This is a genomic window from Kribbella sp. VKM Ac-2568 (genome assembly GCF_004345365.1).
GTDB classification, from domain to species: Bacteria; Actinomycetota; Actinomycetes; order Propionibacteriales; family Kribbellaceae; genus Kribbella; species Kribbella orskensis.
The window spans coordinates 401,375-515,923 of record NZ_SLVF01000005.1; the positions used below are offsets into that span (position 1 = coordinate 401,375).

General features: G+C 66.2%; 106 protein-coding genes, 1 tRNA gene and 4 pseudogenes (2 of these 111 only partly in view). 61 read left to right on the forward strand and 50 right to left on the reverse strand.

Going from position 1 to position 114,549, the window contains the following annotated elements:
• From EV648_RS16415 to EV648_RS16425, 3 genes are all read left to right on the forward strand, one after another.
• A protein-coding gene (locus EV648_RS16415; protein ID WP_199234648.1) for an AAA family ATPase crosses the window boundary here: on the forward strand, nt 1-4,562 show its 3' portion. 997 nt of this gene lie to the left of the window's left edge; only the last 4,562 of its 5,559 coding nucleotides appear in the window; its start codon lies off the left edge, out of view; it ends in the stop codon at nt 4,560-4,562.
• A 506-nt stretch (nt 4,563-5,068) separates the two neighbouring features.
• Nucleotides 5,069-5,674, forward strand: a complete 606-nt coding sequence (locus tag EV648_RS16420; protein WP_132291559.1) for a hypothetical protein — start codon at nt 5,069-5,071, stop codon at nt 5,672-5,674.
• 600 nt (nt 5,675-6,274) lie between these two features.
• The gene (locus tag EV648_RS16425; protein ID WP_158294000.1) at nt 6,275-6,775 is read left to right on the forward strand and encodes a helix-turn-helix domain-containing protein; all 501 of its coding nucleotides are present in this window, start codon (nt 6,275-6,277) and stop codon (nt 6,773-6,775) included.
• 196 nt (nt 6,776-6,971) lie between these two features.
• On the opposite strand, the gene EV648_RS45215 is transcribed toward EV648_RS16425, so the two are convergent.
• On the reverse strand, nt 6,972-7,427 hold the full coding sequence (locus EV648_RS45215; protein WP_370452723.1) for a recombinase family protein: 456 nt from the start codon (nt 7,425-7,427) through the stop codon (nt 6,972-6,974).
• On the opposite strand from EV648_RS45215, the gene EV648_RS44105 reads away from it, so the two are divergent.
• Both EV648_RS44105 and EV648_RS44940 read left to right on the forward strand, forming a co-directional pair.
• On the forward strand, nt 7,341-7,532 hold the full coding sequence (locus EV648_RS44105; protein WP_241995253.1) for a hypothetical protein: 192 nt from the start codon (nt 7,341-7,343) through the stop codon (nt 7,530-7,532). The two genes, EV648_RS45215 and EV648_RS44105, sit on opposite strands and share 87 nt — an antisense overlap.
• A 454-nt stretch (nt 7,533-7,986) precedes the next feature.
• Nucleotides 7,987-8,190 (forward strand): recombinase family protein, encoded by a 204-nt coding sequence (locus EV648_RS44940; protein WP_305000056.1) that lies wholly within the window; start codon nt 7,987-7,989, stop codon nt 8,188-8,190.
• Nucleotides 8,191-8,460: 270 nt separating this feature from the next.
• Here EV648_RS44940 and EV648_RS16440 read toward each other — a convergent pair whose 3' ends face one another.
• The 3 genes from EV648_RS16440 to EV648_RS16450 all read right to left on the reverse strand — a co-directional run bounded on the left by EV648_RS16440 (nt 8,461) and on the right by EV648_RS16450 (nt 10,559).
• Nucleotides 8,461-8,829 carry a hypothetical protein gene (locus EV648_RS16440; protein ID WP_132291562.1) on the reverse strand — a complete coding sequence of 123 codons (369 nt, stop codon included), beginning with the start codon at nt 8,827-8,829 and terminating at the stop codon, nt 8,461-8,463.
• A 5-nt stretch (nt 8,830-8,834) separates the two neighbouring features.
• On the reverse strand, nt 8,835-9,206 hold the full coding sequence (locus EV648_RS16445; RefSeq protein ID WP_132291565.1) for a hypothetical protein: 372 nt from the start codon (nt 9,204-9,206) through the stop codon (nt 8,835-8,837).
• Nucleotides 9,207-10,007: 801 nt separating this feature from the next.
• Nucleotides 10,008-10,559, reverse strand: coding sequence for a hypothetical protein (locus EV648_RS16450; RefSeq protein WP_199234650.1), 552 nt, complete (start codon nt 10,557-10,559; stop codon nt 10,008-10,010).
• A 617-nt stretch (nt 10,560-11,176) separates the two neighbouring features.
• Between EV648_RS16450 and EV648_RS16455 the strand changes: the two genes are divergently transcribed.
• Together EV648_RS16455 and EV648_RS43240 are read left to right on the forward strand one after the other, a co-directional pair.
• Nucleotides 11,177-11,473 carry an ATP-binding protein gene (locus tag EV648_RS16455; protein WP_305000057.1) on the forward strand — a complete coding sequence of 99 codons (297 nt, stop codon included), beginning with the start codon at nt 11,177-11,179 and terminating at the stop codon, nt 11,471-11,473.
• 815 nt (nt 11,474-12,288) lie between these two features.
• Nucleotides 12,289-12,531, forward strand: coding sequence for a hypothetical protein (locus EV648_RS43240; RefSeq protein ID WP_199234651.1), 243 nt, complete (start codon nt 12,289-12,291; stop codon nt 12,529-12,531).
• Here the strand turns inward: EV648_RS43240 and EV648_RS16465 are convergent.
• Complete coding sequence (locus EV648_RS16465; protein ID WP_199234652.1) at nt 12,521-13,189, reverse strand: CoA pyrophosphatase; 669 nt, start codon at nt 13,187-13,189, stop codon at nt 12,521-12,523. The two genes, EV648_RS43240 and EV648_RS16465, sit on opposite strands and share 11 nt — an antisense overlap.
• Nucleotides 13,186-13,515: an MmoB/DmpM family protein gene (locus EV648_RS16470; RefSeq protein WP_255512845.1), complete on the reverse strand. Its 330-nt coding sequence runs from the start codon at nt 13,513-13,515 to the stop codon at nt 13,186-13,188. The genes EV648_RS16465 and EV648_RS16470 overlap by 4 nt, the downstream gene beginning before the upstream one ends.
• A 391-nt stretch (nt 13,516-13,906) precedes the next feature.
• On the opposite strand from EV648_RS16470, the gene EV648_RS16475 reads away from it, so the two are divergent.
• The 4 genes from EV648_RS16475 to EV648_RS43245 all read left to right on the forward strand — a co-directional run bounded on the left by EV648_RS16475 (nt 13,907) and on the right by EV648_RS43245 (nt 20,500).
• Nucleotides 13,907-16,657 carry a LuxR family transcriptional regulator gene (locus EV648_RS16475; RefSeq protein WP_132291573.1) on the forward strand — a complete coding sequence of 917 codons (2,751 nt, stop codon included), beginning with the start codon at nt 13,907-13,909 and terminating at the stop codon, nt 16,655-16,657.
• Nucleotides 16,658-16,839: 182 nt separating this feature from the next.
• Nucleotides 16,840-19,641 carry a helix-turn-helix transcriptional regulator gene (locus EV648_RS16480; RefSeq protein WP_199234654.1) on the forward strand — a complete coding sequence of 934 codons (2,802 nt, stop codon included), beginning with the start codon at nt 16,840-16,842 and terminating at the stop codon, nt 19,639-19,641.
• A gap of 99 nt (nt 19,642-19,740) precedes the next feature.
• Nucleotides 19,741-20,253 carry a VOC family protein gene (locus EV648_RS16485; RefSeq protein WP_199234655.1) on the forward strand — a complete coding sequence of 171 codons (513 nt, stop codon included), beginning with the start codon at nt 19,741-19,743 and terminating at the stop codon, nt 20,251-20,253.
• A 34-nt stretch (nt 20,254-20,287) separates the two neighbouring features.
• Nucleotides 20,288-20,500, forward strand: coding sequence for a hypothetical protein (locus EV648_RS43245; RefSeq protein ID WP_199234656.1), 213 nt, complete (start codon nt 20,288-20,290; stop codon nt 20,498-20,500).
• Here the strand turns inward: EV648_RS43245 and EV648_RS16490 are convergent.
• The 5 genes from EV648_RS16490 to EV648_RS16515 all read right to left on the reverse strand — a co-directional run bounded on the left by EV648_RS16490 (nt 20,478) and on the right by EV648_RS16515 (nt 23,629).
• Nucleotides 20,478-21,023 carry an MBL fold metallo-hydrolase gene (locus EV648_RS16490; protein ID WP_199234657.1) on the reverse strand — a complete coding sequence of 182 codons (546 nt, stop codon included), beginning with the start codon at nt 21,021-21,023 and terminating at the stop codon, nt 20,478-20,480. The genes EV648_RS43245 and EV648_RS16490 overlap by 23 nt on opposite strands.
• A gap of 59 nt (nt 21,024-21,082) precedes the next feature.
• A complete protein-coding gene (locus EV648_RS16500) occupies nt 21,083-21,445 on the reverse strand; it encodes a nuclear transport factor 2 family protein (protein ID WP_132291579.1) in 363 nt (120 codons plus the stop codon).
• On the reverse strand, nt 21,435-21,737 hold the full coding sequence (locus tag EV648_RS43250; protein WP_199234658.1) for a YbfB/YjiJ family MFS transporter: 303 nt from the start codon (nt 21,735-21,737) through the stop codon (nt 21,435-21,437). The genes EV648_RS16500 and EV648_RS43250 overlap by 11 nt, the downstream gene beginning before the upstream one ends.
• Before the next feature lie 55 nt (nt 21,738-21,792).
• Nucleotides 21,793-22,500, reverse strand: a complete 708-nt coding sequence (locus tag EV648_RS16510; RefSeq protein WP_132291582.1) for an SDR family NAD(P)-dependent oxidoreductase — start codon at nt 22,498-22,500, stop codon at nt 21,793-21,795.
• 175 nt (nt 22,501-22,675) lie between these two features.
• Nucleotides 22,676-23,629, reverse strand: a complete 954-nt coding sequence (locus EV648_RS16515; protein ID WP_199234659.1) for an alpha/beta fold hydrolase — start codon at nt 23,627-23,629, stop codon at nt 22,676-22,678.
• An 881-nt stretch (nt 23,630-24,510) separates the two neighbouring features.
• On the opposite strand from EV648_RS16515, the gene EV648_RS16520 reads away from it, so the two are divergent.
• On the forward strand, nt 24,511-26,319 hold the full coding sequence (locus EV648_RS16520; protein WP_132291588.1) for a glycoside hydrolase family 15 protein: 1,809 nt from the start codon (nt 24,511-24,513) through the stop codon (nt 26,317-26,319).
• Nucleotides 26,320-26,691: 372 nt separating this feature from the next.
• On the opposite strand, the pseudogene EV648_RS16525 reads toward EV648_RS16520, so the two are convergent.
• Both EV648_RS16525 and EV648_RS16535 read right to left on the reverse strand, forming a co-directional pair.
• Nucleotides 26,692-27,499: pseudogene (locus EV648_RS16525) on the reverse strand (transposase family protein).
• A 596-nt stretch (nt 27,500-28,095) separates the two neighbouring features.
• A complete protein-coding gene (locus EV648_RS16535; protein WP_199234660.1) occupies nt 28,096-29,301 on the reverse strand; it encodes an epoxide hydrolase family protein in 1,206 nt (401 codons plus the stop codon).
• A 291-nt stretch (nt 29,302-29,592) separates the two neighbouring features.
• Here EV648_RS16535 and EV648_RS16540 point away from each other — a divergent pair.
• Nucleotides 29,593-29,793: pseudogene (locus tag EV648_RS16540) on the forward strand (ATP-binding protein); the annotation flags it as partial.
• Between the two features lie 571 nt (nt 29,794-30,364).
• On the forward strand, nt 30,365-31,048 hold the full coding sequence (locus EV648_RS16545; protein WP_132291594.1) for a hypothetical protein: 684 nt from the start codon (nt 30,365-30,367) through the stop codon (nt 31,046-31,048).
• A 109-nt stretch (nt 31,049-31,157) separates the two neighbouring features.
• Here the strand turns inward: EV648_RS16545 and EV648_RS16550 are convergent, their stop codons facing one another.
• From EV648_RS16550 to EV648_RS16560, 3 genes and pseudogenes are all read right to left on the reverse strand, one after another.
• On the reverse strand, nt 31,158-31,454 hold the full coding sequence (locus EV648_RS16550) for a helix-turn-helix transcriptional regulator (RefSeq protein WP_241995255.1): 297 nt from the start codon (nt 31,452-31,454) through the stop codon (nt 31,158-31,160).
• 235 nt (nt 31,455-31,689) lie between these two features.
• Nucleotides 31,690-31,929 (reverse strand): annotated as a pseudogene (locus EV648_RS16555) (IS1380 family transposase); the annotation flags it as partial.
• A gap of 567 nt (nt 31,930-32,496) precedes the next feature.
• Complete coding sequence (locus EV648_RS16560) at nt 32,497-33,150, reverse strand: hypothetical protein (protein WP_199234662.1); 654 nt, start codon at nt 33,148-33,150, stop codon at nt 32,497-32,499.
• 353 nt (nt 33,151-33,503) lie between these two features.
• Between EV648_RS16560 and EV648_RS43255 the strand changes: the two genes are divergently transcribed.
• Nucleotides 33,504-33,869 (forward strand): PIN domain-containing protein, encoded by a 366-nt coding sequence (locus EV648_RS43255; RefSeq protein WP_132291597.1) that lies wholly within the window; start codon nt 33,504-33,506, stop codon nt 33,867-33,869.
• Here EV648_RS43255 and EV648_RS43260 read toward each other — a convergent pair.
• Nucleotides 33,854-34,027, reverse strand: a complete 174-nt coding sequence (locus EV648_RS43260) for a hypothetical protein (protein ID WP_199234663.1) — start codon at nt 34,025-34,027, stop codon at nt 33,854-33,856. The two genes, EV648_RS43255 and EV648_RS43260, sit on opposite strands and share 16 nt — an antisense overlap.
• Nucleotides 34,028-34,063: 36 nt before the next feature.
• Here EV648_RS43260 and EV648_RS43265 point away from each other — a divergent pair, with 36 nt between their 5' ends.
• Nucleotides 34,064-34,234 carry a hypothetical protein gene (locus EV648_RS43265; protein ID WP_199234664.1) on the forward strand — a complete coding sequence of 57 codons (171 nt, stop codon included), beginning with the start codon at nt 34,064-34,066 and terminating at the stop codon, nt 34,232-34,234.
• A 12-nt stretch (nt 34,235-34,246) separates the two neighbouring features.
• On the opposite strand, the gene EV648_RS16570 is transcribed toward EV648_RS43265, so the two are convergent.
• Nucleotides 34,247-35,065, reverse strand: coding sequence for a helix-turn-helix domain-containing protein (locus tag EV648_RS16570; RefSeq protein ID WP_132291600.1), 819 nt, complete (start codon nt 35,063-35,065; stop codon nt 34,247-34,249).
• Between the two features lie 147 nt (nt 35,066-35,212).
• On the opposite strand from EV648_RS16570, the gene EV648_RS16575 reads away from it, so the two are divergent.
• Nucleotides 35,213-35,623, forward strand: a complete 411-nt coding sequence (locus EV648_RS16575; protein WP_132291603.1) for an Ohr family peroxiredoxin — start codon at nt 35,213-35,215, stop codon at nt 35,621-35,623.
• A gap of 379 nt (nt 35,624-36,002) precedes the next feature.
• Here the strand turns inward: EV648_RS16575 and EV648_RS44115 are convergent, their stop codons facing one another.
• Both EV648_RS44115 and EV648_RS45220 read right to left on the reverse strand, forming a co-directional pair.
• Nucleotides 36,003-36,866 (reverse strand): Imm21 family immunity protein, encoded by an 864-nt coding sequence (locus EV648_RS44115; protein WP_241995257.1) that lies wholly within the window; start codon nt 36,864-36,866, stop codon nt 36,003-36,005.
• 241 nt (nt 36,867-37,107) lie between these two features.
• Nucleotides 37,108-37,524 (reverse strand): annotated as a pseudogene (locus EV648_RS45220) (hypothetical protein); the annotation flags it as partial.
• 115 nt (nt 37,525-37,639) lie between these two features.
• On the opposite strand from EV648_RS45220, the gene EV648_RS16595 reads away from it, so the two are divergent.
• Nucleotides 37,640-37,993, forward strand: a complete 354-nt coding sequence (locus EV648_RS16595) for a dihydrofolate reductase family protein (RefSeq protein WP_132291606.1) — start codon at nt 37,640-37,642, stop codon at nt 37,991-37,993.
• Here EV648_RS16595 and EV648_RS16600 read toward each other — a convergent pair.
• From EV648_RS16600 to EV648_RS16610, 3 genes are read right to left on the reverse strand one after another with little or no spacing between them, the layout of a single operon-like run.
• Nucleotides 37,963-38,616: a response regulator transcription factor gene (locus tag EV648_RS16600; protein WP_132291609.1), complete on the reverse strand. Its 654-nt coding sequence runs from the start codon at nt 38,614-38,616 to the stop codon at nt 37,963-37,965. The two genes, EV648_RS16595 and EV648_RS16600, sit on opposite strands and share 31 nt — an antisense overlap.
• On the reverse strand, nt 38,613-39,725 hold the full coding sequence (locus EV648_RS16605) for a sensor histidine kinase (protein ID WP_132291612.1): 1,113 nt from the start codon (nt 39,723-39,725) through the stop codon (nt 38,613-38,615). Before EV648_RS16605 ends, EV648_RS16600 begins: the two co-directional genes overlap by 4 nt.
• Nucleotides 39,726-39,736: 11 nt before the next feature.
• Nucleotides 39,737-40,609: a hypothetical protein gene (locus EV648_RS16610; protein WP_132291615.1), complete on the reverse strand. Its 873-nt coding sequence runs from the start codon at nt 40,607-40,609 to the stop codon at nt 39,737-39,739.
• An 859-nt stretch (nt 40,610-41,468) separates the two neighbouring features.
• Here EV648_RS16610 and EV648_RS16615 point away from each other — a divergent pair.
• The 21 genes from EV648_RS16615 (at nt 41,469) to EV648_RS16715 (ending at nt 62,656) form a co-directional block, all read left to right on the forward strand.
• Complete coding sequence (locus EV648_RS16615; RefSeq protein ID WP_158294001.1) at nt 41,469-42,527, forward strand: DUF4365 domain-containing protein; 1,059 nt, start codon at nt 41,469-41,471, stop codon at nt 42,525-42,527.
• 421 nt (nt 42,528-42,948) lie between these two features.
• Nucleotides 42,949-44,622, forward strand: coding sequence for an Eco57I restriction-modification methylase domain-containing protein (locus EV648_RS16620; RefSeq protein WP_132291621.1), 1,674 nt, complete (start codon nt 42,949-42,951; stop codon nt 44,620-44,622).
• Nucleotides 44,615-45,322, forward strand: coding sequence for a PaeR7I family type II restriction endonuclease (locus EV648_RS16625; protein WP_158294002.1), 708 nt, complete (start codon nt 44,615-44,617; stop codon nt 45,320-45,322). Before EV648_RS16620 ends, EV648_RS16625 begins: the two co-directional genes overlap by 8 nt.
• Before the next feature lie 236 nt (nt 45,323-45,558).
• Nucleotides 45,559-46,959 (forward strand): Fic family protein, encoded by a 1,401-nt coding sequence (locus EV648_RS16630; protein WP_132291627.1) that lies wholly within the window; start codon nt 45,559-45,561, stop codon nt 46,957-46,959.
• A 916-nt stretch (nt 46,960-47,875) separates the two neighbouring features.
• A complete protein-coding gene (locus EV648_RS16635) occupies nt 47,876-52,033 on the forward strand; it encodes an NACHT domain-containing NTPase (protein ID WP_132291630.1) in 4,158 nt (1,385 codons plus the stop codon).
• Between the two features lie 235 nt (nt 52,034-52,268).
• Nucleotides 52,269-53,117, forward strand: a complete 849-nt coding sequence (locus EV648_RS16640) for a phosphoribosylaminoimidazolesuccinocarboxamide synthase (protein ID WP_370452720.1) — start codon at nt 52,269-52,271, stop codon at nt 53,115-53,117.
• Between the two features lie 2 nt (nt 53,118-53,119).
• A complete protein-coding gene (locus EV648_RS16645) occupies nt 53,120-53,311 on the forward strand; it encodes a hypothetical protein (protein ID WP_132291633.1) in 192 nt (63 codons plus the stop codon).
• A 70-nt stretch (nt 53,312-53,381) separates the two neighbouring features.
• Nucleotides 53,382-54,125, forward strand: coding sequence for a GntR family transcriptional regulator (locus tag EV648_RS16650; protein WP_132291636.1), 744 nt, complete (start codon nt 53,382-53,384; stop codon nt 54,123-54,125).
• 160 nt (nt 54,126-54,285) lie between these two features.
• A complete protein-coding gene (locus EV648_RS16655; RefSeq protein ID WP_132291639.1) occupies nt 54,286-54,606 on the forward strand; it encodes a hypothetical protein in 321 nt (106 codons plus the stop codon).
• 50 nt (nt 54,607-54,656) lie between these two features.
• Nucleotides 54,657-55,004 (forward strand): hypothetical protein, encoded by a 348-nt coding sequence (locus EV648_RS16660; RefSeq protein ID WP_132291642.1) that lies wholly within the window; start codon nt 54,657-54,659, stop codon nt 55,002-55,004.
• A gap of 122 nt (nt 55,005-55,126) precedes the next feature.
• Entirely contained in the window at nt 55,127-55,978 is an 852-nt protein-coding gene (locus EV648_RS16665) for a hypothetical protein (RefSeq protein WP_132291645.1), read from the forward strand.
• Entirely contained in the window at nt 55,971-56,807 is an 837-nt protein-coding gene (locus EV648_RS16670) for an FtsK/SpoIIIE domain-containing protein (protein ID WP_132291648.1), read from the forward strand. The genes EV648_RS16665 and EV648_RS16670 overlap by 8 nt, the downstream gene beginning before the upstream one ends.
• On the forward strand, nt 56,804-57,013 hold the full coding sequence (locus tag EV648_RS16675) for a hypothetical protein (RefSeq protein ID WP_132291651.1): 210 nt from the start codon (nt 56,804-56,806) through the stop codon (nt 57,011-57,013). The genes EV648_RS16670 and EV648_RS16675 overlap by 4 nt, the downstream gene beginning before the upstream one ends.
• Nucleotides 57,010-57,327 carry a hypothetical protein gene (locus EV648_RS16680; protein ID WP_132291654.1) on the forward strand — a complete coding sequence of 106 codons (318 nt, stop codon included), beginning with the start codon at nt 57,010-57,012 and terminating at the stop codon, nt 57,325-57,327. The genes EV648_RS16675 and EV648_RS16680 overlap by 4 nt, the downstream gene beginning before the upstream one ends.
• The gene (locus tag EV648_RS16685; protein ID WP_132291657.1) at nt 57,324-57,680 is read left to right on the forward strand and encodes a hypothetical protein; all 357 of its coding nucleotides are present in this window, start codon (nt 57,324-57,326) and stop codon (nt 57,678-57,680) included. The genes EV648_RS16680 and EV648_RS16685 overlap by 4 nt, the downstream gene beginning before the upstream one ends.
• Nucleotides 57,677-58,663 carry a hypothetical protein gene (locus EV648_RS16690; protein WP_132291660.1) on the forward strand — a complete coding sequence of 329 codons (987 nt, stop codon included), beginning with the start codon at nt 57,677-57,679 and terminating at the stop codon, nt 58,661-58,663. The genes EV648_RS16685 and EV648_RS16690 overlap by 4 nt, the downstream gene beginning before the upstream one ends.
• Nucleotides 58,664-58,684: 21 nt before the next feature.
• Complete coding sequence (locus EV648_RS16695) at nt 58,685-58,873, forward strand: hypothetical protein (protein WP_132291663.1); 189 nt, start codon at nt 58,685-58,687, stop codon at nt 58,871-58,873.
• 110 nt (nt 58,874-58,983) lie between these two features.
• On the forward strand, nt 58,984-59,235 hold the full coding sequence (locus EV648_RS16700) for a hypothetical protein (protein WP_132291666.1): 252 nt from the start codon (nt 58,984-58,986) through the stop codon (nt 59,233-59,235).
• A 161-nt stretch (nt 59,236-59,396) separates the two neighbouring features.
• A complete protein-coding gene (locus EV648_RS16705) occupies nt 59,397-60,965 on the forward strand; it encodes a replication initiator (protein ID WP_199234665.1) in 1,569 nt (522 codons plus the stop codon).
• Between the two features lie 14 nt (nt 60,966-60,979).
• Complete coding sequence (locus EV648_RS16710) at nt 60,980-61,168, forward strand: AlpA family transcriptional regulator (RefSeq protein WP_132291669.1); 189 nt, start codon at nt 60,980-60,982, stop codon at nt 61,166-61,168.
• Between the two features lie 66 nt (nt 61,169-61,234).
• Nucleotides 61,235-62,656 (forward strand): helix-turn-helix domain-containing protein, encoded by a 1,422-nt coding sequence (locus EV648_RS16715; protein ID WP_158294003.1) that lies wholly within the window; start codon nt 61,235-61,237, stop codon nt 62,654-62,656.
• Between the two features lie 27 nt (nt 62,657-62,683).
• Here EV648_RS16715 and EV648_RS16720 read toward each other — a convergent pair.
• Nucleotides 62,684-62,756: transfer RNA gene (locus EV648_RS16720), tRNA-Thr, on the reverse strand.
• 134 nt (nt 62,757-62,890) lie between these two features.
• On the opposite strand from EV648_RS16720, the gene EV648_RS16725 reads away from it, so the two are divergent.
• The gene (locus tag EV648_RS16725) at nt 62,891-64,033 is read left to right on the forward strand and encodes an MFS transporter (RefSeq protein WP_305000059.1); all 1,143 of its coding nucleotides are present in this window, start codon (nt 62,891-62,893) and stop codon (nt 64,031-64,033) included.
• Here the strand turns inward: EV648_RS16725 and EV648_RS16730 are convergent.
• A complete protein-coding gene (locus tag EV648_RS16730; RefSeq protein ID WP_132291675.1) occupies nt 64,002-65,198 on the reverse strand; it encodes an MFS transporter in 1,197 nt (398 codons plus the stop codon). The two genes, EV648_RS16725 and EV648_RS16730, sit on opposite strands and share 32 nt — an antisense overlap.
• 189 nt (nt 65,199-65,387) lie before the next feature.
• Here EV648_RS16730 and EV648_RS16735 point away from each other — a divergent pair, with 189 nt between their 5' ends.
• Together EV648_RS16735 and EV648_RS16740 are read left to right on the forward strand one after the other, a co-directional pair.
• A complete protein-coding gene (locus tag EV648_RS16735; protein ID WP_132291678.1) occupies nt 65,388-65,903 on the forward strand; it encodes a SigE family RNA polymerase sigma factor in 516 nt (171 codons plus the stop codon).
• Nucleotides 65,900-66,727: a hypothetical protein gene (locus tag EV648_RS16740; protein WP_132291681.1), complete on the forward strand. Its 828-nt coding sequence runs from the start codon at nt 65,900-65,902 to the stop codon at nt 66,725-66,727. Before EV648_RS16735 ends, EV648_RS16740 begins: the two co-directional genes overlap by 4 nt.
• Here the strand turns inward: EV648_RS16740 and EV648_RS16745 are convergent.
• From EV648_RS16745 to EV648_RS16765, 5 genes are all read right to left on the reverse strand, one after another.
• The gene (locus tag EV648_RS16745) at nt 66,713-67,237 is read right to left on the reverse strand and encodes a gamma carbonic anhydrase family protein (RefSeq protein ID WP_132291684.1); all 525 of its coding nucleotides are present in this window, start codon (nt 67,235-67,237) and stop codon (nt 66,713-66,715) included. The two genes, EV648_RS16740 and EV648_RS16745, sit on opposite strands and share 15 nt — an antisense overlap.
• A 10-nt stretch (nt 67,238-67,247) precedes the next feature.
• The gene (locus EV648_RS16750) at nt 67,248-68,411 is read right to left on the reverse strand and encodes an MFS transporter (RefSeq protein ID WP_241995261.1); all 1,164 of its coding nucleotides are present in this window, start codon (nt 68,409-68,411) and stop codon (nt 67,248-67,250) included.
• A gap of 152 nt (nt 68,412-68,563) precedes the next feature.
• The gene (locus tag EV648_RS16755) at nt 68,564-69,943 is read right to left on the reverse strand and encodes a GH1 family beta-glucosidase (protein WP_241995263.1); all 1,380 of its coding nucleotides are present in this window, start codon (nt 69,941-69,943) and stop codon (nt 68,564-68,566) included.
• A complete protein-coding gene (locus EV648_RS16760) occupies nt 69,933-70,532 on the reverse strand; it encodes a YbjQ family protein (protein WP_132291693.1) in 600 nt (199 codons plus the stop codon). The genes EV648_RS16755 and EV648_RS16760 overlap by 11 nt, the downstream gene beginning before the upstream one ends.
• 27 nt (nt 70,533-70,559) lie before the next feature.
• The gene (locus EV648_RS16765) at nt 70,560-73,754 is read right to left on the reverse strand and encodes a penicillin acylase family protein (protein ID WP_132291696.1); all 3,195 of its coding nucleotides are present in this window, start codon (nt 73,752-73,754) and stop codon (nt 70,560-70,562) included.
• Nucleotides 73,755-74,059: 305 nt separating this feature from the next.
• Between EV648_RS16765 and EV648_RS16770 the strand changes: the two genes are divergently transcribed.
• Complete coding sequence (locus EV648_RS16770) at nt 74,060-74,650, forward strand: TetR/AcrR family transcriptional regulator (protein ID WP_132291699.1); 591 nt, start codon at nt 74,060-74,062, stop codon at nt 74,648-74,650.
• Nucleotides 74,651-74,678: 28 nt separating this feature from the next.
• On the opposite strand, the gene EV648_RS16775 is transcribed toward EV648_RS16770, so the two are convergent.
• Entirely contained in the window at nt 74,679-75,392 is a 714-nt protein-coding gene (locus EV648_RS16775) for a neutral zinc metallopeptidase (RefSeq protein ID WP_132291702.1), read from the reverse strand.
• Between the two features lie 43 nt (nt 75,393-75,435).
• On the opposite strand from EV648_RS16775, the gene EV648_RS16780 reads away from it, so the two are divergent.
• Together EV648_RS16780 and EV648_RS16785 are read left to right on the forward strand one after the other, a co-directional pair.
• A complete protein-coding gene (locus EV648_RS16780; RefSeq protein WP_132291705.1) occupies nt 75,436-75,618 on the forward strand; it encodes a hypothetical protein in 183 nt (60 codons plus the stop codon).
• A 128-nt stretch (nt 75,619-75,746) separates the two neighbouring features.
• The gene (locus tag EV648_RS16785) at nt 75,747-76,865 is read left to right on the forward strand and encodes an aminotransferase class V-fold PLP-dependent enzyme (protein WP_132291708.1); all 1,119 of its coding nucleotides are present in this window, start codon (nt 75,747-75,749) and stop codon (nt 76,863-76,865) included.
• Between the two features lie 35 nt (nt 76,866-76,900).
• On the opposite strand, the gene EV648_RS16790 is transcribed toward EV648_RS16785, so the two are convergent.
• Nucleotides 76,901-78,940, reverse strand: a complete 2,040-nt coding sequence (locus tag EV648_RS16790; RefSeq protein WP_132291711.1) for a DEAD/DEAH box helicase — start codon at nt 78,938-78,940, stop codon at nt 76,901-76,903.
• Between the two features lie 559 nt (nt 78,941-79,499).
• On the opposite strand from EV648_RS16790, the gene soxR reads away from it, so the two are divergent.
• Both soxR and snpA read left to right on the forward strand, forming a co-directional pair.
• The gene (soxR, locus tag EV648_RS16795) at nt 79,500-79,976 is read left to right on the forward strand and encodes a redox-sensitive transcriptional activator SoxR (protein WP_132291714.1); all 477 of its coding nucleotides are present in this window, start codon (nt 79,500-79,502) and stop codon (nt 79,974-79,976) included.
• A 153-nt stretch (nt 79,977-80,129) separates the two neighbouring features.
• The gene (snpA, locus tag EV648_RS16800) at nt 80,130-80,792 is read left to right on the forward strand and encodes a snapalysin (RefSeq protein ID WP_132291717.1); all 663 of its coding nucleotides are present in this window, start codon (nt 80,130-80,132) and stop codon (nt 80,790-80,792) included.
• Between the two features lie 189 nt (nt 80,793-80,981).
• Here the strand turns inward: snpA and EV648_RS16805 are convergent, their stop codons facing one another.
• Nucleotides 80,982-82,007 (reverse strand): LacI family DNA-binding transcriptional regulator, encoded by a 1,026-nt coding sequence (locus EV648_RS16805; RefSeq protein WP_132291720.1) that lies wholly within the window; start codon nt 82,005-82,007, stop codon nt 80,982-80,984.
• 234 nt (nt 82,008-82,241) lie between these two features.
• On the opposite strand from EV648_RS16805, the gene EV648_RS16810 reads away from it, so the two are divergent.
• The gene (locus EV648_RS16810) at nt 82,242-83,321 is read left to right on the forward strand and encodes an ABC transporter ATP-binding protein (RefSeq protein ID WP_132291723.1); all 1,080 of its coding nucleotides are present in this window, start codon (nt 82,242-82,244) and stop codon (nt 83,319-83,321) included.
• 144 nt (nt 83,322-83,465) lie between these two features.
• On the opposite strand, the gene EV648_RS16815 is transcribed toward EV648_RS16810, so the two are convergent.
• Entirely contained in the window at nt 83,466-84,479 is a 1,014-nt protein-coding gene (locus EV648_RS16815) for a glycosyltransferase family 2 protein (RefSeq protein WP_132291726.1), read from the reverse strand.
• 331 nt (nt 84,480-84,810) lie between these two features.
• On the opposite strand from EV648_RS16815, the gene EV648_RS16820 reads away from it, so the two are divergent.
• Nucleotides 84,811-87,336, forward strand: coding sequence for a YfhO family protein (locus tag EV648_RS16820; RefSeq protein WP_158294004.1), 2,526 nt, complete (start codon nt 84,811-84,813; stop codon nt 87,334-87,336).
• Here the strand turns inward: EV648_RS16820 and EV648_RS16825 are convergent.
• A complete protein-coding gene (locus tag EV648_RS16825; RefSeq protein WP_132291732.1) occupies nt 87,329-88,318 on the reverse strand; it encodes an ABC transporter permease subunit in 990 nt (329 codons plus the stop codon). The genes EV648_RS16820 and EV648_RS16825 overlap by 8 nt on opposite strands.
• A complete protein-coding gene (locus tag EV648_RS16830; protein ID WP_241995266.1) occupies nt 88,315-89,319 on the reverse strand; it encodes an ABC transporter ATP-binding protein in 1,005 nt (334 codons plus the stop codon). Before EV648_RS16830 ends, EV648_RS16825 begins: the two co-directional genes overlap by 4 nt.
• 177 nt (nt 89,320-89,496) lie before the next feature.
• On the opposite strand from EV648_RS16830, the gene EV648_RS16835 reads away from it, so the two are divergent.
• The 6 genes from EV648_RS16835 (at nt 89,497) to EV648_RS16860 (ending at nt 95,151) form a co-directional block, all read left to right on the forward strand.
• Entirely contained in the window at nt 89,497-89,967 is a 471-nt protein-coding gene (locus tag EV648_RS16835; protein WP_241995268.1) for a nuclear transport factor 2 family protein, read from the forward strand.
• Between the two features lie 743 nt (nt 89,968-90,710).
• Nucleotides 90,711-91,028: a metal-sensitive transcriptional regulator gene (locus tag EV648_RS16840; protein ID WP_241995270.1), complete on the forward strand. Its 318-nt coding sequence runs from the start codon at nt 90,711-90,713 to the stop codon at nt 91,026-91,028.
• Nucleotides 91,029-91,126: 98 nt separating this feature from the next.
• Nucleotides 91,127-91,363, forward strand: a complete 237-nt coding sequence (locus tag EV648_RS16845) for a heavy-metal-associated domain-containing protein (protein ID WP_132291738.1) — start codon at nt 91,127-91,129, stop codon at nt 91,361-91,363.
• The gene (locus tag EV648_RS16850) at nt 91,360-92,361 is read left to right on the forward strand and encodes a hypothetical protein (protein ID WP_132291741.1); all 1,002 of its coding nucleotides are present in this window, start codon (nt 91,360-91,362) and stop codon (nt 92,359-92,361) included. The genes EV648_RS16845 and EV648_RS16850 overlap by 4 nt, the downstream gene beginning before the upstream one ends.
• Nucleotides 92,362-92,375: 14 nt before the next feature.
• Complete coding sequence (locus tag EV648_RS16855) at nt 92,376-94,619, forward strand: cation-translocating P-type ATPase (RefSeq protein WP_132291744.1); 2,244 nt, start codon at nt 92,376-92,378, stop codon at nt 94,617-94,619.
• A gap of 1 nt (nt 94,620) precedes the next feature.
• Nucleotides 94,621-95,151, forward strand: coding sequence for a DUF4396 domain-containing protein (locus EV648_RS16860; protein ID WP_132291747.1), 531 nt, complete (start codon nt 94,621-94,623; stop codon nt 95,149-95,151).
• Nucleotides 95,152-95,198: 47 nt separating this feature from the next.
• Here the strand turns inward: EV648_RS16860 and EV648_RS16865 are convergent, their stop codons facing one another.
• The 5 genes from EV648_RS16865 to EV648_RS16885 form a co-directional block, all read right to left on the reverse strand.
• Nucleotides 95,199-96,743 (reverse strand): alpha-amylase family glycosyl hydrolase, encoded by a 1,545-nt coding sequence (locus EV648_RS16865; protein WP_132291750.1) that lies wholly within the window; start codon nt 96,741-96,743, stop codon nt 95,199-95,201.
• 26 nt (nt 96,744-96,769) lie between these two features.
• Nucleotides 96,770-97,741, reverse strand: a complete 972-nt coding sequence (locus EV648_RS16870) for a carbohydrate ABC transporter permease (protein ID WP_132291753.1) — start codon at nt 97,739-97,741, stop codon at nt 96,770-96,772.
• Nucleotides 97,738-98,691 carry a carbohydrate ABC transporter permease gene (locus tag EV648_RS16875; RefSeq protein ID WP_241995272.1) on the reverse strand — a complete coding sequence of 318 codons (954 nt, stop codon included), beginning with the start codon at nt 98,689-98,691 and terminating at the stop codon, nt 97,738-97,740. The genes EV648_RS16870 and EV648_RS16875 overlap by 4 nt, the downstream gene beginning before the upstream one ends.
• On the reverse strand, nt 98,691-100,097 hold the full coding sequence (locus EV648_RS16880; protein WP_241995273.1) for an ABC transporter substrate-binding protein: 1,407 nt from the start codon (nt 100,095-100,097) through the stop codon (nt 98,691-98,693). Before EV648_RS16880 ends, EV648_RS16875 begins: the two co-directional genes overlap by 1 nt.
• Before the next feature lie 421 nt (nt 100,098-100,518).
• Nucleotides 100,519-101,526, reverse strand: coding sequence for a LacI family DNA-binding transcriptional regulator (locus EV648_RS16885; protein ID WP_132291759.1), 1,008 nt, complete (start codon nt 101,524-101,526; stop codon nt 100,519-100,521).
• A gap of 153 nt (nt 101,527-101,679) precedes the next feature.
• Between EV648_RS16885 and EV648_RS16890 the strand changes: the two genes are divergently transcribed.
• From EV648_RS16890 to EV648_RS16900, 3 genes are all read left to right on the forward strand, one after another.
• On the forward strand, nt 101,680-102,915 hold the full coding sequence (locus EV648_RS16890) for a DUF4032 domain-containing protein (protein ID WP_132291762.1): 1,236 nt from the start codon (nt 101,680-101,682) through the stop codon (nt 102,913-102,915).
• Nucleotides 102,916-102,979: 64 nt separating this feature from the next.
• Entirely contained in the window at nt 102,980-103,492 is a 513-nt protein-coding gene (locus tag EV648_RS16895; protein WP_132291765.1) for a SigE family RNA polymerase sigma factor, read from the forward strand.
• Nucleotides 103,489-104,601: a hypothetical protein gene (locus tag EV648_RS16900; protein ID WP_132291768.1), complete on the forward strand. Its 1,113-nt coding sequence runs from the start codon at nt 103,489-103,491 to the stop codon at nt 104,599-104,601. The genes EV648_RS16895 and EV648_RS16900 overlap by 4 nt, the downstream gene beginning before the upstream one ends.
• A 12-nt stretch (nt 104,602-104,613) precedes the next feature.
• On the opposite strand, the gene EV648_RS16905 is transcribed toward EV648_RS16900, so the two are convergent.
• The 4 genes from EV648_RS16905 to EV648_RS16920 form a co-directional block, all read right to left on the reverse strand.
• Complete coding sequence (locus EV648_RS16905; RefSeq protein ID WP_132291771.1) at nt 104,614-105,009, reverse strand: type II toxin-antitoxin system VapC family toxin; 396 nt, start codon at nt 105,007-105,009, stop codon at nt 104,614-104,616.
• Entirely contained in the window at nt 105,009-105,281 is a 273-nt protein-coding gene (locus tag EV648_RS16910; protein WP_132291774.1) for a type II toxin-antitoxin system Phd/YefM family antitoxin, read from the reverse strand. The genes EV648_RS16905 and EV648_RS16910 overlap by 1 nt, the downstream gene beginning before the upstream one ends.
• Before the next feature lie 107 nt (nt 105,282-105,388).
• Complete coding sequence (locus tag EV648_RS16915; protein WP_132291777.1) at nt 105,389-106,156, reverse strand: SDR family NAD(P)-dependent oxidoreductase; 768 nt, start codon at nt 106,154-106,156, stop codon at nt 105,389-105,391.
• Complete coding sequence (locus tag EV648_RS16920) at nt 106,153-107,304, reverse strand: acyl-CoA dehydrogenase family protein (protein WP_132291780.1); 1,152 nt, start codon at nt 107,302-107,304, stop codon at nt 106,153-106,155. Before EV648_RS16920 ends, EV648_RS16915 begins: the two co-directional genes overlap by 4 nt.
• Before the next feature lie 85 nt (nt 107,305-107,389).
• Here EV648_RS16920 and EV648_RS16925 point away from each other — a divergent pair, with 85 nt between their 5' ends.
• From EV648_RS16925 to EV648_RS16935, 3 genes are all read left to right on the forward strand, one after another.
• Nucleotides 107,390-107,974, forward strand: coding sequence for a TetR/AcrR family transcriptional regulator (locus EV648_RS16925; protein WP_132291783.1), 585 nt, complete (start codon nt 107,390-107,392; stop codon nt 107,972-107,974).
• A gap of 86 nt (nt 107,975-108,060) precedes the next feature.
• The gene (locus EV648_RS16930; protein WP_132291786.1) at nt 108,061-109,716 is read left to right on the forward strand and encodes an alkaline phosphatase D family protein; all 1,656 of its coding nucleotides are present in this window, start codon (nt 108,061-108,063) and stop codon (nt 109,714-109,716) included.
• 112 nt (nt 109,717-109,828) lie between these two features.
• Nucleotides 109,829-110,716: a S1 family peptidase gene (locus EV648_RS16935; RefSeq protein WP_132291789.1), complete on the forward strand. Its 888-nt coding sequence runs from the start codon at nt 109,829-109,831 to the stop codon at nt 110,714-110,716.
• A 158-nt stretch (nt 110,717-110,874) separates the two neighbouring features.
• On the opposite strand, the gene EV648_RS16940 is transcribed toward EV648_RS16935, so the two are convergent.
• The 5 genes from EV648_RS16940 to EV648_RS16960 all read right to left on the reverse strand — a co-directional run.
• Complete coding sequence (locus EV648_RS16940; RefSeq protein ID WP_132291792.1) at nt 110,875-111,279, reverse strand: type II toxin-antitoxin system VapC family toxin; 405 nt, start codon at nt 111,277-111,279, stop codon at nt 110,875-110,877.
• A complete protein-coding gene (locus EV648_RS16945; RefSeq protein ID WP_132291795.1) occupies nt 111,276-111,557 on the reverse strand; it encodes a type II toxin-antitoxin system Phd/YefM family antitoxin in 282 nt (93 codons plus the stop codon). Before EV648_RS16945 ends, EV648_RS16940 begins: the two co-directional genes overlap by 4 nt.
• Nucleotides 111,558-111,831: 274 nt before the next feature.
• On the reverse strand, nt 111,832-112,794 hold the full coding sequence (gene rlmB / locus EV648_RS16950) for a 23S rRNA (guanosine(2251)-2'-O)-methyltransferase RlmB (protein ID WP_132291798.1): 963 nt from the start codon (nt 112,792-112,794) through the stop codon (nt 111,832-111,834).
• 1 nt (nt 112,795) lies between these two features.
• On the reverse strand, nt 112,796-114,229 hold the full coding sequence (gene cysS / locus EV648_RS16955) for a cysteine--tRNA ligase (RefSeq protein ID WP_132291801.1): 1,434 nt from the start codon (nt 114,227-114,229) through the stop codon (nt 112,796-112,798).
• 142 nt (nt 114,230-114,371) lie between these two features.
• Nucleotides 114,372-114,549, reverse strand: partial view of a DUF664 domain-containing protein gene (locus tag EV648_RS16960; RefSeq protein ID WP_132291804.1) — the end only. Its footprint extends 398 nt past the window's final position; only the last 178 of its 576 coding nucleotides appear in the window; its start codon lies beyond the right edge, outside the window; its stop codon occupies nt 114,372-114,374.

Sequence of the window (114,549 nt, forward strand, 5' to 3'; positions counted from 1 at the left end):
CGCTCGTGTCCGGCCACCCGGGGATCGGCAAGTCATCGGTCGTCAACGAGCTGCAGCGGACGCCGAGCCTGTCGAAGGGTATCTTCGCCGCGGGAAAATGCGATCAATCCACTCGCGACATCCCGTACGCGACCCTCGCCCAGGCATTGCACGGCCTCGTGCAGATGATCCTGCGCAGCAGCGAAGCAGAGCTCGCGCGCTGGCGCGCTTCCATCGAGTACGCCGTGGGGCCGAACGGCCAGCTCATCATCGGTCTCGTTCCCGAACTGCAGCTGGTGATCGGCAAACAACCTGCGGTGCCGGACCTCCCGCCACAGGACTCGCGCAACCGCTTTCAGATGACCTTTCGCGCGTTCCTGCGCGTATTCGCCCGGTCTGAGCACCCGCTGGTGCTATTTCTCGACGATCTGCAATGGATCGACGCCGCGACCCTGGGTCTGGTCGAGGATCTGGTTGGCCGCCGTGAGACGCGGCACCTGCTGCTGATCGGAGCCTACCGCGACAACGAAGTCGACTTGTCGCACCCGCTCCTGCAGGCGCTGGATGCCCTGCGCCGCAACGGCACGCGTGTGAGCGCGATCGTGCTTTCGGCGCTCACCCTGGATGACGTGTGCCGGCTCATCGCCCGCGCTGTGCATGGCAACGAGGAGCACGTGCGTCCGCTCGCGCGCCTGGTGCTCGACAAGACCGGCGGCAATCCGTTCTTCACGATCCAGTTGCTGACCGAGCTCGCTACCGAGTCGCTCCTGACATTCGATGCCGGTGCTGCGACGTGGCGCTGGAACCTCGCACGGATTGGCGCGAAGGGTTATACGGACAACCTGGCGCGGTTGATGGTTGGGAAGCTGCAGCGCCTACCCGTTGCGGCACAGGAGGCGTTGAAGGAGCTCGCCTGCCTCGGCAGCATCGTGGAGTTCGCGAGGCTCGCCATCGTTCGAGAGAGCTCAGAGGAGGAGGTCCATGCGACGTTCCGAGACGCTGCGCGAGCGGGCCTCGTGATACGCCTCCAGGGCGCGTATCGATTCGCGCACGACCGCATTCAGGAGGCGGCATATGCACTCATCCCGCAGGCGTCGCGGCCCGAGATGCACCTGCGCATCGGACGCCGGCTCCGCGATGCGAGCGACGGGGAGCCGACGGCAGAGCATGTCTTCGCAATCGTCGCTCAGCTGAATCGTGCCGTTGACTCGATCGCTGACGTCGGTGAGCGAAGGATGTTGCTACGGCTGAACGTCCTCGCTGGGATGAAGGCGAAGGCCGGGATCGCCTATGCCGCTGCGCGGGACTATCTCGCCCAGGCGGCGGTCCTTGTGGCTGAGGACGCTTGGGGGCGGTACTACGACGAGACGCTGGAGCTCTATCTCGCTCTCGCCGAGTGTGAATACTTGATCGGCACGTTCGACTCGGCGGACCGGCTGTTCGAGCTGATGCTGGGCAATGCGCGCTCGGATCTCGACCGCGCCAGGATCTACAGCTTGCGCATCAAGGTCTATCAGGCCAGTAGCCGATACGACGAGAGCGTCGTCCTGGCGCTCGAAGCGCTGCAGCTGTTCGGTGTGGTCTTTCCAAGCTCGGACGACGAGATCGCGGCAACGACGGCCGCGGAGTTCCGCGCCGTTTCCGTCAACCTCGGCGGACGCCGCATCAGCGATCTGCTCGATGCGCCGGTAGCCGACGACGCCGAGGTGCGGGCCATCATCGCGCTGCTCGTCGAGGCGGCGCCCGGCGCATACAACGGGAGACCGAAGCTATTTCCGTTGGTGGCCATGAAAGCAGTAAATTTCGCGCTGAGATATGGCAATACCGAGCAGGCCAGCTATGCCTATGCGGTGCATGCACTGACGCTCGTGTCGACCTATGGCGACGCAGCGCAGGCGTTCGCGTTCTCCGAGATGGCGTTGCGGCTCAACGACAGGTTCGACAACGCGCGCCTCCGCGGGGCGCTCCTGCATCTCCATGGCAACCACGTCAACTTTTGGCGCCGCCATTTCGCCACCGCCGTCCCGATCCTTGACCACGGGTTTCATGCGTGCCTGGAAGTCGGCGACTTCGTCTACGCAGGCCATATCGCCTTCCTGACGGTCTGGCAGGCGATCGAAAGAGGCGACCCGCTCGAGGAGGTGCAGACGCTGGCAGTGCGTAACGCCGAGTTTGCACGCCAGACTCATATCGAGGCGGTGTATCAGACCATTGCTCTCCAGCAACAGTTCATCGCAAGCCTTCAAGGGAGGACAAGCGATCCGCTGGCCTTCGACGCGGCCGGATTCACCGAGGGCGCGTCGCTCGACGCGATTGCCAGGTCTTCGTTCGGCTGCGGCATCGCCTTCCACCGGATCATGAAGCAAGTGCTCGCCTTTCTGCACGGCCGGTTCGCCGAGGCTCTGGATGCCGCGCGCGAGGCGGAACTGATGCTTGACGCGGCAAGGGCGACGCCGATTGAGGCGACCCATCACTTCTACTACGCCCTCACCCTGACAGCGCTGCACTCGGCGGCGCCCGCGAGCGAGCAGGCGCAGTTCACCCGGCTTCTCGAGGGCAAGCTGAAGAAGCTGAAACTCTGGGCCGCCGACTGTCCGCAGAACTATCGCAACCGCTATGCACTTGTGCTGGCTGAGATCGCGCGGATCGAAGGTCGGGCGGCGGAGGCCATGGACCTGTACGAGGAGGCGATCCGGTCTGCCAGGGACGAGGGCTTCGTGCAGCAGGAGGCGCTGGCATTCGAGCTGGCGGCGCGCTTCTACGCGGCTCGAGGCTTCGCCACGTTTGCTCACGCGTATCGAAGAAGCGCGCGTAACTGCTACCGTCGCTGGGGCGCGCAGGGCAAGGTGCGCCATCTGGATGAGACGTACCCGGAGTTGCGCGATGAGATTGCGCCGCCGCACACGCCAACCGTGATCGCGGACACCGTTGAACATCTCGACCTCGCGACGGTGATCAAGGTGTCGGAAGCGGTATCGGGCGAGATCGTTCTGGAGAAGCTGCTCGATACGATCATGCGCACGGCCATCGAACACGCCGGCGCCGAACGAGGCTTGTTGATTCTTCCGCGCGGTGACGAGCTTCGGATAGAGGCGGCAGTCACGAGCCACGGCAATGAGGTGACGGTCGCTCTGCCACAGGCGGGAGTGACTGGCGCAGATCTGCCGGAGCCAGCGCTCCGGTACGTCCTCCGCACCCACGAGAGCGTCCTACTGCACGATGCCTCGGCGCAGGGCGCATTCGCCGCCGACCCTTACGTTCGCGATCACCGAGCACGGTCCGTGCTCTGCCTGCCGCTGCTCAAGCAGTCCCGATTGCTCGGGGTGTTGTACCTGGAGAACAACCTCGCGCCTCATGTCTTCACTCCGGCGCGAATGGCCATGCTCAAGCTGCTTGCTTCCGAGGCGGCCATCTCGATAGAGAATACCCGTCTCTATGCCGATCTCCAGGAGCGCGAGTCACGCGTCAGGCGGTTGGTGGATTCCAACATCATTGGGATCTTCATCTGGAACCTCGACGGTCGCATCATCGAGGCCAACGAGGCGTTTCTTCAGATCACGGGATATGCGCATGACGATCTCGTGTCGGGCCGGATGCGCTGGAAGGAGTTGACGCCGGCCGATTGGACCGAGTCAGACGAGCGGCGCCTCGCCGATCTGCAAGCGAGCGGTGTCGCGCAGCCATACGAGAAGGAGTTTTTCAGGAAGGACGGGACCCGCGTGTCCGTCCTGGTGGGCGCAGCGGTCTACGACAAGCCGCGGAATGAAGGTGTCGCCTTCGTGGTGGACTTGAGCGAGCGCAAGGAGGCTGAGGAGGCTGCTCGTGCCAGCGAGCGGCGCTACCACGAAATCCAATTGGAATTGACGCATGCCAACCGCATCGCCGCCATCGGACAGCTAGGAGCGTCGACCGCGCATGAGATCAGCCAGCCGCTGTCGGGCATCATCACCAATGCCAGCACCTGCCTTCGAATGTTGGACGCCAACCCCCCGAACTTGGCGGGTGCACGCGAAACGGCGCGGCGCATGCTTCGTGACGGCAACCGTGCTGCTGATGTGATCGCACGTTTGCGCGCTCTGTTCAGCAACAGGCCGCCGACGCTGGAACCCCTGGACCTGAACGAGGCCACGTGGGAGGTCATTGCGCTGTCGTCGAGCGAGCTTCAGAGAAGCCAGGTAGACGTTCGGGCGGAGTTGGCCGACGACCTCCCGTCCGTTACGGGCGATCGTGTGCAGCTGCAGCAGGTCATCCTAAACCTTCTCCGGAACGCCGCGGAGGCGATGGACGGCGTCGATGATCGACCAAGACGCGTCGTGATCAGGACCGCCCGAAGCGAACACGATCACGTGCGCCTGAGCGTGGAGGATGTCGGAGTAGGGCTCGACCCGCATGGAATGGCCACCCTCTTCAAGGCATTCCACACGACCAAGACCGACGGCATGGGGATCGGCCTGTCGATCAGTCGAACCATCATCGAGAGCCATCAGGGACGCCTCTGGGCAACACCGAATGATGGTCCGGGGATCACGTTGGCGTTCTCCATTCCGCGTGCGACCGACGACGGGCCGATAAGGACTCCATGACCGCCATACGTTCCCCCTTGTATCGGTCGTGATCGCCCTACGGCTGTACTGCATAAATCTCTGAGCGATACGGGATCGGCGGCAAACTCCGTCATCCGCGCACCGTCCCATAGCCATCGCGTCACACCGCATACGATGCGTGCGTTTGGGCCCCACGGGCGGTAACCGCATCGCTGCCGCATGGTGGAGGTGTGACCGGACTACACGTCGCGTCTCCGCAGGGCTCCAGGTGCATCTCAAAGCCCGCGGTGCTTCACGATTCGTCGCCTGGTGTCAAGCGCTGGGTTCTCACGGCCGCAGCACCGCGGGTTCGTATAGCGGTGCAAGTTGACTACGGGATCGCGATCAGGATCCGTGGGTTTCGGAGAGGGCTCGAGGTTCTCCGAGCAGGCGACACAATTTCTGGTCGCCTCGGGTGTCCGTTCGGGCACCAGAAATCACCAGCGGCGGAAGCAAACTGCGAGGCCCCGGAATGTGTCTAACAGGGTGTCCAAAAGGGGGACATCATGAAGACCAGCCGCAGACCGATCCAAACCGCACTCGCCGTCCTGGCCGCCGCCGCCGTCTCGGCGGGCGCGGTCGCTGTACCGACCTTCGCCAGGCCCGCTTCCCACGCGACGATCCGGACAGCCGCCACGACCACCGCCTGCGCGTCTGGTTGGGGCTCGTTACCGGAAGCGGGTAACCGGGCCGGCATGGGAGAAGGCTCGCTGACCAATGTCCGCGCCGGCCGGCATGCCTGCTACGACCGACTGGTGGTCGACATCAGCAGCCACGGCACGAGCTACAGCATCCGGTACGTACCGGCCGTCTCTATGGACGGATCCGGGGATCCGGTGCCATTGCGAGGCGGAGCCAAACTTCGGATCATCGTGTCCCCACCGGACTATGACGTGAATTCGGGTCAATCGACCTACAGTCCGGCCAACCGACGCGAACTGGTCAACGTCACCGGCTACCGCACACTCCGCCAGGTCGCCCATGCCGGCAGCTTTGAGGGCCAGACCACCCTCGGGGTCGGCGTCCGTGCCCGACTCCCATTCCGTACCTTCACCCTGGCCGGCCCTGGTACGGGCAGCCGGCTCGTCATCGACATCGCCCATCGCTGGTAGCGACGCTGACCTCACCGACGACAACCTCGAAGCCCGTCATCCCGACGTTCCAGCGCGAGACCGGCTCACAATGACAGGACGTTGAGGCCGACCAGGAGGTCAGGGGCGACTCGGATTTCCGACCAGGGTCTCTCACTGGTGCGGCGGTAGCCCGAAGCGGGATTGTGGTCTACAGAGAACTCGCACGCTTTTCGTCCCCAGGTCACGAGAACGCGATGCCGACGATTCACCTCCACCGGACGACCACCGCGACACCGGAGCAGTTCGTGGCCGGCCTGACCGACTTCGGGCCCGGCCGCGCGACGCTCTTCGGCAACAGCACCGACGAGTACCTGAAGGCGCACGACCAGAGTCCTGGTTACGACGTCACCGAGTGCTCGGGCGTCGACTGCACACACCAGATTCAGCGTGTGGCGGGGAAAGGCCTCGTGCGCACCCGCGTCAAGTCCGAGGCCGGCGAACGGCGCCTGCTCCTTCCCGACTGGGCTGTGGACATGCTCCGCGCTAGATGGAACGCGGGGGCCGTCCGATTCGCCGGTCTTCCCGGACTCGCCCGGGGGATTTCGAGATCCGCACAACGTCCGAAAGAGTCTGCGAGACGTGCGCACGCCGGTCGGAAGCGAGAGACGACGGGAACTCGGCCGGGTTCTTCGAAACCATCGCCGCCAGGCCGGCTACACCCAGCAGGACGTCGTGAACAAGCTCGGTTGGAAGAAGACGCGCATCACTCTCATCGAGACTGGCCGAGTCAGACTCGATGCGCAGGAAGCCGGCGTACTGGCAGACGCTTACCAACTGCCGAGGCGGGAACGAGCCGCCCTGATGGAGCTGACAGAGCTCGCCGGCATCCGCTCCTTGGCAGATGAGCTGGCATGGGTGGCCTCCCACAAGTTCCGTAAGACCACCGCCACCATCCTTGACGAGGCAGGACACTCCGCCCGGCAAGTCGCCGATCAGCTGGGCCACTCCCGCACAAGCACGACGCTGGACGACTACATCGGTCGCAAGGTGCGCAATCCTGCGGCGGCCGAGGCCCTCGATGCGGCGCTTCGGCCGATCCATGAGGACGATCGGCAAGTGCCAGAAGGTCCCGGGCACTAGCGGCAGGTCTCGGTGCGAGAACGCCAATCACGTGAGTGTGGTCCGAAAGTTCATCACTCTCGAGGCATATTGCCTGGTCAGGAGCCGACGAGGGGACTCGAACCCCTAACCACCGCTTTCTGAGCCCAGACCTCTCATCACCTGCAATTAGGCCGCAAGAGCGCTCATGACCTGGGCTTATGCCTAGCCGAGCATGTCACCGACGCTCAACCTCTATCACTCTCTGCCGCTGAATCACGTGAGTTAAGACGTGAGCGCTCCGCGGATCCGGTGTACGCCCAGACGCCCCTCGAGCACCGGCGACGACCGATCCATTCCCGGACCGCGCCCTCCGCGGCAGCGACGGCTCCGGACTGGCCCGGGCGCTGCTGTCGGACAAGTTCAACCTGATCGACCACCCGGACGCGCTCACCGCGACCCTCGACGGCGTCCGCGCCGCCGGCGTACCGATCGACATCCGAGGCTGCGACCTCACCGACTCCCGCATGTACGTCCGGATCCAGGCCGAAGGAGTCGCAGCGTTCGCACCCCACCTGCTGAACGGAGTGGTCGTGTCGAGTGCATCATGCAGCGACTTGAACCCGATGCCGCGCTGGCGCAACTCGCCGACGATGTTGATCAGGTCCTGCAGGCTCTGGCCGAGCCGCCACAATTCGAGGACCCCGATGGTGTCACCTGGACGGGGCAGTCCAGGCACTTTGTCAGTTCGGGCCGATCGGTGTTCTTGCCGCTCAGCTTCTCCTCGAAGATCCGGTGACCTGTGAGATCAGTTCGGCGGCACTGGCCGCTGGTGTCGAGAAACGATCGATCCTCAAGAGCATGGCGGACCGGCGGTAACGGCAGCCGGCATGAAGCGATCTACGTACGTGAACCTTGACTCGATATCGCCGCATGGTGCTTTCCGGTGACTTGGCGCGCTGGTTTGGTTGGCCTCGCTTACACCACGACCCTCCCCAACCACCTCCGTCGGCGGAGTCACACCGACGACTTCAAGTTCACCGGTTCCAGCTGGATGTGGAGCGACCCTCGCAGCGTGGGCCCAGGTCGCGCAGCCGTCGGAACCGTCCTCACCCCCGCCGCTGCGCTGTGGATCAACCGGCGCACCAGAATCGCCTTTAGATGAAGAGCGAACGTCTCGACAAGAAGGCATCGCACGCCTTGAGGCAGACCAGGTCGAACGCAACTCCCGCGCGGTTCCTGGCGGCCAGCTGGTGTTCCACGTCTTCGCCGCTCTGGCCGAGTTCATCCGCGAACTCATTGTCGAGGGCACCAACGAGGGCCTCGCCGCCGCGCGAGCACGAGGTGTCCGGCTCGGCCTGCCGCCGGCGATGACCGATGAGCAGATCCAGTCCGCCCGCACGCTACTCACCCAGCCCGAGCACGCCGTGTCGTCCATCGCAAACTCCCGCGCGTGAGCCGGTCGACGATCTACAAATACGTGCCGGAGCTGACCAAGCGCCGACGCTCCCGCCTCCTTGAGCTGACAAGCCGCACCTGGCAGATCGCGGTCGATCAAGACCTTCCCGCCGGGCCAGATCCCTTCGGGGTGTCATGCCGAGCGGGAATCAGAGTTCGCGTGGCTCGGCTGTGGCCCAGCCATGACGAGCGTCTCCGGGGGTGATGTCTGCCGCCGAGCCGCGGCTGATAGCTCGCAGAACGTGGTTGATCCAGCGGGGTGTCGGCGATCATGTCCGAGTCCCTCCGCCAGCTCGGCGGGTCAAGCTTGTCTCGGTGCGCTCGGGCTCGGCAGCCAGGACCTCGACAAGCTCGCCGCTCTCGAGTTCGACCCGGTGCCGAGAGAAGTCCGTGGTCGGCGGGCACTCGACCCGGACAACCCGCAGGCGGCCCTGCGCGACGCGCGCCGCCGGGCTTGCCTTGACTGCGATGTCGAGTACGAGGTCGTCATCCACGCTGTCGCTCGGCCGCAGGCGTCCCTCGCCCTCCCCGTCCGGTCGCTCGGCGACGTACTCCTGATGGGCGCAGAGGATCTCGCCGCTCTCGCCATCGACCGTCAGGAAGAACTGCTGCGGAGTGCTATCTTTTGGCGTTCGCATGCCCCTCACCGGACCAGCAAGTGGTTGACCGCGACGGCAGCCGAGTCGAAGGTCGTGCCGCGCAGGCGGAACGTGATCCTGCGCGCCGACGCCTGACCGATCATCCCCGGGTGCGCGATCGACACGTGGGTGTTCGGGTCGTTCGGTTGGTTGGCGCCGAATACGTACACCACCGGAGTCGACGCCCCGTCGATGTCGATGATGTCCGCCGCAACGCCGTAACCGCTGTTGGGCTCCCGCGTCCCGAACCAGACGGTGCTCAGCGTCGACTTCGCCACCCACCTCATCGGCGCGCCAAGGTCGATGGTGATCGTCCGAGGAATGTTGTTGCCGTCCGTGTAGGAGACCTCATGCCAAACGCTGAACTCGTACGGCATGTCCGCTCCAATCCGATCGTCTCTCGGCTACCACTCCCAGACGCGGAACCAGATACAAACCAGGTCCGCGACGTCCGTGCCCGGTCGCGCTCGCGGCGCACGTCGGCGCGAGATCGTCCCTTGCCCCTTCCGTGTCCCCTCAGGCGCAGTGAAGCCGCCCCCGAACTCCACCGTGCCCGCGCGGGGACGGACTGTCTACACCCGGGCGACCTCCTCGGTTCGACCAAGAGACCTCGAACCTGGACGGCCTCTCCTCACAGCTCCCGGCCAGGTATCACTGCGCCTGGTACAACAAGCAGCGATTCGCAGGCCACCCCTCCGCGGCCGTAGCGGACCGGCTGTTCCATAAACGACTGTTTGCCGAACAAGCGGCGACCGGTTCGGCGTAGGCACGGCCTTGAACAGCCTTAGAACGGACTACATGGCGACGGATCGGAAAGTGCTGCACGTCAGGCATGGGAGCGAGCCAGCGAGGCCCTCGCCGTGTTTGGCGAGTCAGAAGCTGCGAAAAGTCCAGCGCCTACTCGATGATGCCTAAGCATGGCTAGCCTTCGGTGAAGACCTTGCTCGCTGAGCCTGGCGCGTCAGAAGTTGCGCGTGCGGTCCAGCATCTGATGGACGAGGTCTCAAGAATCGCCCAGCAATCGCGCAGGGGTGAGGCGAGCCAGCAAGTTGCGCATCCAGGCTCTTCGAGGTCTATCCCTCGTTGTGCAAAGGATGTATGCGTGTCCTCATCCCCTGAGCGAGCGCTGTGCTGCCCACTCCGCAGGATGTCGCTGTGGCGGCGCAGAATCAGCGTGGTCAGTCGCCCTTGTTCGCCTGGCCGAAGCGGACCACCTTCGAGTCGGTGATCGCCAGCAGCTCCTCTTCGCCGTCGCCAACGGTGTAGTAGATGCGGCTGCTGACGGCGATCTCCTGGAGCCGCGAGCCAACGATGGCCCGGCCCTCGTCGAAGGTCAACTCGGGGTTCGGCACAACGTTGGTAGCCGTGAGCGCGTCCGGCAGGTTGCGCGTCGCGAAGTCGACGGTGAAGTCCGGCGGGATCACGAAGGACGTCACTCCGACTGGCGACGTATTGTCGGTGAACCCGAGAAAGTAGGAGACGGAGACTAGGTTAGGTCGCGGAGCCTGGTTTGTTACGGTGACGACCGTGGCCGAGCGGATCCGGAACGCGGTCACCGACTTCACAAACGTCACGAGGTATCGCGGCCGGCTCGAAAGCGCGGCCGCCGGGTCGATCGCCTCGAATTCGCCGCGCGCGACGAGTTCCTCGAGCCGCCTTTTCGCGCGCTCATCGCGGGGGACCTTCAAGCCTTCCCTGATGAGGTCCTGCATGTTGACGCCGCCCTCCATGGCCGGCCTCCATTCCCATTGTCCGCCAGATCGGTCGTGATGATGGCCGTCTCAGCGATGGCCGATAGCAGTACTCGCCGTTAATGGCTTCCAGTTAGTCGAGACACTGACGACGCCGCAAGATATCGACCTTCGCCGCGCTCGTCGTCTTCGCCGTCAAGGTGGTTTGATTCGGCTGAGTGTCGCCGGCATCATTGACTTGACACAAACGCATCGGCGCCGTTTGCCACCTTGATCTTTCCTTGTTCGGTCAACTCAATCCATCACGTCCTGGTCCCATTGACAGTTGGGGCCTCTACGACGAGGGCGTGGATCACAGACCTGATTCGGGCCGCGTTTCCACCGGGCGTTCGAGCGTGAGACCAGCAGCCGCCATCGACGGCCTCATTGCCTGCCAACAGCAATCAACAGTTACCTTGACACTCATCGCGTTGTCGCAGCGTTGTCAACCACGCCAGGTTCGATGGAGCGCGCTCATTGAGTTGCGAATGAATGTGACTGTGGCGGCCAACGGCGAAGGGTGAGCTGGCGCGGTGAGCGCTGGACCTGAGGCGCGGCCAACGATCTCACCGCTCGCACCCTGCAGGTCCCCGAGGACCTGGTCGCCGATCTGACCTATGCCGACGGTCTTCTGGCCGGGCAGCTACTGCACGTCGTGTGGGTGGAGCAGCACCTGGGGCCAGCGCACCGCGAGCTGGCGGACGCGCTACGAACACGCCTCGCTCATCCTCAACAGCAACCTGCCCTTCAGCGGCTGGGGCAGCGTCCTCGGCGACCAAGCCGTCGCCGCCGCGATGATCGACCGGATCGTCCACCACGCCGACGTCCTCACCCTCAAAGGCGCCAGCTACCGACTACGCAACCGCGGCATCGACACCCTGCCCAGCATCAGAACCCAGAATCCATCAGACTAGACACCACGAACCGGTGGCCTCATTTCCAACCGTCGCATCGGCCCCAGATTCGAGCGTCGTCGACAAACGGAAAGCGGCCCGCTCACACCTTCACAACACCGGCCGGCGGGTGCGACGCTGGTCGTGACGAAGGACCCGATCAGACGCCGAAACAGCTATGGCGAACGCAACCCGCGTCACGCCGCTTCTAGTTTGGCGCCCGGTCCTTCGCCCATCACAGCAGCCCGCACGACGCCAGATGACCAACACCCAGACATGTCAGGTCGCATACGTCAGCATGGGCGCTTCGGGCACTCGACCAACCGTGCGAACCCCGTCCGGCCAACACAGAACCACACACCCACCACACCGGCGGAGCACTCCCGCGCGGCCATCACCAGACTTGACTCGACCCACAGCCAGCTAGACGTAGGTCGCTGGCCCAGCCCGCCTCGGTGAGCAGTTGGTCTGCCTGCGTCGGGTCACAACGATCGCCTACGGACCAGGCAGCTACAGCTCGCCCTGCCCGACTCAGGTATCGGCTCGGCGGAACGATCCCTGTGGGAAGCCACGAAGGCTGGCAACCGGCCCGCAAGGCGATCGAGTAGGCGCGCTGGCGAGCGACGACTGGGCGAGGCATTCACCGCGCCCAACCTCGTGCTCGCTCCGACCCTGGACGATGTGCTGCTGACCCAGCTCGGCGAGGTCGCCAAGAGCCAGAGGACGGTCTGACCTGGTTGGTGACCTCCTTCCTGGCCGAGGACTCCAGCCGGCGAGACCGGTGGAGTCGTGCTCTTGCAGGTCTGGCCGTGGCGCAACGCCCGGACAACCGGTCTGTGTTAGGTCGGTGGATCAGCCATTGGTCCGTACTGGCCGACGAGGCTGCCCTGGGTCTCGGCACGATCCTGGAAGACGTGCAGGATGGCGGCGTGTCAGCCGCTGAGTGCGCCGGCCGATTCGCCGGACTCGACGGCATCGATGACTTCCGCGTCGACTGGCAGTGGAGACCGGCCTGGCGACCCGCTGACATCACCGAGAGCGGCCGGGAACAACTGCGTGCGATCGGCTTCACTCTTTGATCCGATCCGGCTGCTCTCCCGCTGGAAGCATGCTTGGCAGCTCGACCACCCGGGTGTCCCACGGGCGGTCCCATCCCGCGAGCGCCAGGAGCCGGTCGACGACCTCTGCGGTCATACCCCAGATCAGCCTGCCCCTGATCTGGAACGCGGGCAGGATGATTCCACTCGGCCTTTGCAGCATGAGCCGGCTGGCCGGATCAGCCAGCTCTCCAACGCTGATCCGCTCGACCGCATCGACCTCGCCTCGATCAACCGGCGCCACCGCGCGTGGCCGTCGCCACCAGGCAAGAACTGGAACGACCCGGAATCGGGTGGGTGGGATGAACAGTTCGGGCAGGGTGGCGACGACATCGACGTCAGCGGGGTGGATGCCGACTTCCTCCACCGTTTCCCGTAGCGCGGCCGCCACCGGCCCCGCATCCATGGCGTCGATGACCCCGCCAGGGAACGCCATCTGGCCCGCATGAAGCCGCAAGCGCTCACTTCGCCGGATGAACAGCAGGTCCGGTCCGTCCGGTCCCTCGGCGAACAACACGAGCACGGCTGAACGCGTGCCGCCGCTGGCCGGCGGCATGAGCGCCGGTGACAGATTCATCGTCGTGGCTGCGTGGGCGATGTCGCGCAGCCACGACGGGACAGGCTTGACATCCACGGTCACGAGGACCAGCCAACTTGACAGCCTGGTGACTTGTCGCTGCTGGGTGCTCGCTGCTTCCCGCCCACCACGCTCTCCCAGGTGATGGAGTCGCTGGTGGTGACGACCTGACCGCTGAACGCGGACATGATCCCGCCGAACGATCCGGTCTCGTGGTCCGCGCCGAGGTAGCGGCGCAGCGTCGCCTGCGTCACCGTGATCCGATCCTCACCCTGCACCCGGACGTACGCGCCCCGGTCGATGACCACGATTTCGGTACCGGGGTTGTCGTCCTCGATCGCCGCGATAATCTGCTCGACTTCGTCACCCATCCGCAGTACTGGGCCCACGGGTTCTTCATGACTCGACGAGTTCCCGGATCAGCTCATTGGCCAGGTCGGGACGACGCGCGGGCACCATTCCTGCTGCCTCCTCGCCTGCCGACTCCGCCACCCAGCATGCGCCGTCCTGGTCTCGATTGCCATCACGTCAGGCGTCAACCGGGGCCGTCCCCTGGCGCGAGTCGGTGGTCACCTGCCGCCCAGGGACCTGACAGTACGGCGATACTGTGGTTCCACACCGTCAGGCCGTCACTCACCAGGGACGTAACCGGCTGCGGGTCGCCGATGTGGGCCCACAAGCTGCCGGAGTGATGACACTGAACCGGAACCGCAGCGGAAGGCGCCGGTTGAATTGGTTACGGGGTCAGGAGGTTCCCGCCGACACAGAGGCCCCGCAACGTTGCGGGGCCGGACCAGTGAGTTGCGCGTGCTCGCCCAGCTGGTCGAGGCTGTCGGGGCCGGCGAGAGCCGGGTACTGGTGGTCCGCGGTGAACCGGGCGTGGGCAAGACCGCCCTGCTCGATTACGTGGCCAGGCAGGCGCCGGGCTGCCAGGTGGCACGAGCAGTAGGCCTGCAGTCGGAGATGGAACTAGCCTTCGCCGGCCTGCATCAGCTGTGCGCGCCCATGCTGAACCGGCTGGTTCGTCTGCCCACGCCGCAGCGAGTGGCACTGCAAACCGCGTTCGGGCTCAGCACAGGACCGCCTCCGGACCGGTTCCTGGTGGGCCTGGCCGTCTTGAGCTTGCTGTCGGAAGTGGCCGGGGAGCGGCCGCTGCTTGGTCTGGTGGATGACCACCAATGGCTGGACAGCGCTTCCGCGCAGGCCTTGGAGTTCGCGGCCCGCCGGCTCGCGGCGGATCCGGTGGGTCTGGTCTTCGCGACCCGCGATCCCGGCGACGAGCTGGCAGCGTTTCCCAGCCTGGCCGTAGAGGGGCTGCAGGCGAGCGACGCGCGAGCGCTGCTGGACTCGGTCCTGGCCGGGCCGCTCGATGCCCGGGTCCGGGATGGGATCCTTGCCGAGACGCGGGGAAACCCGCTGGCTTTGCTCGAACTGCCCCGGGGATTGACGCCCGCGGAGCTGGCGGGTGGATTCGGATTGCCGGGTGCGCGGCGGCTGTCGGGCCGGATCGAGGAGAGTTTCCGCCGGCAGATCGAGGCGCTGCCGGACCAGACCCAGCGGCTGCTGCGATTGGCGGCAACCGATTCCTCCGGCGACCCGTTGCTTCTGTGGCGGGCCGCCGAACAACTCGGGATTCCGATCCAGGCGGGAGCGCAGGCGGTCGAGGCCGAGCTGATCGACTTCGGCGCTCAGGTGCGGTTCCGGCATCCGCTGGTGCGGTCAGCGGCCTACCGATCAGCCTCGAGCCAGGAGCGACACGAGGCGCACCGCACGCTGGCCGGGGTGACCGATCCGCATCTCGATCCCGACCGTCGCGCCTGGCACCTGGCCCAAGCCGCAACCAGCCCGGACGCGGCGGTAGCCGAGGAACTCGAGCGCTCGGCGGACCGGGCGCAGGCCCGCGGAGGCCTGGCCGCGGCGGCCGCGTTCCTGGAGCGCGCGGCGATGCTGACGCCCGACCCGGTCCGCCGGACGCAGCGGTTGCTCGCGGCTGCGCGTGCCAAGTCCGACGCCGGAGCACTGGACGCCGCCCTGGGGTTACTGCTCGCGGTCGAGGCCGGGACGATGGATGGACGGCAGGCAGCGGAGGTGGAACTGCTGCGCGGACAGATTGCCCTGGATCAACGGCGCGGCAGCGACGCCCAGCGGCTGCTGCTGAGTGCGGCCAGGCGCATTCAGACAGTGAGCATCGACCGGGCGCGCGCGGCGTACCTGGACGCCTTGGTGGCAGCGATCTGGGCCAGTGACCTGGGCAGCCCCAAGGTGCGAGAAGCGGCGGAGGCCGCGCGCAGCGCACCGCCCGGTCCCGCGCCACCGCGAGTACTCGACGTCCTGCTCGACGCCGTCGCGCTGCGTGTGACCGACGGCTACGCGGCGGCCGCCCCGGCGCTGACGCGGGCGCTCGACATGGCCCTCACGCTCGACGGCGGCCGTGGCGAATTCGACCGCTGGCTCCGGTTGGCCGGTGGCAGGATCAGCCAGATCATCGCCATGGAGGTGTGGGACTACGAGTCCTGGCACGCCTTGGCCGCCGCCCAGGTCCAGTTCTCTCGTAGCATGGGCGCGCTCATGCACTTGGCGTATGCGCTCAACTACTTGGCCCGGTCCCACATACTCGCCGGAAATTTGCTCACGGCCGAGCGCCTGATCGAAGAGGATCACCTGATCGCGGAGGCCACCGGAAACCCGCCGATCGCAGACACCGCGATGATGCTCGCGGCGTGGCGGGGTCAGGATCGAGAGGCGTCCGACCTGATCGGGGCGACCTCACGCGAGGCGGCGGCGAGGGGTGCGGACCGGCTGGTCAGCCTCGCGGCCTACGCGAGTGCGGTGCTCCACAACGGCTTCGGGCGTAGCGCCGAGGCGTACGCAGCCGCCTCGCGGGCCTTCGACCGCGAACCGATGGGATACGGGTCCCACATCGTGCCCGAGCTTGCCGAGGCTGCGGCCAGGACCGGCAACACCCAGGTCCTCATGGCCGCCCTGGAGTGGTTGTCCGAGCGCACCCGCGTCACGCCTAACGAGTGGGTGCAGGGCGTCGAAGCCCGGGTCCGCGCCCTCCTGAGCGACGGCGACGCGGCGGAACAGTACTATCGCGAGTCGATCGAGCGGCTGAGCCGGACGCGCGTCAGAACCCAACTGGCCCGCGCGCATCTGCTCTACGGCGAGTGGTTGCGCCGAGGCAACCGGCGGGGCGATGCGCGCGAGCAGCTGCGTACGGCGCACGAGATGCTGCAGGCGATGGGCGCCGAGGCATTCGCCGAGCGAGCCCGGATCGAGTTGCTCGCCGCGGGCCAGACAGTGCGCAAACGAGTTGACGAGACCAACCATGCACTGACCGCCCAGGAGTTCCAGGTGGCGCGGTTGGCCAGTGACGGCCTGTCCAACCCGGAGATCGGCGCCCGGCTGTTCATCAGCTCGCGGACGGTTCAGTACCACCTGCGCAAGGTATTCACCAAGCTCGACATCAGCTCCCGGACCCAGCTCCACCGAGTTCTCCCGAGCGACCCCGACCCGGTCTTGCCGCGTTAGCCGCCGGCCGGCCAGTCAACACTGGCCAGTCCGACTGTGCACGTGGCGGACTCGATCGCGGCCGCTCTTCGTAACGATGGAGGGACGGAGTCATCCGGGCTCCGGCAGGCAGGGCATCAGTCGATCCCGACATGACGACCTACTCGCCAGGAGTGCCGTGTCTAGGTAAGGAGTGAGTTCAGGTGCTGACCATTCCTTCGGGACGGCATTCCGCACACCGGCCCCACGGCCGGCAACGGGAGTGCGAGACGCTGGACAGGCTGATGGCCAACGTGTGGACAGGCGAGAGTCAGATGCTCGTGTTGCGTGGCGAGGAGGGAGTAGGCAAGAGCACGCTTCTTGCCTACCTCGCGGAGCGAGCGTCCGGCTGCCGTATCGTGCGAGCAGCAGGAGCCGAGTCGGAGCGGGAGCTCGCGTTCGCCGGATTGCACCAGCTGTGTGCGCCGATCCTGAGCGAGCTGCCGCAACTCCCCGACCCGCAACGGGATGCGCTCGTCACGGTGTTCGGTTTGCGCGCCGGTGATGCTCCTGATCGTCTCGTGATCGGCATGGCCGTGATGGGCCTGCTGTCCGCTGCGGCCGCGGAACGCCCGCTGGTCTGCATCCTGGACGATGCGCAATGGCTCGATGCCGCCTCGGCACAAATCCTGGGATTCGCGGCTCGTCGTCTCGTGGGGGAACCGGTCGCCGTCGCCATCGCGGTACGCGAGTCCAGCGATGGGCCGTGTGACGGCAGCGAAAGGCCGGACCTGAAAGGAATTCCCGAGCTTGTCGTCGGCGGGCTGGCCACCAGCGACGTCCACAGCCTGTTGGACTCGACCGTCATGGGCCCACTGGACGAGCGCGTGCGGGAACGGATCGCGGATGAAGCGGGAGGGAACCCTCTTGCCTTGAAGCAGACAATCAGTGGGCAGGGACCTGACCACCTGGCGGGAGGCTACGGGCTGCCGCGGATCACCCTCCCTGACCGGATGGTGGACCACTTCCGACAAAAGTACTTGCCGCTGCCGTCGGCGACGCGGCAACTAGTGCTGCTGGCTGCGGCGGAACCGACAGGAGACGCGGTCCTCCTGTGGCGGACCGCCGGCGAGCTCGGCATCACCTCTGGGGCGGCGGCCTCAGCTGTGACGACGCGGCTTGTCGAGTTCGACGGGCACGTACGGTTCTGCCATCCGCTCGTCCGGTCGGTTGTCTACGAGGCCGCCTCTCCACAGGAACGCCACGCCGTTCACCGAGCCCTCGCGGCTGCCATCGATCCCGGTACCGACGCTGACCGCCGCGCATGGCATCGTGCTCACGCTGCCTCCGATCTGGATGAGGAGGCTGCCGCTGAGCTGGAACGGACCGCTGACCAGGCCATGGCGCGAGGAGGCCTGCCAGCGTTGGCCGCCTTCCGCGCGCGTGCCGCCGAGTTGACCGCTGATCCAGGCTGCCGGGCACGGCGTACGCTGGCGGCGGCGGAGGCGAAGTACCAGGCAGGCGCGCTGCGAGCGGCGCGCCGACTGCTCGCCGTGGCGCAGGCAGGACCACTTGACGACCTGGCCAGGACTCAGGTGCTGTTCCTTGGCGCCCAACTGACGGCCCACAGCCATCCTGGCCCGGATACGCCGTCAGAGCTGCTCGAAGCGGCACAGCTCCTGGAGCCGGTCGAGCCCGATCTGGCGCGCGAAGCCTATTGCGAGGCTTTCGACACAGCGCTGGCGATCGGCGGCACAGGAGGCGGCGTCCTGGAGATCGCCCAAGCTGTGCAGGCAGCGCCGCCGATGCCGGGACCGCCGGACGGACCTGGCCTTCTGCTCGAGGGTCTCGCCGTTGTGACCAGCAAAGGACTCGCGGAAGGCGCGCCGCTGGTCAAGCGGGCACTCCGCATCGTCCAAGATCAGGAGGCCGGCGCCGGCGAAGGAATCCGCTGGTTGCCACTCGCCTGCCGCGCGGCCCAGGAGGTCTGGGACGACAAGAGCTGGCATGCACTGACAATGCGGCTGATTCAGCTCGCGCGCTCGATGGGTGCGCTGACCGTGCTGCCGCGGGCACTCCTGTCTGGCTCGATGATCCAACTGCTTGCCGGGGGATGTGAAGCGGCCATCCCGATGGCCCGGGAGGCTGAGGCGGTCGGGATCGCTACGGGTTGCCCGCTGGGGCCGTACGGCCGTCTGCCGCTTGCCGCCTGGAAGGGCCACGACATCGAGACCTCCAGATTGATCGCCGACGCGATGATCGGGGTGCCGGCGTGCGGCGAAGGACGGTGGCGGACCGCGCCATACTGGGCGGCGGCGGTCCTCAACAATGGACTGGGACGGTATGAGGACGCCCTGGCCGCAGCCACCCGTGGCTGCGAACGACACGAGGAGTTGGGCCTCGCCACCTGGTCCTTGGTCGAGCTGATAGAGGCAGCTGTCCGGGCCGGAGCACCGCAGCAGGCTACTCATGCTCTCAAGCGGCTTCAGGCAAGGACAGAGGCCAGCTCCACCGATTGGGCGCTCGGGATCGAGGCGCGTTCGCGGGCCCTCGTGAGCGGAGGTGAGGCTGCCGAGAGCCTGTACCTGACCGCGATCGACAAACTGGGCCGCACCCTCGTCCGAGTAGATCTGGGCCGTGTCCACCTCCTCTATGGCGAATGGCTACGGCGGCAGGGCCGCCGCGTCGACGCCCGGATACATCTACGGACCGCCCACGAGATGCTCGTCGAGCTCGGGATCGAGGGCTTCGCCAGACGTGCAGGCCGCGAACTGGAGGCGACGGGGGCAACGGTGCGCAAGCGGGCAACCGTGGCGGACGACCTGCTCACCGCGCAGGAGGCGCAGATCGCCTGGATGGCACGTGAAGGACGGACGAACGCAGAGATCAGTGTCGAGCTGTTCCTCAGTCCACGCACTGTCGAGTGGCACCTGCACAAGGTGTTCACGAAGTTGGGCATCACCTCTCGCAGACAACTCATCCAGGCGTTGGTGCCGGCCATCGCGCGCCAAGCGCAACTGGCCTAGCCCTTCGACCCGGGGGTGGACTGGGGGTTCCCCGGGCGCGACCGATGCGTCCCGGCGATGAGACTTCTGGCTACCGACAACCGGCCACTGGAGGTCTTCATGAGCAGCGCTCAGGTGAGCAACCAGAGCGAGACGACATCGACCCGGGCCACCGGCGTCCAATTCAGGCTCGAGGTCGTCGTCATCCCCGTCGCCGACTACGACCGTGCCAAGAGCTTCTACGTCGGCCTGGGATGGCGCGTCGACGTCGATCTGGATCTCGACAACGGCTACCGAATGATGCACCTGACCCCGCCGGGATCCCACGTCTCGATCGTCTTCGGTACGGCGGTTACCGCGGCCCAACCTGGCTCGTTCGACGGCCTGCTCCTGGCAGTGGACGACATCGAGGTGGCCCGAGACGAACTCCTCTCGCGTGGTGTCGACGTGAGCGAGGTGTTCCATGACAGCGGCGGCAGCCTCGGCGGCGGTTTCCGCATCGGCAACGAGGGACGCGCACCGGGGCATGACCCGGAGGGTCGCTCGTACGCGTCGTACGCCTCCTTCCACGACACCGAGGGCAACCGTTGGCTGCTGCAGGAGATCACCGAACGTTTGCCAGGCCGAGTCTGATGCAGGTTCCCGGCCAAGAGAAGGAGCGTTTGAGATGGACGTGGCGTCCCTGGCGGACCTGCTGCACGAAACCGCCGAACATCACGACACATTCGAGAAGAAAGCACCTCCGCACGACTGGTGGGACTGGTACGCGGCCTACATGCAGGCGCGCCAGGAAGGCGTTACCCCGGAGCAAGCCTCCGCGGCCGCCGACCGCTACATGGCCGAGGTCAAGCACGTCGTCACACCGGTTGACCGGACCTGAGGCGACCCGGAGGTGGGGTCAGGGCCTTCCACGGGTGCAGGCGGCCAGCCGAAACGGCCAGGCGTGGTGGCCTGAAGCTGTTGCCCTCGCTGTGGTTGGGACCGGGGTATTCCAGCCGCAAAGTGTGGTCTCCGGCGTCGATGGTGATCGCGTCGTCGAAGATCTCCGTGGCCGGCGGCCGGTGAGGGTCGGCCAGCAGTTCCAGCCGCTGGGCCGTGGCGCGCTGGGCGTAGCGGGGGGCTCGCTCGGGATAGATCGACATGGCGCCGACGTGGTCGGAGTGGTGATGGCTGTAGACCACGTGCGTGACCGGCTTCTTGGTGACGCGGTCGATGGCGCGCAGGATGTTGTTCCCGAGCGTCGGTGGGGCGTCGATGGCGATCACGCCCTCGTCGGTGACGACGAACATGTTCTGGTAGCTGCCGTCGCCCAACCAGAAGATGCCGTCGGCGATCTCGTCCATCACGTACCCCGCCGCCGAGCTGGAGAGCCGGCACGCGGACTGGGCGGGGGCCGAGTTCACGGCCGAGTCCCGGTCGCACGTGTCGGTCTACCGCCTGCTCTAGTACCCCACAAGGGCGGTCAGGCGAGGCGCGAGACCTGGTAGTGGGTGATCAGCCAGCCTTCGGGAGTACTGCGGACGATCAGGCTCAGGTAGACGAACACGGTGGGCCTGTCGAGGAAGCTGAAGTCGACGGTCAGGTAGCCGAGGATCAGGTCGTCGGCCAGGCGCCTGGTCTCGCGGATGTCGTAGTGGGCGGTCATGCCGATCGGCTGGATGTCGTAGTACGCGGCGACGCCCTCCGGGCCGATGCTGTATGGGTGCAGGCCCTGGAAGATCGCGTCGTCGGTGAAGTACGAGGCGACGAGCTTCGGGTCATGGGCGTCGACGGCGGACTTCCACTGGTCGACAACGGTGCGCAGGATCTCGGTTTCAGTAGTCATGTTCTTCTTCCATTCGGTGGTGGTAGTTGCCTTGGACCCGGCTGGGTAGCGGTCCGAGGTGGTGCGGGAATCGGTGTCGCAGGACGCCGATGGCGGCCGCCGCACCGACGAGATAGCCGACGTAGTTGGCCGTGGCGAGGGTCGCGCCGAGCCGCGCCGGCAGCCCGGCCTGTGCGTGCATCAAGGGGAGGATCGGGGTGTAGGCGAACCTCCCGACGCCCATGCCGGCGGCCAGGGCCGCGGCCCCGTGGCCCGCGGTACGCCACGGGTGCGCCGATGGTACGGCGGTCATCACTTGCCCTTCTGGTGATGGACCGGGCGGGCGTTGACCGCCCGCCCGGGTGGGGTCAGTGGCCCGCGCTCTGGCCGCCGTCGACGTGCAGGATCTCGCCGGTGACGAACGGGGCGTTCTCCAGGTAGGTGATCGCGTCCACGACGTCACTGATGTCGCCCATCCGGCCGACCGGGTGCAGTCCGGCGAGGGCATCGTGGGTCTCCGCCGGGTGCATCGGCGTCCGGATGATGCCGAGGGCAACGGTGTTGACCCGGATGCCGCGGGCGGCGTACTCGATCGCAAGGGACTTGGTGACCGCGTTCAGGCCGCCCTTGGTGAGGGAGGCCAGCGCCGACGGCACGTTCGTGCTGGCGTGGTCGACCAGGCTGGTCGAGACGTTCACCAGGTGCCCGCCGCCGGTGGCGAGCATCGCGGCGACGGCGTGCTGCGAGACCTCGAAGAACCCGCGCAGGTTCACGCCGGTCACCAGGTCGAAGTCCTCGTCGGTGTAGTCGGTGAAGGGCTTGGCGACGAAGACGCCCGCGTTGTTGATCAGGGTGTCGATCCGGCCGAACTCCGCCAGGCCGGCCTCGATGACGCGGGTGCCGGCACCCGGCTCCGAGATGTCACCCGGCACGGTGAGTACCAGCGGGTCGTCGGACGGCGTGATGGAACGGGAGTTCGCGACGACCGCGTAGCCGAGCTTGCGGTAGGCGGTCACCAGGGCCTCGCCGATTCCTTGGGATGCGCCCGTGATCACGGCGACTTTCTGCGTACTCATTCGTTGCTGCCTGCTCTCTGCTGGAAGGTGGCCGGCCTCCGGTTCTGGAGACCATGGATTGAGAGTTGCTCGGGCGCCGGGCTTTCAGAACGACCGAGTTGCGGCCGAGTGGCTCGGAGTTGAGCCACTCGGCCGCCCCACCGATCAAGGGCATAGGCACACGAGACACGGTCAGCTACCGAACCGCGCCAGCATGCGGCGCGCCCGACGCGGCCGACCCGTCCCGGTACGGAGCCAGGAACGCGGCCAGCGCCGCCACCGTCTCCTCGGGGGCCTCCTCGGCGAACCAGTGGCCGGCGCCGGCGATGACCGCAGTTTGTACGTCGGTCGCGAGGGACTTCATCGCGTCGCCGACCGCGTTAGCGTGGCTTGCCTCCCCGCCGATCCCCAGGACCGGCATCCTCAGCGGCCGCTTCGCGCGCTTCGCGTTCTGCGCCATCATGGTGTCCCATTCGCGATAGAACGCGAAGGTGCCGCGCAGGGAGTCGGGGTTGGTGAGCAGGCCAACGTAGTAGGCGACGACGTCATCCGGGAGCTTCGTCGCGGCCTGGATGGCGAACTCGTAGCCGAAGTAGAGGTCCTCCCGTCCCACGGCGAGCTGCTCGTTCAGCTTGTCGAGCCGGTTGACGGCGATGTGCCAGAGCTTGTTGTTCACCGCCGCGGGAAGGAAGAGAGGCGGTTGTGGAACCGCCCCAGGGGGCCCGGGAACCTCAGCGAGGGCCACACGCTCGACGCGGTGCGGGTGATCGGCGGCCAGCGCGTAACTGATCGGGAGCCCGGTGTCCGTGCCGACCACGGCGAACCGCTGGTGGCCGAGCGCGTCCATCAGCGCGACCAGGTCGTTTGCGAGATTGCCGGGGTCGTACCCATCCTGGGGCTTGTCAGTCAACCCGATGCCGCGCTGGTCCGGTGCGATGACCTCGAAGTGCCGGGCCAGCGCCGGCATCACCAGGCGCCAGGCGTACCAGTTCTGCGGCCAACCGTGCACCAGCAGCAGCGGCGGCCCGTCACCCCCGATGACTACGTGCTGGCGAATTCCACCAGCCCGGATGAACCTGCTGGTGAACGTGTCGGTGAATCCGGCCGGGAGGTTCGGCGCTCCGGAGACGGAGCCGCGAAGGTTTGTCACTCGCTTTGGGGAGCTGGCGGCCGAGGCGGCAGACGATGCCCACCCGCCAAGCAGCGAGATGCCGGCAGCAGCCCCTGCGCCGCGGGTGAAGGCGCGACGCGAAAGCCCGTGCCGGGCTTCATTTGACGACGACTCTGGGCCGGGGCCGTCCTGGGTGGGTGGCTCCGTGGGAGAGGTGTTCATGAGGATCTCCGTTCAAGTCCGACCGGTTGTGGTCTCGTGACGCCAGCCTGGTCGTCTCATCTGAATCTCGCGCCCAGGGAATCCCCGGGTCTCCTCCCGGGTCCCAAGCACGGTGCCTACTCCAGCTTCTGCATCGTGAGTCGATCTGGCATCCGCCCAGGCGTCGGATCGTTCCACTTGGGAGACCGGCGCGACGACGCGACGGCGAGAGACGACACGTCACGGCCTAGCACGACGGGATGCCGTTGGGATGCGCTGGTGGTTGGTCGTACTGACTCCCGCCGCTGCCCAGCAGGAGCGAGCTTCCCGGCGTGTGGACCAGCCGGGACGTCACCAGCCTCACACAGATCCCGCACCGGCTCCTGGTGCTCGACATCGGCGTCGTGCACCGCACGATGGCCGGAAGTCGTAGTTGGATATGCACCAATCCTTCGACGGGCCGTGGGCCGACCCCGCGCACCACAGCGGCGGGATCCGAAGCGGCCGGCTCTACCAGCCGACCGGAGCCATCGTCGCCACCACGTCCGTGCCTCAGCATGCGATAGGACGACGAAGACACCCTAGTCCGGTCCTCGTGCTCTCTCGTGGCTACGGGGACCTCCGCCCGGGCATTGACCCGGGTCTTCACTGGGGCGACGGGCCGCCCGATCCGCGACGGTTGCTGCAAGAGTGGTTCGCCGCAGGCAGAGGAGCCGATGATGACGCAGCAGATCGAGGACTACGCGCTCATCGGCGATCTCCGCACCGCCGCCCTTGTCGGCCTCGATGGATCCATCGACTGGCTATGCCTCCCAAGATTCGACTCACAGGCCGTGTTCGCGGCGCTCCTGGGCGATGCCCGGAACGGCCGATGGGCCCTGGCGCCTCAGACGGGCGGACGCTGCACGCGCCGCCGCTACCGTGGCGACTCGCTCATCCTCGACACCGAATGGATCACCCCGGACGGTGCCGTACGAGTCACCGACTTCATGTCACCCACAAGCACAGGGCCTCAAGTAGTTCGCATTCTGGAGGGGTTGGCGGGCGAGGTTCCCATGCACATGTGCATGGTCCCCAGAATGGATTACGGCAAGGTCGTGCCGAGCCTCCGTAGCGTCGGAGGGCACTTCATCGCAACCGCAGGACCAGACTCCGTGTGGCTGAGAAGCGACGTCGCTCTGACCGCAACGCACGGCACCCTGGCCGGCGACTTCGTGGTTCCGGCGGGTCAGCAGATTTCCTTCGCCTTTGGATACACCCCCACACCGGAGCTCGTCCTTCCCACAGTCGATGCCGCCGCCAGCCTCGCGGCCACCGAAACCTACTGGCGCGAATGGGTGAGCAAGTGCACTTACTCCGGTCCCTGGGCAGACGCAGTCAAGCGATCCCTCATCACCCTGAAAGCGCTCACTTTCGCCCCGACCGGCGGCATCCTGGCCGCAGCAACAACGTCGCTCCCCGAACAGATCGGCGGTTCACGCAACTGGGACTACCGTTTCTGCTGGTTGCGCGACGCGGCCTTTACGCTGCAGGCGTTCCTCGCCACTGGATATGTCGAAGAAGCCTCCGCGTGGCGTGACTGGTTGGTGCGGGCGGTCGACGGCGACCCGAGCGGGACGCAGATCATGTATGCCGTCGACGGCGCGCGCCACCTGCCCGAACTGACGCTGGACTGGCTGCCCGGACACGCCGGCTCCTCACCTGTGCGCATCGGCAATGGGGCGGCAACCCAACGACAGAACGATGTTTGGGGCGAAGTCCTCGACGCGCTGCACGCGACCCGCGACGCAGAAGATCCGCCGCGCCCAGTAGAGGCACATCTGGAACGGACTCTGCTCACACAACTTGAACGGAACTGGGCCGAACCCGACAACGGCATCTGGGAGGTCCGTGGACCGCAACGACACTTCGTTCACTCCAAACTGATGGCTTGGGTCGGGGTGGACCGAGCTGTCCGCGTCCTCGAGAAGCACCACACGGGCGGATCCCTGAACGAACTGCGTGATCTCCGGGAGGCAATCCACACCGAAATCTGCCACCGGGGATTCAGCCAGTCGCGACGAGCATTCACCCAGTCCTATGGTTCCGCGCGTCTGGACGCATCGGTCCTCCTCATGCCGCGCTACGGATTCCTACCCTGGGCAGACCCGCGCATGGTCGACACAGTCGACGCCATCCAACGAGACCTCACCCGCAACGGACTCGTCCTCCGCTACGCCGTTGGCAACGAGGGCACCAATGTCGACGGCGTCCACGGCGAGGAAGGTGCCTTCTTGGCGTGCTCCTTCTGGCTTGTCGACGCCCTGCACGGAATCGGCCGTACGGATGACGCCGCCGAGCTGTTCGACCGCCTATTGTCCCTGCGCAACGACGTCGGCCTTCTCAGCGAGGAATATGACCCGATCACCGGACGCCACCTCGGCAATACGCCACAAGCCCTCAGCCACGCCGGCCTCGTCACCACTGCGCTCCACCTCGCCACCCCATCGGCCCACGACAGGCGAGTACCAACCGCTGACGTGGCATGAAGCCGCCAGCTGAGTTGCCATCCGGTGACGACGATGCGCCCTGCCCCGCGAGTCGCTCAGTCGTACCTGCGACGGCGTGCATTCGATGCGCGCTGTCCCGGGTGGTAACTGTTGTCGCGAACGATGGCGTCGACTTCACATCGTCCATGACGGTCCGGCCTCGAAGACAAGAAGTTGAACTCGGCCTGGAAGAGCGCCACGAACGGGGTCAACTGGACGTGAGGTCGCACAGGAAGAGCCCTGAACAGCAGGGCACCGGTACCAGCCGTGTCGCGGGCCGGTGCCGATGCCCTGCTCTGACTCAGGCAGCGCGGCGGGCTGGTCCGCTTCCGATGCACATAGATGTCTCACAGAAGGTTTAGTGAGGTCTTCTCACCGGGCTGGTCTTTGGGGTTTGAGTAGCACCAGTGCTGCGGTGGTGATCTGGCCGATTCTCCAGGGGTCGAGGGTGACGCGCTCGAGGGCTTTCCAGGTGCGTTGAGCAGGGCGTTGGCGCGTTCTGCCGGGGCGCGTAGTGCGTTGATCGTCCGGTTCCGGGTGTGATTGTCGGTGGCGAGGTTGTTGCCCTTGGTGGGGGCGTGGATCCCGGCGCCTGCGCCTGCGTAGCCCTTGTCGGTCGGGTGGGCAGGCCGTGGGTGGCGGCCGGGTACAGCGCTGGCAGGGCGTGGATCCGGGCGGCGGTGATGTCGTGGGTGGAACCGGGCTCGACGTCGCTGACCCCCACCGGGTATCCGGTCGGGTCGGTCAGCACCTGGACGTTCCCGCCGTGCTGCTTGTGCTTGCCCGAGTACCACAGGTCATGGCCGGCCTGCGACGGTGCGCTGACACGCGTGGATGGAATCAAGGTTCCGTCCAGGCAAACGAACGCCCAGCCCTGGCGCAGGCCCTCGGCCAGAACGTCGGGCAGGTCGGGTGCCTGATCGGCGATCACGTCGATCGCTTCGTGCAGGTACCGGGATGCGGTGGCGACACTCACGCCGGCGTCGCGGGCCAGGCTCGGTACGTCGATGGCTTCATTGACCCAGCGCAGCGCCATGACCGCTTGCACGAACGGGGTCGCGACTCGCTGCCACGGACGTGCGTCGTGTGTGTTTCGATAATTGCTCAGCCAGCGCGCGACCTGGTAGGCGGTTTCTGCGGGGACGTCGAGGGTGGCACGCGCCGGGACCCCACGCCCCACGCACGACACGCCCCTGTTCACCACAACGTTGCCTCAGACAACGGCACCACGCGGCCAGGGAGCTGCACGCGGCAGCCGGGGCCGTCCGGTTCTGCCTTCTGATCAGCTGGTTCCGATCGTCGGCCGCGGCGGCGTTCGAGTTCTGGACGATCTCGAGCAGATGTCGCGCATGCTCACGCTCGGCTCGACTCGATGCCCTTCAGTGCGGCATGCATCGCGCGCCAGGCCAGGTACTCGCGGTCGATGGGGCCGACGACCAAGCCCATGACCATCAGCGAGACTAGGAGCGCAACGAGCCAACGCGGCAGGTCCAGGGTGTGCAACGGCAGGCTATCGCGCGCCGAACCAGGTCGAGCTCGGGCTCGAACGAGAACTCGGGGGTGTGCACGCCGATCACCAGCAGCCTGTCGTTTCGATAGGCCTGTGACCACGCCCGTATGTACGGCTCCTGGCGCAACCAGTTGATGCACGCCAGCGACCAGAAGGTCACCAGCACGGCCTGGCCGAGCAGCTCGGCGGGGCCGAGTGGCTCCGAGTTCAAACCTCTCGGTCCCGCCGTCGAGCGAGGGCTTGCGCAGTCGGTCGAACACGATCGTCTAGCGGAGCGACCTGAAGGCAGCGCGAACCTCTTCGGAGAACAGCTGCGGCTGTTCCCAGGCCGCGAAGTGGCCGCCCTTGTCGGCCTTGTTGTAGTAGATGAGCTTGGGGTACGCCCGCTCTGCCCAACTCCGCGGGGTTTGAACGACCTCGTCAGGAAAGGCGCTCACTGCGACCGGGATGGCGACGTGCTTCGGTGCAAAGAAGGCGAACTTGTTCTCCCAATAGATACGCGCCGATGACACGGCCGTGTTGGTCAGCCAGTAGAGCGTGACGTTGTCGAGCACGTCGTCTCGCGTGAGGCCCTCGGTCTGGCCGTCGAAGACGCGGGCAATAAGTGCGTGACTGGCCGCGTCGTGGTCGAGCATCCACGCGGCCAGCCCGACGGGTGAATCGGCGAGTCCGTACAGCGTCTGCGGTCGGGTTGACTGCTCCTGGGCGTAGGCGACCCCGTGCGTGTAGAAAAAGCCCAGCTGCTCGCACGCGCGTTGTTCGTCGGCTGAGAGATCGGATGGCAGCGGGTTACCGGTCTGAACTGCCTGGTCGATCTCCGGTGGCACCGTGAACGGCCAGGTGACGTGAATGCCGAGCAACTCCGGCGGCGCCTGCGTACCCATCACATCCGCGACCATCCCACCCCAGTCGCCGCCCTGGGCCACGAACCTCGTGTAGCCGAGACGCCTCATCAGCTCCACCCACGCCCGCGCGATGCGGTCGGGGCTCCAGCCGGTGGTGGTCGGTTTGCCCGAGAACCCGTAGCCCGGCAGCGAGGGGATGACGACGTCAAAAGCGTCTGCGGCACTCCCGCCGTGTGCCGTTGGATTCGTCAGTGGATCGATGATCTTCAGCTGTTCGATGATCGAGCCGGGCCACCCGTGGGTGACGATGAGCGGCAACGCATCCTCGTGGTCCGAACGAACGTGGATGAAATGGATGTCGAGCCCGTCGATCTCCGTGACGAACTGCGGCAAAGGCTTCAGCCTCGCCTCGCATGCGCGCCAGTCGTACCCGGTCTCCCAGTAGCGCGCGAGTGCCTGGATCGTCGCGAGCTGCACGCCCTGGGACTGATCGTCGACGGGCTCCCTTTCGGGCCAGCGCGTGGCCGCGATGCGCGCACGCAGCTCCTCGAGGTCCGCCTCGGTGGCCTCGAATGTGAACGGACGGATCGCGCTGGCGTCCGCTTGCGTTTCGGTGACGGCAGTCATGTGCCTCTCCTGGGTCTTGGGGGTCGGTGACGCCACCAGCCTGCTCGTGCCGCGCATGAGTTGCGCCCGTGGAATACCCCGGCCACTTCACTGGTCTCTCGAGGTCGCCTCGTCGGGAGCGCGCGCAGAGTTCTCCATGGTGGGCATTGCCCGCTCGTGAATGTCACGCAGTGACGCGTGACTCCTCCCCCCGTCGACCGCCGCCCGTGGCGATAGCCGGACCTCAGGGCTGGGTCCAGCTCTAGCCGAAAGACGGATCGGTAGGAGGCGCAGAGCCAGGTCGTAGCCGACCTCGACGCCGCCTACGAACGCCGCAGCATCGCCGTCACATCCAACCTGCACCCGTCCGGGTTCGACACCATCATGCCCAAAACACTGGCCACCGCGACCGTCGACCGGCTCCTACACCAGGCCCACGTCGTCCTCACCGAAGGCACCTCACTCCGCCTGTCCGAGGCCACCGCAGGACAAGGAGTGATGCCCCTGAACTGACCCCCTACAAGACGATCAGTTGTCCGCGGACAACGAGATCAACTCTCCGCCGGCAAGGAGACCAACCGTCCACCCACAGGGAAGTCCCGCTGTCCGTTGACAGTTGTCGGGCGCATTGCAGCCATCCCCCGAAGGGAGACCAGGCGCAAGTCCAGACGAGAGATGTTCAGTCCTTCTGTCGCGCTGATCGTCATGATCCCGAAGCGGGGAGCGCCTGTAACCGTCGGTGAGAACCATGACGACGGCGGCGGTGAGGTCAGATCGACGGCAGTGGGTAGTGCTCGGCGGTCGCCGTCAGCCCCGAACGTAGCGCTCGGTTGTCCCATCGCGGACCAGAGCACTCCCGGGCAACGTCCCGTGATTTCACGGGGCGGCGCCGCAGCCCGCTGCGCGATCGTGAGGCAGTACCAACGTGTGCAGGGGCTTGGCCCAGACGAGTCGTCATGTAAAGCCCGCGGACGTCGCGCAAGACGTCGCTCGCGGCCCTGTGACCTGTTGGCCTGGGCCTACCCCGAGACCAGCACAACAGCCGTGCGTCGGGTGCGGCTGCGGTTCACGAAAGGAACTGCTCATGTCCATCAAGCGCAAGGTGCTGACCGGTGCGGCGACGCTGACCATGGTCGGCGCTGTGACCACGGTGGGGACGGTCTTCGCGAGCGCCGCCACCCCAGAGTGCGGCGACGTCTGCATCTCCGTCTTCAGCAAGGTGCTCGGCGCGCCGGCCCACCCCAGCTTCGTCGAGGCCGTGCTTGGCGGGGTTGCGACCGTCGGCCAGCCGCTGATCTTGAAGCAGGCCAGCGGCTCGGACACTGACCCTTCGGAAGACATCATCCCGTACGGGGGCTCCGTCTCTGCCTTCTATGCGGCAGGGATGGTGTCCGCGGAGGTGAACAGTCACTACGGCAGCCTGACGGCTGTGCAGCAAGAGTATGCGCCGCTCGGGGTGCCCAGTGGCCTGTGCGTGGGCTTGGCGAGCGTCGCATACCAGGACGAGCCGCTCACCTTGCAGCCGTGCAGCGTTCCGGCCACGACCGTGTGGATCCTCAATCCCGCCCTGTCGCAGGCCCCGGGTACTTCCCCATCATCAACGCATCGACTCCGGAGTTCAGCCACCCGTTCGCGATGGACCTGCGGCAGGACGCAATCGCGAGCGATCACCAGAGGCTGGAAATCCATGCCCGCCGCCTGCAGTTCCTCACCGACGAGAACATGCTGCCGGACAGCCAGCTGTGGAGCGCTCATCGCGGCGAACTGAAGTAGCAGGCCAGCCCAAGCCCACAGCGACCCAGATAGTGGCGACGTCCCCGCCCGGGGCGGCGCCACCGTCCTGCTCGGCCGCGGCGAGCGGAGATGATGGCCCCCGCTCAGGCTGTCCCGGTCTGCTGCGGGTACTTGCGCTTCGTTGGGGAGGCGACAGGCGCGATCGTGCCGGGGTATGCCGGTCGACGCTCAGACGCTTGCGACGGGACGGCCGCGTCGTACGCGGCCTTGGTCGCGTCGGTGACGCTTGCGGGGGCAGTGACAACGGCTCCGTCATCACGCAGCGCTCCTCCAAGCTGCCCGCGCCTGTTGATGCCGAGCTTGGAGAACACCTTGCCCAGATGCCACTCAACGGTTCGCGGACTCACGAACAGCTGCGCGGCAATCTCCGGCGTCGACATCCCGCCACAAGCCAGAACGCGATCTGAGCCTCCTGCGCGGTCAGGTCATCACGAGTCTCAACAGTGCGCTTGCGCACCGTTGTCCCGGTCGCCGCCAGTTCTCGGCGGGTGCGCTCGGCAAACCCCGCCGCGCCCATCGCGGTGAACATCTCGTGCGCTTCGTTCAACTCCCGGCGCGCGTCCACCCTGCGACCAGTCCGTCGAAGCCACTCCCCGTACAACAGACGAGCACGAGCCGCAACAGGCCCAGGTCGTCGATGCTGTCCGCGCCGCCCACCATCCCCGCGACCAGCGAGGCCACCTTCAACCCGGCGTTGGCACCCTTGTCGGTCGGCACACTCAGATGCTCATCGGCCAGCGACCGCAGCCCCGCCTGCTGAGCCAACGCAACGATCGGCACCAAGCCACCGGCCGACACGAGATTCGGATCGTCGAACACCGCTGAAACAGCCCGCGGAGTATGAGAGAGTTGCATCTCAGAGATGCCCTTCCGGCTGTGACTTTTGGGACCTTAGACAAGTCCAATTTTCCCAGCACGTAAGGGCATTCTCGCGTTACGACCCGCTCACCCAGGCCCCAACATCGGTGGATCCAGGCTTATGCGGTGTCGCCGGTCTCCGGCCCGGAGCCACTTGGCGGGTGTAGCCGCCGCCCGCATGGCGTCGAGGCGCGAGGCACCGCCAGCAGGCAGGCTCGGGACCGGCGACACTGCGAGCCTCCTCGAGCTCCGCAGCCAAGACTTCAACGTCACCCCTTCTGAGGACAACCCTCTGTCTCGGCTTCTCCGGATAAACCCTAGCCCGTGGGTCTGTGACGCCAGACTCGATCGAGTCTGGCGTCCATGGCTTCCCAACGGCAGACTGACCGCGAGCGGCGCGACCACCGCACCACCGTCGCGTCGCTCACTCAGACTGTGTCTCCAGCGCGACGAAGCGATTGCTTCTCATGCCGCGTTTGACCGGCAAAGCCGCCCCACCCACAGCTCCACTGACGCTGGGGCAGCCGGACTCCCAGGTTGTCCGTCGGGCCTGGCCTGACGTCTTCAGCCGAGGGAAAGCAACCGTTCCTCCAGGAGTGGCCCGATCTGGTCGATGGTTTCGCCCAGATCGAGCCAGGACTGCTCACGCGCCGCCGGCTCGTCCATCCTGGCCACGGCCAGACTGAACACACCCGTCAGCACGTCCCGCCGCCCATCCAGCTGCACCACCGACAGCCCGAACTCCACGGCAAGACCGGTCCGCACCACCTGCGCCCTACCCGGATCATCCGCCAGCGGCATGCCACCTGTGAGGAACTTCGGCTCCTCGGTGATCTTCAACCACTCGACCTTGGCCACTTCGACCTGCTGCACCAGCAACTCCTCGATCCTGTCGCGCACCGCTCGCCCGGGCTGATCTCCCAGCCAGCCGAGCCAATGATCAGCCTTGGTGAGCAACTCAAAGTCGTCCCGCGGCCGCCCATGCCGCTTGTTAGGCACGAACTCACCAGTGAGCCGCCCCGCCTCGTCGACCCGCCAACCCCCACGAATCGCCTCCGGCGGCACATAACCGTTCGGATCGTCGACCCAGTCCCCATCGATCTCGTAAACCCACCCACCCGGATTCCGCGCCGCCTCAGCTACCAGCCCGTCAGACGGTATACGCCGCCGCTTGAATATGCTCACCAAGCCCAGTCTGCCCCACGGCCACCGGCTCACTCTGCACAGCGGGTTCTGTGTCCAGTAGGCGCTTGAGGCGCTGCGTGCACCGGGCGAGGCCGTGTACTCAGGCGCCGGCGGACATGAATCGGAGGAAGCGGCTCCCCAACGGGGTTGCGAAAGTCCGCGTATCGGAAGGCTCCGTCCAGTTGTCCTCCAGCGAGCTGAAGCCGAGACACAGGCGGGCATTGGTCAGGTCATAGATCAAGAGGTCACGCCACTCTCGATCGCCGTTCACGTAGGGGCAACCACCTCAAGCATCGCCGCAAGGTTCACGTGCGCGCTGTGCAGCCCGGCTCGGCCAACTACCGCCGGAGACGACTTCGGCGGCGCTGGCGTCGGACACGCTGCAGGTGCTCGACGAACTGGCGCACCAAGTTCCGCTGATAGGCGCGAAGGCCACTCGGAACTTCGACGAGATCCTTGAGCTGCTCACCAAGGGGGAGCAGATCGAGCCGACGGATGATGAGCGCAGTCGCGTTGTCCAGCGCGGACTCGACAAGGCCGCTCCATTCCATCGATCCCGCAACAGCGTGGCCGACGCGCTGCTGATCGAGCTGTACGCGTCCGCTTCCGGCAGAGCTGATCTTTCGACAGATCCACACGGTTTCGTGACCTCAAATTCCGACGACTTCTCAACACCGCAGGGCGACAAGCGAGAGCCGCACCCCGACCTGGCCAACATCTTCGGTGCGGGATCCAGCTACGGCCTTGTGTAGACGGACTGAGGCAGGTCCTCGCCGAGAACCTCGGAGAGGAACTTGAAGAGCTGTTCGCAGACACAGACGTCGTCGAGGAGCCTCGCCGCCTGGACGAGATCCAAGAAGCGGAGAACGAGCTCTTCGACCGGATCTGGTACCAGCGCTCCATCAATCATCTGTCTCGACTTGAAGACACTGGTGATCAGCAGGCGATGGACAACCTGCTGGCCGTCGCCGGCCCACCGATCCAGAGAGTCGAAGACCGCTACGGAGGCCCCGCCGAGCTCGGCCCGTCCGACGACTTCGAATGGGGGATGCTCAACGGAAAGCTGTCAGCCCTCAGGTGGGTCCTGGGCGCCGAATGGGACTTCCTCGACACCTAGTGCGCGAGCGCTTCATCTGCTGACCTTCCTCGCGGCACTGGTGTCCGCCAGTTCGCGCAGCCGGGCCGCGCTCGTGGTATCGGCAGGAAGGAAGGTCTCGATCGCAAGACTCGCGGCGGTGACTTCGAGAGGAGCGCCGATCGTGGCGATCAAGGTGAACAGCCGGACGTTGCCCAGTCGAGTACGAAGGTCGAGGGTGACCATCGGCTGCTGAATTCCTGTCGCCGGCGCCTGATCGGGTAAATAGGACTCGACTTCATCGATCAATTCCGCGAGCGCTTTGTCCGCGTTTTCGCGGCTCTTGCGTTTCAATTGGTAGATCAGCGGAATACTGCAGGCGGCGGTCATGGAGGAGACACTCGGCAGGCCGTCGGGATGTGCGGACAGCCGCAGCATGTTTACTGGTGGTTTCAAGAGTTCGGGATCCACACCTGCCCACAGCAAGGAGGCCGCATCGTTGGCCTCGATCAGGTTCCACAGTCCGTCGACGATGAGGGCCGGGTTGGGCATGTGCGCGTCGAGCAATCGGTGCAGTGATTCGCGCAGCGGCCTCATCGCCTCGGCCTCGTAAGGCTGGTTGAGGTAGACCGGAGCGAAGCCACCCGCCAACAGCAGTCGGTTCCGTTCAGCCATGGGCAGATCGAGCTGGTGCGAGAGGTGGATCAGCAGTTGCCGGCTGGGCCGCGCACGACTCGTCTCCACGAAGCTGAGATGCTTCGTCGACATCTCGGCCTGCAGAGCCAGGTCGAGCTGACTCAGTCGCCTGCGCATGCGCCAGAAGCGAATCAGCTCACCGACGGTCTGTGGCTCTTCCAGAAGTTCAGCAGTCATGGTCACTCCAGCCTACGACGCGGCCCACCAACCAACCATTACCTGCCAGGTAACGCGTATTGCCGCACCTAAGAGGTAATTGAGATGGCTCCCTGCCCTCGCTGATCGTGGACCTCGTTCACGATCACGCCCTTCGGAGGGAACGCCATGAACCCCACCTACACAGCCATCGCCACGTCGTCCGGTCGCGACGCTCGAGCCGTCACCTCGGACCGACGCCTGGACCTCAAGCTCGCACTACCCAAGGAGATGGGCGGAACGGGCGACGGCACCAACCCTGAGCAGTTGTTCGCCGCGGGCTGGGCGGCCTGCTTCTCCACCACGATGGACCTCATCGCACAGCGCATGGGACTGGACGCCAGGGACGTCGCTGTGACCGCCGAGGTCAGTCTCGTCCCCAACGGTCCGGGGTTCGCCCTGGCCGCCGTCCTCCGGGTCGAGCTGCCCGATCACCTCAGGGGGGAAGCCGGCAAGAAGTTGCTGGAGGCAACACACCGCTCCTGCCCGTACTCCCTGGCCACCCAGGGAAACGTGCCGGTCGAAATCGTCGTCGAGTAACTGATAACGAGCGAGTCCCATCCTTGGCCGTTCAGATTTTGCTGTGCCCGGCTCTGGTCTCCATTCCCGGTCCGCTTTGCTGGTTGAGCAAGGCCACGGAGAGCGGAGCGTAGCACCTCACCTTTCCCTCCGTCCGTGGATCCACCAGCGGACTGTGCACATGGAAGACCGTCCACACCCGTTTCCTGGCCCGTCGGCCGCCACGGCGCCTTGTCGGCAGGCCGGGCGAGCAGCCCGATGCAGACCGGCTCCGACCCCGGGTCCGGTGAGCGGACTCCGGGGGCAGCGAGTTCGGCAGGTGCCACTCGCTCCGCGACGAGAGCGCGGAGCGCAATTCCTCGACTGCCCGCCGGAGTTCGGCGCTCATTCGGTCACATCTCTACCGGACGGTCAGCCTGATCAGTACGAGCCAGGTGTCGTCGTCCGGCTCCACGTACGCGGACTCGACCCGGTAGTGCCCCGGCGCGAGATCAATGCGGAGGGACGCAGTGCTGTCGAGATCCTCGGCGGAGTACGCGGAATCGAAGAGGACGACAGGCCCCGGCACCTCCCAGTCGGTCGGCTCCTCCCACTCCGCCACTTCCAGCCCCTGCCCGAGGGCCGCAAGCGCGGCCTCCTCGCTGTCGGCGGCCACGCGGCGTACGAAGAGCGAGTGTTCCGGGAGGAAAGCAGTCGGGGCGGGCGCGTCGCCGAGAACGAGGGCCGCCGTGCCGCCAACGTCGATCGCTCCGGCGTAGCCGTCCACCGCACACGCCCGCCCGTAGTCACCGGCCTCCTCGTCGAACTCGTCGGCCTCCTCATCCACGTCGTCGGCCCCCTTCCACGCTCCGAGTACTGACTCGGGCACGGCGATCAGCGGACCGCCGCCGGAATCAATCCACTCCACAGTTCTCATCTCCCTGCCGTGTGGAAAGCGCGGGCTGGCCGCAGCGCTGCTTGCGCCCGGGGCGCGCTCGTTGCCACTGTTCCAGGCAGCTCCGGCCTCGATCCATTCCGTCCCGTCACCGGGCCGGATCCGGGCCAGCCCGGCGAGGCCCAATCGGCTGAGCAGGCCAAGGACGCGATCCACCACCTCGTCCCTCGGCGTCCCGGGGTCGATGTCGACGTCGAGATGTGCCCCGAACGCCCCGGACCCTGCGCCGCTCACCTCCCCGACGCCGGCCAGCGCCTCGTTCAACTCGTCCTCGACGTCGTCCCGGTCGACCGGAAGAGCCAGGTCGAACCGGATCTCGATGAAGTCCATGGCCCTACTCCCACCTCAGCAGTTCGTCGATCGAACGCATCCATCATGTTGACCGCCGTTGGGCCCTACCCTCGCAGTCGGCCAACATGCCTCAGCATCTCTGCCCACTGATCCTCGGGCCCGGTGGCGGACAGCCGGATGTACTCCGGGCCCATTACCCGAAGCCCGTCACGGACTCGGGCGGGATGTGGTTGATCTCGGTGCCGACCACATCCCGCTCTCCAAGAGGGCCAATCGGGGTTCATGGGGTTCTTGCACGCGCCTCTTGAGGTACTCGCGGATCTTCCCGCCAACGTGCGGCCAGTGGTCGCCGAGGCGCATCGGCAGGCTGGGCAGCAGCTTGTTCGGGTGACGACGCCGTCGACGACGAACACCATCGCTTGAGCCGCGGCCGTCGGGCGGGGGCGACGTTCCACCACTTCCTGTCGGCCTCCATCTGCACTGTCTCGTCTGTCCGGTTTCGCCGAAGCGGCGGTTCGTGTCGGCATCGACCTTCGGTCTGCTGTTGCGGTGGACGACCAGCGCGCAGTCGCCGTGGGCCGGGGCTGAGGTAGCGGTACAAGGCTCTCCCGACGTTGAAGGCGGTCGCGATCTCGTCGACGGTCAGTTCGCCGGTGTCGTACAGGCGCTGGGCCTGATCGAACTGGTGCGGGGTGAGTTTGGCGGGGCGGGCCGCCGGTGCGGCCGCGGGCCCGAGTCATCGCGCTCTAGTAGCCGCATCGCACCACGGCCTGCTCAGGTGGCGAGCGCCTCGGTTCGGCGATATTGCCGGGATGAGTGAAGGAGATCTTCAGGACGGCTGCAGTCTCATCCGCGCGACGCACCGGTATGGCGACGCCAACCGCCCCGTGCATCGTCGGACCCGATTCGCGCAGGCGAAGGTGGCCGCGGGCGACAAGTACGTCAACGTCCTCGGCGCCAACATCGCCAGACAGTGCCTCGAAGCCGGCGCCCTGGACGAGATCCTGGTGTGCATCGCCCCGGTAATGCTCGGCGACGGCGTCCGCATGTTCGACCATCCCGGCGGCCGCCACATCAAACTAGAGCGCCTGACCCAAAGCGAAGCGCGACTCGCTACAAACCTCTGGTTCCGGCGTCAGCTAGGTCGGATGAGGCGGTGTTCGTAGGCCCAGACGACGGCCTGGACGCGATCGCGCAGGCCTAGTTTCGTGAGGACCCGGCCGACGTGGGTCTTCACGGTGCCTTCGGACAGATAGAGTTCCGCCGCGATCTCCGCGTTCGACCGGCCCTGGGCCAGGTGCAGCAAGACCTCACGTTCCCGCTCGGTCAGCGGGGCGAGCGGGTCAGGTCCGTCATCCGCGGGCAGGTCGGGTGCGACGTGGTCGAGCAGACGCCGGGTCGTCGACGGGGCGATCACGGCGTCCCCTCGGTGCACGGTGCGAAGAGCGGCGAGGAGCTCGTCGGTCGTGCCGTCTTTGAGCAGGAAGCCGGACGCGCCGGCCTTGAGCGCCGCGAAGGCGTATTCGTCCAGGTCGAAGGTGGTCAGCACGATGACGCGGCTGGTGGCGCCGGGCCGGGCCAGCAGCCGCCGGGTCGCCTCGACGCCGTCCATCCGCGGCATCCGTACGTCCATCAGCACGACATCGGCGGCCGTGACCGCCAACTGCTCCAGCGCCTGGCCCCCGTCCGCGGCCTCGCCGACGACCTCGAGGTCCGGCTGCGCGTCGATCACCATCTTCATGCCAATCCGGACCAGATCCTGATCGTCGACGATGAAGACCTTGATCATGCGCGCCCCTCCACCGGGATCCGCGCCTCGACCCGGAACCCACCCTTCGGGCCCTCACCTGTGGTCAGTTTCCCGCCGATCGCCGCCACCCGCTCCCGCATCCCGAACAGTCCGTGCCCATCGCCCGGTTCCGCCGCCGGGCCGTTGCCGTCATCAACGACCGTGACCACCAGCGCCGCAGCCTCCCAGCTCAACGTCACCACGGCCTTCGCCTGACCTGCATACTTGACCGTGTTGGTCAACGCCTCCTGAATGATCCGGTACGCCGTCAGCTCGGCCCCCGGGCCCAACATCCCAGGCGTGCCATGCTCGACCAGCTCGACGGGTAATCCCGCAGGACGTACCCGGGCAAGGAGCACCGGCAGTTCCGCCAGCGTGGGTTGTGCCAGCTGCTCGGCTGGGCCGGTTCGCAGCACACCGAGCAGGCCGCGCATATCCGTCAGCGCGCGGCGCCCGGTGTCCTCGATGACAGCCAGAGTATCGGCGGCGCGATCCGGAGCGTACTGGCCGCCTTTGGCCTGATTCACCATCACCGACAGGGAATGCGCCACCACATCGTGCATCTCGCGAGCGATCCGGGTCCGCTCGTCCAGGACTGCACGGGCCGCTGCTTGCTCGGCCCGGTCCTCCAGCAAGTGCGTGTAGGCGAGCTGTGTCCGCCGAAATAGCCCCATGCTCCAGGCAGCGGCAACCACTGCCAGCAGCAGGGCGAACAACATCCAGGGGTTCGGGCCGAGCTCGGCCGTACGCACGCTGTCGTCGTACGTGAATCTCATGGTGACTATGCCCGCGCCTACAGTCCCAGTGATCAACCCGAGCCACCGCCAACCGTACGCAGTACAGGCGAACAGCGAGAGGGGGAACACCAGCACAGACGGCATCACCAGGAACAGGCCGGTCACTGCTGTCTGACAGGCGAAGGCGGCACACACTACGCCGTGCGAGATGAGCGGACGGGCACGGCGGAACGCGAGTGCTACATGCGCGACCAGAGCCGCCGCAACCAGCGCGACGGCTCGGGGTCCAGGGACCGACAGCGCGGCCACCACCGAGGACAGCACTACAAGCGGCACGCCGACCACGAAGGCCAGCAGGGCATCGGTACGCACGAGAGTCAGTCTCACCGATCAACGGGCCCAGTGGCTCGCTGAAAGGCCAGCGTCGCTCCACCAAGTGTCAGACCGAAGACCAGCCAGGACAGGTACACCGTGCCGACAGCAACCAGGCTCTGCGTGTCCCCGAAGTCGACAGGCCCGTCTGTGATGCCTAGTAGCTGGCTAGCAGTGCCGAAGACCATCAGCGCAGCCATGCTGACCAGTGCTGCGGTAGCGAACCAGGCAGGAGCCAGGACAAGCCTGCGAGGCAAGCGCCGACCCCAGGACTGAGCCAGAGCCAGAGACAGCGAGGCACCAGCGACCAGGCAGACCAGCTCCATCACCGGGAATCCCTCGGTGTACACAGCAGGCCTCGCAATGGAACCACCGAGACACCAGTACAGCTTCAGCATCGGATACGGGAAGCCGACTGCGAACGCGGCATAGCCGAGCCAACTGCTTCCCCACTGTCGCGGTGCCCGTCCGTCTGAGGTAGCCCGCTGGTAGCGCAGCGTCCCGGCACCGACAACAGCCGCAGCGAGCAGGCTGACGAACCGGCGGAGCGCCCCAGGCCAATCCACCTGGGCAAACTCACCCGCGGGGATGCCGGTCGCCCAGTAGAACGCCCGGAACGCGTCCAGTACCACTCCCCCTGCCGCCCAGAGGAACAGCACCGCGCCTGTCCAACCACAAACCAGAACCAAGCGCCTGGCTGTCAACAAGGCCGAGCAGACAGCCAACACAGCAGCCACCGCGGGCACCCACAGCGGGGCCATGCCCTTGTCGTAGTGCACCTCCTGCGGCAGCACAGCACTAACCGCCACCGCAGCAGCGCCCACCCCGGCCGGCAACACCAACCTCATCGCCGAAGACCGGCGAAACACCTCAGTAGTAGTCATGCCACGACAATCCCGCGTGAACACCCGCCCGCACGTCTCCCCCCGGTCACCACCAAGCACGACCTCAGAGGTATTGACACAAACTCAAATTCAGCGGCGGTTCACCGTCGCCGCGGCGATGGTCCCGGGACGACTACATCGGCCGTAAGGTCCGAAACCCAGCGGCCGCCAAAGCTCTCGGGGATGCGCTGCGGCACATCCATGAGGACGGCCTGCAAGCGCCGGAAGGTCCTGCGAACTAGCGACGAGTCTGGTGGCCGAAATCGGCAATCAGTTGAGTAAGTGTTGAGTTGGGCCTCTGAAGTTCATCACTCCAGAGGCATATTGCCTGGTCAGAGAGCCGACGAGGGGACTCGAACCCCTAACCACCGCTTTCTGGGCGCTCACTTGCTGTTGTTGGGCGTTGATGCTCAGATCCCTTGCTACACAGGGATCCCGGTTATGTGAGCATTTCGTCGATGGTGGGCCTCGATCGTCGTTTCGCGTTGAAACCCATGGGCTAAACCATGGGCGTCCGTCGCCGGCCGACACCTCATTGCTCGGTCAGGTTCGGAGGTCACTCCGCACCGGCCGTCTCGCGCTGCTTCGGGTCAACGGTGTTGCTGTAGCCGGTTGCAGTGCGCAGCGGCCGCTGAACAGGACAGCATGGGAGTCCGGCGTCTCCGCTGGTCAAAACGGGTCGCTATGCGTCGAGTATCCGGTGCTTCGACATGCGGCCTGGCGGGTTGGATGCTCTTTCCTGGTCACCAGATGGTCCCCGGCTGCCTCACTTGTCTCCATGTCTCTATTCGGTCAGAGTCTGTGGTCATCGGTTGTCGGTGGCGTTGCCGGACGAAGCGAGGCTCGTAGCATCGTGGCTATGACTACCCCCGACGATGCTGACGGCCCCATAGTCTCCGATACATGGGTTACGAGCCAAAAGGCCGTCAATGCATTTCAGAATTTCTGTCTAGATCAGCGCTGGGTGTTCACTGAGACACCAGAACAGACCGATTTTGGTAAGGACGGCTATCTGGACTTTTCCAAAGACGGTCGCCTGACTGGCCAATGTATCGCTCTCCAGATCAAAGGCGGTGTCAGCTTCCGCAAGCGAGACGGATACATTATCCCTGCGGATCGGCGGCGGCGTACGTTCTGGATGGAGTCCAGTGTCCCGGTCTTCGGAATTGTATGGGATCCAGTTGACAGCGGGCTGTATTGGACAGAACTGACTGAGCCTCTTCGCCAGAAAGGCATAGACACGACGCTTCGGATTCCCATCACCAATCGACTACGTGTTGAGGCTCTCGATGACTTTCTTGATGCGATGTGGCGCTCGACTACGGGGCCAACGATCGCTCTCGCCTTCGGTTCCGATGATGCTGAGCTGCAAGATGCGGCTGCTTATGATTGTTTTGGCCTCGGTCGAGCCGATGCGCGGTACCTTATCCTCCTCCGCAGAGTTATGTTCGGTTTGCGGCCGACTGCGCTCGACTGGGCGATAAAGGTCCTCAATTACTGCTCGCTCAACGGCGACAATTCCTACCGGTCGGAGTGGATGAGTGAGAACAATCGAGCCACCGTCAGAGAACAATTTACCTGGACCGTTGACGAGGCAATCGAACTTCTCGACCGGACTCCCGATGAGGAGGGATTTCAGCGAGGGACATTTTCATCCTGCATTTACTGGCTGATTGTTGGAACCGACTTCAATCGTCCGCGCTACGTAGATCTCACAGAGGCCGCGACGCTTCGTGCTGCGTCTAGTGGCCGTGAGCACGCAGCAAAGTGGGGGTTAGTGCTCCGTGTGTATTGGGCGGGCGAGGACGGCTTGGAGGTGTTTAAGCGACTAATTGAAGCTGAGCCGGTACTGGGCCGGTCGGACGTTGCCCGACTGATAGGTCAGACCCTCAATGATCACGGTTACATCAGCCTCTGAACACTCAATGCCTATATGCCGCTACGCCAGGCCCGAAGCTTCTGTGTGGTGCTCGCAGCGTGCGAGGAGACCGGGATGCTCAGGAGCTACCGTCGGACTGTCCCGGAACGTCGCCCGCCTCGGTCGCCGCGCCGGACTCTCAGGCGGCCCGGCGGCCGTCCTACCCCTCTCCTCCGCTACTCGATTGGGTCGAGCAGGGAAGTGGTGAGGGTCATCTCATCTGACCTGAGCTTGAGTCTCCTGGTGGTTATCCACCGGACCGTTCGCATGACGCGTAAGTGTCAACTTGAATGGGCCACTAGCCGATGATCGGTCTCATGCCCTCAGCGCCGACGATGGCTCGGAGCGCCCTGGCGACTACTCAACGGCTTCTACGCGCCGCTGGACGGAGCTGTCCTTGCCGGCCTCTAGAGTGGCGCACATGAGCAGAGGCGAAGCCGCGGTGGTCGAGCAGAACTACGGCGAGGTATTTACCCGCCGCTGGGTAGTGGATGCTCTCCTTGACCTGACGGAGTACAAGGTGGAGCGAGACCTGGGGGGCTTGACCTTGGTCGATCCGTCGGCTGGCACTGGCGCCTTCTTGCTAGCGGCAGTCGAAAGACTTCTTGACAGCGCTGCCGCCCATGGTCGCGGATGGGAGACCCTGGGACCGGCTATACGCGCCTGGGAGCTGCAGGCTAGAAACGCAACGGAGTGTCGTCAGGCGCTCAGGTCGGTACTCGTGAACAGGGGCGTTACTCCCGCCACTGCTGCCGACCTGGCCGAGGCTTGGGTCGTTGAGGGAGACTTCCTGCTTCCTGACGACGACCTGATCAGTGTGGGATCGGGGACCGTCGAGGCCGACGTCGTCGTTGGCAACCCGCCGTATATCAGGCTGGAGGACGTTCCTCCCGCGCTCGCGGCCGACTACAGGCGCCGGTGGCCGACCATGGGAGGACGCGCCGATATCTATGTGGGTTTCATAGAGCGCTCGTTATCGATCCTTCGGCCCGAGGGGCGAGTCGGTTTCATCTGCGCCGACCGCTGGATGCGAAATCAATATGGCGCCGGCCTTCGGCGCCTCGTTTCAGGACGGTACTCCGTCGATGCGGCTTGGGTGATGCATGATGTCGATGCGTTTGAGGCCCAGGTCTCGGCATATCCCGCGATTACAGTTCTACGACGTGGCGAGCAACGGGCTGTCATAGCCGCTGACACCACAGCGGACTTCAATCCAGGCAGCGCTACAGAGTTGGTTAAATGGTCGCAACACGATAACACCGCCGAGTTCGCTTCGACTGGAGTTGCAGCGTATCGATTGCCGCACTGGTTCCCAGGTGAAGAATCGTGGCCAACTGGTTCGCCCGGCAGGCTACGATTGATCGAGCACCTCAATGACCATTTCCACCCGCTCCACGATGCTTCCACCGGCACCAAGGTGAGCATTGGCGTCGCAACGGGGGCCGACAAGGTCTTCGTCACCACGGAGACGGACGCCGTTGAGCCTGACCGTTTGCTACCTCTCTCAATGGTTCGCGACCTCGCCAGTGGCGAGTTCCAGTGGTCAGGCCACTATCTCGTTGATCCCTGGGCCCCCGACGGCAAGCTCGTCGAGCTTGAGCGCTATCCACGACTGAAGACTTACCTTGAGACGTCGGGAGCTGGCATCAAAGATCGCCATGTCGCCAAGCGATCGCCGCATGCTTGGTATCGGACGATCGACAAGGTCGATCACAGTCTCACTAAACGGCCTAAACTGCTGATCCAAGACATGCGGGCGTCCATCCACCCCGTGCTGGAGCCGGGAGGACATTACCCTCATCACAATGTCTACTACGTGGTCTCTGCCAAGTGGGAGATGGAGGTTCTGGGCGGCCTCCTCCTGTCACGCATCGCTCAGGCTTTCATCGAGGCGTACTGCGTCAGGATGCGGGGCGGCACTCTGCGATTCCAGAGTCAGTACTTGAAGCGGATCCGTGTACCGTCACCTGACAGCATCAGTGGTGACACGGCTGACGCTCTACGCACCGCGTTCCAGCGACGCGATGTGGACGCTGCGACAATCGCCGCGGCGGCCGCCTATCAGATCGACCTACAGGACTTCGACCTTGACTGAAGACGCTCCAGATCCGACACAAGCTGCTGTATCCATCTTCTGGACCAGGCGAGAGGACCAGATTTCTCGTCTCGCAGACGGCGGTCTCAATGGCGGTGCGGCCCGAGCAGGCGGCCACATGAACGGCATCCGCGACCTCGTATCCCACATCTTTATCGAGGCCGGAATGCCACGGGAGTCGATCGTCTATGAGCCGTTTCTCCCCGGTTACTACCGGCCACACAAGAAGTGGGATATGGCGGTCCGTTACAAGGGAACGCTGGTAGCCGCATTGGAGTTCAAGAGCCAAGTGGGCTCGGTTGGAAAGAACATCAACAACCGTTTTGAGGAAGCGTTGGGCAGTGGTACCGACACGTGGGCTGCCCAGCGCCAGCACGATGCGTACGGCGAGATACCGCCGTGGCTGGGATACGTCTTTGTGCTACGCGAGGACAAAGAAACGGAGGCTCCACGCCGCACCCAGAAGACACTGTTCCCGGTCGACCCTGCTTTCGACGGCATGTCGTACAACCAGCGCTACCAGGAAATGCTGTCCCGTTTCATGGGCGACAACATTTATCAAGCTGGATGGTTCATCACGACGGCTGTCGATGAGATGGGTAGGGTGACCTACTCTGAACCACTGGCTACCGCAACAGGGAAGAGCTTCCGAGTTGCGGTCAAAGGGCGCGTCGACTACGTCCGAAGTGTCCTGGACTAAGCGTGCGACAGGACATAGCACAACACCCGCCGTACGCGAGTTTCATCTGGCACGGGGCAAGGATCTGAGGATACGATCCCACCAGAAACGGCGATCAGCGGGGCACGAGCTGACGCCTTGTCGGCGCTTGTCCACAGAAGGTCGTTGACACGCACGTGTCACCTACCGCTGTGCGAACATTTCGCCCTTATCGTGAGGTCACACATAGGCGGGCTAGCAGGGGGTTAGGGACTAACATGGACCAGGCGCTAGAAGGATCGCCTTATCTTCTAGAGGTTGATGAACAGACTGCGAAGCAACTGCAGAAGATTCTTTCTGACGAGGAAAAGATCGCTCAAACTCTGGATGCCGTAAGGAAGGACCTAGCCCAGTTCAATCTCAACGAGCTCGGTCAGGTTCAGCGGACGCGAGAAGTTTACGAAAGCAATGCAATCGAGGGCGTTGGGCCAGACCTTAGGCGAACTTGGGAAATTTTGACTTCTGATCGAGCCAATGATGTATCCGAAGACTATGACCGCCATCTCTTCACCGACGCGATCGTCGGTGATCCAGACATGGTGGCAGTGCTCGGACTGGATGGTGCGCGGGTTCTTGCACAGCGCCTTCGCGACGGCATTGGAGCCGGTCGCACCTTGGCCGAATCCGATATCCGATCCCTCCATCAGATGGTCTGCGCTGGTGAAGATCACGCAGGGAGCTACAAACGGTGGCATGTGAGAATTGCTGGTGAGAATTCTCATGAGCCACATCTTCCTATCGATGTGAGTCCAGCTATGTTTGAATTGACCGAGTGGTTCGCGAAACCGATGGCCGGGAGCGCAACCCTTAGAGCCGCTGCGGCTCACGCGTGGCTGACGCATATCCACCCGTTCGAAGATGGCAATGGTCGAATCGCTCGACTTCTAGCTAACTTTGCTCTCGGCCAAGCGGGTTTGCCGCCAGCGATTGTGAAGCACGCGAGCCAGCGCGGGGAGTACCTGGACGCACTTCGGCTCTCCGACACGGGCGGCGATATCTTGCCACTCGCCAGCCTCTTCCAGAAGACGATTAAACGCTACGCTCGAGAGGTCGGTAGACCATCTTTCGTACGGAGGGTTTTCCAGGAAGAGTTGCAGAGTCGTGGAAACTCGTTCTTCGATTGGTGGTCCAATCAATTTCTTGAATTTGCGTCGCAGCTCAACGGTGAATTGGCGCTCTCGGGGATGAGAGTCGACCATCTTGGCATGCTGGACCTGCAGTCGTTTCGGTTAATTCAGGCTAGAGATTCGACCGGAAATACCTGGTTCGAGTTCGTCCGAAACCGAGAGGATCGCGAGATCCTAATCTGGTTTGGCTACCCGAGTGAGACCATGCGCGGCAGATTGAGTGAAGATTTACTTTCTCCGTCGCTGTATTTTTCTGTTCCTCATGGAAGCTGGAATCGCTTCCAGCCATACCGGAAGGCAAGGCCGGTCGAATTGAGCGGACTCACTGAAGTAATGATTGCACCAGACATGAACACCAAAGTGTACGCGATCAGAAACGGTCAACTTCGCATCGGCGGCCTTTCTGATGGGGCTGCCGAAATATGTTCCATACTTGTAAGCGGTCTCAAATCGGGGTTAATTCACAAACGTTCTGAGAACGTCAGCAGATAAGCAGCCGCAGTTGACGGCTACGTGTCAATGGCACGGGCAGTCCTACCGCATCGTCCCGATAGCTGCCGACCTTAGGTTCGGTTCGGGTCGGGTCCAGGGTCGAGCTTGCTCGATCGCGGAGCGACGCCGGAGGCGCCCTTGATGCGGGCCGGGCCGGACCGTCCCTCCCATGATTGCTAGCGGGGCGATGCGGTAGCTCAGGATCAGACGGCAGGCGCGTCTGGACCACGGCGGGCCAGCAGCCGGCCGATTGGCGAGTAGGTACATCGACAGGGTGTCGATCGTTGATGTGGACTTCCGCTGTCCGCGACCGGCACCCTTTGGCACGTGCGCGCCAAGCCAACGGGGGGACGGGGACGACGAGCCCTTAGGCGAGGAGCCGGAGGCTGCCCCGCTCCCCCGGTCCTGTGGTGGCGGCGCGCTTTCGGGCCCTGGAGGGCCCGTCTTGAAGACGTAGAGAAATTTGTCAGGAAGCGCTCGCGGCGATGCTCTCCTTCAGGGAGGGACATGCGCGGCTCGGTGATCCCTGTCAGTTTCCGCCTGGACGTCGGAGCTTGGATTGCAACAGATGCCGGTCGCCAGAGCCCCGACCGGCTCACTCAACCTCGCAAGCGCCGAGGCCTGCGGTTCTCCTCGTCAGTACTGGCCGCACTCCGACGACTCGAAGCAGCAGCTGCGAAGTACGCACCAACCGCCATGGCTACGTCATCAAGCACAGTCGAGGAGACTGCCGTCTGCCTGCCAGCTCGATCAGTGCTGGCGATGACCCTAGGTACCCGCCTTCTATCAGAGCCGTCGATGCCTACGAATACAAGACGCCCACCGGTTTTGCACGTGAAGCGCAGACGATCGCCGCACAGATGTCGTAGAGTTTGCCACTCATCTCCGCCCCGCACGTCTTTGATACGGAGGAAACATGCCCCAGTATCGGCTCAACTCGCTCGGAGCAGACGAGTTCGAGCGGATGGTGCAGGCACTGCTGAAGGAAGTTATCGGAAGCGGGACGATCACCTTCGGCACTGGCCGAGACGGCGGCCGAGAGGCTACTTTCTCCGGAAAGGCACCTTATCCCTCCACAACAGAACCGTGGTCCGGAGAGTGGATCTTCCAGGTCAAATTTCACAACACGGAACTGGTCGGCGTTGACAAATCTCGCAAGGCGATTGTCAGAGAACTCGACGCGGAACTCGACAAGATCGTCAACAAATACAAATTGCCGTGTGACAACTACATCCTCATAACAAATGTTCCGCTTTCCCCTGTCGCCGGATCTGGAACGCTGGATAGAATTGAACGAACATTCAGTCGATACCGAGATAAGATCCGAAACTGTGCAGTTTGGGGCAGCGACGACGTTTCTCGCCTTCTAGAGAAGTACCCTGCCATCCGGACCGCGTACCTCCACCTCATAGTTCCCGGCGACTTGATTGCGCAGCTTCTCGAAGAGAAGAATCGCTCATTGGACGAAACAACCACGACGGTTCGATCGTACCTGCAAGTTCTCCTTGGGCGTGAAGAAAATGCTCAACTGGATCAGGCTGGAGATGTCTCGGAAGAGCCTGTTCGCCTTCAGGAAGTCTTCTTTGATCTAGATTCCGATGTCAGGTATCTCCATCGCAGCATGTCCAGTAAGCTGCTGGCAATAGCAGAGGAATCGTATGGGCAAGGCCGCAGCGGCGATCGTGTAGCGATGGCTCGTCTCCTCATTTCCGAGAAGGTGGACAAAGTAGTCCTGGTCGGCGGTCCCGGCGAAGGGAAGTCGACGGTTGGTCAGTATGTAGCGCAACTTCATCGAGCCAACCTACTTGGTCGTCTGGAGGAGATAACGGACGATGAAAGGTACTTTCCGGTACTTCCTCGAATTCCGTTCCGTATAGTTCTACGAGACTTCGGACAATGGCTCGCAGAGCGGTCCGCGCATGCCCAACCATTAGACGCCGATACCCTCGACTCGTACATTGCAGAACATATACAAAAGGTAACTGCTCGCGACATATCTGTCACCGAGCTGCATCGGGTTATTAAAGAGAATCCGGTACTATTCATCCTTGACGGCCTTGATGAGGTAACGGACCCCACCCTTCGAAAACGGCTACTCGAACGACTGGGCGAATTCACAACGAAATGCGAGTCGGTACTCAAGGCGGATCTTCAGGTCTTTGCTACCACACGCCCAACGGGATATGTCGAGCAATTCGATCCAAAGAGCTACATGCACTTCAGCCTCGCGAGGCTTGAGCCCGAACAAGTTCGGGATTATGTCGAGAAGTGGATCGTTGCGCGGAACTTGGATGAAGGGAAATCTTCAAGACTCAGGGAAAGCATTGGAGAATGTCTGGCTGATCCTCAAATCCGACTTCTTACCAACACCCCCTTGCAAGTCACCATCCTCGTACTAATTATTTCGGCGGGCGGCAGCCCTCCTAGGCAGCGCGAAGCACTCTTCGACGAGTACCTAGAAGTGATCTATAAGCGCGAAACGGCAAAAGGCCGTAATATCATTCAGTCCGAGAAAGAGTTGCTGATCGGACTCCATAAGTACATAGGGTACGTTTTGCACGAGGAAGCTACCCGCGCTACAGCCATGAGCGCCGCCCTGGAACGTCCCGAATATATCAAGCTGGTCGACACATTCCTTCAAGCACAGGATCCCTATTCGCCTGTGAGTGTTCGAGAGTCTGAACTGCGTGCGATCACCAAGGAGGCCGGCGAGAGATTAGTCTTGATTGTCGAATCCCCTGCGGATATCTTCGGATTCGAACTAAGATCCATTCAGGAATTCTTCGCCGCATGCCATCTCACAGACACGTCCCGAGATACTGATCAGCGGTATCGCCGATTTGAAGCGATCGCGAGGACGGCACACTGGCGGAACGTCGCGTTGTTCTTTGCTGGACGAGTTGGAAGAAACTACCCTGGCGAGGCAGCCAATGTTATCGAAGTTTGTAGATCCATTGATAGAGAGGGTAACGATCGCTTCGTTCGGCGTGGAAGCTTGCTTGCTCTAGAACTCGCCGGAGATCGCGCTTTCGGACCAAACCGCCGACTCCAGAGAAGCTTGCTTGAGCTTGGACTTGAAGTGCTTCGCAAGTCGATTTCTGGTCTGCGGCTCAGCGCGGTAACCGAGATGCTTCGCCGCCTCCCGCCTGAGGACATACGGGATCACGTAATCCCCGTTGTTGAGCAATGGATAACAGATCTTTCTCCGCAACGGCTCATCAGCCTTGTGTATGTCATGCAACAGGTATCGCCCGGAAGCTCGTTACTTCCGAGGCTAGTTAGGCGAGTGGCTGAATCACCTGCGCAGCGCATCGAGCTCTTGAGACTGATCATGAGGTCGGATGTCAAGCCGGTCGCCGATGTGGTTCGCGAAATCGTCGATCAACTGGAAGATGAGACGATTGGCTCCGTTTGTGTGGGTCCACGATGGTTGAACACTGCTTCTGACCTAAACTGGCTGGCCGACGCGGGCGTCTCAGAGGAGAAACTCAACCGGGTCATTGAATACACGATCACGGGTCTCCTCGGTATCGGCCCGACGGATAAACATAGAGAAACAATCATAGGCAAGCTAACTGATCCTTGGCCTGAAGACGTTCTGCAGACGCAGACGCATGCGATCTCTATATTGACTGCTCTCGTGCAGTTGGGTCGCCCATCGGCACGCGGGCAGCAAGTTGTCGGACTAGATAGTCGGGCGATGCGGCGGTGTGCTGAGATCATGCCATCATCTATCCGCGACGGAAGAATCGACGACTTTGCGGCCTCGACCGGTCTGCTTGAGCCAAGACTTGCAGGGGCATTCTGGCTCATCCACCTCTTGCTCGGAAATGTCGACTGGTCATCGATAGCACGCTTCGACCAGTATTATCGCGAACGCGGCAACGAGAATTGGTTCCAGAAGCTGATGGCATCGTATCCAATTGAGATATCTCCAGCTCTAGATTTCTACCATTCGGCGCAACTGGCAGGAGACAAGGACGCGATCGAATATTCCCGAACAGTCCTTAGCAAGTATGGAGGACTGGATGGCGCGATCGCTTGGAGCAAGGCAAGACTAACGACCCTAACGCGACTTCGTGGCCGAGACATAGCTGAACCTGAGCTGCTTCTCCGGCTTGATCATCGGACCCCTTCCAGGTCTCAAGCGGCTCCTGCCGAAGAAGTAGCCAACGAGGTGGATCCACAGCTGATCGACTACGCTGCGCTTCCTGCGGTAGCACCCAGAGGTGCAGGCCTGCGCTTAGAGCGGGATCAGTATATGTTCATCGTGAAGGGCATTCGCAGTAGTAAAGTCATGACCAGGCCGAAGCGAATGCTTATCCGGCGCTTGCTTTCGTATGGCCGCCCGCGAGTACCCGTTGAAGCGATTGACACAATTCTTGCCTATCTCCTTTCCCGCAGAATCGGTAGTCGCGAGGCGGACTTGATTGCCTGGGTGCTAACTAGACGCTTAGCGGAGTCTGTCCAGATATCTGAGAGGCTTCTGGATCGCTCACTAAGCGCCGTGGCAAAAGTTCCTCCGACGCGAAGTGTCTACCTTCCGGTGGGGAACAGTCCGCAGAGGCAGAGAGCTATATTGTCTCGGTTACTGCCTATCTCGACCAAAGCCGGATCAAGTAGGCATATCCGAGGCGCCCGGCTGATCATTCAGTGGCTCGCATCCAGTACAACGGCCGAGGTCCATGCGAGGCCGGCAGAACCTAAATTCAAGGGCTTCACAGAACTCCATCGCCAGCTTTTGCGGTCTACTGCTTCTGATGCGCGCCTTGCGGGAGCTGCTCTATTTAGCTTGAGAAGCCCTTCGGCACCCGAAGATTGGACACTTCTGGGATCCATCCTGCTTAACTGTTCTGACGGATCGGAAAGCGCCGTACTCACGGAGAGTGTCGGAGTTGCCACTTCATTTACTCGTACGCCTCATAAATGGATCTCTTTCCTTTCATCACTTCTGGAGCGCGAGCTTGAACTCCGAGCAGAGCTGGCTGAGTTTCTGGCCGATCGCTTGGATGCACTCCTTGCCCTTGACAACCAGAGCCTTGAGGATCAGGAGTCGGAGCTTGAACTCCCCTAGAGGTGTCCGCCAGCCGGAAGGCGTAGAGCAAAGCAACTTGACCCCCCGACATCGGGGCGCACGGGTGAACGGTCCCGTCTACATACAGTGATTGGGGCTAGACAGTTCGCAAACTTTGTCAGGTGGGCCACTCAGGAACTAGTCGATCGGACCGTCACCGGCTCCGCTGCCCTTGAGGCACGATTCGCTCTGGAGCAAGGCCCGAGACAGACCCAAGATTGGGTGTGCTAGAACAGTGACTGTGGAGCTTCTTCATCAGGGCAAGGTTCGCGATGTGTACAGCGATCGGCCTGGGGAGGTGATCCTCGTTGCGACTGATCGAGTGTCGGTCTACGACGTGGTGTTGCCTACGCCGATCCCTGACAAGGGCAAGCTGCTGACGAGTCTGTCGTTGTGGTGGTTTGAACAGCTCGCGGACGTGATGCCGAACCATGTCATCTCGAGTACCGATGTGCCGGCCGAGTTCGCTGGACGCGCGGTTCGGGTTCAGCAGGTGGACATCATCCAGGTTGAGTGCATCGCCCGCGGCTACCTCGCTGGGCTTGGCTGGGATGCCTACCAGGAGACCGGCAAGATCTCTGGACTGTCGATCCCTCCTGGGCTACGAGAGGGCGACAAGCTCCCCCAGCCGGTGTTCACGCCGACCACGAAGACCGCGCCTGAGGATGGGCACGACGAGCCGATGACCTTCGAGGAGGTCTCGGAGGCTGTTGGCCCGGAACTGGCTAAGACGCTTGAGGCGAAGACGCTCGAACTGTTCACCAAGGCCTCAGAGATCACCTCGGCACGGGGGGTGCACCTGGCAGACACCAAGTTCGAGTTCGGCCTCGCAAACGACGGAACGCTAGTCCTGGCGGATGAGGTTCTAACGTCGGACTCGTCGCGGTACTGGCGGGATGAGGACTGGAAGCCGGGACAGCGGCAGATCTCCTTCGACAAGCAATTCGTGCGCGACTGGGCGCGTGACCTGGGTACGTGGGACAAGACACCCCCGGGTCCGGAGATTCCGACGGAGGTTGTTGAGGAGACTCGGGCTCGTTACGTGGCGATGTACGAGCGCATCACCGGACTGAAGTGGGAGTGACCATGGCGACTTGGGAAGAGATCCAAGAGGCTCGCCTACGCGAAGTGCTCGAATTGCAGGCAGCGCACCACAGGCTGCTGGCCGCTAAGGAGCAAGGCGTCAAGCCCGATCCTGCCGATGTCGAGGTAGCTCGGTCAGTAAAAGCCACCGGACTGGGCGGCATTGACCGGGTCAACGCGCGGGACGATTACTAGACCCTGACAGGGCGCGGCATCTATGCTGGCGGTGTTCTAGAACACCGATTGGAGAGTTTGAGGTCTAGTCATGACGCCGAAATTGGTGCGTCCTGCACCGCCGTACCTGCAGATCGCGACCGAGATCCGTAACCGGATCTCTAACGGCGACCTGCAAGCAGGCGATCTCGTCCCATCGGTACGGGCTCTCATGCGGGACTACGGAGTCGCCATCGCGACCGCCCAACGGGCGCTCTCCACCCTGCGCGCTGAGGGGTATATCCGGCCTGAACGCGGCGTCGGGAGCATCGTCACTACCGAGGATGAGCGTGGCCGCGCCGCCAACGACCGAGTCGACAAAGCACGTCGAACCGGCAAGGTCTATCCCACCGGCCAGTACGCGAAGATCACGGAAGCCGTTCTCGACAAGGCCTCTGAGCAAGTCGCGGACGCTCTGGGCGTGAAGGTTGGCAGTCCTGTGATCCGGCGAGTGCGCGTCACGTATCGCGCTGATGGGAAGCCAATTTCGGCATCGAGCTCGTACTTCAAGGGCGACCTTGCCGAACGCGCTCCCCTGCTACTCAGCGCGGAGCGGATCCGCGAAGGCACCTTCACTTATATCGCGAGCACGCTCAAGCGGACCGTGGATGCCTGGCAGGACCAGTTCGAGCCGATGCTCGCTACGCCTGACCAAGCTGCACGATTGGGCCTCGACGAAGGCGCCCTCATCATGTCCGGCCGGAACTGGATCTACGACGACTCCGGTGACGTCCTGGAGTACGGCGAGAGCATCACGTATGGCCGCGTGACCTACCGCGGCCGGCTAGGCGAATAACGTCTCCCGCCTGCGTACACGTTGACGCGTAAGTGTCAACACTGTGTGATCACTTCGTGACCTTTGGTGCTTGTCAGTTCGAAATCAAGTGTTCTAGGCTCTGAACTAGAACACCTGCTCAATCGGAGTGGGGTCGGACGCCTTAGAAGGGGCGATTCCTATGAAGCTGACCATCGACACCACGGGCAAGACGTTCACGGTCACCAAGGCGGTGGAGGAGAAGAAGGACCAGAACGGCCGGCAGAAGGCTGACCGGAACACCAACGAGCTGCTCTGGCAGGTTCAGGTGATGGCGCTCGACGAGACGGGCGGCGAGGTGATCAACGTAACTCTGGCGGGCAATGCCATGCCGAAGATCAACGTTGGCTCCGTCGTCGTACCGGTCGAGCTGGAGGCCATGCCGTGGGCCACCAACGGGCGGAACGGTGTCGCGTACCGGGCGAAGACTCTCAACGCGCAGGCCGCTGGCAAGGCTGCCTAGTTCTCCACTCGTCCCGTGATTTCGTGCAACTGCTCAGCTAAGGGGTAGTCATGTCGCAACCGATGGAACACCGAACCATCACAGCGAATGAGGCACGGACCGAGTACCTGGTCAAGTGCAACGAGATCGTCGAGATCGAGATGGTGATCGTCCTGCTGGACGAGAGCATCGCCAACTCCCTGAACCGGGCGGAGCCACTTGTTGTGGTGAGCAACGACGCCCTCGCCGTGTACGCGTCTGACGCGTTCTGGCAACTGTTCGACCTGTACCGCGAGGCCTGCAACCGGCGCCTCGATCTGTACGCCGCACGCGACTACGCGTACGCGGTCTGGAAGTCGGCTTCGTCTGAGGCCGCCGCGGGTGACGCTTACGTGTCAACGCCGCCGAACCACCGCTAACCCAAGAACGGCCCCCCGAGGGGCCGCTCCCTGGAACACAGACACGGGGTCGGACCCGGCCTAGGAAACCAACCCGGCCTCGTGTCTTTCCATCTCACCAACCCTGAGAGGGAGGGCGAGTCATGCCCAAATCTACCCGTTCGAAGTCGTCTTGGCGACAAGGTCGCCGCGGACGCCCCACCGCCATCATGCCCGGAGCGGTCGAGACCATCACCCGCCCGAATCAGTCGACCCCGGTCGTCATCCTGCTCAGCCTGTGGCGCTGGCGCTGGGAATTCACCGTGCTCGCCGGACTGGTCTACGTCTGGCACTGGCACCTCGCCTCGATCCGGACCTTCTTCGCCGACACGCTGCCCGCCTGGGTCGCGGTGGTGTTCCTGGTCGGGACCTTCTACTGGCTCGTCGCCGACACACCGGTACGCCGGTTCCTGCGCAACCGGATGTGGTGCGTCATCACCCGCCACCGCGTCAGGGCCTGCCTGGTCGAAACCCGGATGCTCAACTACTCCGGCAACCTGCCCTTCATCGTGGGCTGCTTTTCCACCAAGACCGGACAGGTCGTCTGGCTGTGGATGCGCCCCGGACTCTCGATCGAAAAGCTCGAGAACCAAACCGAGACGCTGGCGTCTGCGTGCTGGGCGCGCTCGGCACTCATCGCCCGGTCGCAACGCAACGCCGCCCTCGTGCGGATCGACATCGATCGCCGCGACCCGCTGGCGAACAAGAACATCACCTCGCCACTGCTGCACGACACCAGCGGACTGCCCGAAGCCGCAGTCGACGAAGACGCGCTCCTGCCGTTCATCACCCCGGAGACCGTCCCTGCCGAGTCCACCACCCCACCGCCGACCAAAACCGGCACCTCTGGTGAGACCCGCACCAAGACATCCAAGACCAAGACCAGCGCTGCCGTGAACGACGGCAACATCGTGATCTTGGGCGCAAACGGAGAAGACGTGTCCGACTATGTCTAACCGATTCCAGGTGTTCCCCCGGCGCACGCCGGGGGCCACCCCCGCCCCCAGGGGCTCCCTATCGATCTACTCCCCGGCCTACCTCGGCGTCGACACCCGCGGCCGGGCGGTCTACGTGCCACTCATGTACCGCAACATCCTGCTCGGAGGCGAGCCCGGCTCCGGCAAATCCGTGGCACTGGGCAACATCGTCAGCCACGCCGCACTGTGCACCGACGTGGACCTGGTCCTCATCGACGGCAAACTCGTCGAACTCCTGCCCTACGCACCGGTGACGAAAGACTTCGTCGGCAACGACATCACCAAAGCACTCCGGGTCCTTCGCGACCTGCAAGCCGAGATGGACAAGCGCTACCTGCACCTTGCCCACACCGGCCGCAAGAAGATCACCCGCCAAGACGGCTACCGGGCAACCCTGCTGGCGATCGACGAACTCGCCTACTTCACCGTCACCGTCGGCACACCCCAACAACAAGACGAGTTCAAAACCCTCGTCCGTGACCTCGTCGCACGCGGCCGCGCCGCAGGCATCATCGTCGTCGCCGCCACCCAGCGGCCCTCGGCAGACATCGTGCCCACCTCACTGCGCGACCTGTTCAGCTACCGGCTCGCGTTCCGCTGCACCACCGATTCCAGCTCCGACATCATCCTCGGCACCGGCTGGGCCAAAGAAGGCCACTCCGCCAAGGACATCTCACCCGACACCCTCGGGATCGGGCTGCTCCTGGCAGAAGGCGGCATCCCCCGCCGCATCAAAGGTGCCTTCCTCACCGACAACCACGTCAACCAGCTCGTCCGCCGAGCCGTACACCTGCGCAGGGCCGCATGATCGGCGTCGAAATCGCCTTCGACACGGGCTTCGCAGCCCTGGTCACCACCACCAACGACTACGCCTACGTCCACGACTGCGGCTACATCGTCGTCTCGGCCACCAAGCCCACCGGCTGCATCGACTGCCGAAGCCACCACCGCCAAGCCCTGTCCAACCACGGCCAATGGCACCAGCTCTACATCCGCTTCGAGGAGGGCACATGACCTACCACGACCCCGACGGCAACGAACGCGAAGACCGAATCATCGTCGGCTACGACTTCGACAACAACGCCGTCACCGGCATCAACCTCACCTGCAACGGCGTCACGCCCCAGGTCGTCATCGACCTCGGCGGAAACCCGGTCGAGATCGAACTCGTCACCAACTCCGTCACCGCGATCAGCGAACTGATCGACGCCCTCTACGAAGCCCGCGCGCTCCTCGAAGACCACCAGGTCGCCCACGCCACCCACACCGAGCAATGGACCGACGGCCCGCTGTACGTCCCCGAAGAGTGGAACGGAGACAAATCGTGACCAACCACAGCCAGCAGGTCCCCGACGGCCCTGTCAACCAACCACCCCGCGGCTACCTGCCGTCATCCGCGCAAGAGGCCATACTGCTCGACGCACTCTCCACCGCGGGCGTCGAACTCGGCAGCTACGACCTGGCCATCGTGGGCTGGACCGCCAACTGGGACTGGTCCACCGTCGCAGTCATCACCAGCTGGATCACCCGGACCCGCCAATCCATCCAGGACGAACCAGACACCCAGCGCAGCTGCGGCTGCCCCGGGGACTACCACCTCCACGACTGCCCCACGCTGCGGCCCACCTCGGAGTCTGACCCCGGCGACATCGCCGACGCCTTCTACCAGGACCAGCCATGACAACCACCACAACCCCGACGCCGGCCACCACTACCAAGCTGACCGGGCTGACCGGCCACAACACCGCCGCCCTCACCGGCCTCACCGGCTGGACCGTCGCCAAGACCACCGCCACCTACAACGGCACACCCACCGCCGCGCTCGAGTCCGTCCAGCAGCGTATGGACGAAGTCCGCGCCGCCCAAGGCGGACGAGCCACCGGCTACCAATCACTCATTGCCGTACGCAACAAACTCCGCGAATCCAAGACCGGGGCGAGCCACCCGGCCGTCACCGTCACCATCAAGAAGGCCAAGAAGCAGACCACCCGCGTCGGCTCACCCAAGGCCCGGCTGACACGAAGGCGTCAAGACGACTTCACCGCCGCCCAACTCGTCGGCGCACTCGAAGACGCCTGGACCGCCATCCGCGCCAACCACCCCGAAGTCCCACCGGCCGTCATCGTTGTCGGCTCCGGCACCGCCACCCGCCAAGCCAAACACGGGCATTACGCCCCGACCCGCTGGCAACACGGAGACAACCAACTCGCCGAGGTCCTCATCTCCGGCGAAGGACTCAAACGACCCGTCCCCGAAGTCCTCACCACCTTGCTCCACGAAGCAGCCCACGGCCTGGCCAACACACGCGAGATCAAGGACACCAGCCGCCAAGGCCGATGGCACAACGAGAAGTTCGCGACCCTCGCCAAAGAACTCGGACTCGAACCCACCAAAGACCCCAAGCTCGGCTGGTCGCCCTGCACCCTGCGAGACGAAACCACCAAGGCCTACGCCCAGGTCATCACCGACCTGACCAAAGCACTCAAGGCCTACCGCCACCCCGAAGCCATCGGGGCCGGCAAAGAGAAGAACTCCAACAACGCGGTCGCCTGCGCATGCCAATGCCCACGCCGCATCCGCGTCGCCAAAGCAGTCCTCGAACTCGGGGAGATCACCTGCGGCGTCTGCGAATCAACCTTCGAACCAGACGACACCAACACCTGAACCAGAAAGGGCGGATCAACCATGACCCGGTACGCCTACACCCGCGACGACGACGGAACCCTCAAGCCCATCCGGCTCTACCTCCACAACGGCAAGCTCTTCACCGAAGACGGCGACATGATCATCGTCTGCCGAGACTGCAGCGAACCCATCACAAGCACCAACTGGAACGGCCGTTGTCTGCCGTGCCATGAATCAGCCGTCGGCTGACAAGGAACCACCCCCGGCAGTTCGTTGCTGGCTCCCATCCCCGGAAGGCGACTCCCGGGGGTGAGGGCGAACACCGAACCACACCACCCAGCAACCGAAGGGACCCACCGATGAGCATCGACCTCAACGCCTACGCCGAACTCACCGCCCACCGCGCCGTCGCCGACAACACCTTCCTGTGCGACTGGGTCGCCGCCGAACACCTCGGCGACCACGACTGGTGCCCCACCGTCCTCGAACCCGGCGACGACTACACCGCCGTCGTCCTCGGCGAAACCACCGTCGGCCGCTACTGCATCGGCTGCGGCTACCACCTGTTCGGAAGCCCAGAACTCGAACCCGCCTCAGCACCCACCGTGTGACACGTAACCGTCAACCCGAGTCCTGTCGTTGCGGCTGACCCCGGCCCTTGGGGGAGGCGCGAGGTCAGCCCGACTGGCCCGTATGGGGTTCGGGACCGTGCCAGCCGGTTTCTCGGTGCCCCACCGACACCGCACCGAAACGTCTCGAAAGGAGGCCGAACATGACCACCACCCGCGCCAACATCCAAGAGGTCCTGAGCGGCCTCGAAGGGCTTGGACAGGCCACCGGGAACACTCGCCCGGCCGTGGACCCGGGCAAGCGGTACAACGCCGCCTCAGGGCTCGAAGAGGCCATCCACCGGGCCGCCACCACCGCCGACTACGACGCGTGGCTCGACCACACCGCCTCGGCCGCCGGCTGCTCCCGCCCGATCCAGCTCCGGGGTGAGTCGCACATCGTGTCCGAGCGCACCGGCCGGATCATCTCTACCCGCCACACCGACGACATGCCTGACGGCGTCATCTACAAAGCCTGCGGCAACCGCCGCGCCGCTGTCTGCCCCTCCTGCGCCGAGACCTACCGAGGCGACACCTACCAACTCGTCCTCGCCGGTCTCACCGGCGGCAAAGGCATCCCCGCATCGGTGCGACAGCACCCGTGCGCGTTCGTCACCTTCACCGCACCCTCGTTCGGGCCCGTTCACTCCGCCAGGAAGACTCGAGGACGCGACGGGCAACTCCGCAACCAGATCTGCCGGCCACGCCGCAAACCCGACCCGTGCCCGCACGGCATCGATCAACGCTGCTCACAGGTCCACCGCGACGGGGAGAAGATCCTCGGCACCCCGCTGTGCCTGGACTGCTACGACCACGACCACCAGGTCGTCTGGAACGCCCTGTCCGGCGAACTGTGGCGCCGCACCATGGAACGCGCCAAAGACACCCTCCGCAGCTGGGCCAAGAAACACCGCGTCACCCTCAAACTGTCCTACGGCAAGGTCGCCGAAATGCAGTCCCGCGGCGTCGCTCACTTCCACGCCCTCCTGCGCCTCGACGGCACCAACCCGCTCGACCCCGGCCTCCTGGTCGTGCCTCACCTCGCCGCCGACTTCACCCTGCTCGCCGCAGCCGTCAGGCACGCCGTCGAAACCACCCGCTTCCGGTCGCTGCCGCACCCCGACAAGCCCGACGGCTGGCTCATTCACTGGGGCCAGCAACTCGACGTGAAACCCGTACGGCAAGCCGTCGACGGCGTTATCACCGAAACCGCCGTCGCCGGATACCTGGCCAAGTACGCCACCAAAGGCGCAGAGGCCACCGGGCACTCATCGGCACGCCTCACCAACGCGACCGTCAACCGGTACGCCACCGAGCACACCCATGCCGGCCGATTGGTCGACGCGTGCTGGCGACTCGGCCGCCCCGGCTCCGACCTCGACCCCGGCCAAGCCGCCAAGAACTCCGGCCGCCTGTCCTACAAGCGCCTCAGGCTCTGGGCCCACATGCTCGGCTTCGGCGGCCACTTCTCCACCAAGTCCCGCCAGTACTCCACCACCCTCAAAGCACTCCGCGAAGCACGGGCCAACTGGCGACGCGAACGACACCGCACCGCCGAACACACCGGCGACACCGAAACCACCCTCATCGTCGGCAACTTCACCTACGCCAACACCGGCTGGCGAACCATCGGCGACGCACTCCTCGCCAGCACCGCCGCCGCCAAAGCACGCGAACACAGACGCATCGCACGAGACGAAATCGAAGCCCTGTCCCTTGAAGATCCCAGCTGAGAAAGGTTCAAACGATGGCTACCAGCGTTCAGCGGCGATGGACCGTTGAGGATGTCGCAGAGTACCTCGGTGTACCCGTCAAGACGTTGTACAAGTGGCGTTGCCACAACTACGGCCCTGCTGGCGTTCGGGTCGGCAAGCATCTGCGATATGACCCGGAAGATGTCGTTGCCTGGTTCAACGCCCAGAAGTCTGCGTCCTAGGTCGGGCGCGGGACGATGGCAAGGAAGCCGCTACCTCTCGGCACCTGGGGCAAAGTGCGGACCTACGTGGCTCACACCAACGACAAGGGCAAAGCCGACAGCTTCCGGGCAGTGGCCGGTTACCGAGACTACGACGGTCGCACGCGACAGGTTGAGGCCTACGGAAAGAGCCGGACGGCGGCAGAATCCAACCTAGTGTCGAAGCTCAGGGAACGGTCACAGCTCGCAAGCTCCGGCACGCTAACCTCGCTGACACGATTCACCGTTGCCGCTGACGTCTACCTGGCGAAGCTCGAGTCCATGGTGAAGGACGACAAGCGTTCACCGGGCACGCTCTACACCTATCAGCAGCAACTCAAGAGCAACATCCTGCCCCGTATCGGCGAAGTGCGGTTGGGCGAGGCAACAACCCCGCTGCTGGACAAGGTCATCACCGCAATCAAGGACGAGGTCGGCGCGGTGTCTGCGAAGACCTGCAAGAGCGTCATCTCTGGGGTTCTTTCGCTTGCCGTGCGACACGGGGCGATTCTGGCCAATCCAGTCAGGGAACTGGAATCCCTCGATGCTTCGCCGCAGAAAGCTCCGAGATCGCTAACGGATGAAGACCGCGTCAAGTGGTTCGCGATGCTGGCGAAGGACGAGCGAGCCATTCGGGCGGACATTCCCGACCTCTCGATGTTCCTGCTGGCCACCGGCGTTCGGATTGCAGAGTCATTGGCTGTCCTGTGGACTGAAGTTGACTTCAAGAGGAGCGAAGTAGCTGTCACCTCGCAGATCAACCGCATCAAAGGTCAGGGACTCGTTAGGCGGCGCACGAAGTCGCGTGCGGGTCAGCGTGTCCTGACTTTGCCGCCCTGGGCGATGGCCATGCTTCAGCGGCGCTTCAGTTCGGGCGTCCGGCTGGAGGATCCAGTCTTCCTAGACGCTCTGGGTGGCTTTCGGGACCCGAACAACGTCCGCAAGGACCTTCGCCTAGCTCGACAGCCAATCGGCAATGAGCTCCGTCGTGAATTGGGCCGCTTGCTCGGCAAGGCTCGTCGGGAGGCCGGCCTCAAGCAGGTTGAAGCCGCGGAGCGGTTGGGATGGTCGAAGAACCGGCTCAGTCTCATCGAAACTGGGCGAGTGCGGGTGGACCTGGCCGAGGCTCGTGTGCTGGCAGATGCCTACCGGCTGTCCCGGTCGTCACGCGCATCGTTGATGGACGTGGTCAGCTCGGCTGGTCAACCGACGATTGCTGACGAACTGTCCTGGGTGACCTCGCACAACTTCCGGAAGACAACGGCGACGCTCCTGGACGAGGCGGGACAGACCGCACGGCAGGTAGCCGACCAGCTCGGCCAGTCCCGCCCATCCATGACACAGGATGTCTACTTTGCTCGGAGAGCCCGCAATCCGGAGGCCGCCCACGCCCTCGCCGGAGCGATGCCGGAGCACCAGGAGCGCCAAAATCATGGGGTAAACCATGGGCAGGAGGCTTCTGACTCATGAGCCGACAGGCATATTGCCTGGTCAGAGAGCCGACGAGGGGACTCGAACCCCTAACCACCGCTTTACAAGAGCGGTGCGCTACCAATTGCGCCACGTCGGCGGGTGGGACTGTGGGTCCCCCGGTGTTGCTGAATCATCTTAGAGGATCTGGTGGGCAGGGTCGGGAGGTGGAGGAGGGGTGCGGTGGGTGGGGTCGGGGTGTTGCGCGGGAATCGAGGGTTTCGGCGGTTGTTCGTGGCTCGGGCGGTGTCGTTCTTGGGGGACTCGCTGGGGCTGGTGGCGCTGCTGTTGTACGTCGAGGGGGTTACGGGGGCTGCGTTGGCGGTGGCGTTGTTGTTGCTGGCCGGGGACTTCACGCCGGGGTTGTTCGGGGCGTTCGCGGGGGTGGTCGGGGATCGGATTGATCTGCGCAAGGTGATGGTGGGGTGCGATCTGGCGCAGGGGGTCCTCGTGGTGGTGATGGCGGTGGCGTTGCCGCCGTTGCCGGTGTTGTTGGTGCTGGTGGCGGTCCGGAGCCTGGTGGCGCAGGTGTTCCAAGCGAGCAGCCGGAGCGCGGTGCCGGCGTTGGTGGCGGACAAGGACCTGGAGACGGCCAACTCGACGCTTGGGGCCGGCACCTACGGGCTCGAGGCGATCGGGCCGTTGGTGGCGGCAGCGTTGTTCCTGGTTCTCGACGTGCGCGGGATCCTGCTGATCGACGCGGCGACGTTCTTCGTGTCCGCGGTCCTGCTCATGGGCTTGCCGAGTCTGCCGCCGAGCAACGAACACTCCGGTACGTCGGTACTCCGCAACGCGCGCGACGGCCTCGGCTACATCTGGAAGACGAAGACGGTGCGGGTGATCGGCCTCGGGTTCTTCGCGGTGGTGGCGTTCAACGGAGTGGACGACGTGGCGATGGTGTTCCTCGCGAAGGACGAACTGCACGGCGGGGACTCCGCCGCGGCGACCTTGTATGCCGGGGTCGGGATCGGCCTGGTCGTGGGCTACGCGTTGCTCACCAGGTACGCGAGCCGCTTCGCGATGCCCGTGCTCCTCATCGCGGGTCTCGCGATCAGCAGTCTGGGCAACCTCTTCACCGGGTTGGCCTGGGCGATCTGGGCGGCGCTCGCCCTGCAGACCATCCGGGGAGTCGGCATCGCCGCGCTCGACGTAGCGATCAACACGCACCTGCAGCGCGTTGTACCGCCGGCGATGCTCGGCCGCGTCTTCGGCAATCTGTACGGCGCGATCGGCCTGGCGGCGGGGATCTCGTACGTCTTCGGTGGTCTTCTGCTCGAGCACACCAACGCCCGGGTGACCTTCATCGCCGCGGGCGTCGGCGGTCTCCTGGCGACGGCCGCGACCGCTATCGCTCTACGGGTTCAAGCGCGGCGATAGGACCTCGCAGGGCACGTGCGCCCGGTACTGCGATCAGCGCGACCGCCGCCATCACCAGGAACGCCGCCATCGGGTGATCCACCAGCAGGCCGACCACGATCGCGACGAGGAGTCCGCCCAGGTTGCCCGCCATCCAGATCAGGCCGGCGCCGGTTCCTTCGGCTTCACCGGTACGGCGCTCGACCAGTTCGAGCACGATCGGCAGGGCGGGCAGCAGCAGGAACCCGATCACCGTGATGGCGACGAATCCCATCAGCGCGCTGGGCACGAACGCGAGGGCCACGCAGGCGAGTGCGGTCAGCAGCAGGCTCATCACGAGCAGGGCGGACTCCGCGCGATGCCTGACCACGATCACCGGGATCACCGCACAGCCGATCACGCCGGCGACTACGTTGACCAGGAGGATCGTGCTCGCCGTCTCGCCACTGACTCCGGCAGGTTCCAGCAGGGCCTGGGCGAAGGTGGTCATGGCGACGAAGACCCCGAACGGGAATATCGCCAGCACGCAGAGCCGGCGGATCAGCGAGTCGCCCCACGCCACCTTCAGGGCGCTGCGATCCGGGCGACGGTGCTCTGCCTTGTGCTCGCCTGGTTTGCGCAGCGCAACGAGCAGGACGAGCGCGGAGACCACCGAGAAGATCGCCGTCAGGATGAGCATGGTCGGCAGCTGGTTGCCGTCGGCAAATATGGCGGCGAGGAGGAAGGCGATCACCATGCCGGCGAAGATGCTGGCGGTGCCGGCGGCGATCCCGGTCGGGCGGTCCTTCTCGGCGAGGTAGCGGCCGGTGATGCCGGTGACGGCGTTGAGGACCAGCGGCTGGGCGACCGAGGCAACGATCTGGCCCGCCAGCAGCCAGCCGTAGTCGTCGCCGATGAGCCGCAGGCAGGCGCCCAGTGCAGTCAGGACGGCGCCGACGAGCAAGCCGCTGCGGAACCACCGGTCGAGGATCAGGCCGGCCGGGATCGCGAGCACGACGTACAGGAGAGGGAAGACCTGGGCCAGCCAGCCGATGGCGTTCTCCGAGACGCCATAGCGCTCGGCGGCAACCGTGGTGACGCCGGCGAAGTTCAGCCAGACGAGCTGGGTTGAGGCGCCGACCAGTGCGAAGGCGACGATCGCAAACCACCGGCTGCGAAGCCCGACCGACTGCTGTGTTTCAGCCATCTCTATCCCTCCCGAACCGAACAGTAACCGCAACCGCCCCAACCCCGCACCGAACCGGCAGAGAACCCGCACCGCACTCACACTGCACCGCGGCAGCACCGGCGGAGGCCGGCCGCACCAGCGCTGACCCCGCGGGGACCTCAACCTGGGAGGGGGGTTGGGGGTTGATCAGGTGAGAGGGGTGAATGGATGCGGGATCAGGATGGGTTTGACGAGTTTGTGCGGGCTCGGTGGGGCTCGACCGTGCGGTTGGCGGTCGGGCTGACGCTGGATCACGGGTATGCGGAGGATCTGGCGCAGGAGGCGTTGGCGAAGCTGTGGTTCCGGTGGAGCCGGGTGGCTGACGGCAACCCGGACGCCTATCTCCGCAAGATCGTGCTGAACACCTTCCTCTCCCGGCGGCGGCGCAAGTGGTGGGGAGAGCAGGCGACCGCCGAGCCCGAAGCCGGGCAGCCTGCCGCCACACGGGCCGAAGCGACACCCACAACCCAGGTGGACGACCGCAACGCGCTGAAGCAGGCGCTCCGAAAAGTCAGCCCCATGCAACGAGTGGTGATCTTCCTCCGGTACGCCGAGGACCTGCCCGAGCAGGAGGTCGCCGAACTGCTCGGCTGCTCCGTCGGCACGGTGAAGTCGCACGCCAGCCGCGGCCTCGCAGTACTCCGGAAGGCCCTCGACAACCACGCTCAGGAGGTGCACCGATGAACCAAGACCAGCTAGAACGCCTGCGCGACGGCCTGCTCGACCTGGCAGATCCTTCGACCGGCCCGTCCGATCCAGCCGCACTGGTGAATGACCGCGTCCGTCGACTCAGGAGACGCCGTACTGCGGGGTCGCTGGCGGGCGTTGCCGTAGTCACCGCCGGGGTAATCCTGGCGATCCAGACACTCGCCGCCACCCCGCAGAGCGAACCTCCGGTGGCCGGGCTCCCCACGCCTACTAGAACGATCGTCATGGACCCGAAGACCGGCAAGGTCGTCAGCGAGAACCCGCCGCGCCAAGAGCGGGCGAACCTGCCGAGCTTCCCGCTCCCCCAGCCCTGGCTGAACCAGATGTACACAAAGCTGCCCGACGCGAACGCCTTCCGCCCGCACGGCTACTACGTGCAGACCGAGACCAGGCTGAACGGCCGTCCTTGGGGCATGGTGTCCTACCAGGCCGGTCCCACGACCTCGGAAGCCGGCTGTCTGGAGGTGATCCCGCAGGGAGTGTTCGACGCGGCGGCCTGCTTCGACCGTCCCGAGCCGCACGCCAGGGTCGACTGGCGCGCGCAAACAGCCACCAGCGGCACGAAGCCCGAACTGACTGAGCTCAACTACAGCCTGGTCTACGGAGCGACCCACTACGGCGCCCGTTCGGTCAAGATCACCCTGGCGAACGGTACGACGTACCAGGCACCCGCGACGGGTACGCCGGCCTCCCGAAGCCAGCGCTTCTTCGCTCTCGTGGTCCCGGCCAAGGCGCCCGCGGTCAAGAAGGTCGAGGCCTTCGACGCCCAGGGACTCGCGCCGGAGCTACTCGGCGACTAGCTCGACAGAGGCCGCGTGGCGGCGGGCGAGGTCGTGGTAGACGGCGGCGTTGTGGTCGACGAAGAGCTTGGCGGTGCCTTCCAGCGGGATGATCTTCTTCGCCGGGCTGCCGAGCGCGACGGACTCGGGCGGGATCACCGAGCCGGGCGTGACGGTGGCGCCGGCGGCGATGAGAGTGCGCTCGCCGACCACGGCGCCGTCGAGCACGATCGCGCCGTTGCCGATCAGGGCCTGGTCGCCGACCACGCAGTCGTGCACGAGGCACTGGTGACCGACGGTGGCGTTCCGGCCGACCTCGCAGACCCCGTCGCCGACGTGGATCACCGAGTTGTCCTGGATGTTCGCACCCTCGCGGATGACGATCCGGCCGAGGTCGGCGCGGATCACCACGCCGTACCAGATCGAGGCGCCCTTCTCGACGACGACGTCACCGACCAGGGTGGCGGTCGGCGCGATCCAGGCTTCCGGGTGGACGGTCGGGCTGACGCCCTCAAAGGAATACAGCGGCATAGCAAGCAGACTAAGCGACCGACCTGACTTGCCGAACCAGTACTGCGCCTAGCAGCGTCACCGCGGCGGCTAGTACGTACAGCACCGGGTAGCCGCCAAGGAAGCGCACCACAGGTGCTGCGATAGCGGGAGCAATCACCTGCGGCAGGGAGTTCGCGATGTTGATCACGCCGAGGTCCTTCGCTCGGTCGCGCGCGCTCGGCAGGACCTCCGTGAGCAGGGCGAAGTCCACCGACAGGTACACGCCGAAGCCGATACCGAGGACGACGGCTCCCACCAGCGCGCCGGACCAGGTCGGCCAGATCGCGAGCACCACGCCGCCTAGCGCCATCACGACGCCCGCCCAAGTCACGAAGACCTTCCGGCGGGCCAGGCGGTCCGACCAACTACCGGAGGCGACGGCCGTCAGGATCACGCAGAGGCTGTAGATGGCGGTCAGGATCAGTACGCCGGTATCGGGATCGTCGTAGCCGACCGCGTCCTGCAGGTAGAAGAACAGGTACAGCGTGCCGAGCGCATTGCCGAGGTTGAGCAGGAAGCGCGTCAACCACGCCCACCCAAAGTCGGGAAAGCGCCGAGGGCTCACCCAGAACCCGGCGAAGAATTCACGCCACACCAGCGCGGGCCGCTCGGTCAACTGCTGGTCGCCGCTGATCAGCAGATAAGGAATCACCGAGACGAGCAGGAAGGCGGCACAAGCGATATAGCCGACGCCGACCCCTCCGACAACGGTGGCCAGTCCGACTCCCACCAGCGCACCGAGCGTCTGGGCGAGCGCGACCCAACCGCCGACGAGTCCGCGCTGGAGCTTCGGCACCCGGTCCGGCACAGCGGCGGTGATTGCCGCCAGCAACGCGTTGCAGAACAGTTGCACCAGGCACCAGCCGAGCAGCATCCACGCGACCGCACCAGCGCCCGCCAGCACCAGCAACCCCACCGCCCCGCCGAGCGCACCCGCAAGCACCCACGGCACCCGACGGCCGAAGCGCGATCTCGTGCGGTCGGAAATCGCCCCGAACAAAGGGTTCGCGACCACCGAGACCGCCGCACCGACACCGGTGACCAGACCGAAGACAAACTCCTTGTTGCCCGGAGAAATGGCATCGGACTGCTTCGCGAGCAGCACCTGAATCGGCCCGAGCCAGGCGGCGAACACCCCGACGTTCGCCAGCACAACACCCGCAGTCCACCGCCGCCGAACCGGCACCACCGGTTCGGCAAGGGCTGAACCTCCAGTGGGGGATAGAGGAGCGCCCACCCCCGAAGCCGCAGCCTCCGGAACGGCGCTAGGCGAAGCCGGTGCGTCCGACGCCGACGGCTCCTGGTTCATTCTCGGCTCTTGGCGATCAGGTTGCGGTACCAGTGGTACGACGCTTTCGGGGTGCGCGCCTGGGTCTTGAAGTCCACGTGCACCAGGCCGAATCGCTGCGAGTACCCGGCGGCCCACTCGAAGTTGTCCAGCAACGACCACTGGAAGTAGCCGCGGACGTCGATGCCGTTGTCGATCGACTGTTTCAGGACCCGGAGATAGGCGTCCAGGTAGTCGATCCGGCGTTGGTCGGTGACTACGCCATCGACCGGTTCGTCGTTGATCGCGCAGCCGTTCTCGGTGATGTAGATCGGCGGGAGGCGGTCGCCGTACCGGGTCTTGAAGGTCTGCAGAATCTCCCCGAAAGCCTCGGGAACAACCGGCCAGCCGAAGTCCGTGCGCGGATAGCCCTCCAGCACACGTGGTTCGAAAGGAAGACCTTCAGGTGTGGGGATGCCGTCCGTGGCCGCGGTGTCGGGGTTGCCGGTGGGAGCGCCGACCCGGACGGGCGCGTAGTGGTTCAGGCCGAACCAGTCGATCGGGGTGGAGATCACCTCGAGGTCCTCGGCGACCGGGCCGGGCATCGCCTCCCCCAGCCCTTCGGGATAGCGACCCAGCAGCACCGGATCGGCGAAGAGCCAGTTGACCAGGTTGTCGTAGAAGCCGGCGGCAGCCACGTCCTCAGGACTGTCGCTGGCCGGCCAGGTCGGAGCATGGTTCGAGGCGATCCCGATATTCGACGCACCACCCGCCCGCAGAGCCTGTACTGCGCGGCCGTGCGCGAGCAACTGGTGATGAGCCACCGGCAGCGCCTCGAACCCCAACTGCTTCCCCGGCGCGTGACCACCCACGGCGTACCCGAGCAGGGTGAGCACCACCGGCTCGTTGATCGTCATCCACAGCGGCACCCGGTCGGCGAAGCGTTCAGCCAGCAGGGCGGCGTAGTCGGCAAACCGCCCAGTGATGTCCCGGGACGCCCAGCCGCCGGCATCCTCGAGCGCCTGCGGGGTGTCCCAGTGGAACAACGTCGGCGCCGGCTGGATCCCCGCGGCCAGCAGCGAGTCGATCAGCCGGTCGTAGAAGTCGAGACCATCGGCGTTGCCCGGACCGACACCAGAGGGCTGGATCCGCGGCCAAGAGAAGGAGAACCGATAGACGTCGACCCCGAGATCGCGCATCAGCCCGACATCCTCGGCATACCGGTGATAGTGGTCGCAGGCGACCTCCCCGGTGTCGCCGTTCAGGACCGCGCCCGGTGAGGCGCAGAATGTGTCCCAGGTCGAAGGGCCGCGACCACCCTCGGTCACGGCACCCTCGATCTGGTACGCCGACGTCGAGACCCCCCAACGGAAGTCGGGTCCGAAGTCGAGTGCGGGGCACACGGGTTCAGCTGTCACTCGCATCATCCTCACTGGGTCTGGCGACGTCCTGCGGACGCGGCGGCTCCACCTTGCGGACGATCACCGCGGTGCCGTAGGCGGCCACCTCGCTCATCGTCTGGGCGATCTCGTTGCAGTCGAAGCGCATCGCCAGGATCGCGTTCGCGCCCATCTGCTGCGCCATCTGGCACATCCGCATCACCGCGACGTGCCGCGACTCGGCCAGCATCTGGGTGTACTCCGGCACCTCGCCACCGCCGAGCGACCGGAAACTCGCGGTGAAGTTCGAGCCGAAGTCCCGGCTGCGCACGGTCAGCCCGAACACCTCGCCGAACACCTTCTCCGCGGTGTACCCGGGCAGGTCGTTCATGGTCGAGACGAGCACCGGGTACGGCGAACCCTGCGGCGCCACGTGCGGCGCGTTCTGCTGGGCCGGCTGGTACCCGCCCGGCGCCTGGCCGTACCCGGGCTGCCCGTAGCCACGTTGCTGCGGCGGCGGGCCCTGCTGGTAGCCGGGCGGCGGGGCGTACCCCGGCGGCGGCCCCTGCTGGTAGCCCTGCTGCGGCGGGTACGGCTGGTTAGGGTTCGGAGGAAAGTTCTGGTTCATACCGTCATCTTTCCAGCCCCATGCTCGTCATTGGCGGTAGACCTGGAACTCGTAGAGCGAGTACCCGTACGACGTCGCCCGCCGCGTCCCGGTGATCCGCACATACCGCGCGGTGGTCGCCGCGAACCTGGCCACGTCCTCCCCGCCATCGCCGTTGCCGGTGGCAAACACCTGCTGCCAGTTCACGTTGTCCCGGGACACCTCGATCCGGTACGCCGACCCGTACGCGGCCTCCCACCGGAGCACCACACGGCGGATCGTCTGCTCGGCGCCCAGGTCCACCTTCAGCCACTGCGGGTCGGACCACTTGCTCGCCCACCGTGTCCCCAGGTCCCCGTCGACGGCCTTCGCGGGCGGCGAGTTGAACAGCCCGGTCTCGTAACTGGAAGCGGTGGCGGTCTTGCCCACCGCCTGGTTGCTGACGTCATCACCACGGCGCGCCGGGAACTCGACCACCTGCTGGTAGGTCGGCCGGTTGACCCACGTCATCCGGCCCTGGGTGATTCCGCCCATCGGCTGGTGCACGATCTGGTCCGCGCAGTACTGGTCGCCCGCAGTACAGTCCGCGGTCGCCGGGTAGGTCGTGGCCGCCGGAACCTTGGTTGCCGCCAGCAAGGAGAAGGCGAGCACCGTGCGGCAGGCGGCCAAGGAGCCACCACCGCAGTACGTCACCGGCTGCGGGGTCTTGACCGGGTCGCCGAGGACCTTGCGCAGGTCCCGCTGGACGAATCCCCACCAGCCGTTCTGGAAGGCCGAGCCCTGGGCACTCGGACGCTCGTCGATCTTCTGCGCGCTCACCAGAGCGCCGTAGAGGTCCGGACCGAGACCCTGGAACTGCGCGGGGACCAGTAGCGGCCACCAGGCGTCGAGGATCCGGATCGCCTCGGCGTGGTCGTAGGTCTTCGTCGCCTCGTTGGCTGTCTTCCGATGACTGCCGGCCGCCTGCCACGCCTCCAGCCTGGCGACCGCGGCAGCGACAGCGGGATCGGTGATCAGCTCGCTCTTCAGCACCCGGAGCAGATACGGCAGCACCTGGTCCGCGCGGAGATCGACGGTCGCCGCATCCTCCATCGCCTCGACCAACTTGCCGCGGCTGAACTTCTGCCCGGACCCGATCACCGCCTTGATGCGGTCGTCCAGCGGTTGACTGCGGTAGACCGAGTTGTAGCCGAAGTTCCCGTCGGCTGCGGAGAACCCGGGCGCCTGCTTGTTGTTCCAGCTGGTCAGGTAGTCCTGGTTGACCACCTGCGGATGCTGAGCCGGTGGCGTGTACGTCGCACGGTTGGTTTCCGGGTTCCAGCCCTGCCACTCATAGGTGCTCCAGGTCGGCAGGTTCGGATCGGCCCCGGCCGGGCGGACCGGGTTGTCGCCGGAGTTGAAGTAGGCGATGTCGGTCTTGTCCGTGTAGAACCAGTTGAACGTGTAGCCGATGTTCGTCGCCGCGTTCTGGAAGTCCTGCGCGGAGTGGATCGCGTCCGGGTCGTTGAACAGCATGAACCCGAGCGCCGAGCCGGCCTCGTTCCCGTAGGTCGACCGGTTCTTGGTGAACAGCACGGGCTTCCCGCCGACGGTGCCCCGGTGCGTGACGATGCCGAACTTCGTGCGCTGGGCGACCAACGTGTAGGAGCCGGCCGGTTCCGAGGACCCGAGACTCGGGTACCACGCGTTGTGCCGCTCGAGCTTCTCGATCGGGACGCACTGGTGCCGGAAGAGGTAGTGCGTCGAGTTCTTGGTGGGTGTCCCGCCGCCCGGCTCGCACAACTCGACGGCGTACGTGTCGGTGATGTCCTGGCCGGCCGAGGTGGCGCTCCAGGAGTAGTCCGCGCCGCGGCCGATCAAGGTGTAGAAGTTCAGCCCCGCGAAGGCGACCCCGCGCGAGCTGACGCCCGGGCCCTGGAGTTCCTGGCGGAGCAGGAGTTGCGGAGCGAAGTACGAGGTCTGGGGTCCGTAGACGGCGACCGGGTTGCCGCTCTCGGTGTGTGCGCCGGAGACGAGCAGCGCGTTCGACATTCCCTTGGGTCCGAAGCCCTCCGGGAAGACGCCGCCGTCGAAGATTCCCTTCAGGGACTCCTTGCCCTGGGCCTTGTTCGGCGGCTTGATTCCCTTGCTGCTCTTGGGTTTCAGCGCCTTGGCGAGGCCGGCCGAACCGGTCTGGTCGACGACCTCGGGCTCGGGGGTCACCGAGCCTCGATCCGGAATCGCGCGACCGGCCGGGTTGGCCGGCGTCGTGCCGTACGGGAAGGTCGCGCCGTTGTGCACGGTGGTGTTGGCCTCCGGGTCGTTCTGCGAGCGGAACGACTCCCACACTTTGGTGCCCTGGGCAACGCCGTACTTCGCCTGCGCCTCGAGCAACGCGAGCGCGGACTCCATCTCGCCGCCACCACCCGTGCCGAAGATGCCGGCCACCACGGCCGCCGTGGCGACCACGTCGGTCACCTTCCACGGTTGCGGCGTCGGCAGGCCGAGCGCGACGTACTCGCCGGGGTAGGCGATCCCGACGGTGTCGATGTAGTGGTTGACCCCGTCAACCCAGGCCTGGATGTCCTTCTGCATCTTGACCCCGTTGGCGCCGTAGCGCTCGTCGGCGTCGTCGAACTGCTTCTGCAGCTCCGCCTCGGTGTACGGCGCGGTCCGCCAGAACTCCTGCTCGAACGCGCGGTTCCCGGCCGCGCCACCCGCGAACGGGGTCAGCTGGCCGCGGCCGAGATGCCGGAACACGTCCATCACGAACAGCCTGTCCTGCGCCCCGGCGTACCCGGCGCCGAACATGGTCCCCTCGTGGGTGGTGCCGGTGATGTGCGGGACGCCGCGGGACTTGTCGCGCACGATCGTCACGTCCGCGCGGGGATGGATCGTGCTCGCCACATCGCCCGGTCTCACCCCGAACGACGCGTCGTCGAAGTACGCGTCGAGGCCGTCGTCGGTGATGCCCTGGGAGTTCCAGACCAGCCGCTCGTACGGCTTGACGGTGTCGCTGAAGTGCGGCGGGCGGGTGCCGAACCCCTTGAAAAGAAGAAGATCCGTGAAGGTCGCATTACCGTTCTGTCCGGGTGGCACGATGTCCGCGCACTGCCCGACGCAGTAGTCGACCGGTACCGCGGCCGCGGCCGGTCCGGCCTGACTGGTGGTGGACAGACCGGCAGCCAGTACTGCGCTGACGGCGAGGGCGGCGGTCGTCGTACGGACGGCGCGGGTGAGCTGAGCGGGGCGGCGGCGCGTCACGGGTCCTCCCTGGTGGTGTGTCTCGCGAATGGCTTGAGCGCGAGCGGTGTCCGGGTGGGTGCATCGCAAGGCGGAGGGAAGGGCTCGATGCTTTTTCCATCGTGTCCTTTCCTCCAACGCCGCGAGGCGCCCGCCTGGGCGCCGCTCGTGCCAAGCCATTCGCGAGACACACCACCTGAGGCATCGCTGGGGTGATGACGGCAGGGATCGTCAAAAACTGACGATGACTCACCAGTAGGTTCAGGTCAAGAGTCTTGGACGCTTGACCTGGAGGCCGTACTGTGAGACCGGTCGAGAGGAGACCGATGCCCCGGGTACCCGCGAACGAGCGGCGCGCCGAGCTCGTCCAGGCGGCGATCCAGGTCGCCACCCGCGAAGGGCTGGCCGCGACCACCACCCGGCGGATCGCGCAGGAACTGGGGATCTCGGTCGGCATCGTGCACTACTGCTTCCGGTCGAAGGAGGAATTGCTGCACGAGGTGATCCGGGTGATCGCCGAGGCGCAGGTGGTTGCCGCCCGCTCCGCGATCACGCCCGGCGGTGATGTCGCGGAGAGCGTGCGGAACGCGTTCCTCGGGTTCTGGCAACTCGTCGAGGCGACCCCGGACGCGCAGTTGCTGACGTACGAGCTGACCAGCTGGGCCCTGCGTAATGCCGAGACGGAGCCACTCGCGCGGGAGCAGCGGGCCAGTCAGCTCGCGGGCATCGAGGAGATCCTGCAGGAGATCTCGGCCGCGACTGGGGCCGAGTGGAAGCGCCCCGCAGACCAGCTCGCGCGGATGACGCTCGCCATCACCGACGGAGTCACGCTCGGCTGGCTGGTCGACCGCGACACGGCGTCCGCAGTACAGGCTTTGGAGACCTTCGCGGATCAGCTGCTCGCGCTGGCCGTCTAGTCAGCGCCTCGTCTTTGTCTTGCCGGGGTCAGGAAACGGCCGCGGGCTTGGCGGTGAAGGTGTTGCAGGCGGACGGATTGGCGGCTTCGAAGCCGCGGAGGGACCACCGGCCGTGGTTGGTCTTGTTGCCGTGCGAGCGCGTGGGGTTCCACTGGTCGCCGCGGTTGCGGACCGTCCACTTCCACCTGTCCAGGAACGAACCGCGCGCCGGGAAGAACTGCTTGTCGGCGCCCAGGTAGACACCACTCAGGCAGGAGGCCTGCAGCTCGCGCCGCCTGCTCTCGGTCAGCTGGGCCGCGGAGCCGTTCAGGTAGCCCTCGCGGGTGTCGGACGCGACGAGGATCCCGGTCATCGCCTGCACGTGGTGCCCGTACTCGTGGGCGATCAGGAAGGCCATCGTGGCGCGGGCCCACATCGGGTCGGAGTCCCGGTAGTTCTTGATGTCGTAGTTGCCGTCCATGTAGATGACGCCGTTGCAGTACACCGCGGTACTGGTCAGGGCGCAGGGCGAGGTCGACGACTTACCGCTGTACACCTGCAACTGGGGAGCCCAGAACTGGTACCCCGCCTTGCGGATCGCGGGCGCCCACGCCTTGTTCAGACAACCGAGGGCCTGGGCGTAGTAGGCCCGGACCTTGGCGAGCGAGGTCGGCCGGACGGTCGGTTCCTTGCAGCGTGAGGCCGGCAGCCGGCCGACCTTGTAGAGCCGGTTCTGGACGACCAGCCGGTTCTCCTGAGCCATCGGCGCGACCGTCGCGGTCGGAGCGGAAGGACTCGGCGTCGGCTTGGGCGACGCGGTGGGCGACGTAGTGGTGGACGTGATGGTGGGGGCAGGCACCCTCACCGCGACCGGACCCGGCCGGTTCTGGTCGCCCTGGCGCACCGCTACCGCACCCGAGGCCCCGACGATCACGAGGGCCGCGCAGACCACCGTTATGCTCGACCGCCTGCTACTCGCCACCGGCTGACCTTAACCGCAAGCGCGGGGCTTCGCGCCCCGGCCGTCGTTACCGGACTCTGTTCGAGGTCCGGCGGCAACTTTGCGTGACCAAACCATGGCCGACAGGTGCCGTCAGCCACTATGGTGATCCGCACCATGGGCACACATGAGCGGCATCGGTTGACCGAGGTCATCAATGCCAAGGGGACCTTCACGCCGCTGGGCGTCTCGCGCAGCTCAGCGAAGGTGGCCGAGGCGGTCGCGGAGGCCCTGCCCGAGTTCTTCGTGATGGACGAGCTGGGCGACCGGGCCAGCGAGGCGATCGCGCACGCGACCGGCGCCCAGGCGGGTGCCGTCACCCACTGCACGTCGGCGGCGATCACCGTCACGATCGCGGCGGCCATGGCCGGTACCGACCCCGAGCGGATCGCGGCCCTGCCCGACACCAGGGACATGCACAACAGGGTCGTGCTGCCGGCCGGCCATGCCGTTGCCTACGGCCAGTCGATCCTGCAGGCCGTCCGTCTGGCCGGGGCGAGCGTGGTGCTCGCAGGGTCCGAAAACCGTTGCAGCACAGACGATCTGGACGACGCGCTCTCCGGCTCCGACATAACCTGCCTGCTGCTGGTGTCGTCGCGGCTGACCCACGGCGAGCCCGTCGACCTGACCGCCGCGGTCCGCGCCGCACACCGCCGAGGAGTTCCCGCGATCATCGACGGCGCCGGCCAGTTCCCCCGTACTGCGGACCTGCTGGCCACCGGCGCGGACGCGGTACTGATCAGCGGGCAGAAATACCTGGCCTCGCCGACGGCCGGTCTGGTGATCGGCACCCAGCGGCTGGTCCGGGCGGTTCGCGCGCAGGAGAACGGCATCGGGCGCGGGATGAAGCCGACGAAGGAGTCGACCGTCGGCGTGCTCGCGGCACTCGAGGAGTGGCAGGCGATGGACCGGGCCAAGTGGGAGGCGGACCAGGCCGCCAAGGTCGCCGCTTTCGTCCGTGCTGCCGACGAGTTCCCCGGGATCTCGGCCTCGGACCTCCCCGACGCGACTGGCCTGCCGCTGTCCCGGGTGCTCCTCACGGTGGATCCCGCGATCGATGCCACAGCTCTCGCCGCCAAGCTCCAGACCGGCCACCCGCCCATCTACGTGATCGCCGACGACGCTCCCGCCGGCCACCTCGTCCTCGAACTCGTCCCCCTCGACGACGACGAGATCGAAGTACTGGTGGCCCGGCTCGGAATGGAGCTCAGGGCAACAGAAAAGCCCCCGGTGTGAACCGGGGGCTTGTCTGAATTGCCAGGGCTGGAACGTCAGCGCTGGTAGGACTTGTTGTTGCCCTCGTAGCGGTTGGACTCGGGGCGGCGCGGGCCGTTGCCCGAGCGCTCCGGGCGACGGCTACCACCACTGCCACCACGGCCTTCGTAACCACCGCGACCCTCATAGCCACGGTTCGAGCGGCCGCCGCCGAAGCGCTTGCCACCCTTGTTGAAGCCGCCACTGCCACGCGTCGGCTTAGGGGCCGGCAGCTTGACCGGGTAGCCCGACGGCTTGGTGCCACCGGTCAGCTCGGTCACGACGACATCACCCGGACGGGCGCGGACCGGCTCGGTGTTGACACCGGCCGACTCGGCCAACCGGATCATGCCGCGCCGCTGGTGCGGCAGCACGAGCGTGACGACGGCACCCTTGCCGCCGGCGCGCGCAGTACGGCCGGCGCGGTGCAGGTAGTCCTTGTGCTCGGCCGGCGGGTCAGCCTGGACGACCAGGCCGACGTCATCGACGTGGATACCGCGGGCCGCGACATCCGTTGCCACCAGCACCGGTACCGAACCGTCCTTGAACTGGTCCAGCGTCCGGTTGCGGGCGCCCTGGGTCAGGCCGCCGTGCAGCGCCGCGGCCATCACGCCACGGTCGCGCAGTTGGGTGGCGACGCGGTCGGCGCCCAGCTTGGTGCGGACGAACACGATGGTCCGGCCGTCGCGGCTGGCCAGCTCGGCCGTCAGCGACTGCTTGTGCGCCGGCTCGATCACGAGCAGATGGTGCTCCATCGTGGTGACGGAGGCCTGGCCGGACTCGGTCGAGTGCGTGACCGGGTCCTTCAGGTAGGTCTTCACGATGGTGTCGACGTCGTTGTCCAGCGTCGCCGAGAACAGCAGCCGCTGGCCTTCCGGCGGCGTCATGTCCAGCAGCGTGGTGACGGCCGGCATGAAGCCCATGTCGCACATGTGGTCGGCCTCGTCGAGCACGGCCACCTCGATCGCGCCCAGGTCGGCAGCGCCCTGCTCACACAGGTCGATCAGCCGGCCGGGGGTGGCGATCAGCAGGTCGACGCCGCGACGCAGCGCATCGATCTGCTTCGGGTAGGGCAGACCGCCGGCGATCAGCTTGATCGAAACGCCCATCACGTGGGCGAGCGGCTCGAGCGCATCGTGCACCTGCATGGCGAGCTCACGGGTCGGCACCAACACGAGGCCACGCGGGCGGCGCGACTCGGTGTGGCCACCGGCAAGCCGCATCAGCGTCGGCAGGCCGAACCCGAGGGTCTTGCCGGAGCCGGTCTGACCACGGCCGAGCACGTCCTTGCCGGCCAGCGCGTCCGGAATGGTGGCTTCCTGGATCGGGAAGGGCGCGGTGATGCCGTCCTTGGCCATCCGCTGCACCAGCCGCGGCGCCAGTCCGAGGGCGGCGAACCCATTGCCCTCGGCAACCTCGCCGAGGTCGACGGGCGCCTCGACCCGGGCCGGGCGCTCGCGCTGCTCGAACTTGCGATCGCCCCGGTCGAACGAACGGTTGTCGTTGCGGTCGAACGTGCGTTTGGTGCCACGCTCGGCGCGGGGGTCGCGGTCGAAGCCGCGCTCGTCGCGATCCTTGCGGTAGGTCGGCTTGTCGGAAGAGCTCCGGTCGTACGAACTCTTCTGGTACGAGCTCTTCGGGTACGACGGGCTGTCGGTGCGGGTGCTCTTCGGGTACGACGAGGTGCCGGTGCTCGCCGGACGACGCTCGGAGTACGCCGGGCGCTCCGGGCGGGAGTCGTTCGCAACCTCGGCGCGGTAGCCGCGGACCGGGCGGTCGTTGCCACGGGCGGCGTTGTCACGCGGGGCGTCGCGGCGCTCGCCACGGCTGCCACGGTCGGAGTACTGCGAGGGGCCGCCGCGGCGCTCGGTCACGACAGGCTTCTCCACCCGGGCCGAACTACGGTCGGTGCCCGGGGTGCTCGGTGCGTCCAGCTCGGCGGCCATCCGCTCGCCGTACGACTGGGTCTGGAACTTCTTGTGCCGCGGCTTCTTCGCCCGATCGGCGGCGTCGTTGCCGTCGGCGGGAACATACTGGTCCTGGTGGTGCTGGGACACGCAATCTCTCTCTCAACGTCACGGACGGATGCCGGATCGGAGCCGCACGCAAGCGCCGGCCAGAGATCTGGCCGGACCGGACGTGCTGGGCAGGAGATAGGCATCGACCTGCGGGTGCTATCGCGTTGCACCCATGTCGCCGGGGATACATCAGCGGGATGCTGAAACCGACGGGTCGGAGCGCCTGGGAAATGCTCTGGTGACGCGACTCGCGCACCGACGCCGAAAAGTATACCCCGTCCAGCTCCGCCCCTTGACCACACCCAACAACAGGCGTAGGGCCCCAATCGCTCCACCACCTACAACCAAGTGACCCCGGCCACAATTCCCACCAGCCCAACACAACCTGCGACGAGAGTGCCTTTTGTCCGGCAGAGACAACGGCAAGAACCGTGCGGCGGGCAACGGCCGGACAGAGGCACTCTCGTCGTGTTCCCAGCCAGGCACCCCCGGTCTCGATCGCGGCACCCGCCCGCAGGATCGCCGACGGAGCGCCCCGCAGTACCCCCAACAACTAAAGTCCCCTTCAGCTCTTGTCCCGGCGTCCTAGGGTGGCGGTATGGCGGAGGACACCATTCCCAGCAAGGACCACTGGTTGTCGATCGGCGAGATCGCGAACCGTTCCGGCGTCGCCGCGTCGGCCTTGCGCTTCTACGAGGACCAGGGCCTGATCAACTCGCGGCGGACGGCCGGCAACCAGCGGCAGTACCAGCGCAGCACCCTGCGGCGGATCGCCTTCGTCCAGGCGGCGCAACGCGTCGGGCTGGCACTGGCCGAGATCAAGGCAGCGCTGGATTCGTTGCCTGACGACCGGACCCCGACCCGCGCCGACTGGAGCCGCTTGTCGAAGTCCTGGCGGAGCCGGCTCGACCAGCGGATCTCCGAGCTCGAGCGGCTGCGTGACGACCTGGACGGCTGTATCGGCTGCGGCTGCCTCAGCCTGCAGCGCTGCAACCTCTACAACAAGGCCGACCGACTGGCCGAGCGTGGACCGGGCGCCCGCATTCTGAACGTCGGCATACCCGGCGAGTTATGAATGTCATAGAGCCGGGCTCGGCGAACGAGGGTTAACCCCCGACTTCTTCCCGATCTGGTGTGGATCTCCTCAAGGCTTGGCAACATCCGGGATCGTAGCGATCAGTAACCCGCTGATCGCTTTCCGCCACAGATCACGGAGTGAGGCCCTCCCATGTCCCGTCGCCGGATTCTGACTTCTCTCGCCGGGCTCGCCGCCGCAGCCCTGGCCGTCCCCGCCTTCGCCGCCGCCCCCACGGCGCAGGCCCCCAGCTCGTCCCCGACCACCGTCGCGGCGTACACCGGTTCCCCGCAGGACGAGGCCGCCACCAAGGCGTTCTACGACGCGGTGATGAAGTCCGCCCGGGCGAAGCAGGCCAAGGCCGGCAACAAGGCCGCCGCGGTCACCGTCACCTACGCGGTCGACGCGCCGAGCTTCCAGTCCGAGATCAACTCGAGCACCTCGATCTGGAACTCCTCGGTCAGCAACGTGACGCTCGTCGAGGGCAGCAACTACGACTTCTACTACACCGAGGGCAACGACCCGCGCGGTTCGTACGCGTCCACTGACGGCCACGGCAGCGGCTACATCCTCCTGGACTACGCCCAGGCCGACCAGTACGACCCGACCCGGATCACTGCCCACGAGACCGGCCACGTACTCGGTCTGCCGGACCACTACTCCGGTCCGTGCTCCGAGCTGATGTCCGGCGGCGGCCCCGGCCCGTCCTGCACCAACCCCTACCCGGACTCCGCCGAGCGCTCCCGCGTCAACCAGCTCTGGGCCAACGGCTTCAGCAGCCTCGGCGCCGCGGCCGCATTCCACACCTCCAAGTAGCCCCCCGACCTTCGGCTCGGAACCGCCCGGCAGGGGACGGTTCCGAGCCGAAGTACTGTCCCGTACTACGCCTCCACGCCGGCTCCCCCATCGCCTGAACGCGCGGTGGTTCCGCCGGCGTGGCGCAGTGTCCCTCTTCTTGTCTCTTTGTTTGTGCTGTTTTTGCTCCTGGCTCTTCCAACCCGTGCGCTACACCTCGCGGTGGGGGCCGGTGGTGCTGCGGACTACCAACTCTGGGCGGAAGAGGAATTCTGTGTGGGGGGTGGTGTGGCCGCGGACCTCTTCCAGGAGGGATTGGACTGCGGCGAGCGCCATGGCGTTGACGGGTTGGCGGACTGTCGTCATCGGTGGGTCGGTGAACTCCATCATCGGGGCGTCGTCGTAGCCGACTACCGAGATGTTGTCGGGGACTGCGAGGCCCCGTTGGCGGGCGGCTCGGATGACGCCTAGCGCCATCATGTCGGAGCCGCAGACGACTGCGCTGACGCCGACGTCGAGGAGGCGCTGGGCCGCGGCGGCTCCGCCTTCGACGCCGAACATGCTCAGTTCGACCATCGAGTCGACCTCGGCGTCGTTCAGGCCGAGCTGGGCCTTCATCGCGGTGCGGTAGCCGGCGAGTTTGCGCTGTACGACGATGAACCGCTCCGGCCCCGAGGCGAACCCGATCCGGCGGTGGCCGAGGGCAACCAGGTGGGAGACGGCGAGTTCCATCGCGGCCGCCTCGTCGGAGGAGACGAAGGGTGCCTCGACGCCCGGCAGCCAGCCGTTCACGAACACCACGGGCAGCTTGCGGTCCACCAGCGACTGGTACCGCGCGTGGTCCGCGCCCGTGTCGGCGTGCAGCCCGGAGACGAAGATGATGCCGGACACCCCGCGCTCGAGGAGCATCTCGACGTACTCGTCCTCGGTGGCGCCGGACGGCGACTGGGTGCACAGCACCGGGGTGAAGCCGCGCTGCGACAGGGCGGACTCGATCACCTGGGCGAAGGCCGGGAAGATCGGGTTGATCAGCTCGGGCATCACCAGCCCGATCAGGCCGGCCGAGCGGCGCCGCAACCGGGTCGGCCGCTCGAAGCCGAGCACGTCCAGTGCGGTCAGCACCGCCTGTTTGGTGTCCTCGGCGACACCTGGTTTGCCGTTCAGGACCCGGGACACGGTCGCCTCGCTGACCCCCGCCTTGACCGCGATGTCGGCCAGCCTCGCTCTACTGCTCACGGCGGCACCCTACCCACCGATCGTTGTTCTTGCAGCAAGATGCTGCAAGATCTTGCAGACTCCCGTCGCGCCCAGTCTGCGCGGAACTGTCCACCAGGTGAACAGTACGGACATCTCACACGCCGTACACCTTGTCAGGAGCTGCCGCTCAGGTGAGGATGAACGCACCCCCGCCCGGGGGCCTTTACTCGGATCGTCCGGCACGTTCCTGCCGGTGAAGGAAGGTACACAGTCATGGCTACTGTCTCGTTCAAGGCGGCGACCCGGGTCTACCCCGGTTCTGAGACGCCCGCCGTCGACAAGCTCAACCTCGAGATCGAGGACGGCGAGTTCATGGTGCTCGTCGGCCCGTCGGGTTGCGGCAAGTCCACCTCGCTCCGGATGCTCGCCGGCCTCGAAGAGGTCAACGAGGGTTCGATCTACATCGGCGACCGCGATGTCACCCACCGCCCGCCGAAAGAGCGGGACATCGCGATGGTGTTCCAGAACTACGCTCTCTACCCGCACATGTCCGTCGCGGACAACATGGGCTTCGCACTGAAGATGCAGGGTGTCTCCAAGGATGACCGCGCCAAGCGCGTGATGGAGGCCGCCAAGCTCCTCGGCCTGGAGGAGTACCTCGACCGCAAGCCGAAGGCCCTCTCGGGTGGTCAGCGTCAGCGTGTCGCGATGGGCCGCGCGATCGTGCGTAACCCGCAGGTCTTCCTGATGGACGAGCCGCTGTCGAACCTCGACGCCAAGCTGCGGGTCCAGACCCGTACGCAGATCGCCGAGCTGCAGCAGCGTCTCGGCGTCACCACCGTTTACGTCACCCACGACCAGGTCGAGGCCATGACGATGGGCGACCGGGTCGCCGTGCTGAAGGACGGTCTGCTCCAGCAGGTCGACACCCCGCTGAACCTGTACGACCACCCGAAGAACAAGTTCGTGGCCGGCTTCATCGGCTCGCCCGCGATGAACCTGCTCGACGCGGACCTGGTCGACGGTGGCGCCAAGCTGGGTGACTACACCGTCCCGGTCGAGCGGTCGCTGCTCGCCAAGGCCGGCAACGACAAGACCCTGACCCTGGGTGTGCGGCCGGAGGCCTTCAAGGTCGCCGACCAGGGCCTGCCGGTCAAGGTCGCCGTGATCGAGGAGCTCGGCGCCGACGCGTTCCTCTACGGCACCGCCGAGCACAACAACGAGCACCAGCAGATCGTCGCCCGGATCGACGCCCGGATGAAGGTCGAGAAGGGTTCGACCATCCACCTGGCAGCGGAGCCGGACAAGCTGCACCTCTTCTCGGCCTCCACCGAGGAGCGCCTGACCGCCTGATCCCCAGCGGATCCGGTACTGCGTACGCCGGCCCCGGGTGGCTCGTCCACCCGGGGCCGGCGTTCGTCTTGTCCCCGGCTGTTCCTCGTGCCCGGTGAGGGGCGTCACGCAGTACGGCGGGGCCGCGGGCGGTTCGGAGTACGGTCAGTCGGTGCGGTCGAGGCGGTCGAGGCGGTTCTGGTCGCGGCTCTCAAGCTTGTAGGTCGAGGTGGCCGCGCCGCCGATCACCACCCCTGGCGGAGTCAGGTTGCTCTCCTTGATCAGGTAGTGCGGCCGGTGCTTGGTCTCGTAGTAGATCCGGCCGATGTACTCGCCGATCACGCCGAGCATCACCATCTGGATCCCGCCGAGCCCGACGATCGCGGCGATCAGGGTGACGTATCCCGGCATCTTCACGCCCTGGGTGGCCGCGACCCCCACCACCCAGATCGCGTAGAGGACGGCGATCGCGGTGAGCCCCAGGCCGAAGTAGATCGCCACCCGCAGCGGCTTGTTGTTGAACGAGAGCAGCCCGTCCAGCCCGTACTCGAACAGCTTGCGAAAGGTCCACCGACTCTTGCCGGTCTCGCGCTGCACGTTCTCGTACTCGAAGACGACCGACTCGAAGCCGATCCAGGCGAACAGGCCCTTGGAGAACCGGTTGTACTCCTCCAGCTTGAGCAGCCCGTCGACCGCCCGGCGGGAGATCAGCCTGAAGTCGCCCACCCCGTCGACGAGTTCGACGTCGGCCCAACGGTTGATCAGCCAGTAGTACGTCCGGGCCGCGATCCGCTGGCCGGCCGGAACACCGGCCCGGGTCCGCTTCGCCACCACCTGGTCGAAGCCGCGGGCGTGCAGTTCGAGCATCCGGCTGATCAGTTCGGGTGGGTGCTGCAGGTCGGCGTCCATCAGGATGACCGCGTCGCCGCCGGCATGCCGCAGGCCCGCGAGCATCGCCGATTCCTTGCCGAAGTTGCGGCTGAAGGACAGGTAGCGCACGGCGTGGTCCGCGGCGGCGATGCCGAGGATCGCGTCGAGGGTGCCGTCGCGGCTGCCGTCGTCGACGTAGATGATCTCGTACGGCTCGCTGGTCGCCTTCAGTTCACGGCTGACCGCGTCGTGAAAGCGGGCGAGGACCTCGACCTCGTTGAAACACGGAACCACCAGCGTCACCCGCATTGCACTCCTCGCTAGTCCTGTCCGGTTCGATGCGTCCTGCAGGCTTGGGTCCGGAGGCTGAGGCGATGGGCGGAAGGGAGATCTCCTTACCCAGCGCGGAGTGTAGCCTTGCGCGGACACACAACGACCGGTATCGGCACGACGCTTCGGGCAAGCGGGGGGCGCGTGCTCGAGTCGACCCGGGGGGCGATCCTTGCATTCCGACGACGGCGATGTCCAGCCGCCTGCACCACCCAGCACCGCCGCCGCAACCACCGCCACGCGGCCTCGCGCCGCCACCCCCGCAGCGGACTCGGCGGCCGACTCCCCTATTCCTCCGTCTGTCGGCCCGGTGGCCGCGAACGACTCCTCAGCCCGCGTCCGGAGTACTGCGGCGGCGGCCTTGCTCGCCGCTTTGCTGACCGCGGCCGGGTTCTGCGTGGCCGGGATCATCCGTGGCACCTACCCGTTCGGCTCGGCGTCGCGCAGCACGAACGACCTCGGCGCGCAGTACGTCCCCGTCTACGCCCATCTCTGGGACATCCTTCACGGCCAGGCGCAGGGCGACCTCTTCTTCAACTGGCAGAGCGGATTCGGTGTCGGCTTCTGGGGTGACTTCGGCGTCGTCCTGGGCAGTCCGCTCTCGCTCCTGGTGGCGCTGTTCCCGCGGGACCAGATCGACCTCGCCGTCTTCGTGCTCACGACGCTGAAACTGGCGCTCGCGGCGGCCGCGATGGTGGTTCTGCTGCGCAAGATGCGCCCCGGTCCGGCCTGGCTGGCCGCGGCGCTCGGCGCGTCGTACGGGATGTGCGGGTGGGCGATCGACGACGCCGCCTACGTGCCGATGTGGCTCGACGGACTGATCGCGCTGCCGATGTTCTGCCTGGTCGGAGAATGGTCCCTGCAAGCACTGACCCCCGGTGGGGTACGGCGCACGAACCGTCTGCTGAGCGTGCTCGTGATCGGCCTGTTCTGGTTCTCCAACTTCTACACCGCCTACATGGCAACGATCGCGGGCGGCCTCGTGCTGCTCGCGCGGGTGCTCACCAGCGACCTGAGCTGGTTCAGGCGGCTGCGAGTGCTGCTCCGGCACGCGGTGTCCGTCGTGCTTGGTATGGCTCTGGCGGCGCCGCTCCTGATCCCGGTCTTCACCGCGAACAGCGAAGCGACCACGTCACCATCGGGCTTCTTCACGCCCCTTCCGCTCGACAAGTTCCTGTCCCGGCTGATGCCGTTGTCGGAAGGTGTGGGCGCCAGCGCAAGCCTGTACGTCGGAACCGCGGCGCTGCTGCTGGCCCTGACACTGCCGTTCAACGGGTCCCTCAAGGCGATCACCCGGGTGGTCTGGACCGCGACGGTCGTGCTGCTCGGAGCGTCGTTCCTCTGGTCGCCGACGCAGATGTTCTGGCACGGGTTCGACACCCCGAACGGCAGCCAGTACCGCGAGGCGTTCGTGCTCTGCGGCGTGCTGGTGATCGTGGCCTGGCTGTCGTCCGCGGATCGTGCGCCGAGCCCGATCGCGCTGGGCGGCGCCGCGGCCTTGCTCGTCGCGCTCGCCCTGATCAGCCAGGGCAGTCCGTTCCTGACCTCGGGCAGTGTCGGCATGCTCGCCGCCGCGGGCGGTCTGACCATCGCGATGATGCTGACCTTGTGGCTGATCAGACGCCTCGGCAACCGTGGCTGGTCCGGGCTGCCGGTCGTCGCGGCGGTCGTGCTGGTGATCGTGGTCGGCGTGGAGACCACACTGAGCGCAGTGGTGATGGATGAGCAGCGAGCCAAGTTCCTTTCGGCATCGGCGCCCGCTTGGGGACCACAGCAGACCGAACAACGCGACAAGATCGTCGCTGCGTCCGACTGGCCGGAGTACCGCACCGACCCCGGCACGAGGACCACCCCGAACGATCCGATGCTGCTGGGCGGGCAGGGAGGCGGCCTCTACAGCAGCCTGCTGCCGGCGAGTCTCCACGAGACGCTGAGCGGCCTCGGTTTCGGCTGGGCGGGCTTCGGCCGCGCGTCCTACGCCCTCGACAACCCGGTCACCGACGCCATCTTCTCCATCGGCGCGGCGATGCATCGCGACGACGACCTCACCCGCGTCGACGCCCCGCCCTTGGTGACGGTCCGCCCCGGCCCGGCCCCCGACGTACCGTTCACCAGCGCGTACGGCCTGCAGGAACGACTTCTCGGCGCCCAGGTGTACGACGTCCCGGCGTACCGCGGGAGCCTGGTGGCCCCCGGGCTGCTGACGCTGAAGGCGCGGTGTCCTGTGCGGTCCACCGTGTTCCTCAACTTCCCGCAGGTCGGCGGCCAGGCTCGACTGGCGGGCGGCGAGTGGCAAGCGCTGACGGCCTCGCGCCGACCGAGGACCACCACCAGCAGCAAGATGGTGGAGCTCGGCAAGACACCGGCCTCGGGAGAGGTCCTGATCGACCTGCAGGTCGTCGCCGCTGTCCGGGGGGCGATCACACCGCGGGGTGCGCTGGGCTGTCTCGATACCGCCAAGCTGGCAACCGCCGTATCCGGCCTCCGAGCGACCGGCGCCACGCACGTAGAGGCGGGCGGACGCTCGATCTCGGCGACGCTCAAGCCCGGCAGTACCGGGGTGGCGGTGATCGCCGCGCCCGCGCTGCCCGGCTGGCTGTGCGTCAGGGATGGCGGGAAGCCGGAGAAGCCGACGAGCTTCGGCGGTCTGCTCTCGGTGTCGCTGCCCGGACCTACCGAGCGAGTGAGCTGCGAGTACTTGCCGCCGGGCCTGGGAATCGGCCTGGCAGCAGGAGGCGGCGCGCTGCTGATCACGTTCGCTCTGGTGCTCGCGGCATGGTCCCGCAGACGCCCGAGCGCAAGCGCCGAAGAACCCCCGACGCAGGGCGCTAACTGATGTCGCGGCTAGAGAAGACGAAGGCGCCGAGTGCGACCAGGACCACGGTGACGACGGCGAGATACCAGGCGCCGTGCTCGAACGTCAGCGTCTTCGTGATGGTGCTGCAGCCGTAGCCGCCGTCGCTGGTGGGCTGGCAGTTGTCGATGTAGTACGTCGCGTCGTGCTGGATCCAGGCGTCGAAGTTGAGTTTCACCAACCAGGGTTGGAGTTTGGTGAGGAAGCCGCCGAACACGCCTTCGACCAGGACGATGTAGCCCATCGCCACCCCGATCGCGGCCGCGGTGTGCCGGAGCAGCAGTCCCACCACTCCCCCGAGCGCGGCGCCGACGGCCGTGACCAGCACCCCTCGGCCCGCTTGCGCGGTGAGATCACCCCAGACCTTGCCCGTCGTACCGGCGGTGATGCCCACCTGGTCGATGATCAGGAACGTGCCTACCAACAGCATCGCGTAGACCACCACCGCCACCGGGACCATGCCGATCGCGGCGGCCAGCAACTTGCTGCCGTACACGCGCATCCGGCGTGGCTCGAACGTCAGCCAGTTGCCGATCGAACCGCTGCTGAATTCCGCGCCGACGAAGCTCGCGCCGATCAGGAAGGCGGCGAACACCAGCAGGTACGACCCTCCGAGCAGTTGCTCCGGCATCACCTCGGCGAAGACGGCCCTCGGCTTCAGGAACTGGTCGATGGACGGGCCGTTGGTCTGGCAGTACACCTCGACCGGGTCCTTCGGGTCGGGCATCGTCGCATAGTCCTCCAGGCACCGCTTCGTGTACTCCGCGCCGTGCAACTCCCAGTCCTTCGCAGCGATCTCGTACTGCGCTTGCGCCTGCCGCCGCTGGTCCTCCGACTCCGGCCGGGCGTTGTTCCAGGTCGCGACCAGCACGATCGCGGTGATCAGCAAGACCCCCGCGACGCCGATCAGGGTCAGCCGACGGGCCACCAGCCGGCGCAGTTCGACCCCGCTGAGCCGGATCATCGGGTGCCTCCGAGGCCTTCGTCGGCGGTCAGTTCGAGGAAGACGGACTCCAGGTCGGCGCGGACCGGGATCAGCTCGGACACGTACAACTCCTGCTGCGCGAGGCGCCTGGTCACGTCGGCCGGATGCTCGGCGCCGTCCACGAACAGGTAGTTGCCCTCGGCCCGCACCGTGAGCCCGGCAGCGGCCAGGATCCTGGTCGCGGCCTCACGTTGCGCCGCCGGGTCACCGAGCGGGCTGTCGATCGGGCTGTCGATGGCGACCTTCACGGTCGTCCTGCCACTGCCGCCGATCACCTCCGCAACGGTGCCGGAGGCAAGCAATCTGCCGTGGCCGATGATCGAGACGGTGTCCGCGACCTGCTCCACCTCGGCCAGGATGTGGCTGCTGACCAGGACCGTCCGGCCCTGCTCGCCCAGGCCCCGCATGGTCTCGCGGATCTCCCGGATGCCGGCCGGGTCGAGGCCGTTGGTGGGCTCGTCGAAGATCAGCAGCTCGGGCTCCTTCAGCAGGGTGGCCGCGATCGCGAGCCGCTGCTTCATGCCGAGCGAGTAGGTCTTGAACTTGTCCTTGCCGCGCTCGCCCAGCGAGGTCTCCTCGAGCACCTCGCCGACCCTGCCGCGCGGCGCGCCGATCGCGTCGGCCAGCAGTTCGAGGTTCTTCCGGCCGCTGAAGGTGGGGAAGAACTTCGGCGACTCGACGATCGCGCCGACCCTGCCGACGACATCCGGCAGGTGCTCCGGGACGACCTGGTCGAACACCATCATGGTGCCGGCGTCGGCGCGGACCAGGCCCAGCAGCATCCGGATCGAGGTGGTCTTCCCGGAGCCGTTCGGACCGAGAAAGCCGTGCACGCCGCCGACCGGCACCTCCAGGTCGAGGCCCTGGACCGCGACCACCCGCTTGCCGCGACGGGTCCGGTAGGTCTTGCGCAAGGCCTGTGTGCGGATCGCCAGGTCCGGCATGCCCACCCCTCTCGACGCCTCCCCGGATCGGGGCATCGCTCATCCTTGCAGAGGCAGACGCCCATCCCGCCGGGTTTGTTGCTGAGCGCACGAGTGGATCGTTCAAGGGGTGGGTCGGGGGTCGCGGGCGACCGGGATCTGGTCCAAGATTCAATGGATACTGTTGACAACGGCCTGCGCCGGGCGCAGGACGCCCCCGACCGAGGAGATGTCGTGAACACTCGACCCCCGCTGCCGCCCTTCACCGAAGAGACAGCGATCCAGAAGGTCCGCGCGGCCGAGAACGCCTGGAACAAACAGGACCCGGAGGCCGTGTCGCTGGCCTACACCCCGGACACCTACTGGCGGAACCGCGACACCTTCGTCACCGGGCGCGCCGAGGTGGTCGAGTTCCTGACCCAGAAGTGGGCCCGCGAGTTGGACTACCGCCTGATCAAGGAACTCTGGGCCTACACCGACAACCGGATCGCCGTCCGCTTCGTCTACGAGTCCCACGACAGCACCGGCCAGTGGTACCGCTCCCACGGCAACGAAAACTGGGAGTTCGACGAGAACGGCCTCATGAAGGTCCGCCGAGCCAGCATCAACGACCAGAAGATCAACGAATCAGACCGCCTCTTCCATTGGGACGCTCCCGGCCCCCGCCCAGAAGACCACCCGGGACTCACCGACCTGGGCCTCTGACTCCGCCCCCAACCGCCGCAGCACCCAGCAGCGCAGGGACAACGGACGAGACATACGGACGGCGCGCGGACGGGCGAGGGCAGGGCGTGGGCGGGTTGGGACGGTACGCGGATCTCGCGGCGAGGCCTGACCTGGGTCGGGGGGTGCTTCCGGGGTGGCGTGTACCTAGCGACAGGTAGAACCGGTGCGCTCGCGGAGATACCAGGCGTGGGCTGCCCGCCTGAGTGGTGGGCGCGGCGACCACCTCCTGTCCGTCGGTACGCCAGCGGCTCCCGGGGTGGGTTTTCGCTCCGTGGGTAGTGGGTTCGCCTGGGCGCATCGTGGTGGTGCCGATTCGGTGCCGGCGCTGGCGGTTGTTCGCCCACTGCCGGTTTGTTGGCCGGCTGACGGGTTTGGTCTGCGGCGTGTGGCTCGTTTCGGGGTCCACTGGCGGGTTGTTCGCTGGCTGGCGGCTTTGTAAGCGCCAGCGGCCGAACAAGCCGTGATCGGGAGACCGGTCGCCGGGCTGGGGCCGACGCGGCACCCACCCGCACCGGCTGCCCGCTCGTCGTGTGCCCAGCCAGGCACCACCGGTCCCGGTCGCGAGAAGGGCCGAGGCCCCCCGCCGACCCGCGAAACCCCGTACAGAAGAATTACCCCCGAGGGGTATCCCTCAAAGGCTTGCCAAGGGATACCCCGAGGGGGTAAGTTCTGACGTGTTGACATACCCCCACGGGGTAGCTGCAGGAGAGAGAGGGACCGCCATGACCACCGAAGAGCAGCCGACCGAGCCGGGCCACGTGCACGGTTACACCGCCGAGAAGTCCAGCCATCTGAAGCGGCTGCGCCGGATCGAGGGGCAGATTCGCGGCCTGCAGCGGATGGTCGAGGAGGACAAGTACTGCATCGACATCCTCACCCAGGTGTCGGCCGCGACGAAGGCACTCCAGTCCTTCTCGCTGGAACTCCTGGACGAGCACCTGTCGCACTGCGTGGTCGAGGCCGCGCAGAAGGGCGGGGCGGAGGCCGAGGAGAAGGTCCGCGAGGCCTCCGACGCGATCGCCCGCCTGGTCCGCAGCTGATCCAGCCAGTTCAGCCACACCAGACACCAATCACCCCGGCACAGAGTCACCTCAACTCAGCGCCGGTGATCCACAAAACACGAGCAAGGAGCACCGATATGACCACCACGACCTACTCCGTCACCGGCATGACCTGCGGCCACTGCACCGCCGCTGTCACCGAGGAGCTCAGCAAGCTGGTCGGCGTCCAGCGGGTCAGCATCGACCTCAACGCCGGTGGCACCTCCGCTGTCCACGTGACCAGCGAGTCCGCCCTCGACGAGTCGGCCGTGCGCGAGGCCGTCGACGAGGCGGGCTACGAGCTGGCCACCTCTTCTCCGGGCGTCACAGCATGACCGGGGCTGTCGCGCTCCGGCTCGGCGCGTTCGCTGGTGCGCTCGCGCTGGCCTTCGCCGGCGCCTTCGCCATCGGCTCCGCGGTCGACCCGATCGCGGCAGCCGACCCCGCCCCGCACGCCGAGAACCCGGCCATGCCGGCGATGGACGAGTCAGGCGAAGCGCATGGCGGCGGACACAGCGATCCCGCGGCACAACCGCCCGGGCTCGCGGTGTCCCAGGCCGGCTACACCCTGGTCCCGGCGACGACGTTCTTCCAGCCGGGCAAGCAGGAGACGCTGAAGTTCACGATCCAGGGTCCGGACGGCAAGCCCGTCACGCAGTACACGCAGACCCACGAGAAGGACCTGCACCTGATCGTCGTACGGCGGGATCTGGCCGGGTTCCACCACGTGCACCCGACGCGGGACGCGAGTGGCACCTGGACCATCCCGTTCACGTTCACCGCGGGTGGCACCTGGCGGATGTTCACCGACTTCCAGCCGGCCGGGCTCGACAAGACGCTGACGCTCGGCACCGACGTGAACGTGTCCGGGCTCTACGTCCCGGTCCCGTTGAACGAGCCGGCCAGCGTCTACTCGGTCGACGGGTATGACGTGACCCTGGCGGGCAAGCCGGTCGCCGGGAAGGAATCCGAGCTCACTTTCCTGATCAGCAAGGACGGCAAGCCGGTCACCGATCTCCAGCCGTACCTCGGGGCGTTCGGGCACCTGGTGTCCCTGCGTGGCGGCGATCTGGCCTACCTGCACACACATCCGTCCGAGGAGGCGAAGGCCGGGATGAAGGGCGGTCCGCAGATCGAGTTCGGTACGACGTTCCCGACGGCCGGCACCTACAGCCTGTTCCTGGACTTCCAGCACGCGGGCAGGGTCCACACCGCCGAGTTCACCGTGAACGTCAGCACCACCGGTACCGCGATCGTCCCGCCGGCCACCTTGCCGAGCCCGACACCGAAGAAGACCACCCCGGGCCACGAGTCCACCCCGCACGGCCACTGAGAGGAGGCTCCACAATGACCACCCCAGCACCACCGGGCAACTCCGTCGAACTCATCATCGGTGGCATGACCTGTGCCTCCTGCGCCAACCGGGTCGAGAAGAAACTGAACCGGATGGAAGGCGTCACCGCCACCGTCAACTACGCCACCGAGAAGGCGAAGGTGACGTTCGACGAGGGCGTCAGCACGGACGACCTGGTCGCCACCGTCGAGGCGACCGGCTACACCGCCGCGTTGCCGACTCCCCCTGCTGCCGACAGCCCCGAGCCGCCGGATGAGCTCAAACCACTGCGCGAGCGCCTGATCACCAGCATCGTGCTCGCCGTCCCGGTAGTTGCCCTGGGCATGATTCCGGCGCTGCAGTTCGACTACTGGCAGTGGGCCTCGCTGACGCTCGCGGCGCCAGTCGTCACCTGGGCGGCCTGGCCGTTCCACAAGGCCGCCTGGGTGAACCTGCGCCACGGCGCCACCACCATGGACACCCTCGTCTCGCTGGGTGTCATCAGCGCCTTCCTCTGGTCGCTCTACGCGCTGTTCCTCGGCGAAGCGGGCCGGCCCGGGATGACGATGCCGTTCACCCTGATCCCGTCCCGCGGCAGCGGCGCCGAGGAGATCTATCTCGAGGTCGCGGCCGGCGTGACCACCTTCCTGCTGGCCGGCCGGTACTTCGAGGGTCGCGCCAAGCGCCGCTCCGGAGCAGCCCTGCAGGCGCTGCTGGAGCTCGGCGCGAAGGACGTCGCCGTACTCCGCGACGGCGCCGAGGTGCGCATCCCCGCGGACCAGCTTGCCGTGGGCAACCAGTTCGTGGTCCGGCCGGGCGAGAAGATCGCCACCGACGGCGTGATCGTCACCGGCAGCAGCGCGGTGGACGCGTCGATGCTGACCGGCGAATCCGTACCGGTCGAGGTGAGCGAGGGCGACGCCGTCGTCGGCGCCACCGTGAACGCCGGCGGACGGCTCGTCGTCAGGGCCACCCGGGTCGGAGCCGACACCCAGCTGGCGCAGATGGCCCGGCTGGTGGAGGACGCCCAGAACGGCAAGGCAGCGGTGCAGCGGCTGGCCGATCGGATCTCCGGGGTGTTCGTGCCGATCGTGATCGTGCTGGCGTTCGGCACCCTCGCGTTCTGGCTCGGCAACGGGTCTCCGACCGAGGTGGCGTTCACCGCGGCCGTGGCTGTGCTGATCATCGCCTGCCCCTGTGCCCTCGGCCTGGCCACCCCGACCGCGCTGATGGTCGGGACCGGACGTGGCGCGCAACTGGGAATCCTGATCAAGGGCCCGGAGGTGCTGGAGTCCACCCGTCGCGTCGACACCGTCGTCCTCGACAAGACCGGCACCGTGACCACCGGCCGGATGGCTCTGGTCGACGTCCTGCTGGCCGACGGCGAGGATCGCGCCGAGGTACTGCGGCTGGCGGGTGCGCTGGAGCACTCCAGCGAACACCCCATCGCCCAGGCGATCGCCCGCGGGGCCGCTGACGAACTCGGTACCCTCCCCACGGCCGAGGACTTCGGCAACGTCGAGGGCCTCGGAGTACAAGGGATCGTCGACGGGCACGCAGTACTGGTCGGGCGGACGCGGCTCCTCGCGGAGTGGAGCCAGCACTTGCCCGAGGCCCTGGCACACGCCAAGGAACACGCGGAAGCAGAAGGCAGTACTGCGGTAGCGGTCGGGTGGGACGGCAAGGCCCGCGCCGTACTGGTGGTCGCCGACACGGTCAAGCCCAGCTCGGCCGAGGCGATCCGCCAACTGAAGGCGCTCGGACTCCGGCCGGTCCTACTCACCGGCGACAACGAGGCGGTGGCTCAGAAGGTCGCGGCCGAGGTGGGGATCGACGAGGTCATCGCCGAGGTGTTGCCGGCCGACAAGGTCGACGAGGTGAAGAAGTTGCAGGCCGAGGGCCGGGTGGTCGCGATGGTCGGCGACGGCGTGAACGACGCGGCCGCGCTGGCGCAGGCGGATCTCGGGCTCAGCATGGGGACCGGCAGCGACGTGGCGATCGAGGCGAGCGACCTGACCCTGGTCCGCGGCGACCTGCGCTCGGCGGCGGACGCGATCCGGCTGTCGCGGCGGACCCTGCGGACGATCAAGGGCAACCTGTTCTGGGCGTTCGCGTACAACGTGGCCGGGTTGCCGCTGGCGGCCGCCGGGCTGCTGAACCCGATGCTCGCGGGCGCGGCGATGGCTTTCAGTTCGGTCTTCGTGGTGTCCAACAGCCTCCGCCTCCGCCGCTTCCAGCCGCTCACCCCCGGAGAATGAGATGACCCACGACGCACACGAGCATGGAGATCACCAGGCACACGCCGAGCATGGAGATCACCCAGCACAGGCTGCGCACGGAGGCCACGCGCAGGAGCAGAGTCTGACCCGGCAGGCGATCTCGGCGACCGTGCACTGCCTGACCGGCTGCGCGATCGGTGAGGTCCTCGGCATGGTGATCGGCACCGCGCTCGGGCTGCACAACCTGGCGACGGTGGTGCTGTCGATCGTCCTGGCGTTCTTCTTCGGCTACTCGCTGACCATCCGGCCGGTGCTGAAGGCCGGGGTGACCTTCCGGCAGGCGCTCAAGATCGCGCTGGCCGCCGACACGCTGAGCATCCTGACGATGGAGATCGTCGACAACGCGATCATCCTGGCGGTGCCCGGCGCGATGGACGCCGGCCTGGCCTCGGTGCTCTTCTGGGCCAGCCTGGCCGTCTCCCTCGCGATCGCCTTCGTCCTCACCGTCCCGGTCAACCGCTGGCTGATCGGCCGCGGCAAGGGCCACGCGGTGATGCACGCCTACCACTGACACCGGCCCCTTTGCGTCCGAGGAATCCCCCTCGGACGCAAGGGCTTTCAGCGCAGCCAGGCGGTGGTGTCGGAGGGGAGACGGGTCTCCTCCAAGGGAGAACTGGTGAGCAGGATCTCGGAGTACTCCGGGAGGTCGATCGGCTCCGGGGTCAGGTTCACGATGCAGGTGAGACCTTCCCGGGCGAACAACAGCACACCCGGCGCCGAGTCCAGCCAGGTGAGGGTGCCATCGCCCAGAAATTCCCGGCGGATCTTCAGCCCGTCGCGGTAGAGCGCGAGCATCGAGTTCTGGTCCGCCTGCTGCGACTCGACCGTGAGGTTCTTCCAGTCGGCGGGCTGCGGCAGCCACGGCGTACCGGAGCCGAAGCCGAACGGCGGCTCCTTGCCCGACCACGGCAGCGGGACCCGGCAGCCGTCGCGACCACGGTCGGTTCCACCAGAGCGCGCCCACAGCGGATCTTGCAGCAACTCGTCCGGCAGATCCTCGATCTCAGGCAGGCCAAGCTCCTCGCCCTGGTAGACGTAGAGTCCGCCAGGCAGCGCCATCGCGAGCAGGGCCGCAGCGCGAGCCCGGCGCTCGCCCAGTACGGGGTCCGTCTCCATCCCGTGCTTGCGGTCCTGGTGCGAGAACGAGGTGTCAGGACGTCCGTACTTCGTGACCGGCCGGGTGACGTCGTGGTTCGACAGCACCCAGGTGGGTGGTGCTCCGATCGGCACGTGCGTCGCCAGGGTCAGGTCGATGGACGCGCGCAACTCGTCCGCGTCCCACGGGCGCGACAGGAAGTCGAAGTTGAACGCGGTCTGCATCTCGTCGGGCCGCAGGTAGAGCGCGAACCGCTCCTGGTCCGGCATCCACATCTCGCCGACCAGAAAACGAGCTTCGTAGGAGTCGGTGATCTGCCGCCAGCCGCGGTAGACGTCGTGCACCTCGTCGTGATCGGTGTAAGCCTCCTCCACGCTGTCCAGGTCCTTGAAGAGCACTGCCGCACTGTCGATCCGGATTCCGTCGACGCCGCGGTCGAGCCAGAACCTGAGGATGTTGTGGAACTCCTCGACCACCTCGGGATTACGCCAGTTGAAGTCAGGCTGCTCCGGGGCGAACAGGTGCAGGTACCACTGGCCGTCAGGGACCTTGGTCCAGGCCGAGCCGTTGAAGATCGAGTGCCAGTCGTTCGGCGGCAGTCCCCCTTCGCGGCCGTCGCGGAACAGGAACCGCTCCCGCTCCGGTGAACCGGGCGCCGCGGCGAGGGCCTGGACGAACCAGTCCTGCTGGTCCGATCCGTGGTTCGGCACGATGTCGATGATGGTGCGGATCCCCAGCGCGTGCGCCTCGTCGATATAGGCCTCGGCCTCGGCGAGGGTGCCGAAGCTCGGCTCGATCGCCCGGTAGTCGGCCACGTCGTACCCGCCGTCGGCCATCGGGGACGGGTACCACGGGTTCAGCCAGATCGCGTCGATGCCCAGCTCGGACAGGTACGGCAGCTTCGCCCGCAGCCCCGCGAGATCACCGATCCCGTCACCGTTGCCATCGGCAAAGCTGCGCAGGTACACCTGGTAGATCGCGGCTCCGCGCCACCACGTTTCCGACATTGCTTCTCCTTTGGGGGGTTGGGGAATCAGCCTTTGAGGCTTCCGGCGGTGAGGCCCGCCATGATGCTGCGCTGGAACACGAAGAAGACCAGGATCGTCGGCAGGCTGGCGATCACCAGCGCCGCGATCAGCACGTTCTGCGGCATCTGCGCGGACAGCGACGCGATGCCGACGCTGATCGACATCTTGTCGGTCTCCGGCAGCACCAGCAGCGGCCAGACGAAGTCCTTCCAGACCGTCACCACCGACAGGATCGACACCACACCGAGGATCGGCCGCGACACCGGCAGCACGATCGACCAGAGGATCCGCAGCGGCGACGCCCCGTCGATCTCGGCCGCCTCCAGCAGCTCGCGCGGGATCGAGTCGAAGAACCGCTTGAGCAGGAAGATGAAGAACCCGTTCGCTGCCGCCGGCAACCAGATCGCCCACGGCGTGTTCAGCAGGTTCCAGTGGAACAACGGCACATCCTTGGCCACGAGGTACGTCGGCAGCAGGAGCACCATCGGCGGGATCATCAAGGTGGCCAGCATCAGGCCGAGGATGACCTTGCCGAAGAACGGCCGGAGCTTGGACAACGCGTACGCCGCGGTCACGTCCACCGCGAGGGTGAACAGCCACGCGCCTCCGGCGTACAGGGCGGTGTTCCTCAGGAAGACGCCGAGCTGGAGCTGGTCCCAGGCTTCCTTGTAGACGCCGAAGTCGTAGTCCTTCGGGAAGAAGCTCGGAGGGATCTGCGCGAGCTCGTCGGGCGACTTCAGCGCCCCGGTCACCATCCAGTACAGCGGGAAGACGAAGGCCAGGGTGAACCCGATCACCACGACGACCAGCACCGCCCAGTAGGTCAACCTGCCGTGCCAGGACCGCAACGACAACGGCGACACCAGGCTCCTGGACTCGTAGCCGCGCCCCTTGTACTTCTTCTTCCGCGTACTGCGGGACTCCGGCTCCGGTGGGGTTGCCTCAAGCAACGGAGTCGGCTGCACGGTCGTTGTCATCGGCCACCTTCGTTGTCCCGCGAGACGCGCAGGTAGATCGCGGAGAACACCATCAGGACCACCATCAGCATCAGGCCGAGGGCGCCACCGCCACCGAAGTCGCCGAAGTTGAAGGCGTACTGGTACATCAGGTAGGCCACCGTCACGGTCGCGTTCTCTGGGCCGCCACCGGTGAGCAGGTACGGCTCGATGAACACCTGCATCGTCGCCACCACCTGGAGCAGCAGCATCACCAGCAGGATCAGCTTGGTCTGCGGGATCGTCACGTGCCAGACCCGACGGAACAACCCGGCGCCGTCGAGCTCGGCCGACTCGTACAGGTCACCGGGAATGCTCTGCAGCGCCGCCAGGTAGATCAGCGTGCCGGTGCCGAGGTTCATCCAGGTCGAGACGAGGACCAAGGAGATCAGCGCGGTACTGGTGGAGTCGAGCCAGGCCAGCGGTGGGATCCCGAAGACGTCGAGGATCTGGTTGAACAAGCCGGAACCCGGATCGTAGAACCACTTGAACAGCAGCACGGCGACCGCCGGCGGCAGCATCACCGGCAGGTAGACAACGAACCTCAGATAAGCCACCGCGTGCCGCAGCTCGTTGAGGACCACGGCCAGCACGAACGGTACGGCGTACCCGACCACCAGAGCGAGCCCGCTGAAGGCGGCCGTGTTCAGCCAGGCGGACCGGAACGCCGGGTCCTCGATCACGGTGCGGAAGTTGTCGAAGTCCACCCACTTGGCCGGGTCGACGAAGTTGTTCTCCTGGAAGCTGAGGATGATCTCGCGGATCATCGGATACCAGGAGAAGAAGGCGAAACAGATCAGCGCCCCGCAAAGGAACCCGTACGCCGTGAGGTTGCGGCCAACCGCGCGACGCGCCGCGCCATTCTTCTCAAAGGGGTGCGCCGCACCCGGGTGAGGGGAACGGCGCACCGGCGGTTTGGACAGGATCGCCATCAGGTGTTCTTGGCGAGGATCTTGTCTGCCTTGGAGGCGGCGTCAGACAAGAGCTTGTCGATGTCGGCGTCCTTGCGGGTGAGCACTGCCGACATCGCCACGTCGAGCACCGCGTACAGCTCCTGCGCCTTCGGCGGCTCGAGCTTGTTGGTGATGCTGGACTGCGGGGTCACGTACGGGGTGAAGTGGTCAACGGGCACGGTGGCGAACTCCTTGCGCAGCGCGGTGATCTCCTTGCCCGGGGCGGAGTCGCCGTACAGGTCGGGGATCGGCAGGCCGACCGGGCGGCCCTGGGCCTTGGCGCGCTCGTAGTTGAACTGACCCTTGCCCGGCGTGAGCTCGTGGAACTCCAGCCAGAGCAGGCCGGCCTTGATCTTCTCCGGCGTCGCCTTCGGGTTGAACATGTAGCCGTCGCCACCGCTCAGCGAGGCCTTGCCCTCGGACTCCGGCACCGCGGTGACGCCGTAGTCCTCGAACTTGCCCTGGAAGTCGTTGTTGACCGACTGGACCACGTCCGGCGCGCCGATCATCATGCCGAGCTTGCCGGAACCCATCATCCGCATCAGGTCTTCCCACTGCAGCAGTTGCTTGCTGCCCATGGAGTTGTCGTTCCAGCGCATCTGCTTGAGGTTCTCCAGCACGGCCTTGCCCTCGGCGCTGTTGAACGCCGAGCTCTTGCCGTCGTCGCTCACCATCGAGCCACCGCGCGCGTACAGGGAGGCGGCGAAGTGCCAGCCGCCGGTGTTGCCCGCGCTGTACTCACCGAAGCCGGTGTGCCCCGGGCCGATCGCCGCGATCTTCTTGGCGGCCTCCTGCACCTCGGCCCAGGTCTTGGGCGGCGAGTCCGGGTTCAGCCCGGCCTGGGTGAAGAGCTTGCGGTTGTAGACCAGGCCCATGTTGTAGTTGTTGCGGGGCAGGCCGTAGGTCTTGTCGCCGTCCTTGAAGACGCTCTGCACGTCCGGGCGGATGTCGTTCAGCGCCTTCACGCTGCCGACGTACTCGCTGATGTCGGCGGCCTGCTTGGACTTGATGATCTTCTGGACGTCGGTGTAGTAGACGTAGAAGACGTCCTCCTGGGTGCCGCCGGCCAGCTTCGCCTGGAAGGTGTCCGGGTTGATGCAGGGGAACGCGTCCTTGCTCTGGACCGTGATGTTCGGGTGCAACTTCTGGAACGCGGCCACGTCCTCGTCCCACCCGGCCCGTTCCTTCGGGTTGCTCTTCGGCGGCTGACATCCCACGGTGATGGTCACCGGGGCGTCGGCCGCCGCCGACCCCTGGGCAGTCGGCTTCTCCTCGTCCCCGGATCCACAGGACGCGGCCGCCAGGCCGAGCCCTGCCACGAGCAACAGGCTTGCCGGCCGGCGCCAGCCGGCCGCGGACACCCTGCGGTGGCTCGTTGTCCTCATCGATCTGCCCTTCTCGAAACGGCGCCGGTCTGAGCCGGCCCACGATGGCGAGGGCGAGTCCCGCCCCTTGATGTGGTCCGTACCGTAGGCAACCCGACCGGATCAGCGCAATACTTCGATTGCAAGTTGCAAAAACGTGACTGCAAGGCGGAACTCTGAGGTATTACAAAGGAATGGAGCCGGCTGACGCCTACTCCATCCCTTGGTGATCGACCGAGCACTCTTCGTGATCAGGTCAGTTCTGCGGTTGTCCGCCGTTGTCACCCGCCTTGCGCCTAGCCGCGGTGGACCTCCACCGCGTCGGTGGTGATCACGATCGGGCACCCAACTCCGGGCGGCGATGCCATCGCTGTCACGCCGCGGTCGACTCCTCGCCGATGAACGGGGTCAAGTACTCCGTGCCGACGGTGGCGCGGGTTGTTCAGGCTGGGACCGGGGCTTGTTTCAACCGGGCCGTCGACGCGCGGACGACCAGTTCCGGCTCGAAGAGGAGCTCGTCGGCGGGCACCGCGGCGCGCTCGATCAGGGCGACCAGCATGTCCACGGCCGCCCGGCCCATCGCGTCGATCGGCTGCCGGACCGTGGTCAGCGGCGGATCGGTGCAGTTCATCATCGCGGAGTCGTCGTAGCCGATCACCGACACGTCGTCCGGCACCGAGAGGCCGGCCCGGCGGACCGCGCGGATCGCGCCGAGGGCGAGGATGTCGCTGGCGCAGACGATGCCGGTGACGCCTTGCTTGACCAGCCGGGTGGCCGCCGCGTGCCCGCCCTCGAGCGAGAACATCGTGTGCTCGACGAGTTGCGGATCCGCCTCGGGCGAGGCCATGAACGCATCCAGCTTCCGGCGCGACGGGATGTGGTCACGCGGGCCGAGCACCATCCCGATCTTCTGGTGACCGAGCGCGCGCAGGTGACCGATCGCCATCTCGGCGGCGACCACGTCGTCGGACGACACCTGCGGGAAGCCCAGGTGGTCGACGGCCGCGTTGACCAGCACGGTCGGCAGCCGGCGCTCCTTGATCAGCTCGTAGTGCGCGTGCGGCGCGTCCGCCTGGGCGTAGAAGCCGCCGGCGAAGACGACGCCGGAAACCTGCTGCTGCAGGAGCAGGTCCACGTAGTCGGCCTCGGACACGCCACCGACGGTGCGGGTGCAGAGCAAGGAGGTGAAACCTTGCTGCGCGAGCGCGCCGCCGACCACCTCGGCGAAGGCGGGAAAGATCGGGTTCTGCAACTCGGGCAGCACCAGCCCGACAAGCCTTGCGCGATCGCCGCGCAACTGGGTGGGACGCTCGTACCCCAGTACGTCGAGCGCCGTCAGCACGGCCTCGCGGGTCGCCTCGGAGACACCGGGTTTGCCGTTCAGCACCCGGCTCACGGTGGCCTCACTGACGCCGACCTTCTTCGCAACCTCAGCAAGTCGTCGAGTCATGACGCAAACACTACGCCCTTTCCCGCAAGTTCTTGCGTCCACTTGCGTAGCGGACTCGTACAACCGGCTGCGCACCGCCGGCCCGCAGTACAGAGACACAGCCAATTACTGAACGCTCAGCGGTCCGGGTAGTGGAACTGACAGACTGTGGGGGTGCCTCGTTTCGTCGCCACCCGCCCGGACACCGGTCTGCTGTCGCTCCCGTGGGACATCCCGCTGGAGGACTGGCCCGATGACCAGCTGGTCGCGCTGCCTCGCGGTATCTCGCGCCACGTCGTCCGCTTCGTCCGGGTGAACGGCACTGTCTATGCGATCAAAGAGGTGATGGAACACCTCGCGATGCACGAGTACCGGCTGCTGCGCGACCTCGAGCGCCTCGACTCCCCCTCGGTCGAACCCGTCGGCGTGATCACCGACCGGCTGGACCGCGACGGCGAGCCGATCGACTCGATCCTGGTCACCCGGCACCTGCAGTTCTCCCTGCCGTACCGCGCGCTGTTCTCCAGCACGCTGCGGCCCGACACCGTGAACCGGCTGATCGACGCGCTCGTCGCGCTGATCGTGCGGCTGCACCTACTCGGCTTCTTCTGGGGCGACTGCTCGCTGTCCAACACGTTGTTCCGCCGCGACGCGGGCGCTTTCGCCGCGTACCTGGTGGACGCGGAGACCGGCGAGCTGCATCAAGAGATCTCCGACGGGCAGCGAGCACACGACCTCTACACCGCTGAGATCAACCTGTTCGGCGAGCTGTCCGACCTGCAGGCGGGCGGTCTGCTGGACGCCGACATCGACCCGCTGGAGACGGTCGAGTCGATCACCAGCCGGTACGACGCGCTCTGGAAGGAACTGACCGCACCGGAGGAGTTCCACACCGACGAGATGCACCGGCTGGACTCGCGGATCCGGCGCCTGAACGAGCTCGGCTTCGACGTCGCCGAGATCGACATCATCACCGACTGGGACGGCAGTCAGGTCCGGATCCAGCCGAAGGTCGTGGACGCCGGCCACCACAGCCGCCGGCTGCTGCGGCTGACCGGGCTGGACGTCGAGGAGAACCAGGCGCGCCGGCTGCTGAACGACCTGGACGCGTTCGCGGCGGCCACCGACCAGCAGAACGAGGACGAGGAGATCGTCGCGCACCAGTGGGTGAGCGAGGTGTTCGAGCCGGTGGTCCGGACCGTGCCGCGCGACCTGAAGCGCAAGCTGGAGCCGGCCGAGGTGTTCCACGAGGTGCTCGAGCACCGCTGGTTCCTGTCCGAGCAGGCCGGGCACGAGGTCGACACGATGGAAGCGGCCCGCTCGTACGTCGACACCGTGCTGAGCGCGAAGCCGGACGAGAAGCTGACGTTGCCACCGCCACCGATCGCCGGGGCCGAATCGCTCGACTGATCTCCTGGGGCACCTCATGCAACGTCCGAGCGGTCTTCGGCGTGGTAGGGGTGGGAGGTGGCCGATGGCCGACGAGGGGGCGCCGGACTTCGATACGTGGGTGCTGCGGCGGGGCGCCGCGCTGCTGCGGTTCGCGTATCTGGTGACCCGGGACCACAGCCGCGCCGAGGAGGCGGTCCAGGACGCCCTCGTCGCGGCGTACTCGCGCTGGTCCCGGATCCTGCAACACGGCGATCCGGAGGCCTATGTCCGGCGCTCGATCGTGAACGCCGACATCTCCCGCTGGCGGAAGTTCCTCCGGCGGGAGACGCCGGTCGGGGATGCCGCGGTGTTCGACTCGACCGGGGTCGATCACGCCGGCTCGCACGCGGAGCAGGACGCCGTGTGGAACCTGTGCGCCTCCCTGCCGACCAGACAACGCGCGGCCGTGGTGCTGCGGTACTACGAGGGCCTGCCCGACGCGGAGATCGCCGAGATCCTCGGCTGCACCGCGGGCACGGTCCGCTCCCAGATCCACCGAGCCCTCGCGTCCCTGCGAACCACCCTGAGCGTGACCGAGGAGGTCACCCACCGATGACGCCCCACGACGACCCGACCGAGAACCTGATCACCCGGACGCTGGAAGATCACGCGGCCGGCGCCCCGTCCGACGCGAGTCTGCTGACCGGCGTTCACACCCGGCTCCGCCGTCGGCGGAACACCCGCGTGCTCGGTGCCGCAGTACTGGCTTGTGCCGCGGTTACCGCGACGATCACCGCCGGCCAGAGCCTCAACAGCGAGGTCACTCCGGCCAAGGAACCGGTCGCGCCACAGACGATTCCCGCTGCACGGACACAGTCGAACACGGGACTGAGCCTGCGATGGGAGTCCTACAAGACGGTCCAGGTCCTGGTGCCGGCCAGTTGGAAGACGTATGTCTCGGGCCCTGCTCCTTGCTCACTGTCGAGCGGACCGGTGATCGGCCGGCTGAGCCCGTGGCTCGACCGGCAACGCGGCTGTGCGCTCGCCGTCCTCCCGCTGGCGGACCGGCAGGAGTACGTCTGGTTCGACGACGTGCAGAAGCCCGGCATCAAGCAGTACGACGGGGGCTGGACCGAGGAGACCCGCGAGGTGGCCGGCGTCCACGTCAGCGTGCTCTCCCAGAACGACGCGACCCGGCGGGCGATCCTCGACTCCGCGACGCCCATCCTGACGACGGACGAGTACGGGTGCCCCCCGCGCATCGGCGGCGATCAGGCGTTCCACGAGTCGTCCTCGCGGCGGGCGCGAGACGCAGACCTTCGCGCGGTGTCGACGGTCAGCATCTGCGAGTACTGGGGTGGTGGGGTCTCACCCGTGCGGGGACCGACACTCCTCTCCGGCTCCAGGCTCACCGGCGACGCAGCCCGCGCCTTGGCCACCGACCTCACCGACGCCGCCCCGGACACAACCACCCCGGAGACCCTGCCCGGCTGCACCGACGACGGCGGCCGCACCTTCGTCGTCACGATCACCAGCCCGATGGCGAGCTGGCCCAGCCGCCTGAGCTACTCCCCCTGCTTCACCAGCTACAGAATCGGCGAGGGCTCCACCCAACGCACCGCATCCCGACACCTCGTCGACCTGATCCGCACCGGCCCCCACCACCCATCACAACCGACCGACCTCATCCTCATCCCCAACAACAAAACAACCCCCGCCCGCTGACGAGGCAGGTCATCAGCCCGGGCTCGCGGTGGGAAGACCGAGGGCGGTCGCCGTGGCAAGAAGGCGCCGGTCGTAGGTGACGAAGCACGTCAGGTCATCAGCCAGTACGGCGTCCGCGGTGGCAAGGTGAATCGCGTCGAGCGACCGGATGTGCGGATCGATGTACGCCGCCGCGGTGGTCCTGACGAGGTCATCGATCTCGTAGATCGCGATGCGCCCGAGCAGGGCCGGCACCCCTGCCACCAGGGCCGGCTCGGTCCGTCGCAAGGCGCGCGGCAACTCCACCTCCGCCAGGGCGGACGAGACCAGCAACTGCTCCGGCCGGTCCGCGATCCACTCGACCAGAGCATCCGACTCGACCTCGCGGCGGACGAGTTTCACCAGCGCCGCCGTGTCGAGGTAGATCATCAGTAGCGTTCCTCGTCCCGCAGCTCCTCCAGCACCTCACCGGCCTGCTGGTCGGTGCGAACCTCTCCCCTCGGATGCGGGATCGGGCCGGTGGCCTGGGGCAACCTCAGCTTGCCGCTCGCGAGCAACCGGGCCTGCGGCGACGGCTGGGCAGGCACCAGCCGCGCGACCACCACCCCGCGCTCGGTGATCTCGATCTCCTCGCCCTGCTTCACCCGGGCCAGCACTTTCGCCGTCTCCTGGTTCAGCATCCGTACCGGTACCTCGCCCATGGACGCCATTGTAGTACTTATTTGTCAGACACAATCCTCTCGCTGAGAATCACTCAGCAGAGAAGGTACGAGGGTCGGCTGGTCCCGCGGCTCAGTTGTCCACAGGGTCAGCGGGGTGGCATGCGGAGGGCGCCGTCCAGGCGGATCACTTCGCCGTTCAGGAGTTGGTTGGAGACGATGTGGTCCACCAGGGCGGCGTACTCGGACGGGCGGCCGAGGCGGGCCGGGTGGGGGACCTGCTGCTCGAGGACGGCGCGGGCGTCCTCGGGGAGGCCGGCGAGCATGGGGGTCTCCATGGTGCCGGGGGCGATGGTGACCACCCGGATGCCCTTGTCCGCCAGGTCGCGTGCCGCCGTCAGGGTCAGGCCGACGATGCCGCCCTTGCTGGACGCGTACGCCGCCTGGCCGATCTGGCCGTCGTACGCGGCGATCGAGGCCGTCATCACCACGACGCCGCGATCACCGTCCTCGCCGGCGGGCAGGTCGATCATCCGCTCGGCGGCGAGCCGGAGCACGTTGAAGGTGCCGATCAGGTTGACTTCGATCACCTGCCGGAAGGTTGCCAGCGGCAACGGACCCTTGCGACCGACGATCCGGCCCGGGGTGGCGATGCCGGCGCAGGTGACCACCAGGCGCAGCGAACCCAGCGACGCGGCCACGTCCAGGGCAGCCGTCACCGCGGTCTCGTCGGTGACGTCGGTGGGCACGAAGACGACCCGATCCCCGAGCTCGTCCGCGATCGCCTTGCCGGCCGAGGACGGGAGGTCGCAGATCACCACACCGGCGCCGGACTCGGCGATCCGGCGAACGGTGGCTTCACCGAGCCCGGAGCCACCACCGGTGACGAGCGCGACCTCGGACGGGCCAAGCTTCATCGAACACTCCTGAGCAGGTCGCGGCTGATCACCAGCCGCTGGATCTGGTTGGTTCCTTCGAAGATCTGGGTCACCTTGGCCTCGCGCATGTACCGCTCGGCCGGGAACTCGCGGGTGTAACCGTAGCCACCGAGCACCTGGACCGCGTCGGTGGTCACCTTCATCGCGGCGTCGGTGCAGATCAGCTTGGCGATCGCCGCCTGCTGGGTGAACGGCCGGCCGAGGTCGCGCCGCCGGGCGGCCTGCACGTACGTCGCCCGGGCCGACTCCACCGCGGCAGCCATGTCCGCCAGCAGGAACTGCAGCCCCTGGAACTCCGCGATCGCGTGCCCGAACTGCTGCCGCTCCAACGCGTACGACGCGGCGACATCGAGCGCGGCCTGGGCCAGCCCCACGGCGCAGGCGGCGATCCCGAGCCGGCCCGAGTCGAGCGCGGACAGGGCGATCCGCATGCCGTCACCCTCAGAGCCGATCAGGTTTGCCGCGGGCACCCGGACGCGGTCGTAGTTGACCAGCGTCGTAGTCGAACCGGTCAGGCCCATCTTCCGCTCGGGCGCCCCGAAGCTGAGGCCCTTGGCGTCAGCGGGCACGTGGAACGCGGAGATTCCGTGCTTCGGATCGGCCGAGGTCCGGGCGAAGGTGGTGTAGAAGTCGGCGTGCGAGCCGTGGGTGATCCACGACTTGGTGCCGTTGATCACGTAGTAGTCCCCGTCGCGAACAGCCTTCGTGGTCATCCCGCTGATGTCCGAGCCCGCCTGCGGCTCCGACAACGCGTACGCACCGAGCAGTTCGCCGCCGATCATGTCGGGTAGCAGCAACTCGCGCTGGTCGGGCGTCCCGAAGGTGGCGACCGCGTAGCTCGTCATGGTGTGGACCGACAACCCGACGCCGACCGACATCCAGGCGGCGGCGATCTCCTCGAGCATCTGCAGGTAGACCTCGTACGGCTGCTCGGCGCCGCCGTACTGCTCCGGATACGGCAGGCCCAGCAGTCCGGCCTTGCCGAGGGTCCGGAAGGCGTCCCGCGGGAAGGTCTCGGTTTCCTCGGCCTTCGCCGCGTACGGCGCGAGCTCGTTTGCGCACAGATCCCGGACCAGGCCCAGCAGGTCGGTGGACTCCTCGGTCGGGAGCAAGCGATCGACAGCCATCAGGCACCCCTCTCAACAGCTGACGAAATGATACTCCTCTTGATACTGAAGACCATAATTCCGTATCGTTCTATGCTGTCTCGATATGACAACAGTCGTCCCGGGACGCCGCACCCGCAGGCAGTCCGAGCTGCTCGACCGGCTTCTGTCCCTGTTCCTGACCCAAGGCTTCAGCCGGTTCACCCTGGACGACCTGGCCGCGGAGCTGCGCTGCAGCAAGACGACCCTGTACGCGTTGGCGCCGAGCAAGGAACAGCTCGCCGTCGAGGTGGTCAAGCACTACTTCAAGAATGCCACCGCGGAGGTCGAGTCCGCGGTCGGCAAGCAGACCCGGCCCGACCGCCGGATCGCCGCCTACCTGAACGCGGTCGCGGACGCGCTCCGGCCGGCCACCCGCACGTTCCTGGACGACGTGGCGACCTTTGCCCCGGCCCGGTCCGTGTACGAGCGGAACACCCGGATCGCGGCGGACCGGGTCCGGTCGCTGATCGAGGAAGGCATCGCCAGCAAGGCGTTCCGGCAGGTCGACATCGGCTTCGCCGCGGAGATGGTCGCGCACACGATGCAGGCGATCCAGCGCGGCGACATCGCCCGGCGGACCGGCCTGACCGACGCCGAGGCGTACCGCGAGCTCGCCTCGTTCGTCCTGCACTCCCTCCGGCACGACTGACCCGGCGCGGCTTCGGCAGCGAAGCTGACTTCGGCGGCACGTCTGGACCTGACCTCAGGTTGGGTATCGGCTGTAGCGTGCTTGAGGTGCAGCAGACCACCGCCGACCTCAAGCTGGGGCCCCTTCTCCGGTACGTCGACCAGACGCGCGCCACCGTCTGGGTGGAGACGACCCGACCCTGTCAGGTGGAGATCCTCGGCCACCGGACGAGCACCTGGTCCGTGCACGGACACCACTACGCGCTGATCCTGATCGAAGACCTCGAGCCGGCCACCGCGACGCCGTACGAGGTGCACCTGGACGGGGCGCAGGTGTGGCCGCCGGCCGAGACGCCGTACGGGCCGAGCGTGATCCAGACGCCGAAGGCGGACGGGAGTTTCCGGCTGACGTTCGGGTCGTGCCGGCGGTCGGCGCCGTTCGACGAGCAGGGGTTCAAGGACTTCGGCCCGGACGCCCTCGTCGCGCTGGCCGAACGGATGGCCGGTGGGGACGACGAGCGACCGGACGCACTGCTGCTGCTCGGCGACCAGGTGTACGCCGACGACCCATCGGACGCGGTACTCGACAAGCTCCGCGAGGCGCACGGTGGCCGGCAGGGATCCGAGGTGGCCGACGAGATCGGCAACTTCGAGGAGTACACCTGGCTCTACGACGACTCCTGGCTGACTCCGGCCGTCCGGTGGCTCTTCTCCACGGTCCCGCTGTGCATGCTGCTCGACGACCACGACCTGCGCGACGACTGGAACACCTCGCTCAGCTGGCGCCGCTGGGTCACCTCGCAGCCGTGGTGGCACGACCGGGTCGTCGGCGCCTACGCGTCGTACTGGGTCTACCAGCACCTGGGCAACCTCTCGCCGGAGCAGCTGGACAAGGACCCGACATACGCGGCGATGCGGGCACTCGAGGACGACGACGAGCGCACCTCCTACCTGGACGCCTTCGCCTGGGAGGCGGACGAGGACGCGGCTTCAACCCGCTGGAGCTACTACCGGGACTTCGGGGCACGCTCACGCGGAGTACGGCTCGTTGCCGTCGACTCCCGGTGCTCTCGGCATCTGGAGCCGGAGGAACGGGCGATGGTCGACGCGCACGAGTGGGAGTGGGTCCGCCGGCACACCGTCCACGCCACCCAGCCGATCCACCACCTGCTGTTCGCCTCCACCCTGCCGTTCCTGCTGACGCCGGGGCTGCATCACCTGGAGGGCTGGGACGAGGCGGTCTCGTCCGGCGCCTGGGGACCGCGCGCCGCCCGGATCGGCGAGCGGATCCGGCAGGGCATGGATCTGGAGCACTGGGCGTCGTTCCGGAAGTCCTTCGACGAGCTGACCGACCTGTTCACCGATCTGGTCCGCGGCGAGAACGCGCCGAAGTCGATCCTGATGCTGTCGGGCGACGTGCACTGCAGCTACCTGACCGAGGCCGACCTGAACACCGTCGACCATCCCGGTACTGCGATCCGCCAGCTGACCATGTCGCCCTTCCGGAACCCCGTCGGCAAGCACATCCAGGTGGCGAACAAGTTGCTCGACAGCCGCGGGATGACGGGCCTCCTGCGCCGGCTGGCCCGCTCCGCGGGAGTACGGGACGTCGCGGCCACCTGGCGTACGGCGTACGGGCCGTGGTTCGACAACGGGGTGATGAGCGTGCGGGTGTCGGGCGACGAGTGGGCGGTCGAGGTGGAGCACGCCGCGCTGGAGGAGCAGCGGCAGGTGCTGCGGCGGACCCTGACGTACGGAGGTTAACCCTACGCTCCGGTACTACCTGAATACTCAGGGACATAATGGGTATGGCTGACCAGGTTGAGCCAAGGACGCTCCCGCCCCGAGCGCGTCCTTCATCGTGAGGAGGCCGACCGTGAAGTTGAATTCCGTCCGCCGTACCGCCGCTCTGCTGGCAACAGCCGGTTTGGCAGCAACCACCGCTCTGCTGGCCACCCAGGCCTCGGCCGCCCCGAGTCCTGTGATCGCTTCAGCGAGCACCATCACCTCCACCCTGTCCCGCGACGCGTCGATCCCGGGCACCGCCTGGATGACCGACCAGAAGACCGGGCGGATCATCGTCTCGTACGACGACACCGTGAGCGGCGCCAAGTTCGACGCGCTCACCGCCGTCACCAAGCGCTTCGGCAGCCAGGTCACCCTGGAGAAACTGCCCGGCGTCCTCAGCAAGCGGATCAGCGGCGGCCAGGCCATCTACGGAGGCGGTTACCGCTGCTCGCTCGGCTTCAACGTCCGCAGCGGCAGCACCTACTACTTCCTCACCGCCGGCCACTGCACGAACCTGTCCGGCACCTGGTACGCCAACTCCTCGCAGTCGACCGTGCTCGGCACCCGGTACGGCACCAGCTTCCCCGGCAACGACTACGGCATCGTCCGGTACAGCACGTCGTACACGAACCACCCCGGCAACGTGTACCTCTACAACGGCTCGTACCAGGACATCACCGCGGCCGGTAACGCCAGCGTGGGCCAGGCGGTCAAGCGCAGCGGCAGCACAACCGGTGTGCGGAGCGGTTCGGTCACCGGCCTCAACGCGACGGTGAACTACGCCGAGGGCACCGTCACCGGCCTGATCCGGACCAACGTCTGCGCCGAGGGCGGCGACTCCGGCGGCTCGCTGTTCGCCGGCAGCATCGCGCTCGGTCTGACCTCCGGCGGCAGCGGCAACTGCTCCTCCGGTGGCACGACCTTCTTCCAGCCCGTCACCGAGGTCCTGAGCCGCTACGGCGTCAGCGTCTACTGATCCACCTCTTCGTTCACCCCTGTCCGGTCCGCCGGGCAGGGGTGTTCGTCGTACCAGCCTGTGCCGAACGGTCACCTACAACGTCAACGTCTACTGACACCTACCAACAGAACGAGGACCCCGGGCGCATTCATCCGGGGGGCCTCGCCGTCGATGACTCAGGCAGGGGCCGTGACGGGGAAGCCCAGTTCCCCAGCGGCACCCGCCAGTTCCTTGTCATAGGTGAGGAACTCGACAAGGTCGCCGCGGAAAGGTTCAGCGCTCGCAAGGTGAATGGCATCAAGGGAACCGAGCCTGGTGGTGCGGTAGGCCATGGCTCGAGCCAACACTGTGGTGGTGAGGTCGACCAGGTAGATCCCCCGGACCGCCTGGCCGGCGAAGTACGGCACTTGCTGGTGATCGACGCCGGCACGCAGCAGGGTCCGCGTGATCTCCAACCGGGCCAGTTCGCTGGTGATGAGTTCGGCATCCTGCGGCAGCGACTCTCGCCACTTGCGCAATGCGGCCGATTCCGCTTCGGGTTTGATGAACTTCAGGAGCGCGCAGGCATCCAGATAAATCACCTGCGCCGCTCCTTGTCCCGCTCGGCGATCAGCACGTCCGACAGACTCTCCACGTCGGCCGCCAGATCGAGCACCAAGTCGGGCATTCCCAGCTCGGCGGGAGGAGTTACCTCTCCCGAGTCGATCAATCGCTGCAGTGCATCCGGCTTCTCATCCTCGGGGACGAGGCGGAGCACCGGTCGGCCGCGATCCGTGACCAGGATCGTCTCGCCGGCCCGCACCCGCGCCACCGCCTTCGACGGGTTCTGGTTGAGCTCTCGCAAACCTATGGTCTCCATCAAGCTAATGTACCTACATGAAGTAGGTACATCAAGGCATCCACCAGCCGCGGCGGCGGGAGATTCGTAGACCGCTGTGCCGATGGCTATGTCCGCGTTGAGGATTCGGTGGCGGAGCTAGGACATGCGGAGACTTCGGCGGTCGTCAGACCGGCTCGCTCGACTGCCGGGCTGTCGAGCAACCAGGTGTTCTCCCGTTGCTCGTTCTCCGGGTTCGCGGGGTCGAGGACGAACGGCTCGTCCGCGACCTCCGCGATGTACCGGAGCAGCCTCATCAGCCACGGCGGCGGGAGATTTCGTAGAGGGCTACGCCGGTGGCTATGCCGGCGTTGAGGGATTCGGTGGCGGTGGTCATCGGGATGGAGACGATGATGTCGCAGTTCTCGCGGACCAGGCGGGCCAGACCCTTGCCCTCGCTGCCGACCACCAGGACGAGGGGCTCGGTGGCGGCGACCAGTTCGGGGAGCTCCACCTCGCCGCCCATGTCGAGGCCGACGATGAGCAGGCCGGCGTCCTTGTAGGACTTCAGCGCGCGGTTCAGGTTGGTCGCGCGGGCCACCGGGATCCGGGCCGCGGCACCGGCCGAGGTCTTCCACGCCGACGCCGTCATGGACGCGGTACGACGTTCCGGCACGAGCACGCCGTGAGCCCCGAAGGCCGCGGCGGACCGGGTGATGGCGCCCAGGTTGCGGGGGTCCGTCACGCCGTCGAGCGCCACGATCAGGGGCTCCTGGCCGGCGTCGTACGCACGGGCAAGCAGGTCGTCCGGATGGGCGTACTCGTACGGCGGGATCTGGACCGCGACACCCTGGTGGGCGCCGTGGCTGGTGAGCCGGTCCATCTCCGTGCGCGGCACCTCGAGCAGCGAGATGCCGTGCTCGACGGCGATCAGCAGCGCCTCCCGCAGCCGGGCGTCCCTTTCGGTGCCCTCGGCAACATAAAGCGCGCTGACCGGAACACCCGCGCGCAGCGCCTCGACCACCGGGTTGCGGCCGTAGACCCACTCGACGGTGGACTCGCCGACGTCCTTGCTGTTCTGCCGACGACCGCCGGTGCGCTCCTTGGCGCGCTCCTGCGCCTTCGCCCGCTTGTGCGCGGGATGCTTGGTGCGGTCCACCGCCTTGGGCGTCGGGCCCTTGCCCTCCAGCCCGCGACGGACCCGACCGCCGGAACCGGCGGTCGGGTTGCCCCTGGGCTTCTTGCGGATCGCGCCCTTGCGCTGACTACTGCCTGGCACTTCAGTTTCCTTCGGTTGAGTGGGGCGCGGCGATCGTCCAGCGAGGCCCCTGCGGGGTGTCCTCGACGACGACGCCGAGCGCCTTGAGCCGGTCGCGGATCTCGTCCGAGGCGGCATAGTCCTTGCGTTCCCTGGCTGCCTGACGCTGGTCCAGCAGAGCCTTCACCAGCCCGTCGGCTACCTCGGTGAGCTCCTCGGTCGCCCCGGTCCGGGACGCCCAGGGCTCGGCCAGCGGGTCCAGGCCCAGTACGCCGAGCATCGCGCGCACGGCGGCCAGGTTTTCCTTCAGGGCAACGGAATCCCCGTCGGCGACCAGCTTGTTGCCGTCCCGCACGGTGTTGTGCAGTACGGCGACCGCGGTCGGCGTCCCGAGGTCGTCGTCCATCGCGGTGACGAACTCCTGCGGCAGATCCGCCGCGGGCTGGACACCACCCGTCACCTCGGTGGCGCGGCCGACGTACCCCTCGACGCGCTGGAAGCTGGTCGCGGCCTCCTCCAGCGCGGCCATGGAGAACTCGACCACGGACCGGTAGTGCGAGCTGACCAGGTAGTACCGCAGCTCGATCGGCCGGACCTGCTCGACCACGTTGCGCACCACGGCGCCGTTGCCGAGCGACTTCGACATCTTCTCGCCGGCCGCGGTGACCAGCGCGCTGTGCATCCAGAAGCGAGCGAACTTCTGCCCGATCGCCTTCGACTGGGCCAACTCGTTCTCGTGGTGCGGGAAGCGCAGGTCGAGGCCGCCGCCGTGGATGTCGAACTCGGTGCCGAGGTACTTGCCCGCCATCGCGGAGCACTCCAGATGCCAGCCCGGACGGCCTCGTCCCCACGGGGTCGGCCAGGACGCGGTCCGCGGGGTGTCCTCGGTCCAGCCCTTCCACAGCGCGAAGTCCCGGGGGTCGCGCTTGCCGCGCGGGTCGGCGTCCTCCGCCGGCTCCATGTCGTCGATCCGCTGGTTCGAGAGCTCGCCGTACGACGGCCAGGACTTGACGTCGAAGTACACGTCACCCGAGCCGTCGGGCGCGACGTACGCGTGGCCGCTCGCGAGCAGCGCGTCGATCATCTCCACCATCTCGGGGATGTGACCGGTCGCGCGCGGCTCGTACGTCGGCGGGCGGCAGCCGAGCACGTCGTAGGACCAGTGCAGCTCGCGCTCGAACTCGTAGGCGTGCGCCCACCACGGGACATGCCGCTCGGCCGACTTGGCGAGGATCTTGTCGTCGATGTCGGTCACGTTCGCGATCACGGTGACCTCGTAGCCTGACCGCTCGAGCCAGCGCCGCAGGACGTCGAACACGATCTCCTTGTAGATGTGCCCGACGTGGGGGGCACCCTGCACCGTCAGCCCACAGTGGTAGATCCCGACCTTGCCCGGATGGACCGGCTCGAAATCCCTCACTGCTGCTGTCGCGGTGTCATACAAGCGAAGTGTCACCGATCAAGGGTAACGGTGATTCGAGACTGCTCTTGACAATTCTCCACAGACGGGCCCCACCCGCCGTACTTCGCTCAGCCGGTACGACGGGTCAGGTGGTCCGCGGGGGCAGGTGGTCTGGAGCGCTGAGCCGATACTGCGGTCAGGTGGTCTGGGCTGCTCGGGGCTTCCAGCCGCCGGGTGGGTCCTCGCCGACGCGGCCGTCCACCGCCTCGCGGAGCAGGTCGGCCTGGCCGGTGTGGCGTCCGTACTCCTCGATCAGGTCGCACACGAGGCGCCGCAGGTTGGCGTGCTCGCCCTCGTCCGAGGAGGCGTGGATC

Bases quoted from the DNA above. Each gene is read 5' to 3' on its own strand.
- EV648_RS16775 (WP_132291702.1), bottom strand. From the start codon at position 75,392: ATGGCTCAGGAGAACCGGCTGGTCGTCCAGAACCGGCTCTACAAGGTC.
- EV648_RS16920 (WP_132291780.1), bottom strand. From the start codon at position 107,304: ATGGCTGTCGATCGCTTGCTCCCGACCGAGGAGTCCACCGACCTGCTG.
- EV648_RS16700 (WP_132291666.1), top strand. From the start codon at position 58,984: ATGAGCATCGACCTCAACGCCTACGCCGAACTCACCGCCCACCGCGCC.
- EV648_RS16840 (WP_241995270.1), top strand. From the start codon at position 90,711: ATGACCACCGAAGAGCAGCCGACCGAGCCGGGCCACGTGCACGGTTAC.
- EV648_RS16635 (WP_132291630.1), top strand. From the start codon at position 47,876: ATGCCCCAGTATCGGCTCAACTCGCTCGGAGCAGACGAGTTCGAGCGG.
- EV648_RS16455 (WP_305000057.1), top strand. From the start codon at position 11,177: ATGCCGACGGTCTTCTGGCCGGGCAGCTACTGCACGTCGTGTGGGTGG.
- EV648_RS16885 (WP_132291759.1), bottom strand. From the start codon at position 101,526: ATGACTCGACGACTTGCTGAGGTTGCGAAGAAGGTCGGCGTCAGTGAG.
- EV648_RS44105 (WP_241995253.1), top strand. From the start codon at position 7,341: ATGCAGCGACTTGAACCCGATGCCGCGCTGGCGCAACTCGCCGACGAT.
- EV648_RS16825 (WP_132291732.1), bottom strand. From the start codon at position 88,318: ATGATCCGGCTCAGCGGGGTCGAACTGCGCCGGCTGGTGGCCCGTCGG.
- EV648_RS16865 (WP_132291750.1), bottom strand. From the start codon at position 96,743: ATGTCGGAAACGTGGTGGCGCGGAGCCGCGATCTACCAGGTGTACCTG.
- EV648_RS16445 (WP_132291565.1), bottom strand. From the start codon at position 9,206: ATGCCGTACGAGTTCAGCGTTTGGCATGAGGTCTCCTACACGGACGGC.
- EV648_RS16450 (WP_199234650.1), bottom strand. From the start codon at position 10,559: ATGGAGGGCGGCGTCAACATGCAGGACCTCATCAGGGAAGGCTTGAAG.
- EV648_RS16630 (WP_132291627.1), top strand. From the start codon at position 45,559: ATGGACCAGGCGCTAGAAGGATCGCCTTATCTTCTAGAGGTTGATGAA.
- EV648_RS16485 (WP_199234655.1), top strand. From the start codon at position 19,741: ATGAGCAGCGCTCAGGTGAGCAACCAGAGCGAGACGACATCGACCCGG.
- EV648_RS44115 (WP_241995257.1), bottom strand. From the start codon at position 36,866: ATGGACTTCATCGAGATCCGGTTCGACCTGGCTCTTCCGGTCGACCGG.
- EV648_RS16600 (WP_132291609.1), bottom strand. From the start codon at position 38,616: ATGATCAAGGTCTTCATCGTCGACGATCAGGATCTGGTCCGGATTGGC.
- EV648_RS16545 (WP_132291594.1), top strand. From the start codon at position 30,365: ATGTCCATCAAGCGCAAGGTGCTGACCGGTGCGGCGACGCTGACCATG.
- EV648_RS16910 (WP_132291774.1), bottom strand. From the start codon at position 105,281: ATGGGCGAGGTACCGGTACGGATGCTGAACCAGGAGACGGCGAAAGTG.
- EV648_RS16520 (WP_132291588.1), top strand. From the start codon at position 24,511: ATGACGCAGCAGATCGAGGACTACGCGCTCATCGGCGATCTCCGCACC.
- EV648_RS16905 (WP_132291771.1), bottom strand. From the start codon at position 105,009: ATGATCTACCTCGACACGGCGGCGCTGGTGAAACTCGTCCGCCGCGAG.
- EV648_RS16830 (WP_241995266.1), bottom strand. From the start codon at position 89,319: ATGCCCCGATCCGGGGAGGCGTCGAGAGGGGTGGGCATGCCGGACCTG.
- EV648_RS16615 (WP_158294001.1), top strand. From the start codon at position 41,469: ATGACTACCCCCGACGATGCTGACGGCCCCATAGTCTCCGATACATGG.
- EV648_RS16645 (WP_132291633.1), top strand. From the start codon at position 53,120: ATGGCGACTTGGGAAGAGATCCAAGAGGCTCGCCTACGCGAAGTGCTC.
- EV648_RS16595 (WP_132291606.1), top strand. From the start codon at position 37,640: ATGAGTGAAGGAGATCTTCAGGACGGCTGCAGTCTCATCCGCGCGACG.
- EV648_RS16855 (WP_132291744.1), top strand. From the start codon at position 92,376: ATGACCACCCCAGCACCACCGGGCAACTCCGTCGAACTCATCATCGGT.
- EV648_RS16690 (WP_132291660.1), top strand. From the start codon at position 57,677: ATGACAACCACCACAACCCCGACGCCGGCCACCACTACCAAGCTGACC.
- EV648_RS16740 (WP_132291681.1), top strand. From the start codon at position 65,900: ATGAACCAAGACCAGCTAGAACGCCTGCGCGACGGCCTGCTCGACCTG.
- EV648_RS16665 (WP_132291645.1), top strand. From the start codon at position 55,127: ATGCCCAAATCTACCCGTTCGAAGTCGTCTTGGCGACAAGGTCGCCGC.
- EV648_RS16860 (WP_132291747.1), top strand. From the start codon at position 94,621: ATGACCCACGACGCACACGAGCATGGAGATCACCAGGCACACGCCGAG.
- EV648_RS16500 (WP_132291579.1), bottom strand. From the start codon at position 21,445: ATGACTACTGAAACCGAGATCCTGCGCACCGTTGTCGACCAGTGGAAG.
- EV648_RS16850 (WP_132291741.1), top strand. From the start codon at position 91,360: ATGACCGGGGCTGTCGCGCTCCGGCTCGGCGCGTTCGCTGGTGCGCTC.
- EV648_RS16895 (WP_132291765.1), top strand. From the start codon at position 102,980: ATGGCCGACGAGGGGGCGCCGGACTTCGATACGTGGGTGCTGCGGCGG.
- EV648_RS16875 (WP_241995272.1), bottom strand. From the start codon at position 98,691: ATGGCGATCCTGTCCAAACCGCCGGTGCGCCGTTCCCCTCACCCGGGT.
- EV648_RS16880 (WP_241995273.1), bottom strand. From the start codon at position 100,097: ATGAGGACAACGAGCCACCGCAGGGTGTCCGCGGCCGGCTGGCGCCGG.
- EV648_RS16655 (WP_132291639.1), top strand. From the start codon at position 54,286: ATGAAGCTGACCATCGACACCACGGGCAAGACGTTCACGGTCACCAAG.
- EV648_RS16870 (WP_132291753.1), bottom strand. From the start codon at position 97,741: ATGACAACGACCGTGCAGCCGACTCCGTTGCTTGAGGCAACCCCACCG.
- snpA (WP_132291717.1), top strand. From the start codon at position 80,130: ATGTCCCGTCGCCGGATTCTGACTTCTCTCGCCGGGCTCGCCGCCGCA.
- EV648_RS16770 (WP_132291699.1), top strand. From the start codon at position 74,060: ATGCCCCGGGTACCCGCGAACGAGCGGCGCGCCGAGCTCGTCCAGGCG.
- EV648_RS16735 (WP_132291678.1), top strand. From the start codon at position 65,388: ATGCGGGATCAGGATGGGTTTGACGAGTTTGTGCGGGCTCGGTGGGGC.
- EV648_RS16650 (WP_132291636.1), top strand. From the start codon at position 53,382: ATGACGCCGAAATTGGTGCGTCCTGCACCGCCGTACCTGCAGATCGCG.
- EV648_RS43250 (WP_199234658.1), bottom strand. From the start codon at position 21,737: ATGACCGCCGTACCATCGGCGCACCCGTGGCGTACCGCGGGCCACGGG.
- EV648_RS16420 (WP_132291559.1), top strand. From the start codon at position 5,069: ATGAAGACCAGCCGCAGACCGATCCAAACCGCACTCGCCGTCCTGGCC.
- EV648_RS16710 (WP_132291669.1), top strand. From the start codon at position 60,980: ATGGCTACCAGCGTTCAGCGGCGATGGACCGTTGAGGATGTCGCAGAG.
- soxR (WP_132291714.1), top strand. From the start codon at position 79,500: ATGGCGGAGGACACCATTCCCAGCAAGGACCACTGGTTGTCGATCGGC.
- EV648_RS16695 (WP_132291663.1), top strand. From the start codon at position 58,685: ATGACCCGGTACGCCTACACCCGCGACGACGACGGAACCCTCAAGCCC.
- EV648_RS16575 (WP_132291603.1), top strand. From the start codon at position 35,213: ATGAACCCCACCTACACAGCCATCGCCACGTCGTCCGGTCGCGACGCT.
- EV648_RS16570 (WP_132291600.1), bottom strand. From the start codon at position 35,065: ATGACTGCTGAACTTCTGGAAGAGCCACAGACCGTCGGTGAGCTGATT.
- EV648_RS16705 (WP_199234665.1), top strand. From the start codon at position 59,397: ATGACCACCACCCGCGCCAACATCCAAGAGGTCCTGAGCGGCCTCGAA.
- EV648_RS16675 (WP_132291651.1), top strand. From the start codon at position 56,804: ATGATCGGCGTCGAAATCGCCTTCGACACGGGCTTCGCAGCCCTGGTC.
- EV648_RS16620 (WP_132291621.1), top strand. From the start codon at position 42,949: ATGAGCAGAGGCGAAGCCGCGGTGGTCGAGCAGAACTACGGCGAGGTA.
- EV648_RS16945 (WP_132291795.1), bottom strand. From the start codon at position 111,557: ATGGAGACCATAGGTTTGCGAGAGCTCAACCAGAACCCGTCGAAGGCG.
- EV648_RS16610 (WP_132291615.1), bottom strand. From the start codon at position 40,609: ATGACTACTACTGAGGTGTTTCGCCGGTCTTCGGCGATGAGGTTGGTG.
- EV648_RS16900 (WP_132291768.1), top strand. From the start codon at position 103,489: ATGACGCCCCACGACGACCCGACCGAGAACCTGATCACCCGGACGCTG.
- EV648_RS16915 (WP_132291777.1), bottom strand. From the start codon at position 106,156: ATGAAGCTTGGCCCGTCCGAGGTCGCGCTCGTCACCGGTGGTGGCTCC.
- EV648_RS16925 (WP_132291783.1), top strand. From the start codon at position 107,390: ATGACAACAGTCGTCCCGGGACGCCGCACCCGCAGGCAGTCCGAGCTG.
- EV648_RS16730 (WP_132291675.1), bottom strand. From the start codon at position 65,198: ATGGCTGAAACACAGCAGTCGGTCGGGCTTCGCAGCCGGTGGTTTGCG.
- EV648_RS16680 (WP_132291654.1), top strand. From the start codon at position 57,010: ATGACCTACCACGACCCCGACGGCAACGAACGCGAAGACCGAATCATC.
- EV648_RS16550 (WP_241995255.1), bottom strand. From the start codon at position 31,454: ATGTCGACGCCGGAGATTGCCGCGCAGCTGTTCGTGAGTCCGCGAACC.
- EV648_RS16815 (WP_132291726.1), bottom strand. From the start codon at position 84,479: ATGCGGGTGACGCTGGTGGTTCCGTGTTTCAACGAGGTCGAGGTCCTC.
- EV648_RS16810 (WP_132291723.1), top strand. From the start codon at position 82,242: ATGGCTACTGTCTCGTTCAAGGCGGCGACCCGGGTCTACCCCGGTTCT.
- EV648_RS16510 (WP_132291582.1), bottom strand. From the start codon at position 22,500: ATGAGTACGCAGAAAGTCGCCGTGATCACGGGCGCATCCCAAGGAATC.
- EV648_RS16745 (WP_132291684.1), bottom strand. From the start codon at position 67,237: ATGCCGCTGTATTCCTTTGAGGGCGTCAGCCCGACCGTCCACCCGGAA.
- EV648_RS16670 (WP_132291648.1), top strand. From the start codon at position 55,971: ATGTCTAACCGATTCCAGGTGTTCCCCCGGCGCACGCCGGGGGCCACC.
- EV648_RS16535 (WP_199234660.1), bottom strand. From the start codon at position 29,301: ATGACTGCCGTCACCGAAACGCAAGCGGACGCCAGCGCGATCCGTCCG.
- EV648_RS43265 (WP_199234664.1), top strand. From the start codon at position 34,064: ATGGACAACCTGCTGGCCGTCGCCGGCCCACCGATCCAGAGAGTCGAA.
- EV648_RS16440 (WP_132291562.1), bottom strand. From the start codon at position 8,829: ATGCGAACGCCAAAAGATAGCACTCCGCAGCAGTTCTTCCTGACGGTC.
- EV648_RS43260 (WP_199234663.1), bottom strand. From the start codon at position 34,027: ATGATTGATGGAGCGCTGGTACCAGATCCGGTCGAAGAGCTCGTTCTC.
- EV648_RS16760 (WP_132291693.1), bottom strand. From the start codon at position 70,532: ATGAACCAGAACTTTCCTCCGAACCCTAACCAGCCGTACCCGCCGCAG.
- EV648_RS16785 (WP_132291708.1), top strand. From the start codon at position 75,747: ATGGGCACACATGAGCGGCATCGGTTGACCGAGGTCATCAATGCCAAG.
- EV648_RS16845 (WP_132291738.1), top strand. From the start codon at position 91,127: ATGACCACCACGACCTACTCCGTCACCGGCATGACCTGCGGCCACTGC.
- EV648_RS43245 (WP_199234656.1), top strand. From the start codon at position 20,288: ATGGACGTGGCGTCCCTGGCGGACCTGCTGCACGAAACCGCCGAACAT.
- EV648_RS16660 (WP_132291642.1), top strand. From the start codon at position 54,657: ATGTCGCAACCGATGGAACACCGAACCATCACAGCGAATGAGGCACGG.